The organism is Streptomyces zagrosensis (assembly GCF_014203645.1).
GTDB classification, from domain to species: Bacteria; Actinomycetota; Actinomycetes; order Streptomycetales; family Streptomycetaceae; genus Streptomyces; species Streptomyces zagrosensis.
This window is the reverse complement of the sequence record NZ_JACHJL010000018.1, coordinates 1-115,343: the sequence shown is the minus strand read 5'-3', so window position 1 is coordinate 115,343 and position 115,343 is coordinate 1. Positions and strand designations below refer to the sequence as shown.

General features: G+C 68.9%; 77 protein-coding genes and 2 pseudogenes (1 of these 79 running past the window's edge). 49 read left to right on the top strand and 30 right to left on the bottom strand.

The window, feature by feature from the left end:
• From FHS42_RS27960 to FHS42_RS27900, 9 genes and pseudogenes are all read left to right on the top strand, one after another.
• Positions 1 to 175, top strand: partial view of a type I polyketide synthase gene (locus FHS42_RS27960; RefSeq protein ID WP_246495504.1) — the final stretch only. Its footprint begins 5,336 nt before the window's first position; the window shows 175 of its 5,511 coding nt (coding positions 5,337-5,511); the start codon falls outside the window, past its left edge; it ends in the stop codon at positions 173 to 175.
• Between the two features lie 57 nt (positions 176 to 232).
• Positions 233 to 6,766, top strand: a pseudogene (locus tag FHS42_RS27955) (type I polyketide synthase); the annotation flags it as partial.
• A 25-nt stretch (positions 6,767 to 6,791) separates the two neighbouring features.
• Positions 6,792 to 12,578, top strand: coding sequence for a type I polyketide synthase (locus tag FHS42_RS38320; RefSeq protein WP_184576775.1), 5,787 nt, complete (start codon positions 6,792 to 6,794; stop codon positions 12,576 to 12,578).
• Positions 12,579 to 12,648: 70 nt separating this feature from the next.
• The gene (locus FHS42_RS37550) at positions 12,649 to 19,956 is read left to right on the top strand and encodes a type I polyketide synthase (protein ID WP_312867065.1); all 7,308 of its coding nucleotides are present in this window, start codon (positions 12,649 to 12,651) and stop codon (positions 19,954 to 19,956) included.
• Positions 19,957 to 20,050: 94 nt separating this feature from the next.
• Entirely contained in the window at positions 20,051 to 20,740 is a 690-nt protein-coding gene (locus FHS42_RS27920; protein ID WP_184576772.1) for a class I SAM-dependent methyltransferase, read from the top strand.
• A gap of 107 nt (positions 20,741 to 20,847) precedes the next feature.
• Positions 20,848 to 21,357 (top strand): SRPBCC family protein, encoded by a 510-nt coding sequence (locus tag FHS42_RS27915; RefSeq protein WP_184576770.1) that lies wholly within the window; start codon positions 20,848 to 20,850, stop codon positions 21,355 to 21,357.
• Positions 21,358 to 21,414: 57 nt separating this feature from the next.
• Entirely contained in the window at positions 21,415 to 23,256 is a 1,842-nt protein-coding gene (gene asnB, locus FHS42_RS27910) for an asparagine synthase (glutamine-hydrolyzing) (protein ID WP_184576767.1), read from the top strand.
• 12 nt (positions 23,257 to 23,268) lie between these two features.
• Positions 23,269 to 24,042: a bifunctional 2-polyprenyl-6-hydroxyphenol methylase/3-demethylubiquinol 3-O-methyltransferase UbiG gene (ubiG, locus tag FHS42_RS27905; protein WP_184576764.1), complete on the top strand. Its 774-nt coding sequence runs from the start codon at positions 23,269 to 23,271 to the stop codon at positions 24,040 to 24,042.
• Complete coding sequence (locus tag FHS42_RS27900) at positions 24,039 to 25,838, top strand: FAD-dependent monooxygenase (protein WP_184576761.1); 1,800 nt, start codon at positions 24,039 to 24,041, stop codon at positions 25,836 to 25,838. The genes ubiG and FHS42_RS27900 overlap by 4 nt, the downstream gene beginning before the upstream one ends.
• 104 nt (positions 25,839 to 25,942) lie before the next feature.
• On the opposite strand, the gene FHS42_RS27895 is transcribed toward FHS42_RS27900, so the two are convergent.
• Positions 25,943 to 27,073: a hypothetical protein gene (locus tag FHS42_RS27895; protein WP_184576759.1), complete on the bottom strand. Its 1,131-nt coding sequence runs from the start codon at positions 27,071 to 27,073 to the stop codon at positions 25,943 to 25,945.
• Between the two features lie 613 nt (positions 27,074 to 27,686).
• Here FHS42_RS27895 and FHS42_RS27890 point away from each other — a divergent pair.
• Both FHS42_RS27890 and FHS42_RS27885 read left to right on the top strand, forming a co-directional pair.
• On the top strand, positions 27,687 to 28,085 hold the full coding sequence (locus FHS42_RS27890) for a DUF3307 domain-containing protein (RefSeq protein ID WP_184576756.1): 399 nt from the start codon (positions 27,687 to 27,689) through the stop codon (positions 28,083 to 28,085).
• 982 nt (positions 28,086 to 29,067) lie between these two features.
• Positions 29,068 to 30,702 (top strand): MFS transporter, encoded by a 1,635-nt coding sequence (locus FHS42_RS27885; RefSeq protein ID WP_184576753.1) that lies wholly within the window; start codon positions 29,068 to 29,070, stop codon positions 30,700 to 30,702.
• 564 nt (positions 30,703 to 31,266) lie between these two features.
• On the opposite strand, the gene FHS42_RS27880 is transcribed toward FHS42_RS27885, so the two are convergent.
• Entirely contained in the window at positions 31,267 to 33,015 is a 1,749-nt protein-coding gene (locus tag FHS42_RS27880; protein WP_184576750.1) for an amidohydrolase, read from the bottom strand.
• Positions 33,016 to 33,027: 12 nt separating this feature from the next.
• Between FHS42_RS27880 and FHS42_RS27875 the strand changes: the two genes are divergently transcribed.
• From FHS42_RS27875 to gap, 3 genes are all read left to right on the top strand, one after another.
• Complete coding sequence (locus FHS42_RS27875) at positions 33,028 to 33,204, top strand: hypothetical protein (RefSeq protein ID WP_184576747.1); 177 nt, start codon at positions 33,028 to 33,030, stop codon at positions 33,202 to 33,204.
• 356 nt (positions 33,205 to 33,560) lie between these two features.
• Positions 33,561 to 34,517 carry a GlxA family transcriptional regulator gene (locus FHS42_RS27870; RefSeq protein WP_184576744.1) on the top strand — a complete coding sequence of 319 codons (957 nt, stop codon included), beginning with the start codon at positions 33,561 to 33,563 and terminating at the stop codon, positions 34,515 to 34,517.
• A gap of 111 nt (positions 34,518 to 34,628) precedes the next feature.
• Positions 34,629 to 35,627 (top strand): type I glyceraldehyde-3-phosphate dehydrogenase, encoded by a 999-nt coding sequence (gene gap, locus FHS42_RS27865; RefSeq protein WP_184576742.1) that lies wholly within the window; start codon positions 34,629 to 34,631, stop codon positions 35,625 to 35,627.
• A 323-nt stretch (positions 35,628 to 35,950) separates the two neighbouring features.
• On the opposite strand, the gene FHS42_RS27860 is transcribed toward gap, so the two are convergent.
• On the bottom strand, positions 35,951 to 36,463 hold the full coding sequence (locus FHS42_RS27860; protein ID WP_312867064.1) for a GNAT family N-acetyltransferase: 513 nt from the start codon (positions 36,461 to 36,463) through the stop codon (positions 35,951 to 35,953).
• A gap of 271 nt (positions 36,464 to 36,734) precedes the next feature.
• Positions 36,735 to 39,152, bottom strand: a complete 2,418-nt coding sequence (locus FHS42_RS27855) for an Orn/Lys/Arg family decarboxylase (RefSeq protein WP_184576739.1) — start codon at positions 39,150 to 39,152, stop codon at positions 36,735 to 36,737.
• A 319-nt stretch (positions 39,153 to 39,471) separates the two neighbouring features.
• Here FHS42_RS27855 and FHS42_RS27850 point away from each other — a divergent pair, with 319 nt between their 5' ends.
• On the top strand, positions 39,472 to 40,719 hold the full coding sequence (locus FHS42_RS27850; RefSeq protein ID WP_246495502.1) for an SLC13 family permease: 1,248 nt from the start codon (positions 39,472 to 39,474) through the stop codon (positions 40,717 to 40,719).
• 211 nt (positions 40,720 to 40,930) lie between these two features.
• On the opposite strand, the gene FHS42_RS27845 is transcribed toward FHS42_RS27850, so the two are convergent.
• Positions 40,931 to 41,887 (bottom strand): AraC family transcriptional regulator, encoded by a 957-nt coding sequence (locus FHS42_RS27845; protein WP_184576733.1) that lies wholly within the window; start codon positions 41,885 to 41,887, stop codon positions 40,931 to 40,933.
• 81 nt (positions 41,888 to 41,968) lie between these two features.
• On the opposite strand from FHS42_RS27845, the gene FHS42_RS27840 reads away from it, so the two are divergent.
• The 4 genes from FHS42_RS27840 to FHS42_RS27825 all read left to right on the top strand — a co-directional run bounded on the left by FHS42_RS27840 (position 41,969) and on the right by FHS42_RS27825 (position 46,399).
• Positions 41,969 to 42,802 (top strand): NAD(P)H-binding protein, encoded by an 834-nt coding sequence (locus FHS42_RS27840; RefSeq protein ID WP_221476947.1) that lies wholly within the window; start codon positions 41,969 to 41,971, stop codon positions 42,800 to 42,802.
• A 129-nt stretch (positions 42,803 to 42,931) separates the two neighbouring features.
• Positions 42,932 to 44,629: a serine hydrolase domain-containing protein gene (locus FHS42_RS27835; protein WP_184576731.1), complete on the top strand. Its 1,698-nt coding sequence runs from the start codon at positions 42,932 to 42,934 to the stop codon at positions 44,627 to 44,629.
• A 34-nt stretch (positions 44,630 to 44,663) separates the two neighbouring features.
• Positions 44,664 to 45,344 carry a response regulator transcription factor gene (locus FHS42_RS27830; RefSeq protein WP_184576729.1) on the top strand — a complete coding sequence of 227 codons (681 nt, stop codon included), beginning with the start codon at positions 44,664 to 44,666 and terminating at the stop codon, positions 45,342 to 45,344.
• Entirely contained in the window at positions 45,341 to 46,399 is a 1,059-nt protein-coding gene (locus FHS42_RS27825; RefSeq protein WP_184576727.1) for a HAMP domain-containing sensor histidine kinase, read from the top strand. The genes FHS42_RS27830 and FHS42_RS27825 overlap by 4 nt, the downstream gene beginning before the upstream one ends.
• A 259-nt stretch (positions 46,400 to 46,658) precedes the next feature.
• On the opposite strand, the gene FHS42_RS27820 is transcribed toward FHS42_RS27825, so the two are convergent.
• The 3 genes from FHS42_RS27820 to FHS42_RS27810 all read right to left on the bottom strand — a co-directional run bounded on the left by FHS42_RS27820 (position 46,659) and on the right by FHS42_RS27810 (position 48,029).
• On the bottom strand, positions 46,659 to 47,069 hold the full coding sequence (locus tag FHS42_RS27820) for a VOC family protein (RefSeq protein WP_184576725.1): 411 nt from the start codon (positions 47,067 to 47,069) through the stop codon (positions 46,659 to 46,661).
• Positions 47,070 to 47,083: 14 nt separating this feature from the next.
• The gene (locus tag FHS42_RS27815; protein WP_184576723.1) at positions 47,084 to 47,524 is read right to left on the bottom strand and encodes a helix-turn-helix transcriptional regulator; all 441 of its coding nucleotides are present in this window, start codon (positions 47,522 to 47,524) and stop codon (positions 47,084 to 47,086) included.
• A gap of 295 nt (positions 47,525 to 47,819) precedes the next feature.
• Entirely contained in the window at positions 47,820 to 48,029 is a 210-nt protein-coding gene (locus FHS42_RS27810; RefSeq protein ID WP_184576846.1) for a hypothetical protein, read from the bottom strand.
• A 1,583-nt stretch (positions 48,030 to 49,612) separates the two neighbouring features.
• Here FHS42_RS27810 and FHS42_RS27805 point away from each other — a divergent pair.
• The 3 genes from FHS42_RS27805 (at position 49,613) to FHS42_RS27795 (ending at position 51,900) form a co-directional block, all read left to right on the top strand.
• Complete coding sequence (locus tag FHS42_RS27805; RefSeq protein WP_184576721.1) at positions 49,613 to 50,512, top strand: hypothetical protein; 900 nt, start codon at positions 49,613 to 49,615, stop codon at positions 50,510 to 50,512.
• The gene (locus FHS42_RS27800) at positions 50,509 to 50,949 is read left to right on the top strand and encodes a hypothetical protein (protein WP_184576719.1); all 441 of its coding nucleotides are present in this window, start codon (positions 50,509 to 50,511) and stop codon (positions 50,947 to 50,949) included. Before FHS42_RS27805 ends, FHS42_RS27800 begins: the two co-directional genes overlap by 4 nt.
• Positions 50,950 to 51,081: 132 nt before the next feature.
• Positions 51,082 to 51,900 carry an SAM-dependent methyltransferase gene (locus FHS42_RS27795; RefSeq protein ID WP_184576717.1) on the top strand — a complete coding sequence of 273 codons (819 nt, stop codon included), beginning with the start codon at positions 51,082 to 51,084 and terminating at the stop codon, positions 51,898 to 51,900.
• A 12-nt stretch (positions 51,901 to 51,912) separates the two neighbouring features.
• Here the strand turns inward: FHS42_RS27795 and FHS42_RS27790 are convergent, their stop codons facing one another.
• From FHS42_RS27790 to FHS42_RS39505, 13 genes are all read right to left on the bottom strand, one after another.
• Positions 51,913 to 52,797, bottom strand: coding sequence for a helix-turn-helix domain-containing protein (locus FHS42_RS27790; protein WP_184576714.1), 885 nt, complete (start codon positions 52,795 to 52,797; stop codon positions 51,913 to 51,915).
• Positions 52,798 to 52,953: 156 nt separating this feature from the next.
• Positions 52,954 to 53,223, bottom strand: coding sequence for a DUF397 domain-containing protein (locus FHS42_RS27785; RefSeq protein WP_184576844.1), 270 nt, complete (start codon positions 53,221 to 53,223; stop codon positions 52,954 to 52,956).
• A gap of 505 nt (positions 53,224 to 53,728) precedes the next feature.
• On the bottom strand, positions 53,729 to 54,739 hold the full coding sequence (locus FHS42_RS27780; protein ID WP_184576711.1) for a Gfo/Idh/MocA family protein: 1,011 nt from the start codon (positions 54,737 to 54,739) through the stop codon (positions 53,729 to 53,731).
• 34 nt (positions 54,740 to 54,773) lie between these two features.
• Positions 54,774 to 57,401, bottom strand: coding sequence for a hypothetical protein (locus FHS42_RS27775; protein WP_184576708.1), 2,628 nt, complete (start codon positions 57,399 to 57,401; stop codon positions 54,774 to 54,776).
• A 469-nt stretch (positions 57,402 to 57,870) separates the two neighbouring features.
• Complete coding sequence (locus FHS42_RS36340) at positions 57,871 to 57,969, bottom strand: tryptorubin family RiPP precursor (RefSeq protein ID WP_221476946.1); 99 nt, start codon at positions 57,967 to 57,969, stop codon at positions 57,871 to 57,873.
• Between the two features lie 380 nt (positions 57,970 to 58,349).
• Positions 58,350 to 58,967 carry an NADPH-dependent FMN reductase gene (gene ssuE / locus FHS42_RS27770; RefSeq protein ID WP_184576705.1) on the bottom strand — a complete coding sequence of 206 codons (618 nt, stop codon included), beginning with the start codon at positions 58,965 to 58,967 and terminating at the stop codon, positions 58,350 to 58,352.
• Between the two features lie 303 nt (positions 58,968 to 59,270).
• Complete coding sequence (locus tag FHS42_RS27765) at positions 59,271 to 60,077, bottom strand: SDR family oxidoreductase (RefSeq protein WP_184576702.1); 807 nt, start codon at positions 60,075 to 60,077, stop codon at positions 59,271 to 59,273.
• A gap of 178 nt (positions 60,078 to 60,255) precedes the next feature.
• Positions 60,256 to 61,446 (bottom strand): MFS transporter, encoded by a 1,191-nt coding sequence (locus tag FHS42_RS27760; RefSeq protein ID WP_184576700.1) that lies wholly within the window; start codon positions 61,444 to 61,446, stop codon positions 60,256 to 60,258.
• Between the two features lie 63 nt (positions 61,447 to 61,509).
• The gene (locus FHS42_RS27755; protein WP_184576697.1) at positions 61,510 to 62,034 is read right to left on the bottom strand and encodes a cupin domain-containing protein; all 525 of its coding nucleotides are present in this window, start codon (positions 62,032 to 62,034) and stop codon (positions 61,510 to 61,512) included.
• A 56-nt stretch (positions 62,035 to 62,090) separates the two neighbouring features.
• Complete coding sequence (locus FHS42_RS27750; RefSeq protein ID WP_184576695.1) at positions 62,091 to 63,347, bottom strand: styrene monooxygenase/indole monooxygenase family protein; 1,257 nt, start codon at positions 63,345 to 63,347, stop codon at positions 62,091 to 62,093.
• Complete coding sequence (locus FHS42_RS27745; protein ID WP_184576693.1) at positions 63,344 to 64,486, bottom strand: LLM class flavin-dependent oxidoreductase; 1,143 nt, start codon at positions 64,484 to 64,486, stop codon at positions 63,344 to 63,346. The genes FHS42_RS27750 and FHS42_RS27745 overlap by 4 nt, the downstream gene beginning before the upstream one ends.
• Positions 64,483 to 65,721, bottom strand: coding sequence for a styrene monooxygenase/indole monooxygenase family protein (locus FHS42_RS27740; RefSeq protein WP_184576691.1), 1,239 nt, complete (start codon positions 65,719 to 65,721; stop codon positions 64,483 to 64,485). Before FHS42_RS27740 ends, FHS42_RS27745 begins: the two co-directional genes overlap by 4 nt.
• A 58-nt stretch (positions 65,722 to 65,779) precedes the next feature.
• The gene (locus FHS42_RS39505; protein ID WP_184576689.1) at positions 65,780 to 67,450 is read right to left on the bottom strand and encodes an isocyanide synthase family protein; all 1,671 of its coding nucleotides are present in this window, start codon (positions 67,448 to 67,450) and stop codon (positions 65,780 to 65,782) included.
• Positions 67,451 to 68,212: 762 nt separating this feature from the next.
• Here FHS42_RS39505 and FHS42_RS27730 point away from each other — a divergent pair.
• The 8 genes from FHS42_RS27730 (at position 68,213) to FHS42_RS27695 (ending at position 77,719) form a co-directional block, all read left to right on the top strand.
• Positions 68,213 to 69,340 (top strand): LysR family transcriptional regulator, encoded by a 1,128-nt coding sequence (locus tag FHS42_RS27730; protein ID WP_184576687.1) that lies wholly within the window; start codon positions 68,213 to 68,215, stop codon positions 69,338 to 69,340.
• 406 nt (positions 69,341 to 69,746) lie between these two features.
• The gene (locus FHS42_RS27725) at positions 69,747 to 70,280 is read left to right on the top strand and encodes a 2,4'-dihydroxyacetophenone dioxygenase family protein (RefSeq protein ID WP_184576685.1); all 534 of its coding nucleotides are present in this window, start codon (positions 69,747 to 69,749) and stop codon (positions 70,278 to 70,280) included.
• A gap of 31 nt (positions 70,281 to 70,311) precedes the next feature.
• Complete coding sequence (locus FHS42_RS27720; protein ID WP_184576683.1) at positions 70,312 to 71,631, top strand: MFS transporter; 1,320 nt, start codon at positions 70,312 to 70,314, stop codon at positions 71,629 to 71,631.
• Positions 71,628 to 72,734: a 2,3-butanediol dehydrogenase gene (locus FHS42_RS27715; protein WP_184576681.1), complete on the top strand. Its 1,107-nt coding sequence runs from the start codon at positions 71,628 to 71,630 to the stop codon at positions 72,732 to 72,734. Before FHS42_RS27720 ends, FHS42_RS27715 begins: the two co-directional genes overlap by 4 nt.
• Positions 72,731 to 73,465, top strand: coding sequence for an SDR family NAD(P)-dependent oxidoreductase (locus FHS42_RS27710; RefSeq protein ID WP_184576679.1), 735 nt, complete (start codon positions 72,731 to 72,733; stop codon positions 73,463 to 73,465). Before FHS42_RS27715 ends, FHS42_RS27710 begins: the two co-directional genes overlap by 4 nt.
• A 271-nt stretch (positions 73,466 to 73,736) precedes the next feature.
• On the top strand, positions 73,737 to 74,729 hold the full coding sequence (locus tag FHS42_RS27705; RefSeq protein WP_184576677.1) for a helix-turn-helix domain-containing protein: 993 nt from the start codon (positions 73,737 to 73,739) through the stop codon (positions 74,727 to 74,729).
• 158 nt (positions 74,730 to 74,887) lie between these two features.
• Complete coding sequence (locus tag FHS42_RS27700) at positions 74,888 to 75,046, top strand: hypothetical protein (protein ID WP_184576676.1); 159 nt, start codon at positions 74,888 to 74,890, stop codon at positions 75,044 to 75,046.
• A gap of 381 nt (positions 75,047 to 75,427) precedes the next feature.
• Positions 75,428 to 77,719 carry a glycosyl hydrolase family 18 protein gene (locus tag FHS42_RS27695; protein ID WP_184576674.1) on the top strand — a complete coding sequence of 764 codons (2,292 nt, stop codon included), beginning with the start codon at positions 75,428 to 75,430 and terminating at the stop codon, positions 77,717 to 77,719.
• Positions 77,720 to 78,060: 341 nt separating this feature from the next.
• Here FHS42_RS27695 and FHS42_RS27690 read toward each other — a convergent pair whose 3' ends face one another.
• From FHS42_RS27690 to FHS42_RS27670, 5 genes are all read right to left on the bottom strand, one after another.
• Complete coding sequence (locus FHS42_RS27690; RefSeq protein WP_184576672.1) at positions 78,061 to 78,933, bottom strand: polysaccharide deacetylase family protein; 873 nt, start codon at positions 78,931 to 78,933, stop codon at positions 78,061 to 78,063.
• Between the two features lie 267 nt (positions 78,934 to 79,200).
• Positions 79,201 to 80,205 carry an SAM-dependent methyltransferase gene (locus tag FHS42_RS27685; RefSeq protein WP_246495500.1) on the bottom strand — a complete coding sequence of 335 codons (1,005 nt, stop codon included), beginning with the start codon at positions 80,203 to 80,205 and terminating at the stop codon, positions 79,201 to 79,203.
• 343 nt (positions 80,206 to 80,548) lie between these two features.
• Entirely contained in the window at positions 80,549 to 81,577 is a 1,029-nt protein-coding gene (locus FHS42_RS27680; protein ID WP_184576670.1) for a glutathione S-transferase family protein, read from the bottom strand.
• A 410-nt stretch (positions 81,578 to 81,987) separates the two neighbouring features.
• Complete coding sequence (locus tag FHS42_RS27675; RefSeq protein ID WP_184576668.1) at positions 81,988 to 82,773, bottom strand: IclR family transcriptional regulator; 786 nt, start codon at positions 82,771 to 82,773, stop codon at positions 81,988 to 81,990.
• Positions 82,774 to 82,983: 210 nt separating this feature from the next.
• Positions 82,984 to 85,284 carry an MMPL family transporter gene (locus tag FHS42_RS27670; RefSeq protein ID WP_184576667.1) on the bottom strand — a complete coding sequence of 767 codons (2,301 nt, stop codon included), beginning with the start codon at positions 85,282 to 85,284 and terminating at the stop codon, positions 82,984 to 82,986.
• A gap of 644 nt (positions 85,285 to 85,928) precedes the next feature.
• Here FHS42_RS27670 and FHS42_RS27665 point away from each other — a divergent pair.
• From FHS42_RS27665 to FHS42_RS27650, 4 genes are all read left to right on the top strand, one after another.
• Positions 85,929 to 87,413: an MFS transporter gene (locus tag FHS42_RS27665; RefSeq protein WP_184576665.1), complete on the top strand. Its 1,485-nt coding sequence runs from the start codon at positions 85,929 to 85,931 to the stop codon at positions 87,411 to 87,413.
• 82 nt (positions 87,414 to 87,495) lie between these two features.
• Positions 87,496 to 89,094: a thiamine pyrophosphate-dependent enzyme gene (locus tag FHS42_RS27660; RefSeq protein ID WP_184576663.1), complete on the top strand. Its 1,599-nt coding sequence runs from the start codon at positions 87,496 to 87,498 to the stop codon at positions 89,092 to 89,094.
• A 49-nt stretch (positions 89,095 to 89,143) separates the two neighbouring features.
• On the top strand, positions 89,144 to 90,601 hold the full coding sequence (locus FHS42_RS27655) for a benzaldehyde dehydrogenase (RefSeq protein ID WP_184576661.1): 1,458 nt from the start codon (positions 89,144 to 89,146) through the stop codon (positions 90,599 to 90,601).
• Positions 90,602 to 90,914: 313 nt separating this feature from the next.
• Positions 90,915 to 92,300 carry an MFS transporter gene (locus FHS42_RS27650; RefSeq protein WP_221476945.1) on the top strand — a complete coding sequence of 462 codons (1,386 nt, stop codon included), beginning with the start codon at positions 90,915 to 90,917 and terminating at the stop codon, positions 92,298 to 92,300.
• Between the two features lie 131 nt (positions 92,301 to 92,431).
• On the opposite strand, the gene FHS42_RS27645 is transcribed toward FHS42_RS27650, so the two are convergent.
• On the bottom strand, positions 92,432 to 94,177 hold the full coding sequence (locus tag FHS42_RS27645; RefSeq protein WP_184576659.1) for an IclR family transcriptional regulator domain-containing protein: 1,746 nt from the start codon (positions 94,175 to 94,177) through the stop codon (positions 92,432 to 92,434).
• A gap of 248 nt (positions 94,178 to 94,425) precedes the next feature.
• On the opposite strand from FHS42_RS27645, the gene FHS42_RS27640 reads away from it, so the two are divergent.
• The 9 genes from FHS42_RS27640 to FHS42_RS27600 all read left to right on the top strand — a co-directional run bounded on the left by FHS42_RS27640 (position 94,426) and on the right by FHS42_RS27600 (position 106,036).
• On the top strand, positions 94,426 to 95,244 hold the full coding sequence (locus FHS42_RS27640; RefSeq protein ID WP_184576657.1) for a CoA transferase subunit A: 819 nt from the start codon (positions 94,426 to 94,428) through the stop codon (positions 95,242 to 95,244).
• A gap of 5 nt (positions 95,245 to 95,249) precedes the next feature.
• The gene (locus FHS42_RS27635; protein ID WP_184576655.1) at positions 95,250 to 95,894 is read left to right on the top strand and encodes a 3-oxoacid CoA-transferase subunit B; all 645 of its coding nucleotides are present in this window, start codon (positions 95,250 to 95,252) and stop codon (positions 95,892 to 95,894) included.
• Positions 95,895 to 95,966: 72 nt separating this feature from the next.
• Positions 95,967 to 97,157 carry a thiolase family protein gene (locus FHS42_RS27630; protein WP_184576653.1) on the top strand — a complete coding sequence of 397 codons (1,191 nt, stop codon included), beginning with the start codon at positions 95,967 to 95,969 and terminating at the stop codon, positions 97,155 to 97,157.
• Between the two features lie 10 nt (positions 97,158 to 97,167).
• On the top strand, positions 97,168 to 98,019 hold the full coding sequence (pcaH, locus tag FHS42_RS27625; RefSeq protein WP_184576651.1) for a protocatechuate 3,4-dioxygenase subunit beta: 852 nt from the start codon (positions 97,168 to 97,170) through the stop codon (positions 98,017 to 98,019).
• A complete protein-coding gene (pcaG, locus tag FHS42_RS27620; protein WP_221476944.1) occupies positions 98,019 to 98,576 on the top strand; it encodes a protocatechuate 3,4-dioxygenase subunit alpha in 558 nt (185 codons plus the stop codon). The genes pcaH and pcaG overlap by 1 nt, the downstream gene beginning before the upstream one ends.
• Positions 98,577 to 98,643: 67 nt before the next feature.
• Positions 98,644 to 100,083, top strand: coding sequence for a 3-carboxy-cis,cis-muconate cycloisomerase (gene pcaB / locus FHS42_RS27615; protein ID WP_246495510.1), 1,440 nt, complete (start codon positions 98,644 to 98,646; stop codon positions 100,081 to 100,083).
• On the top strand, positions 100,080 to 101,426 hold the full coding sequence (pcaDC, locus tag FHS42_RS27610) for a bifunctional 3-oxoadipate enol-lactonase/4-carboxymuconolactone decarboxylase PcaDC (protein ID WP_184576649.1): 1,347 nt from the start codon (positions 100,080 to 100,082) through the stop codon (positions 101,424 to 101,426). Before pcaB ends, pcaDC begins: the two co-directional genes overlap by 4 nt.
• Positions 101,426 to 102,610 carry a 4-hydroxybenzoate 3-monooxygenase gene (locus tag FHS42_RS27605; protein ID WP_184576647.1) on the top strand — a complete coding sequence of 395 codons (1,185 nt, stop codon included), beginning with the start codon at positions 101,426 to 101,428 and terminating at the stop codon, positions 102,608 to 102,610. The genes pcaDC and FHS42_RS27605 overlap by 1 nt, the downstream gene beginning before the upstream one ends.
• 573 nt (positions 102,611 to 103,183) lie before the next feature.
• Positions 103,184 to 106,036, top strand: coding sequence for a type 1 periplasmic-binding domain-containing protein (locus FHS42_RS27600; RefSeq protein WP_184576645.1), 2,853 nt, complete (start codon positions 103,184 to 103,186; stop codon positions 106,034 to 106,036).
• Positions 106,037 to 106,258: 222 nt separating this feature from the next.
• Here FHS42_RS27600 and FHS42_RS27595 read toward each other — a convergent pair whose 3' ends face one another.
• A complete protein-coding gene (locus FHS42_RS27595; RefSeq protein ID WP_184576643.1) occupies positions 106,259 to 106,759 on the bottom strand; it encodes a DUF5709 domain-containing protein in 501 nt (166 codons plus the stop codon).
• Between FHS42_RS27595 and FHS42_RS39205 the strand changes: the two genes are divergently transcribed.
• The 4 genes from FHS42_RS39205 to FHS42_RS27575 all read left to right on the top strand — a co-directional run bounded on the left by FHS42_RS39205 (position 106,758) and on the right by FHS42_RS27575 (position 109,417).
• Positions 106,758 to 107,144, top strand: a complete 387-nt coding sequence (locus tag FHS42_RS39205; RefSeq protein WP_376772716.1) for a DUF3093 family protein — start codon at positions 106,758 to 106,760, stop codon at positions 107,142 to 107,144. The genes FHS42_RS27595 and FHS42_RS39205 overlap by 2 nt on opposite strands.
• A 302-nt stretch (positions 107,145 to 107,446) precedes the next feature.
• Complete coding sequence (locus FHS42_RS27585; protein ID WP_184576638.1) at positions 107,447 to 108,067, top strand: DUF6230 family protein; 621 nt, start codon at positions 107,447 to 107,449, stop codon at positions 108,065 to 108,067.
• Complete coding sequence (locus FHS42_RS36335; RefSeq protein ID WP_221476942.1) at positions 108,058 to 108,588, top strand: DUF6114 domain-containing protein; 531 nt, start codon at positions 108,058 to 108,060, stop codon at positions 108,586 to 108,588. Before FHS42_RS27585 ends, FHS42_RS36335 begins: the two co-directional genes overlap by 10 nt.
• 136 nt (positions 108,589 to 108,724) lie before the next feature.
• Positions 108,725 to 109,417, top strand: a complete 693-nt coding sequence (locus FHS42_RS27575; protein WP_184576636.1) for a hypothetical protein — start codon at positions 108,725 to 108,727, stop codon at positions 109,415 to 109,417.
• A gap of 110 nt (positions 109,418 to 109,527) precedes the next feature.
• Here the strand turns inward: FHS42_RS27575 and FHS42_RS27570 are convergent, their stop codons facing one another.
• Both FHS42_RS27570 and FHS42_RS27565 read right to left on the bottom strand, forming a co-directional pair.
• Entirely contained in the window at positions 109,528 to 110,034 is a 507-nt protein-coding gene (locus FHS42_RS27570) for a metallophosphoesterase family protein (RefSeq protein ID WP_184576634.1), read from the bottom strand.
• Between the two features lie 79 nt (positions 110,035 to 110,113).
• On the bottom strand, positions 110,114 to 111,511 hold the full coding sequence (locus FHS42_RS27565; RefSeq protein WP_312867062.1) for a M28 family peptidase: 1,398 nt from the start codon (positions 111,509 to 111,511) through the stop codon (positions 110,114 to 110,116).
• Between the two features lie 716 nt (positions 111,512 to 112,227).
• On the opposite strand from FHS42_RS27565, the gene FHS42_RS27560 reads away from it, so the two are divergent.
• Together FHS42_RS27560 and FHS42_RS27555 are read left to right on the top strand one after the other, a co-directional pair.
• Positions 112,228 to 112,893: a DUF1579 family protein gene (locus tag FHS42_RS27560; protein ID WP_312867061.1), complete on the top strand. Its 666-nt coding sequence runs from the start codon at positions 112,228 to 112,230 to the stop codon at positions 112,891 to 112,893.
• A gap of 386 nt (positions 112,894 to 113,279) precedes the next feature.
• A pseudogene (locus FHS42_RS27555) lies at positions 113,280 to 115,343 on the top strand (type I polyketide synthase); the annotation flags it as partial.

The window sequence follows — 115,343 nt, the reverse complement described above, 5'->3', positions numbered from 1 at the left end:
CAAGGCGGCGATCACCCTCCGGCTGCGGGACCTGCTGTCCCGCTGGACCGACGATCCGGACGGCGGCACCGAAAAACCCGATCTCGCATCGGCAAGCGACGACGAACTCTTCGCAGCTCTCGACCAGTTGCGTACCCCCGAACGCGGCACTCCGTCGAACCCCAACCGGCTTTAGGAGCAGGCTCACGTGTCACAGGAAGACAAGTTTCGCGAGCATCTGCGCTGGGCCACGGCCGAGCTCGCCGAGAGCCGGCGCCGGGTAGCTGAGCTGGAAGAAGCCGACCGCGAGCCTCTCGCCATCGTCGGGATGAGCTGCCGATTCCCCGGCGGTGTCGAAAGCCCGGCGGAACTGTGGCGGTTGGTGACCGCGGGCCAGGACGCCATCGGTGAGCCGCCCGCGGAACGCGGTTGGCACCTGGAGGACTTCTACGATCCCGACGCTGCGCGGCCCGGCACCTCGTACGTACGCGAGGGTGGCTTCCTGGATGGCGCCACCGGCTTCGACCCGGCCTTCTTCGACATCAGCCCGCGCGAGGCGCTGGCCATGGACCCCCAGCAGCGGCTACTCCTGGAAACGTCCTGGGAGGCCTTCGAGCGGGCGGGCATCGTCCCGGCGTCGCTGCGCGGCTCCCGGGTGGGCGTCTTCGCTGGGTTGATGTACCACGACTACGCCACACGCCTGGGCGAGGTAGAAGAGTCCGTCGCCGGGTTCCTCGGCAGCGGGAGTTCCGGCAGCGTCGCATCGGGCCGGATCGCCTATGTCCTCGGCCTGGAAGGCCCGGCCGTGACGCTGGACACGGCGTGCTCGTCGTCGCTGGTGGCCCTGCACCTGGCCGCGCAGGCCGTGCGGCGCGGTGACTGCGCCATGGCGCTGGCCGGAGGGGTCACCGTGATGGCCACGCCGACCACCTTCGTGGAGTTCAGCCGGCAGGGCGGGTTGGCCAGGGATGGCCGCTGCAAGTCGTTCGCGGCCTCGGCAGACGGCACGGCCTGGGGCGAGGGCGCGGGCATGCTGCTGATCGAGCGGCTTTCCGACGCTCGCCGCGAGGGCCACCCGGTGCTCGCCGTGCTGCGGGGTTCATCGGTCAACCAGGACGGCGCGAGCAGCGGTCTGTCCGCGCCCAACGGCCCCTCACAGCAGCGGGTCATCCAGCAGGCGCTGGCCGCGGCCGGGCTCTCCCCCGACCTGGTGGATGCCGTGGAAGCACACGGCACGGGCACCAAGCTCGGCGATCCCATCGAGGCGCAGGCCCTCCTGGCGACCTACGGCCAGGGCCGCCCCGCCGACCGGCCCCTATGGCTCGGCTCCCTCAAGTCCAACATCGGCCACACCCAGGCTGCGGCGGGCGTCGGCGGCGTCATCAAAATGGTGCTCGCCCTGCGGCACGGCATTCTCCCCAAGACGCTCCACGTCAACGAGCCAACTCCGCACGTGGACTGGAGCGCGGGCGCCGTTTCGCTACTCACCGAACAACGGGAGTGGCCGACAACGGGTCGGCCACGCCGGGCCGCCGTGTCGTCGTTCGGCGTCAGCGGCACCAACGCGCACGTCATCCTGGAGCAGGCACCGGACCTGGACCTGGACCCGGCATCGGAGGAGCAAGCTCCCGTACCGGAAGCGTGCCCGCCCTGGCAGGTGTCCGCACGCTCCGTCGAGGCGCTACGCGCCACTGCCGGACGCCTGCGGACCGCCGTGGAGGCACACCCGGAGTGGTCGGTGGCGGATATCGCGCGGTCGCTGGCGATCGGGCGCTCGGTGTTCGACCGGCGTGCCGTCGTGGTCGGCGCCGATCGTACGGAATTGCTCGCCGGCCTCGGTGCACTGGCCGATGGCCGCGAGACGGCGACCGTGGTGACCGGCCAGGGGAACCACTCGCAGCCGGTGTTCGTCTTCCCCGGCCAGGGCTCCCAATGGACCGGCATGGCTACCGGGCTCCTCGATACCTCCGCCGTATTTCGTGAAGCCATAGCCGAGTGTGAGAGCGCCCTCGCGCCGTACGTGGACTGGTCACTGACCGAAGCCCTGCGTAGTGAGCAACCACTAGAACGCGTAGACATCGTCCAACCCGCCCTGTTCGCGGTCATGGTCTCCCTCGCACGCTTGTGGCGCTCCCTAGGAGTCCACCCCACCGCCGTCATCGGCCACTCCCAGGGTGAAGTCGCCGCAGCCGTCACCGCCGGAGCCCTCACCCTCCACGACGGCGCCCGCATCACCGCACTCCGCAGCCAAGCCATCCACACCACCCTCACCGGCCACGGCACCATGGCCTCACTCGCACAAACCACACAACAAACCACCCAACTCCTCACACAGTGGCAAGACCGCCTCCACATCGCCGCCCACAACGGACCCCACACCACCGTCATCGCCGGCGAAACCACCGCAATCCAAGAACTCCTCACCCACTGCGAACAACACAACATCCGCGCACGACGCATCAACGTGGACTACGCATCGCATAGCCCCTACGTCGAAGCCATCCAGCAACAACTCGCCCAAGACCTCGCCGGCATCACCCCCACCGCCAGTGACATCCCCTTCTACTCCACCGTCACCGGCACCCAACTCGACACCACACAACTCACCGCCCACTACTGGTACACCAACCTCCGCCAACCCGTCCTCCTCACCAACGCCACCACCACCGCACTCAACAACCACCACACCACCTACATCGAAATCAGCCCCCACCCCATCCTCACCAACGCCCTCCAAGAAACCACCGAAGAAACACACCACCAAGCCACCATCACCGGCACCCTGCGCCGCGACGAAGGCAACTGGACCCAACTCCTCACCAACGCGGCCCACCTCGCCGTCCATGGCACTCCGGTGGACTGGACCGCGCTATATGGAGCTGGACCGCGGCGCCAGCTGGATCTGCCGACCTATCCCTTCCAGCGTCGCCACTACTGGCTTGACGTCTCGGAGGTGCCCGGTGATCTCCGTTCGGCTGGCTTGGACGCCGCCGGGCACCCGTTGCTTGGCGCGACGCTGCCGCTGGCTCGCGGCGCTGAGGTGGTTTTGACCGGCAGGCTTTCGGTGCGGTCGCAGCCGTGGCTCGCCGACCATGCCGTATGGGGCACGGTGCTGGTGCCGGGTGCGGCGCTGGTGGACCTGGCCGTCCGGGCGGGTGACCAGGTCGGATGTGACGTACTGGAGGAACTGACGCTGGCTGCTCCGCTGGTCCTGCCCGCTGGAGTGGCGGTCCGGTTGCAGCTCGCCGTGGGAGCTCCCGAAGGTGCGGAAGGTTCCGAGCGGCGGCCGTTGACGATCCATTCTCGGCCCGATGAGGCCGCCGCCGACTCGCCGTGGACCTGTCACGCGACCGGGTTTGTCGCTGCCGGCGCAGCGCGGCCTGACTGGGACTTGAAGGTGTGGCCGCCAGCGGGTGGCGAGGCAGTGGACCTGGACGGGTTCTATCCGCGGCTGGCCGAGAGCGGTCTCGGCTACGGGCCGGTGTTTCAGGGGTTGCAGGCATTGTGGCGGCGCGGCGGGGAGCTTTTCGCTGAGGTCCGGCTGCCCGAAGCTCAGCACGACGCGGCTCACGGGTTCGGCCTGCATCCGGCGCTTTTGGACGCGGCGCTGCACGCCGCGGCTGACCCCGCAGGCGCGGTGCGGCTGCCGTTCTCCTGGACTGGGGTGAAGTTGTACGCCACCGGCGCGACCGCGCTGCGGGTGCGGCTGGTGACCGATGGCCCGGGCGGTGTGGCCCTGGCGATGGCCGATGAGAGCGGCACGCCGGTGGCCGAGGTGAACTCGTTGGTGGGCCGGGCGGTGACCGCGGAGCAGTTGCAGGCGGCCAGCGCCGATGGTGGGCACACGCCACTGCGGGTGGAGTGGGTGGAGGCGGCGCTGCCGGACGGGCCTGTGGAGCCGGACTTCTCCTGGGCCCTGGTCGGCGCGGATGACCTCGGGCTTGGTACGCATACCGCTGCGGGTCCGCCGCTGGACACGTACGCCGAGTTGGCCGAGCTGACCGACCGCGGCGTTGCGGTGCCGGACATGGTGCTCGTCACGGGTGCGACCACGCGTCCGGCGGACGCCCAGCTCCCCGACACGGCCCGAGCGGCGCTGCACCGGGTTTTGGGGCTGGCTCAGACGTGGTTGGCGGATGAGCGGTGCGCGGGCCGGCTCGTGGTGGTCACGCGGGGGGCGGTGGCGGCGGGCGGCGGCGAGAGCGTACGGGACTTGGCTCACGCCCCGTTGTGGGGGTTGTTGCGCTCCGCGCAGACCGAGAATCCGGGCCGGTTCGTGCTGGTCGATCTCGATGAGCATGACGTGTCGAGGGCGGCGTTGGCTGGGGCGCTCGCCTCGGGAGAGCCGCAGTTCGCTGTGCGGGCGGGGCGGTTGCTGGTGCCCAGGTTGGTGCGGGCGTCCGCTGGGCAGGTGCTGGAGCCGCCGGCGGGCGAGGTGCCGTGGCGCCTGGACACCAGTGGCAAGGGCACCTTGGAGAATTTGGCGCTGCTGCCGCATCCCGATGCGTCCGCGCCGCTGGCGCCCGGACAGGTGCGGGTTTCGGTGCGCGCGGCGGGGATGAACTTCCGGGACGTGCTGCTGGGGCTTGGCATGGTGGACCAGGACGTCATGGGTGGTGAGGCGGCGGGCGTGGTGCTGGAGGTCGCCCCCGATGTGGCGGATCTGGCGCCCGGTGATCGGGTGATGGGCATGGTGCCTGGTTCCTTCGGCCCGGTCGCGGTCGTCGATCGCCGGCTGATCGTGCGGCTGCCCGAGGGCTGGACCTTCGCCGAGGGTGCCTCGGTGCCCATCGCGTTCCTTACCGCCTACTACGGTCTGGTGGACCTGGCGAATTTGGGCGAGGGCGAGTCCGTACTGATTCACGCGGCGACCGGTGGCGTGGGCCTGGCGGCGGTGCAGCTTGCCCGCCATGTGGGGGCCGAGGTGTTCGCCACGGCGAGCCCCGCGAAGTGGGGGACGCTGCGGGCGCTTGGCCTGCCGGCGGACCGGATCGCCTCCTCGCGGTCGCTGGACTTCGAGGAGCGGATACGTGTCGCCGCCGGCGGAGCGGGCGTGGACGTGGTGCTGAACTCGCTGGCCAATGCGTATGTGGACGCCTCGTTGCGGCTGCTGCGCGATGGCGGCCGGTTTGTGGAGATGGGCAAGACCGACATCCGCGACGCTGCCCAGGTCGCGGCGGCCCACCCGGGCACGGCGTATCTCTGGTTCGATCTGATCGAGGCGGGTTACGAGCGGATCGGCCGGATGATGGGTGCGTTGATGCCGCTGTTCGAGGGCGGTGTTCTCCAGCCGATCCCCACGTCCCAGTGGGATGTGCGGCGCGGCGTTGAGGCGTTCCGCTTCATGAGCCAGGCCCGGCACGTGGGCAAGGTGGTGCTCACCATGCCGCCTACGCCCGTGCGGGAAGGCACGGTGTTGATCACTGGTGGTACCGGCACCTTAGGCGCCCTCGTAGCACGCCACCTCATCACCCACCACGGCGTACGCCACCTCCTCCTCCTAGGACGCCGCGGACCACACGCACCCGGCGCCACCACACTCCACAACGAACTCACCCAACTCGGCGCCACCGTCACCATCACCGCCTGCGACACCTCCAACCTCAACCAACTCACCACCACCCTCAACACCATCCCCACCCAACACCCCCTCACCGGCATCATCCACACCGCCGGCACCCTCAACGACGCCCTCCTCACCAACCTCACCCCCCAACAAACCAACGACGTACTCCAACCCAAAATCAACACCGCCTGGCACCTCCACGAACTCACCAAGAATATGGACCTGGACCTGTTTGTCCTGTTCTCTTCCTCTGCTGCCGTTCTGGGCGGTCCCGGGCAGGGCAACTACGCGGCGGCGAACGCCTTTTTGGACGCGCTCGCCCTGCACCGGCGTAGCCAGGGCCTGCCGGGCGTCTCCGTGGCCTGGGGTCTGTGGGAGCGCGAGAGCGGGATGACGGGGCACCTGAGCGAGAGTGACCTGATGCGGCTGCGTCGGAGCGGGACGACTCCCCTGTGTGACGCTGACGGCCTCGAACTGTTCAGCGCCGCTCTGCAAGCGGATCACGCCGCGCTGGTCGCGATGGGATTCGATGCTGCCGTGGCCCGCGACGCGCTCGGCGCCCAGGACGTGCCCCCGCTGCTACGCCAGTTGGTGGCCACACCAGCACGGCGCGCGGTGGCCGCCTCCGGCGGCGGTGGCGAGGTAAGCGGCGCTGACGCCCTCATCCGCCGGCTGGCGGGGGTGCCGGAGGGCGAGCGTAGCCGGGTGCTGCTGGGGGTGGTGCGCGAGCAGACGGCCCTCGTCCTGAGCTATGCGTCGGGCGGAGAGGTAGGAACTCACCAGGCGTTCAAGCAGCTTGGGCTTGACTCGCTGACCGCGGTGGAGCTGCGTAACCGGCTCAACGCGGCCACCGGACTGCGACTACCCGCCACCTTGATCTTCGACCACCCCAATCCGGCAGCGCTGGCCGAGCACCTGCGTCAGGAGTTGAGTGAGGCCCTGGGGGACCCGGTCGGCGCGACGTCGAACGGGAGGCCGGAGGCTGGGGGCGAAGAAGCGGCGGACGCGGAGGTGCGTCGCATCCTGGCCACCGTCGCACCGGCCCGGCTACGCGAGGCCGGGCTGCTCGGCGCGCTGCTGGAACTCGCCACGACCGACCCCGCACTCCCACCGCAGGACACGGGCACGCACACCGGTGAGGACCCCGGCGACCTGGAGTCCATCGACGCCATGGATGCGGATGACCTCATCGGCCTGGCCTTCGGCAGCACTGACCTCTGATCGCGTTCGGACGGTGGAGAAAACGATGACCACACCCCAGACACCTACGTCACAAGAACGCGTACTAGAGGCGCTGCGGCACTCCGTGAAGGAGAACAAGCGCCTGGAGCAGCGGAACCGCCGACTGACCGAGGCACGGCACGAGCCGATCGCGATTGTCGGCATGGCCTGCCGCTTCCCCGGGGGCGTCAGCTCGCCCGAGGACTTTTGGCGGCTGCTGAGCGAGGACGGTGACGCCGTCACCGAGTTTCCCGCCGAACGCGGCTGGGACAGCGAGACGTTGTACGACCCCGACCCCGACCGGCCGGGCCACAGTTACGTACGACACGGCGCCTTCCTCCAGGACGCGGGCCGCTTCGATGCGGCGTTCTTCGGGATCAGCCCGCGTGAGGCGCTGGCCATGGACCCCCAGCAGCGGCTGCTCCTGGAGACCGCGTGGGAGACGTTCGAGCGGGCCGGCATCGACCCCGCCTCGGTGCGCGGCAGCAGGACCGGCGTATTCGTCGGCGTATCTCCGCTCGGTTACGGCGCGGGTCCGCAGGCCGCGTCGGAGGGGGCCGAGGGCTATCTGCTGACCGGGACCACCGTCAGCGTCGCCTCCGGGCGGCTGGCCTACACCTTCGGTCTTGAGGGCCCGGCGATGACGGTGGACACCGCGTGCTCCTCATCGCTGGTGGCCCTGCATCTGGCGAGCCAGGCGCTGCGGTCGGACGAGTGCTCGGCGGCGCTGGTGGGTGGGGCGGCCGTGATGGCGGCTCCGCATATGTTCGTCGAGTTCAGCCGCCAGCGCGGGTTGGCCCCTGACGGCCGCTGCAAGGCGTTCGCGAGCGCTGCCGATGGCACCTCGTGGGGCGAAGGCGTTGGTCTCTTGCTGGTCATGCGGCTCTCGGATGCCCGCAGCGCGGGGCACCGCGTGTTGGCGGTCGTCCGTGGTTCCGCGATCAACCAGGACGGGGCATCCAACGGACTCACCGCACCGAGCGGACCGGCCCAGCAGCGCGTCATCCGCCAAGCCCTGGCCGACGCACGACTGACCGGGGACCAGATCGACGCCGTAGAAGCGCACGGCACCGGCACCCGCCTCGGCGACCCCATCGAGGCCCAGGCCCTGCTGGCCACCTACGGCCAAGACCGGCCCGCCGAACGGCCGCTGTGGCTCGGTTCGGTGAAATCCAACATCGGGCACACCCAGCTCGCGGCGGGCGTCGCCGGAGTGATCAAGACGGTGCTTGCGATGGAGCATGGCGTACTGCCGCGCACCTTGCACGTGGACACCCCAGCCTCCCGGGTTGACTGGTCGCAGGGTGCGGTGGAATTGCTCACCGAGGCCCAGCCGTGGCCGGTGGCCGACCGGCCCCGCCGGGCCGCGGTGTCCTCCTTCGGCATCAGTGGTACCAACGCCCATGTGATCCTCGAACAGGCCGACCCCGCCGATGGCGAATCGCGGGCTGGCCGCGTCGCCGATGACAGCGACGCGGCCGACCTCGCCCCGGCCGGGTCGCCCGCGCCGGAATCTGGCACGGCCGTGGCCGCGGACCGCACCATGGCCCGCACCGCGGAGCTGGCCGGCGGCGCGGGGCTCTCACCGGTCGCAACACCCTGGCTGCTGTCCGGCGCCAGCGCCGAAGCGCTGCGCGCCCAGGCACGGCAGCTACGGGACGCCGTCGCCGGGCACCCCGCCTGGGACCCGGCCGCCGTCGCCTGGTCCCTGGCCACCACCCGGGCGGACCTCGGCCAGCGAGCCGCCATCATCGGCACCGACCGTACGGAGCTGCTCGCGGGCCTCGACGCACTCGCCGAAGGCACTCCCGCACCGGGCACAGCCGTGGGCGACGCCGCGCGGGGCGGCAGCCTCGCGTTCCTGTTCACCGGGCAGGGCTCCCAGCGCGCGGGCGCCGGCCGTGAGTTGCACCGAGCCTTTCCGGTCTTCGCCGATGCGCTGGACGGCATCTGTGCGCTGCTGACCGCGAAGACGGGCCTGCCGCTACGCGATGCGCTGCTCGCCGAGGAGGGCTCCGACGGGTACGCGGAGCAGACGCGGCTGCTGGGGCAGACCGCCTGGGCGCAGCCCGCGCTCTTCGCCCTCGAAGTGGCCCTGTTCCGGCTGGTCGAGTCCTGGGGGGTGCGTCCGGACTTTCTGCTCGGCCACTCGATCGGCGAGCTGGCCGCCGCGCACGTTGCCGGCGTGTACTCGCTTCAGGACGCGGTGACCGCGGTGGCCGCACGGGGCCGCCTGATGCAGGAGCTGCCGCCCGGCGGGCTGATGGTGGCCGTGGAGGCCACCGAGGAAGAGGTCGCGGCACTGCTCGCGAATGGCGCGGGAACGGCGGGCATCGCCGCCGTCAACGGCCCCACCTCGGTGGTGGTGTCCGGCGACGAGGACAGCGTGCGGGAGATCGCCGAGACGCTCCGCGCCCGGGGCCGTCGTACGAAGGCGCTCAGCGTCAGCCACGCCTTCCACTCGTCCCGGATGGACGGCATGCTGGAGACGTTTCGCGAGGTGTTGTCCTCGTTGACGTTGCACGAACCCACCCTGCCGATCATCTCCAATGTGACCGGCCTACCGGTCACCAGTGAGCAGATCCGCTCAACCGACTACTGGGTGCGGCATGCGCGGGAAGCCGTGCGCTTCCACGCCGGAATCCGCCATCTGGCGGGGCAGGGCGTGCGCACGTTCCTGGAACTTGGCCCCGACAGCGTGCTGTGCGCGATGGCCCGCGACGGCGCCGGTGACACGGTGGACGAGGCGACCGAAGAGATCGTCGCGGTGCCGTTGCTGCGCGGCGGCCACCCGGAACCGATGACCATACTGTCCGCTGTCGCCCAACTGCACGTACGCGGCGTTGAGTTGGACTGGCGGACCTGCCTGCGTGACCTGACCGGCGAACTGGGCCAGGCCATGCGGGTGCACCTGCCCACCTACCCCTTCCAGGGCGAGCGCTACTGGCTGACTCCGCAGGACGCCGCCACGGAGCCCGCCGATCTGGGCCTGGACACGGCCGGGCATCCGCTGCTGGGCGCCGCACTCGCCCCGGCCGACGGTGGCGGTCTCCTGCTGACCGGCAAGCTGTCGGCCCGCTCGCACCCCTGGCTCGCCGACCACGTCGTCCTGGACTCCGTGGTCGTACCCGGCACCGCCTACCTCGAACTAGCCCTGCACGCGGGCCGGTTGACGAACTGCGCCACGGTCGATGAGCTCGACCAGGAGAGCCCGCTGATCCTGACGGGAGACAACGCGGTCCGCATCCAGCTCAGCGTGGGGGCCGCCGGCGACGACGGGCGTCGGCCGATCGGCGTGTACTCCCGACCGGACGGCGACGACGCCCAACCCTGGACGCGGCACGCCAGCGGCCTCCTGGCCGGCGAGGCGCACCTGGGCGCCCCGGATGGAGCTTCGCAGTCTGCCCCGGAACTGGGCGGCGTGTGGCCGCCTGCGGGTGCCGTCCCGGTCAGCATCGACGACTTCTACCAAACGGTGGCCCTGGACGGCTTCACCTACGGGCCGTCCTTCCGGGGCCTGCGGGCCGTGTGGCACGCGGGCGACGACATCTACGGCGAGGTGGTGCTGCCCGAGCCCGACCGGGCGCAGGCCGCCCGCTACGGCGTGCACCCCGCCCTGCTCGACGCCGCGCTGCACGCGGGCCTGGTCGGCAACACCGGAGACCAGGTGCTGCTGCCCTTCGCCTGGAGCGGTGTACGGCTGCTGCGTACCGGCGCCGCCGTGCTGCGCGTACGCCTGCGCCCGGCCGGCCAGGACGCCATGTCGCTGCTGGTGAGCGACGAGTTCGGCGCGCCCGTCGCCTCGGTGGAGTCGTTGCGGGCCCGCCCGGTCTCGGTGGCGCAGCTACGGGCCGCGTCGCGGGCACCGGCCGGCGACGCGTTGTTCCGCGTCGAGTGGACCGAGGCCGGGCGCGGCAGCGCCGATGGCGACGGCGATTGGGCGCTCGTTGGGCCGCACGATCCGCTGGCGGGTTCCGCACCCGACCACACCGGCGCCGCCCTTGCCCTCTACCCAGACCTCACCGCTCTCGCTGCGGCGGTGGCCGGCGGCAGGCCCGTCCCCAGCACCGTCTTCCTGACCAGCCCGCACGCCGCCACGGGGGCCACCGGCCCCGCGGCGACGCGCGAAGCGCTGGAGTGGACCCGATCCGCGCTGGCGGCCTGGGCCGATGACCAGCGGTTCGCCGCCTCCCGGCTGGTCGTGCTGACCCACGACGCGGTAGCCACCGCACGGGAAGAGGACGTGCCGAACCTCGCCCAGGCGCCGCTGTGGGGCCTGGGCCGGGCGGCCCAGGCGGAACACCCGGAGCGCTTCGTACTCCTTGACCTCGGTGCGGGCGCCGACACCCTGTCCGCGCTACGCCAGGCCGCCGACTCCAAGGAACCGCAGCTCGCCGCACGGCCCGGCGGCCTGCTGGCACCCCGGCTGGTACGGGCCCGGCCCACCGCGGGGGCCCCGGCCACCGAGGCGCAGCCTCTGGGGGACCTGGGGGGCACGGTCCTCATCACCGGTGGCACCGGCGCGCTCGGCTCCCTCATCGCCCGGCATCTGGTCACCGAACACGGCGTGCGGCGTCTGTTGCTGCTCAGCCGCCGTGGCCCGCAGGCACCCGGGGCAGAGCAGCTAACCGCCGAACTCGCCGCACTCGGAGCGCAGGTCACCGCGCTGGCCTGTGATGTGTCGGACCGGCAGGCCCTGGCGGATGCGCTGTCCGGCATCCCCGCGGGGCATCCGCTGACCGCCGTCATCCACACCGCGGGAGTGGTGGACGATGGCGCGCTCGGCGCACTCACCGCGGAACGCGCCGACGCCGTACTCGGGCCGAAGGCTGACGCGGCCTGGCACCTGCATGAGCTCACCCAAGACATGGCTGTCGGCGCCTTCGTCCTGTTCTCCTCGGCAACGGCAACCCTCGGCGGCGCCGGGCAGGCGAACTACACCGCCGCGAACTCCTTCCTCGACGCGCTCGCCCACCACCGGGCCGCCCACGGCCTGCCGGGCCTCTCCCTAGCCTGGGGACTGTGGGAACACAGCGAGGGCATGGCGGGCGCGCTGGATGAGGCCGCCCAGCTCCGCATGCGACGCTCCGGCGTTCTGCCGTTGACGCCCCGCGACGGCCTGGCCCTCTTCGATACCGCTCTGGCCGGAGACGATCGAACGCTGCTGCCGGTCCGGCTGAACCTGGCCGCGCTGCGCGGCTCGGCGGCCGACGCACCGCCGCTGCTACACGCCCTGGTCGGCGGCCCGGCGGCTACCGACGCCAGGGGCGAGGAGGCACCGGCCGCAGCAGAACTACGCCAGCGGCTCACCGGATTGGCCGACGAGGAGCGCGAACGCGTCCTGCTCGACCTGGTACGCGGCGCAGTGGCCACCGTGCTCGGGCACTCGGACCCATCGGCGATCGCCGAGGAACGCGCGTTCAACGATCTCGGCTTCGACTCCCTGACCGCCGTCGAACTACGCAATCGGCTGGCCCGTACGTCCGGCCTGCGGCTATCGGCAACGCTGGTCTTCGACCACCCGACATCCCGATCCCTGGCCCACTACCTCGACGGCGCACTCCCCCGAGACGGCGCCCCCGACGCCGAGCCGGTACTGGCCGAACTAGACCGGCTCGAAGCCCTCCTGGCCAACGTCTCCCCCGACCACCCAGACCACCCGCGGATCAGCACCCGGCTCCGCGCCGTCATCGCGCGCTGGAGCGACCGGTCAACGACCGCCGACGCACAGGACAACGGTGGCGAGTTGAGCAGCGACGCGGCAGACGACGAAGTCTTCGACTTCATCACCAACGAACTCGGGATCTCCTGACCCCGCGCGGAACCGGCGTTCCGCACTGTCCTTTTGTCCTGTCAGGTTCTTCCGAAGGGGTGGCACCACCGTGGCGAGCGAGACCGAGGAAAAGCTCCGTTACTTCCTCAAGCGGGTGACGACCGATCTCCAGGAGACGCGCCGCCGTCTCCAGGAGTTGGAGTCCGTCGAGGGTGAGCCGATCGCCATCGTGAGCGCGGCCTGCCGCTATCCCGGCGGTGCCAACTCGGCGGAAGATCTATGGCAGCTCCTCACGGAGGGGCGGGACACCGCGTCGCCGTTCCCGACAGATCGGGGCTGGGACGTAGAGGGGCTGTACGATCCCGACCCGGACCACCCCGGCACGACATACGGGCGCGAAGGCTGCTTCATCGATGACGCCGCTCTGTTCGACGCGGGCTTCTTCGGCATTGGCCCGCGGGAAGCACTGGCGATGGACCCGCAGCAACGGCTGCTCCTGGAGACCACCTGGGAGACATTCGAACGCGCCGGCCTTGACCCGACTGCCCTGCGCGGCAGCCGCACCGGCGTCTTCATGGGCACTGGGCAGCAGGACTACGCCTCGCTCGTGCAACGAGCGACCGAAAACCTTGAGGGCTACCTGTTGTCGGGTGGCGCAGCCAGTGTCATCTCCGGGCGCCTGTCGTACGTGTTCGGGCTAGAGGGCCCCGCGATCACCATCGACACGGCGTGCTCCTCGTCGCTGGTCGCTCTGCACCTGGCCGTGCAATCCCTACGCCGCGGTGAATCCACCATGGCCCTAGCCGGAGGCGCCGCCATCATGGCCGCCCCCGGCATGTTCGTCGAATTCAGCCGCCAACGCGGCCTCGCCCCAGACGGCCGCTGCAAAGCCTTCGCCGCCTCAGCAGACGGCACCGGCTGGGGCGAAGGCATCGGCGTACTCCTCCTCGAACGACTCTCCGACGCCCAACGCAACGGCCACCACATACTCGCCCTCGTACGCGGCTCCGCCGTCAACCAAGACGGCGCATCCAACGGACTCACCGCACCCAACGGCCCCGCACAACAACGCGTCATCTGGCAGGCCCTGAGCAACGCCCAGCTCACCACCGACGACATCGACGCGGTGGAGGCGCACGGTACGGGCACCACGCTCGGCGACCCCATCGAGGCGCAAGCCCTGTTCGCCACCTACGGCCAAGACCGCCCCGCGGGCCAGCCCCTGTGGCTGGGTTCGCTGAAGTCGAACATCGGCCACACACAGGCCGCGGCAGGTGTCGGCGGCATCATCAAAATGGCCCTCGCCCTCCAACACCGCACCCTGCCCAAGACCCTGCACATCGACCAGCCCACCCCCCACGTTGACTGGGACGCCGGCACCGTTCGCCTCCTCACCGAGCAACAGGACTGGCCCGATACGGGACGCCCGCGCCGAGCCGCCGTCTCCTCCTTCGGCGTCAGCGGCACCAACGCCCACGTCATCCTCGAAGAAGCCCCACAACCGGCACCCGCACCGGAACCGGAGGTCATCCAGGGAACGGAAGGCGTGGGGAGCGACACAGCCGTCGAATCCGGAGCTTCGGTTATTCCCGTGGTGATTTCCGCGCGGGACCGGCACGCGCTCCAAGCCCAGGCGCAACAACTGGCCACGTACGTGGAAGACCACCCAGAAGCAGACCTCTACGACGTCGCTGACACGCTGCTGACGGCCAGGGCCACGTTCGAACACCGCGCCATCATCCTCGCCGAAAACCGCGCGCATCTGATCACCGAACTGCACGCGCTAGCCAACGGACACGACACCTCCCACACCGTCACGGGCCACGCTAACCACACCAAACCCGTGTTCGTCTTTCCCGGCCAGGGCTCCCAATGGACCGGCATGGCCACCGGGCTCCTCGACACCTCCGCCGTATTTCGTGAATCCATAGCCGAGTGTGAGAGCGCCCTCGCGCCGTACGTGGACTGGTCACTAACCGAGGTCCTCCGTAGTGAGCAACCACTAGAACGCGTAGACATCGTCCAACCCGCCCTCTTCGCCGTCATGGTCTCCCTCGCACGACTATGGCGCTCCCTAGGCGTCCACCCCACCGCCGTCATCGGCCACTCACAGGGCGAAGTCGCCGCAGCCGTCACCGCCGGAGCCCTCACCCTCCACGACGGCGCCCGCATCACCGCACTCCGCAGCCAAGCCATCCACACCACCCTCACCGGCCACGGCACCATGGCCTCACTCGCACAAACCACACAACAAACCACCCAACTCCTAGCGCAGTGGCACAACCAACTCCACATCGCCGCCCACAACGGACCCCACACCACCGTCATCGCCGGCGAAACCACCGCAATCCAAGAACTCCTCACCCACTGCGAACACAACAACATCCGCGCACGACGCATCAACGTCAACTACGCATCACACACTCCCTACGTCGAAGCCATCCAACAACAACTCGCTTTGGATCTAGCCGATATCGCACCCACCGCCAGTGACATCCCCTTCTACTCCACCGTCACCGGCACCCAACTCGACACCACACAACTCACCGCCCACTACTGGTACACCAACCTCCGCCAACCCGTCCTCCTCACCAACGCCACCACCACCGCACTCAACAACCACCACACCACCTACATCGAAATCAGCCCCCACCCCATCCTCACCCCCAGCATCGAAGACACCCTCGACAACCACACCAACACCATCGACCCCACCAACACCGGCACCGGCACCGGCACCGGCACGACGAACAACACCACCCCCACCGCCACCATCACCGGCACCCTCCGCCGCGACCAAGGCAACTGGACCCAACTCCTCACCAACGCCGCCCAAATCGCCGTCCACGGCACCCCCGTCAACTGGACCACCCTCCATGGCAACGGACCACGACGCCAACTAGACCTCCCCACCTACCCCTTCCAACGACGGCGCTACTGGGTGGACACCGTGGCGGTGGGCGTGCCGCCGCTGGCCGCGCCCGTGGATGAGGCGGCAGGCGATCCCGCCGTGTCGGAGTTGCGGCAGCAGTTGGCCGAGTTGTCCGAGGCTAGCCAGGAGCGGCTGCTGCTGGGGCTGGTCCAGACGCATGCCGCCGCGGTACTTGGTCTGGATGACCCGATCGACGCCGCGCGTTCGTTCAATGAGTTGGGCTTCGTCTCACTGACCGCCGTGGAGTTGCGCAATCGGCTGATCTCCGCGATCGGTGTCCGGCTGCCGGCGGCCGTGGTCTTCGACCACCCGACGCCCGAGGCGTTGAGCCGGCATCTGCTTGCCGAACTTATGGGCGCAGGCAGCGAGTCCAGCGATAGGGCGCCGGTGGCGCGGACGGTTTCCGCGACCGATGATGATCCGATCGTGATCGTCTCGATGGCCTGCCGCTTTCCGGGCGGCGTGGAGAGCCCGGAGGATTTGTGGCGGCTGGTCGTGGAGGGCACGGATGCCATCTCGGATTTCCCGGCGGATCGGGGCTGGGATGTGGAAGGGTTGTACGATCCCGAGCCGGGTCGTATCGGGCGCACGTATACCCGGGAAGGCGGGTTCCTTGCCGACGCAGATCGGTTCGACGCCGCGTTCTTCGGGATCAGCCCGCGTGAGGCGCTGGCCATGGACCCCCAGCAGCGAGTGCTTTTGGAGACCGCATGGGAGACGTTCGAGCGTGCGGGCATCGATCCGACCGCGATGCGCGGCACGCGAACAGGCGTTTTTGCGGGCTCCAGCGGGCAGGACTACCCGCAGTTGGTGTTGAGTGCCGCAGCGGATATTGAGGGCTACCTGATGACCGGCAACGCCGCCAGTGTGTTGTCCGGCCGGCTTTCCTATACGTTCGGGCTTGAGGGTCCGGCCGTCACCGTGGACACCGCCTGCTCGTCGTCGCTGGTCGCGCTGCACCTGGCGTGCCAGTCGCTGCGCTCGGGCGAGAGCGAGCTTGCGCTGGCGGGTGGCGTTACGGTGCTGACCACGCCGCAGGCGTTCGTCAGCTTCAGCAGGCAGCGCGGCCTTGCCCCGGACGGCCGTTGCAAGCCGTTCGCCTCGGCCGCCGATGGCACGGCCTGGGGCGAAGGGGTGGGGCTGCTGCTCCTTGAGCGGCTTTCTGACGCGCGGCGCAACGGTCATCCGGTGCTGGCCATGGTGCGCGGTAGCGCCACCAACCAGGACGGCGCGAGCAATGGTCTTTCGGCCCCGAACGGCCCCTCCCAGCAGCGGGTCATCCGGCAGGCGCTCGCCAACGCCCAACTGGCCCCGAACGAGGTTGACGCCGTGGAGGCGCACGGTACGGGAACCCCGCTGGGGGACCCGATCGAGGCGCATGCCCTGCTCGCCACGTACGGTCAGGATCGGCCGGCCGACCGGCCGCTGTGGTTGGGTTCGGTGAAGTCCAACATCGGCCACACGGCCGCCGCGGCCGGGGTGGCCGGGGTGATCAAGACGGTCAAGGCGATGGAGCACGGGGTGCTGCCGCCGACGCTGCATCTGGACGAGCCCACGCCTCATGTGGAGTGGGATACGGGCCAGATCTCGCTACTCGCCGATTCCGTGGCGTGGCCGCATACCGGCCGTCCGCGTCGGGCCGGTGTGTCCGCCTTCGGCATCAGCGGCACCAACGCGCATGTGGTGCTGGAGCAGGCGCCAGCCGAGCGGGCGATGGTGGCCGAGCCGGTGGAGTCGGCAGCGGCCGAGGCAGTGGGATCGACGACGGCCGACGAGGCTGCCGATTCCGGTGCCAAGGCAGCGCCGGTGCGGGCCGCGTCGGCGCCTCCCGTACTGCTGTGGCCGCTGTCCGCACGGAGCGAGCGGGCCCTGCGTGCACAGGCCGGGCGGCTGCACGATCAGCTGACCGGCCGGCCAGGCCCCCAGCCGGTGGACGTCGGTCGCGCGCTGGCGACGTCCCGGGCCACGCTGTCCCATCGCGCGGTGGTTGTCGGCCGTGCGTCAGCCGACGGCGGCGCGCAGGGCGACCTGCTGGCCGGGCTGGCGGCACTGGCGGCGGGGGAAACCGCGCCGGGTGTGGTGCGCGGTGTGGTCACCGGCGGCCGGACCGGGTTCCTCTTCCCCGGTCAGGGCAGTCAGCGGCCGGAGATGGGGCGCGGCCTGTACGAGGCTTACCCGGTCTTCGCGCGGGCGCTGGACGAGGTGTGTGGCCTCCTGGACGAAGAGCTCGCCGCTGAAGGCCGGCCGGGGTTGCTGACGGTGCTGTTCGCGGCCGAAGGCACGGCGGAGGCCGGCCTGTTGGACGAAACGGTGTACACCCAGCCCGGTCTGTTCGCGGTGGGCTTCGCGTTGTTCCGGCTGCTTGAGTCCTTCGGTGTGGCGCCGGACTGTGTCGGTGGCCACTCCATCGGCGAGCTGACCGCCGCCTGTGTGGCCGGCGTCTGGTCAACGCAGGACGCCTGCCGCCTGGTGGCGGCCCGTGCCCGGCTGCTCCAGGCGACGCCGGATGGCGGCGTGATGACGGCCCTTGAGGCCACCGAGGACGAGGTGCTGCCGCACCTGGCCGGGCGCGAGGATTCGGTGTCCGTCGCGGCCGTCAACGGGCCGCGGAGCACCGTGATCTCCGGGGCGGCTGACGCCGTGGCACACGTTGCGGCCGTGTTCGCGGCTCTGGGGCGCAAGACCAAGGAGTTGCGGGTCTCCCGGGCGTTCCATTCGCCGCTGACGGATGGGGTGCTCACGGAGTTCGGCGAGGTCGCGGCGTCCTTGACGTACCGGTCACCGCGCATCGCGGTGCTGTCCAATGTGACGGGCGCGATGGCCACCGCCGAGCAACTTTCCTCGCCCGACTACTGGGTGCGGCACGTGCGGGAGGCGGTGCGCTTCCACGACGGTGCGCTTCAGCTGGCCGCCGATGGAATCACCACCGTTCTTGAACTCGGGCCGCGCGGCGTGCTCTCGGCGCTCATCAGGAACGTGCCGGTGGAGCGGGGCGCGGGCCTGACGGCGGTTCCGCTGCTGCGAAGCAACAGGCCGGAGCCCGAGAGCGCCATGGCGGCGCTGTCCCACGCGTACGTGCACGGTGTGCCGGTGTCATGGGACGCGGTGTTCGGCGACGCGGGCGGCCCGCACGTCGAGTTGCCGACCTACGCCTTCCAACGGCAACGGTTCTGGCCGACCGACCCGCTGCCGACCGCGGCTGCGGATGCCCTTGGTGCCGGGCAGGGCGGGCAGTCGGCTCACGACGGATCGGCCGCACTGCGTGCGCGGCTGGCCGGTCTTGACAGTGCTGAACGCGACGCCGCACTGCGGTCGTTGGTGGCCGCTCAGGTGGCGTCGGTCCTCGGCCACGACTCCACTGCGGAGGTGGAGGCGGCCCTTGGTCTACCGGAGTTGGGCATCGACTCGCTCGCCGCCACCGAGTTGCGGGACCAGCTCCAACGGGCGACCGGGGTGCCACTGTCGAGCACTGCGGTCTTCGAGCACCCCACGCTGGAGGGTCTGACCGAGCATCTGCGGGCCGAGTGGGACGCCCTAGGGCCCGATGCGTGGTCGGCGCCCGCTACCGCGGACCCCGGCGAGTCGTCGGCTCAGGCGCTGCCGGACACCAGGCCGACGCGTGCCGTGAGTGGCGCGCCCGCCGCCCGGCCGATGCCGCAGGGGCTGCTGTGGGGGCTTGCCGTACGGGCCGGGCAGTCGGGGCGCTTCGCGGAGTTCAGCGCGTTCTTGCGGGATGCGGCCCACTTTCGGGAGACCTTCGGCACGCCGTCCGAGCTGACCCGGCGCGCGGCTCCGGTCCGGCTCGCCCAAGGCCCGGGGTTGCCCCGGCTGATCTGCTTCCCGTCCTTCGCCGGGAAGTCGGGTGCGCACCAGTACGCCCGGTTGGCCTCGGCCGCCCGCGGCGTACAGGATGTGTGGGCGGTGCCCGCGCCCGGGTTCGTGGCGGACGAGGCGCTGCCCGCCGACCTCGATGCGCTGGTGGGTCTGCACGCCGCGGACGTCGAGGAGATCGCCGCCGGAGCCCCGTTCGCCATCGCCGGGCACTCCGCGGGCGGCTGGATCGCGCACGCCGTGACGGAACGGCTGGAAAAGCTCGGTGTCCCGCCGGTCTGCCTGGTGCTGTTGGACAGCTATCTCCCCAACAGCCCGATGCTTCCTCATGTTCAAGCGGTGCTAGGCCAGGGCCTGGCGGCCGGCCAAGGGGCGCTTGCCGCGGCCGGTGCGGCGCTCGATGACGTTTGCCTCACGGCGATGGGCGGCTATGGCGGTCTGTTCGCGGGCTGGCAGCCGCAGCAACTGGCCACCCCCGTCCTCCAGGCCCGGGCCAGCGAGCCGCTGGCCGGTTTCCCCAACGCGGGCTGGCAAGCGACGTGGCAGGCGTCGCACACCGAGATCGAGGTACCGGGCGACCACTTCTCCATGACCAACGACCACGGCGAGGCCACCCTGCGGGCCGTCCGCGAGCACCTCGGCGGCCTGTGCTGACCCCGGCGCGGCTCGGCCGCGACCCGTGCCACCGCCCGTACGACCATGACCTCCGCCATATATCCAGCCGAATCCGATCGAGGGTGAGCAGTAAATGACCAGCACGAGCGACCACCAGTCCGGCGAGGTGGACCAGGCGGTCCTGGACGGCCAGGCCGCGTACCACCCACGCGCCCTCGCCTTCTACGACCTGATGGTCTTCCGTGGCAGCGCCCCGCTCTTTTGGCGCTGCTCACCGCGGAACTTCCAGCAGATGTACGACACGAGCATCGGAGCCAAACACCTGGAGATCGGCGTCGGCACCGGCTACCTCCTGGCGCACACCCGGTTCCCGGTCTCCAACCCAAAGATCACGCTGGCGGATCTGAATCCCAGCACCCTGGAGTTCACCGCGCGGCGGCTGGCGCTCTACGAGACCACCCAGGTCGTCGCGAATGCGCTGGAGCCGATTCCGGTGCCGGCGGAGAGCCATGATTCGGCCGCCCTGAGCTTCCTGCTGCACTGCGTGCCGGGCAGCCTACGGGAGAAGGGTGTGGCCATTCGGCACGCCGCGGCGGCGGTCAAGCCCGGTGGCACGGTGTTCGGCAGCACCATTTTGTACTTGGGTGTCCCGGTGACCCGCTCCGGGCGTTGGTTGATGGACAACCTGAACGGCAAGGGCGTGTTCCACAACAACGAGGACCACCTAGAGGACCTTCGCGACCAGTTGAAGCAGAACTTCGATGACTTCGACCTGGTGGTACGCGGCAGCGTAGGGCTCTTCCGTGGCCGCAAGGCCGCGTGAGTTCGGCAACCGGTCTGCGCTCCCCCCGCCCATCTCGTCCCCCTGCTCTTCCCTTCCCTTCCACCTCACGACGCTGCGGGCCGACCGCGCGGAAAAGGACCTACCCCATGGCTGCACGCTGGTATCCGATCGAGGAGGCCGACGACTCGCTGTTCGCCTCGGCGCCCCTCTACCACGCCCGCTCGGTGGAGGTGCCGTACTCGGCACAGGAGACCTGGGCGGCCCTCACCGGGGACGGTGTGTCGAGCTGGACCAAGGGCATGAAGCGGCTCACCTGGACCTCGCCGCGGCCCTTTGGGGTTGGCACCACACGGGAGATCGAGATGGGCGGTGACTTCATCCTGCGCGAGCGGTTCTTCCGCTGGGAGGAGGGGCATCGCAAGACGTTCAGCGGCGTCGAGGGAACCCGTCCGATCTTCCGCTACTTGGTGGAGGACTACGTCGTGGAACCGACCGCGCACGGTGCCCGGTTCAGCTGGCGTTGGGCGGCAGAGCTCAACCGGCCGTGGTCCTTCTTCGGGCAGGCGCTCAACCGGTTCTCCTTCGCCCCGGTGGGGCGGTCGCACATCGACGGCCTGCCCACCTACATGGCCGCGCAGAAAGCCGCTCCGCACTGACGGCTTTGGCCCGCCGCCCTCCCTGCTCACTGCCGACCATCGAACGAAAGAGGACGTATGTGTGGGATCACCGGTTGGATCGCCTTCAGGCGGGACCTGACAACTGAACAGCCCGCGCTGGATGCGATGACGGCCACCATGCTCTGCCGGGGCCCGGACGCCGAGGGCACCTGGTTGTCGCCGTCCGCGGCACTCGGGCACCGCCGGCTGTCCGTCATCGACCTGGAGGGCGGCGTCCAGCCCATGGTGGCCACGACGCCGGATGGCCCCGTGGTCCTGACGTACAGCGGCGAGGCGTACAACTTCGTGGAGCTGCGGGACGAACTGCGGCGCCGTGGACACACCTTCCGCACCGCAAGCGACACCGAGGTGGTCCTACGCGGCTACCTGGAGTGGGGCGAGGACGTCGCGGACCGGCTCAACGGCATGTACGCGCTGGGCATTTGGGACGGTCGGGCGGAGAAGCTGATCCTGCTGCGCGATCGGCTCGGCATCAAGCCGCTGTACTACTACGAGACCGAGGACGGGGTGCTCTTCGGGTCGGAGTCGAAGGCCATCCTCGCCCACCCGGCGGTCGAGCCTGTGGTGACCACCGACGGCATGCGCGAGCTGTTCGCGTTCGTCAAAAAGCCCGGCCGCTCCGTGTGGGAGGGCATGAACGAGGTGCAGCCCGGCGGCATGGTGGTCCTTGACCGCACGGGCCTGCGGGAGAAGATCTACTGGCGTCTTGAGGTCACCGAGCACCGCGACGACACGGCGACCACCGTACGCCGGGTCCGTGAGCTCCTTGAGGACAGCGTCGAGCATCAGCTGGTAGCCGATGTGCCGCAGTGCGTGCTGCTCTCCGGCGGGCTCGACTCCAGCGCCCTGACCGCCTTGGCGGGGCGGCGCCTGGCGGAGCAGGGCGAGCAGACTCGTACCTTCACCGTTGATTTCGAGCAGCCCGAGGCGTTCCGCCCGGACGAGCTGCGCGGCTCACAGGACGCTCCCTTCGCCCGCGAGGTGGTCGAGCACGTCGGCACCCTGCACCACAACATCCGGCTCGACCACCAGGAACTGGCCAACCCCGAGGTGCGGCACGCCACGGTCTCCGCCCGTGATCTGCCGTTCGGATTCGGCGAGGCGGACAACTCGCTGTACCTGCTCTTCAAGGCGGTACGCGAGCACTCGACGGTCGCGCTATCGGGCGAGTCGGCCGACGAGATCTTCGGCGGCTACCCCTGGTTCCATCACCCGGTGGTGCAGCAGGCCGAGATGTTTCCCTGGGTGACGGCGTCCGGCCTCAGCCCCAAGTCCCACCCCACCAAGCTGATCAGCCCCGACCTGCTGGTCGGCACGCTCGACGTCCCCGGCTACTGGCAGCAGCGGTACGCCGAGTCAGTGGCCGAGATCCCGGTGCTTGACGGCGAGGACGCGCACGAGCGGCGGATGCGGGAGTTTTGCTACGTCCACCTGACGAGCCTGCTGGGGATGCTCCTTGACCGCAAGGACCGGATGAGCATGGCGGTCGGCCTCGAAGTGCGGGTGCCGATCTGCGATCACCGCCTGGTCGAGTACGTGTACAACACGCCGTGGTCGATGAAGACGTTCGACGGTCGCGAGAAGAGCCTGCTGCGCGCGGCCGTCCAGGACATCCTGCCGCGCTCGGTGGTGGAGCGGGTGAAGGCGCTCTACCCGCACACCCAGGAGCTCCGTTACGTATCCGAACTCCAGCGGCAAGTTGACGAGTTGCTGACCGGCGACCATCGCGCGGTGGAGTTCTTCGACCGAGATGCCATGACCAAGGCCGCTCGGGGCCTGCCCGAGGCCGTCGAGCCGGACGAGCGGGAGGCGTTCGAGCGCGTGCTCGACCTGGCCGTGTGGCTCGATGTCCGCCGTCCGACCATCAAGCTCTCCTGAGGAGCCACCGACATGCCAGTCGATAACGACGTCTACGACAACCTCTCCTGGTGGGACGACAACCAGCCCTTCGCCACGCTGGAGGCGTTCACCCCGCCGCGGTTCGACTACTTCCACGACGTGCTGACCAACCGGCTGCGGCTGGACCTCACGGGCCTGCGCGTGCTCGACATCGGGTGCGGCGGCGGTCTGCTCGCCGAGCGGTTCGCGCAAACGGGTGCCCACATCACCGGCGTGGACCCGTCCGGCCCCTCGCTGGAGTCGGCTGCCGAACACGCCCGTGAGCAGGGCCTTGACATCCAGTACCAGCAGGGCTTCGCCGAGGAATTGAAGTTCCCCGACGCCTCCTTCGACCTGGTGTACTGCTGCGACACCCTGGAGCACGTCACCGACACCAACCGCGCCATCAGCGAGGCGGTCCGGGTGCTCAAGCCCGGCGGCTACTACCTGTACGACACGATCAACCGCACCTTCCGCTCCCGGCTTGGCATGATCAAGATGGCGCAGGACTGGAAGCCGGTCCGCTTCGCCCCGAAGGACCTGCACGACTACAAGAGCTTCATCAAGCCGGCCGAGCTGCACGCGCTGTTCCGCGCACACGGCCTGGACAACAAGGACCTGGTCGGGTTCGCCTCCCCCAGGCCCCCGCTGGAGCTGCTGCGGGCGATGCGCAGCCGCGCCCGCGGGGAGATCACCTACGGCGAGCTCGGCCGCAGGTTCCAGCTTGAGGCCGGCAAGGACACCTCGGTCATCTACGGGGGCTACGCCAAGAAGGTGGCCCGATGAGCGCCCCCACCGAGACCACCGCGCCGGAAGCCGCGCAGTCCATACGAGAGGCCCCCACCGTCCACGTACCGGTTCTGATCGTGGGCAACGGGCCGGCCGGGCTGACGGCCTCACTGGCGCTGTCCCGCTACGGGATACGTCATCTGATGGTCGGCAAGTACCAGGGCGGCGCGCACACGCCACGCGCCCATCTGCTCAACCAGCGCACCGGCGAAATCCTGCGCGACCTGGGCGTCGAGGACAAGGTGTTGGCCGAGGCGACGCCGAGCCACCTGTTCTCCAACCACGTCTTCATGTCCACGTTCGCGGGCCCCGAGGTCAGCCGCATCGACGCGTACGGCAACGGCCCGGAGCGGATCGGTGACTACCGGGCCGCGAGCCCGAGCCAGATGTGCAACCTGGCGCAGCATCTGCTGGAACCGATACTGACCCGAGAGGCCGAGCGGGCCGGGGTCGGCGAGCTGCGCTTTGGCCAGGAGTTCCTGCGCATGACGCAGGACGCGGACGGGGTCACCGCGGTCATCGCCGACCGGCAGTCGGGCCAGGAGTACGTGGTGCGCTGCGACTACCTGATCGGTGCCGATGGCGCCAAGAGCCGGGTGCTGGAACAGGCGGGGCTCACCGTCGAGGGGCAGACCGGTCTCGCGAAGGTGGCGTCGGTCTGGTTCGAGGCGGACTTGTCCCGTTACAGCGAGGACCGGCCCGCGATCCTCTACATGGGCGCCGTCCCGGGCAATCCGCCGCACGACGGCCGGGTCTTCGTCAGCATCAGGCCCTGGCAGGAGTGGGTTTACCTCCGCTTCTTCGGCCCCGACGAAGAGTTCGACCCGAACGACCACGAGAGCATGGTCGCGCACATCCGCGAGAGCATCGGTGACACCTCGGTAAGCATCAAGATCAAGACCATCTCGCCGTGGGAGGTCAACGCGGTCGTCGCCCCCCGGTACGCGTCGGGGCGGGTGTTCTGCGTCGGTGACGCGGTGCATCAGATGCCACCCACTAACGGTCTTGGCCTCAACTCGGCCGTCGCCGACTCGTTCAACCTGTGCTGGAAGCTCAAGCTCGTGCTGGAGGGAGACGCCGGGCCCGAGCTCCTTGACACCTACCAAAGCGAGCGGCTGCCCATTGGCGGACAGATCGTGGACCGGGCGGTCCGCAGCATGCTGGACTTCCTCGGCATTCCGGCGGCACTGGGCTTCACGGCCGAGCAGAGCGCTGCGGAGCAGTCGGCACTGCTGCGGGGCCTGGCCGACGACACCGCGGAGGCGGCCGATCGCAGGGCCGCCCTAGCCGCAGCGACGGACCGGATCAACTACCAGGTCAACGCGCACGGCGTGGAGATCGGCTACCGCTACCGAGCCGGGGCCCGGGTGGACGACGGGACCCCCGAGCCGGTCCAGGACACCGACCCCGAGCTGTTCTACCAGGCGACCACCTGGCCCGGCGCGCGCCTGCCGCACGCCTGGTTGGAGGACGGCCGGCGCCGGCTGTCCACCCTCGATGTCGTCGGCCAGGGGCGGTTCGTCCTGCTCACCGGCCGGGGCGGGGAAGCGTGGCACGATGCGGCCCGCGAGGCGTCCCGGCTCACCGGGGTCACCGTCACCGTGCGCACCATCGGCGCTGCCGAGGGGCTACGCGATCCCTACGGCACCTGGGAGCGGTTGCGTGAGGTGGCGGCGGATGGATGCGTACTGGTCCGCCCGGACGGGCACGTGGCCTGGCGCGCCCACACCAGCGGCGCGGTCGAAGACCTGCCGAAGGTGCTGAGCAGCTTGCTGAGCACGCCGTCGAACTGAGCAGCGCTGATCACCCGCCGCCTCTCGCGGCGGCGAAGGAGAGTTGAGGGGGTACGGCCGCCGCGGCGGCCGTACCCCCTCAGTTCGTCACCGGATCGGCAGGGTCAGGACCACACCACGGCGCGGCGGCCCTCGCCCCACCGCTGGGCGTACCCCAGGACGTGCCCTGGGCCGTTGATGACCCAGCCGTAGGCGGACCGGGTACTCGGCTCAACCGGTAGTTCAGTGGGCTGCCCGGTCGCGTCCCAGGTGACGGCGTACTTGCCGGACGCCCCTGTCGAGGTGCCCGCTTCGTTGAGCGAGTGCACTTTGGTGTCCCGAACATCGGGCATGGGTCGCAGCGGTATCAGCTCGTTGCCCTGCCACTGCACCGCGTCGTAGCCGATTCCCCCGATGGCGACATCGGAGTTGTTGACCGCGATCGCCCCGCTGCTTTGCCGTGCTCCGGCGAGAGCGTGAAACGTTTGCGCTGGCCAGGCGCGGGCCGCCAGGGTGTCCCCGTTGAGGGCGCCGGCGGAGCCGACGACGGTACCGCGATCGTTCACACCTCGGACCTCGCCCCACGTCCCGCCCAGGTTCCCCAGGTCGGTCACCTGCCCGCTAAGGTCCCAGCGCACCGCGTGCTTGGCGTTGTACTGCGAGGCCCAGCCGAAGATCTCCCCTCGGTCATTGACGTGCGTGGCCTGGCTGTGGGTCATGTGCAGGAGCATGTCCAGCATGGTGGCCTTGCCGTCTGCTCCCCACCGGACCGGGCGGGTGGTGCTGTTGACGGACACCGAGCCAACGGCCACATGGTGGTCGTTGATGTCGTTGGCGACACTGTCGGCGAAACCGGTCGGCTCCTCCAGGCGCATGAGAGCGCCCGCCCCGCCCCACGTCACCGCGTGCTCATGCCCGTCCGGGGTGGCAGCGGAACCGGCGACGGTGCCGTCCGCGGCCAGTGCCTTGGTCCCGGGGTGGGTGGGCCCGTTCAAGGTTGCTAGGTGGGTGATGGAGCGGTCTGCCTCCCATCTGACCGGGTGGTAGTGCCCTCGGCCGTCATCGGTGGTACCGACGATCTGACCGGCATCGTTCATGAATGCGGCGGTGGACACCAAGTCGCCCGCGGGCAGTGGCAGTTCCCGCATCACCTTGCCCGCGTTCCGCGCGGTCACCGATGACTCCGGCGCCGCTTGGGCAACGGAAACCGAGGATGCCGCAACCAAGGCCGACAACACCACGCTGGACACCATCATGCGTAACACGAAGAGACCCCCTGTTTCCCATGTCAACGAACGATCGCCCCAACGCCCTGACCGCATCAGGGCTGTTCGGCACGATTCCCTGCAATATCGTCCCGCCTGCCCCACCTGCACGCCACCGTCCCGGCGGGTGTCGCGTCCCACTCACGCTCGACGTTTCAGCGCGCCAGTTGCCAAGGCCGAGCCTGCCGTGCCGATGCCTGGCGGACCCCCCGAGGTCACGAACGCGGTGACCGTGGCGCGGAGTTGCCCGGCGGTCCCGCAGCTCGGCGCATGTGCGCCGGTAAGCCCACACGGGGCCGGCATACCGGGCCTCGGGGCAGCATCTGCGTGACCCGAGCGGAACGGGCCAGGGCGAACCGGGCGCGCGCAGCACATCCGACCCGGCAGCGGGATCGGGGACCGCGGGCCCAGCGCCGAACCAATGCACGGTGAGCACTTAGCAGGCACCACCGTAGAGTTCTTCGAAGCTGGCCCCCATGGGCGGCCCATGGCGGCCCCGAAAGGCAGTAGAGGGCTGCGGATGAGCACTTTTGGACGGTAGGCGAGGTGGTCGGCAGTCACGAATTACCCACCGCTGGGCCCTGCCTTCTTGAGGAGATTACCTGTGTTCGCATCGATTTTCGTGTTGCTGTACGTCGCCCATTTGTTAGCCGACTACCCGTTTCAGACGGACCATCAAGCAGCACTCAAAGACGCGAAGACCGCGAGTGGAAGGCGTGCCAATTTCACGCATGCGATCACACATGTGACGATTTCGGCCATCCTGCTCATTGTGGGTGCGCTGCTGCTGGACCTGGACTGTAGCGTTCCTGTTTCCATGGCCGCTCTGGTGTGGATAGGCGCTAGCCACTCCTTCATTGATCGCCGCTGGCCGGTGGAGTTGTGGATGATAAAGAGCCTTCAAAGTGAAATACTCAAAAAGGGAGGAGCGGAACACGTGGACCAGACCGCGCATATCACCGCACTCGCAATCGCTGCACTTGTCATCGCCACGCTGTCGTAAGGCTCCGACTCGGCAGCATTGCCGACATCCAACCTCGGCCTTTCGTGCCGGTATGGCGGTGGAGCAGGTAAACCGTTGGTGCTCGCCATAACTGATGTGCGAGTGGCGCTGCGGCCTCCGTGGTCCGCGCCCTAGGAGCTACGGTTTCCACGCAGGAGTTCTCCCGGGCGGCCCGCCGACGCACCCCTTGCCGCCTCGCCCTCGCCCTCGCCCTCGGCAAAGAGCTGTACCGCCTGCGTGTACTGACGCGCACCCGGCACACACGTACGCGGTGCGGCCATCGGCACCTCCTCACCACCCTGCCGAGGACGGATGCTCGCTGCCCGCGTCGTGCGCTTTCGTAACACACCTCCCGCCGAAGCGTCCGCTCACGTACAGCACCCAGAAGGTCGAAGCCCCCCGGGCCCGCTAGGCGCAGCCACCGCGCCAGGTAGCAGGTCGGGCGGGCTTCGCCGCTTCTCCGCCCTTCGCCGCTTCTCCGCCCTTCGCCGCTTCTCCGCCTTCGTCGGGGTCGCCCCCAAGGTCCGATCGGCCGCTGCCGGGACCACATGGCCACCCTCCGCGGCTTCGTGATCGACCTGTTGCAGATGGCAGGCCGCACGAACATCGCGGCCACCCTCGACGGGACGTCCTTCGGGCCCCTTCAGTCGGCCACTGGCATTTCTCGACCTCGCCTGATGCGCCACTCCCGAAGCAGCTGACATGGCAACAGACCCATTTTGGCAGGCTGAATGGTGTGCGAGATAAAACAACGTTTTCAGAAATTGACAAGGGTGCGGCGATATGCCCTCAGCACCCCGCACAAAGCAGCAGTTTGCTCATGGCCACTCAATTGACAGAAGTCCGGCGACATGCCCCTACTAACCCACCAGCCAGCAGTTTCCGCACGGGTACCTAGGAATTGACAGAGGCGTGACGATTACCTACCTTGCCTACGTCTTCTCAATCGTCAGGTCTTTACCGATCGCACCCGAAGGTATTCATGACCGCGTCCCCAACGTTGCCGAAGTCCAGGCAGCAGTTGATCCTTGCCGTTCTCATGTTGTGCTCTTTGCTGATCTGGCTGGAGAACACCGTCCTGAGCACCACCTTGGAGACCCTTGCAGACCCCGTCAACGGCCTGGACGCCAGCCCGGATGAGCTTCAATGGGCCACGGGCTCGTACACCCTGGCCTTCGCCACCTTGATGTTCACCGCAGGCGCTCTGGGCGATCGCTTCGGTCACCGGACCGTGCTCGCCACTGGATTGGCGGTCTTCGCCGGGTCCTCGGTGTGGGCGGCGTACGCGGGCGACGCAGGCCAACTCATCACCGCTCGCGCCGCGATGGGCGTAGGCAGCGCGCTGATCATGCCTGCCACCTTGGCCATCCTCATGTGGATCTTCACCGGCCCCGCGCGAGCAACCGCGATCGGCATCTTCTCGGCATCCGCCGGCGTGGGAATGGCCGCAGGGCCGGTGCTGGCAGGGGTACTTCTCGACCAATTCTGGTGGGGCTCGGTCTTCCTGATCAATCTCCCGCTCGTGGCACTGACGCTGGTCGGGATCGCCATGCTGGTCCCGAATTTCCGCAGCCCTGTCGCGCGGCCACTGGACCCGGCTGGAATGTTGCTGTCCATCAGCGGTCTCGCGGCGTTGGCCTACGGGTTGATCCGTGCGGGGCAGGTGACCGCCTGGAGCCGTATTGATGTCTGGGCGCCAATTGTCGTCGGCCTGGTCCTGTTGGCCGTGTTCGTACTGGTCGAATTGCGCATCAAGGCGCCCAGCTTCGATCCCCGACTGCTCGCGCAACGTGCCTTCGGTGGCGGCAATGTGGCGCTCGGGTTGCTCCTCTTTGCCGTAGCCGCCGTCACCTTCTACCACGCGTTCTACCTACAGGGCGCACGCGGCTTTTCGCCGATGCAGGCGGGCTTGGCCAGTCTCCCGACCGCGTGCGGTGCGCTCCTGGGGGCGCCCCTGGGCGCACGCCTGGTGCGCCGCTGGTCACTGCTGTCCGTCACCGCGCCAGCGTTCACTGTGGCGGCCTTGACCATGGGTGGGTACGGACTGCTCGGACTACACACGCCACTCATCTGGATCGAGGGCCTGTTGTTCGTCCAGGGCCTGACCATCGGCGTGGTGATCGGCCCAGTGACGGCAGCATTGATCAGCTCCCTGCCGTTGGAACGGGCCGGTGCCGGATCGGCCGTCACCAACACCGTGCGACAGACCGGCAGCGTGATCGGGATCGCGGTGGGCGGCACGATCATGTCGATCGTGTATCGGCGCGCGATCGATGGCTCGCTGAGCGATCTGCCCGGGCCGGTGCAGGACCGGGCACGGGTTTCCGCCGAACAGGCCCGGCGCGTCGCCGCCTCGACCCACCAACCCACTCTTACGCACGCTGCCGATGACGCGTTCATTCACGCTATGCACGTCGGTGCGGCCTGGATCATGGTCATTGCACTCCTTGGGGCAGCTGTGCTGGTGATGTCCTTGCGCCCTGCCAAAGAGGCCGCGGGGCTGGCACAACAGCCAGGCCACGACCCACAGGACAGCCGCTCCGTGCCTGGGACCGCCGCGCATTCCGGGGCAGCCCATAGCCAACCTGCTGAGGGCGATGACGTTGGCAGCCGCTGACGCCATGGGAAGTGAGCAAGAACGCCCTGGTGCCCTACGTGACAGTCACGTCACATGCCTACCCGGCCGTCATTCGTTCACCCTGTGTACCTGCGTTGGCAGGTTAGGAACTACTGATCGCGGTCGTGGCCTTCGCCGGTAACGTCTTCGGCGATGTGCAGGGTCGGTGGGCCACACGCGTCACGGACGCCCTCGATGTGTGGCTGCTGCGGCGTACCTCCCGCTTCGAGCGCGACTACCGCGCGCAGACCTTACGAGCCGTCACCGGGTCATCGACCTTCCGGGTTTTGCGACCGCCCACAAGCACCCCCAGCCCCACCGGCCGCAGACCAACGGCACGTTCGAACGCTTCAAGTGCACGGTGCTCGACGAAGGGGCCCACGCCCGCCCTCCTGCTCAGAGCAGGAACGACGCGACGCCTTCCCCCTGTGGCCGCACATCACCCTTGCCGCTTGTTCGAGCCCAGGGACGGCACCCGGTCGGCCGGGGCTTGTGGACCCAGCGGTGGCCGAGGGGCGTGTCCCCACCACCCCAGATGGGGAGGCGGCACGCCCCTCGCACGCGTTACAGCGCGCCGTACTCGCCGACGCGGTGACCGCCCACCCAGGTCTGGAGGACCTTCGTCTGCCACAGGGCGCGCCCCGCGGGCAGCTCGAACGGGTCCGTGTCAACCAGGATGAAATCGGCCCACTTGCCCGGCACCAAGCCGCCCAGCACCTTGTCCTGATGCGCGGCGTACGCGGCGTCTACGGTGAACGAGCGCAGGGCCTCGACCGGGGTCATGGCCTGCTCCGGGTACCAGCCGCCGGTTGGCTTGCCCTCCCGGTCGGTGCGGGTGATGGCCGCGTGCAAGCCGTCGAAGGGATTCTCGGACGAGACGGGGAAGTCCGAGCCGGAGGCGACGACCGTGCCCTGGTCGAGCATGGTGCGCCAGGCATAGCCGCCCTTGATGCGGTCCGGCCCCAGCCTGGTCTCGGCCATGTTCATGTCGTCGGTGGCGTGCACCGGCTGCATCGAGGCGATGATGCCTAGCCGCTTGTAGCGCGGAATGTCGTGCGGGGCGATGATCTGGGCGTGCTCGATCCGGTGCCGAAGGCCCCGGTTGCCCACGCTTTTGAAGGCCAGCTCGTACGCGTCGAGGACGACGCGGTTGCCGAGGTCGCCGATCGCATGCACGGCGGCCTGGTAGCCGCCGCGCAGAATCCGCTCGACGCGCCGATTGAGCTCCGCCGGCTCCATGATGAGCAGCCCTTTGGTCGACGGTCTGTCGCTGTAAGGCTCGATCAGCGCCGCCCCGTGGCTGCCCAGTGCCCCGTCGATGTAGAGCTTGACGGTACGTACGCGCAGCATGTCCTTGGCGAACGAGTCCGTCCGTGCGTCCGCGCCGACCTCGGTGAACGCCTCGTAGTCCAAGAAGGCGTTGAGACGCAGCGTCAGTTCCCCGCGGGAGGCGAGTCGGCGCAGGACGACGACGCCGTCCGCGCTGGTGCCGGCTTCGGACACGGACGTCAGGCCGACGGCGTTGAGGCGGGTCTGCGCGGCCAGGGCTCTGGCCTGTACGTCGTCGAGTGTCGGTTCCGGCAGCAGGGAGGTGACGAACGTCTTCGCCGTATCGACGAAGACGCCTGTCGGGGCGCCGGAAGCGTCTCGCACGATCTGGCCGCCGGACGGGTCGGGGGTGTTTGCCGTGACACCGGACAGCTCCAGCGCCTTGGAATTGGCCACGCCCGCGTGCCCGTCCACCCGCACGAGCCACACCGGGCGGTCGGATACGACCGAGTCCAGGTCCCGGGCAGTGGGCAGCCGCCCCAGGCCCCAGATGACCTCATTCCAGCCACGACCCTGAATCCACGTCTGCTCAGGGTGCGCGGTGGCGTACGCGGCGAGCCGGTTTAGCGCCTCCTGCAACGACCGGGTGCCGGACACGTCGAGTTGGACGGCGAGTGCACCGATGCCCCACAGGTGACCATGGGCATCGTGCAGTCCGGGAAGCAGAACACGGCCGCGCCCGTCCAGGCGGCGAACGCCCCGCGCCGCACCGGGGTCGATGGCCGCGACCCTGCCGCCCGGGGTGACGAGCATGCGGGAGAAGCGGCGCAGCCGCCCGCGGCGATCGATGGTGTAGCCGCGGACGTTGTCCACGAGGAGAGGACCGCCGCCACCGCCCGCCGCACCGCGGGGTGCGGCGGCGGCGGTTCCCGCGAGCGCCGTGCCCGACAGGGTGGCCGCGGCGGCGCCGGCCCCGATCAGCTTGAGGAACTGGGCCCGCCCCAGGCGGGGGCCGGGGGGAATGGGACAGCATGCATCGCACATGAAGGTGACTCCGTGAACGCTGAGGAACCGAGCGGCCGAGCGGAAGAGCGGGAAGTCCCCGAGAACGCATCGGCCTTTACGGTCGGGCTTGGGCTGGCCACCCAGTCGGTGGCCGCACGCTATCCAGTGCAAAACTGGATGGTCAAGGCCCGTGCATGCCGCAGAAATTCGGCGCCCGGGGGCGTTTGAGCTCCGATCGTGCAGTGATCGCTCGGTTTTGGGAGAGTGTTGAGGCCTCCCGGGACGGTCCGGTCTTCGCAAGGCTCTTGCGCGATGGGCCGGGGGTGGATGGGTGGAGATGCCCGGTGAAACGCCTCGCAGCTGCTAAGCGATCGGGAGGTCGCCGTCGTTCCCGGCTTGCCGCCTTGAGGCGCAGGCCCGCGTCGCGCCAACGTCAGGCTGTTACGGGACGCGGGTGGGAAAGGCTTCGCAGCGATCGCCGGCGAGGCAACCCCGAAGGGTTGCCGGAGCGGGTCACTGAGGAGGTGGTGCTGGCGGCTGTATCGACTTCGCGCCTCAACTCTTCACTGCCTACTCTGATCGCCGTGTCAGCTTCCCCTCTGCGTCCCGTTGCCGTCCTTGTGCTTGAAGGTGCGAAACCGCTCGATGTCGGCATTCCCGCGCAGGTATTCACCACCCGCGCGAGCATGCCGTACGAGGTGCGGCTGTGCGGCGCAGCGCCCGGCCTGGTGAGCGGCGGTGACGGCCTGTCGTACGACGTCGCCCACGGCCTCGACGCGCTGGCGTGGGCCGACATCATCTTCATCCCCGGTTACCGGCTCCCGGACCGCGATGATCCGCCGCAGGTCGTCATCGACGCCCTGATCGCGGCCCATACTCGGGGCGCGCGACTGGCTGCCATTTCGACAGGCGCTTTCGCGCTCGCCACCACGGGCCTGCTCGACGGTAAACGTGCCACGACACACTGGCACTACACGCGGGCGCTAGCAACAAAGCACCCGCTCGTCCAGGTCGATGAGAACGTCCTGTTCGTCGATGGGGGCAGCGTGCTGACCTCGGCCGGTGCCGCCTCGGGTATCGACCTGTGTCTGCACATGCTGCGTGGCGACCTTGGGGTGGCCGCGTCGAACCACGCAGCCCGGCGGCTAGTGGCAGCCCCGTACCGCAGTGGTGGTCAGGCACAGTATGTCCCTCGTAGCGTGCCGGAGTCGCTCGGGGAGCGGTTCGCCAGTACCCGCGAGTGGGCGTTGCACCGGCTCGGCCAGCCGCTCACCTTGGAGGTGCTCGCCCGCCATGCGGCGGTATCACCACGCACCTTCTCTCGGCGCTTTGTCGAAGACACGGGGTACACGCCGATGCAGTGGGTCATGCGCGCGCGCATCGACGTGGCCCGGGAACTGCTGGAGAGTTCCGGGCGCAGCGTCGAGCAGATCGCCAACGATGTCGGCCTGGGCACCGGTGCGAATTTGCGGCTGCGCTTCCAGCGCATCCTCGGCACCACGCCGAGTGAGTATCGAAGGACGTTCGCCAAGGGCAGCTAGGCCGCCGCGTGGCGCGTTTGGCGCGATCCTTTCGATCCTTTGGCGCTCACGCCAGGGCCACGCCCGGATCTGACACGCGAGGCTGGTGGCGAACCGAAAGGACAGCCACCCATGACTCGTATTGCCATCAATGGATTCGGCCGCATCGGACGCAATGTGCTGCGCGCACTGCTCGAACGCGGCAGCAGCCTTGAGGTCGTCGCTATCAACGACCTCACGGAGCCTGCCACTTTGGCCCGGTTGCTCGCCTACGACACGACGGCCGGTCGGCTCGGACGACCGGTGACCACAGACGGGCAGGCTCTGCTCGTCGATGGCCGTCGCATCGTGGTACTCGGCGAGCGCGAACCGGCGCGGCTGCCCTGGGCCGAACTCGGTGTCGATATCGTGCTTGAGGCGACTGGCCGCTTCACATCGGCCAAGGCCGCACGCGCCCACCTGGACGCGGGCGCGCGGAGGGTCCTCGTCAGCGCGCCGTCAGACGGCGCCGATGTCACCCTCGCGTTCGGCGTCAACACCGACGCCTACGACCCGGCCCTGCACACCATTGTCTCGAACGCCTCGTGCACGACCAACGCACTCGCGCCACTGGCCGCAGTGCTCGACGAACTCGCCGGCATCGAGCACGGTTTCATGACGACGGTGCACGCCTACACACAGGAGCAGAACCTGCACGACGGTCCGCATCGCGACGCCCGCCGTGCCCGCGCCGCCGCTGTCAACATCGTGCCGACCACGACGGGTGCCGGCAAGGCGATCGGCCTCGTGCTGCCGAACCTCGACGGCAAGCTGTCCGGCGACTCGATCCGCGTGCCGGTTCCGGTGGGCTCGATCGTCGAACTCAACACGACCGTCACCCGCGAGGTGACCCGCGAGAACGTGCTGGCGGCGTACCGCGCCGCGGCGGAGGGGCCGCTCGCCGGTGTCCTTGAGTACTCAGACGATCCGCTCGTGTCCTCCGACATCACGGGCAATCCGGCCTCATCGATCTTCGACTCCGCTCTCACCCGCGTGGATGGCCGGCACGTCAAGGTAGTCGCCTGGTACGACAACGAGTGGGGTTTCTCGAACCGGGTGATCGACACGCTCGAACTCCTTGCCACCCGCTGAACCGCTGGGCGCCCGGTTCGTCCCGCTGCAAGGAGCCGCCCCGAACGTACCCCACGCCTGTTGCATCCATGGGGAACCATGGGACGTACCGGCCCGGGCCCTCGGCGAAGACGCTACCCAGCGGGCCCGGGCGGTGCCGGCAGGCTTCGGGTACAGCGTGCGGGGCGCACGACAGTTCGCGGATCGGCGGCTGCCCAGCACGCGCAGGCCGTGGCGTGCCGACTTGGACGGCGGGTGCCGGGCACGTGGAGTTGGATTGTCCTGGACTCCACACACGTGCGGGCGAAAGGGAGCCGACCATATGGGTCCGAGCCCCGTGGGCCTCAGTGCAGGATCAGTTCGTACTGAACCTGCTGGAGTGGGTTGCCGTCACCGTAGTCGAAGTCGCGAACGACGCCCGACTCGGTGAAGCCGTGCTTGGCATAAAAGCGGCGCGATCGAGGCGTGTCCCGCAGGGTCCACAGGTGAATCCGGCGCGCGCCCGTCGCCCGAATCGCGGTCAGGGAGGCGGTCATCAGGGCCTTTGCGATACCGGACCCCCAGCCGTCCGGGTGGCCGTAGAAGCCGAAGATCTCCACCGAGTCCGGCTCCGAAGGCTCGGGCCCGAAGTAGGAGAACGCCAACTGTCGCCCGTCCTGCGCGCCGAGCAGGAGTGTGTTCCCCGTCTGCTCGGTGAGCACGCCGTGCCATCGGGTGCGGCGTCTTCGCAGCGCCTCGTCGAAGAAGTCCGGAGAGAAGAAGCCGGCGTAGGCGGCGCGCCAGGACGCGACGTGGATCTCGCCAACCACCTCCCCGTCGTCGGGAGAAGCCGCGTGCACCGCGAAGTCTGTAGTCACGGGCACACCGTACCGGGCGTGTCGCAAGGGCGCACCGGGCGTACATCGCGGCGCACCGGGCGCGTGTCATGGACGTATCTGAAACCGTATGGGCCGGCCGGGTAAGGGAACACCGAGGTAAGGCCCAGAGCGTTCCAAGACCGCTGACACATGCCGGGTCTGGCTTCGGTCTCGCGTGCCGTGACGCCGACAGCGTTAGCGGCCCTCGTGAGCGAGCCGCTCCGTTCGGCAACCGGGCGGCTCGCTCACGTTCTCGGTGGCGCCGTGACCGCTACCCCTGCCCTCCGAAGCGGGCCGAGTCGGTGTCGCGGCGCTGGGCCGGGGTGGTCGTGCGGCGATTGCGAGGGTGTTCTTCGGGCTCCGGGTTCGTCTCCGGGCGCAGGCATTCGATGAGGTAGTCGCCGGAGTCGGGGGCGACGGTCACCCCGTGCGTCTCGCTGCGGAAGCCTGGGAAGCGACGGTCGAAGTCCTCCAGGGCCGTGAGGTAGCGCAGCAGCGGCCCGTCCACGGCGCCGACGCTCTCGCCAGGCATCAGTACCGGGATTCCCGGCGGGGTCACCGTCACCATGGCCGCTGCGACCCGGCCCGCCGCCTCCGCCAACCGGATGCGTTCGGTGCCCCCTCTGATCAGCCGCTGGTAGCACTGCTGTGGCGGAGCGATGGGCTCGGGCAACTGCTGGAAGGCGCTGTCCAGCACCTCCACCAGACGGGCGGCGCACAGTTGCTCGTGCATCTCCTGGCACAGGTCGCGCAGCGTCAGCCCGACGTACCGGCGGCCGTGTTCGGCGACCACGCCAGGCAGGACCCGCTCCAGTGGCGCCGCACTGTCGTACAGCGCCTTGAAGTCCATCAGGGCGTCCAGCAGCGTCCCCCACTTGCCCTTGGTGATGCCCATCGAGAACAGCACCAGCGTGGTGTAGCTGTCGGTCTTCTCCACGACGATGTTCCGCGTCGCCAGATACGCGGTCAGCACTCGCGCCGGGATGCCCCAGGCGTCCGTCTCTCCGATCGCGTTGATCCCCGGGCAGGTCACGGTGACCTTGATGGGGTCGAGCATGCAGTAGCCATCGGCCAACCCCGGGAAGCCGTGCCACTCGGCGCCGGGCTCCAGTTGCCAGCAGGATGGCTCGGTGCGCAGCAGCTCCGGCGGGGCCTCGTCGAACGGCAGCCGCGCTCCGCTCGCCGGGTCGGTGACCGTCTCGGGTTGCCACACCCCGAAGAACCACGCCGGACGGTCCCCGGCGGCCTCGATGCGGCGCCGAATACGCACCATTTCCTGGCGGAAACGGACCGCCTCGGTGATCGCTTCATCGAGGAGCCAGTGGCCCTGCGGCCCGTCCATCATCGCGGTGGCCACGTCCAACGAGGCGATCATCGGGTACAGCGGCGAGGTGGTGCCGTGCATCATCAGCGCCTCGTTGAACCGGTCGTGCTCGACCGGCGCCCGCGGCGCGGACCGCACGTGCACCATGGCGCTCTGTGACAACGCCGCCAGCAACTTGTGCGTGGACTGGGTGGAGAACACCGTGGGCCGGTCGGGGCCGGGCAGCGTTTGCTCGTCTACCGACATGCCGTAGCGGCCGGCGTAAAGCGGGTGAAACCGGGCGTAGGCGAACCAGGCCTCGTCGAAGTGCAACCGGGGCGTGCTCGCGGACAAGGCGCGGGCCGCCGCTGCGGCGTCGTAACACAGGCCGTCGTAGGTGGAGTTGGTGAACACCGCGTACTGGGCGTCGACGGTGACCGCACCCTCGGCCAGCGGGTGTGCCGCGATCCTCGCCGCCACCGCCTCCGGTGCGATCTCGGCCGGGGGCAGCGGGCCGGCCAGGCCATAGCCGTTGCGGGTGGGGACAAGGTAGACCGGCCGGGCTCCGGACACGACCAGGCCGTGCAGCACCGACTTATGGCAGTTGCGGTCCACCAACGCGAGTTCGTCCCGTGTGACGCAAAAGTGGCCTACCAGCCGGTTGCAGGTGGAGTCGCCGTGCAGCACGAAGTACGTCAGATCGGACCCGAATACTCGTGCCGCGTTGCGTTCGGAGTCACCGATCGGCCCGGTGTGCTCGAACAGCGAGCCCAGTTCCTCGACCGAGATCGACAGGTCGCTGCGCAGCAGCCGCTCGCCGAAGTAGTCGTGGAAGGCCCGGCCCGCGGGCGATTTCAAGAACGCGACGCCTCCGGAGTGAGCCGGAGTGTGCCACGAGTACTCGTGCGCGTTGTCGAAGCGGCGCAGCGCCCGGAAGAACGGCGGCAGCACCGCCTCCCGGTAGGCGCGGGCCGCCGCGGTGATGCGGCCCGCGATGAAGCCCGGGGTGTCCTCCAGGGGCCAGATGTAGCCCACCACCGACTCCGACACCCACAGCGGCAGGTCCCGCACGCCCTCATCCGCCATCACCAAGAACACCGGCAGGTCCTGGTAGCGTCGGCCGATCCAGCGCAGTACGCGGGCGCCGCCCGGCTCGTCGCCCGGCTGTTGCGCCGTTCCTTCGCCCGGCAGGTCCCACGCCACGAGCGCCGCCGCCAGCCCGGCCTCCGTGCGCAGCACCGCCTCTGCATCCCCCGCAGTGACGACCCAACGGACGTCGAAGCCACCCGCCTCGACCGCCGCGCGGACCCTTCGCAGTTGCTCGGCCGCTGCCCCCTCGGCCCGGGGGTGCTCCCCTACCGCAACCAGAATCCTGCCGTCGTCCATGCCTGCTCCTTTCGGCCCACCCGCATTGCCCTGGGACAGTGTCCAGACGGCACGCTGAAGGCACCAACAGGCGGGCGACAAACCACTCCTACGGATGAAAACCTTTCCCGCCCCGTTGACGCGGCCCATCGCATCGGCGGGGCGGCGTACGGCGGGTTGGCATGAGCTCCTGTGCCATCCCGCCGATTGGGGCCAGAACCCAGTGGGACATGCTCGCCCGCGTCCGACTGCCGGTTGGGCTGTTCCACAGTGGCTGGGCCGGGGCCGTAGGGCGGGGGCGAGGCACGGAGCGAGGGCTGCGGCCCTCATGATCGTGGGCATGCTGCTTGAGTTGTTGTCCGTCGCCGCGCTGGTCGTGGTGCTGGGGTGCGCCGTCGTGCGTCCGTTCCGCTGGCCCGAGGCGGTCTTTGCGGTGCCCGCCGCCGCTCTCTTGATCGCCGCTGGTGCGCTTCCGCTGAAGGACGTAGGAGAGGAAGCCGTCCGACTCGGACCGGTGATCGGCTTCCTGGCTGCGGTTTTGGTGCTCGGCAAGCTCTGTGACGACGAGGGCCTCTTTCACGCTTGCGGGACCTGGATGGCCCGCTGGGCCAGCCACCGGCCGCGCCGGCTGCTCGGCGCGGTCTTCACCCTGGCCTCGGTGATCACCGCCGTGCTCAGTCTGGACGCCACCGTGGTCCTGCTCACCCCCGTGGTCTTCGCCACGGGCCGCAGCATGGGCGCCCGCCCCAAGCCGCACGTCTACGCCAGCGCCCACCTAGCCAATACGGCCTCCGTGCTCCTGCCGGTGTCGAACCTGACGAACCTGCTCGCCTTCACCGCCACGGGGCTGACGTTCACTCGCTTTGCGTTGCTGATGCTGCTGCCGTGGCTGGCCGCCATCGCGGTCGAGTACGCCGTTTTCCGCCGCTTCTTCGCCGCCGACCTCGATGTTCCCGTCAAGCCGGTAAAGGCGGACAAGGCGCCGGAGCTGCCGCTGTTCGCCCTGGTGACCGTGGCCGCGACGCTGGCCGGGTTCGCGGTGGCCTCCGCGTTCGGCACTGACCCCGCATGGGTCGCTGCGGCCGGCGCGGCAGTGATGGCCGTACGCGCCCTAGCTCGGCGCGAGGTCACCCCGGCCGCGGTCGTGCGCTCTGCTGCCCTGCCGTTCCTCGCGTTCGTCCTCGCTCTTGGTGTGGTGGTGCGGGCAGTGGTCGATAACGGGCTTGGCGACGCCCTCGGTCGTGTGCTGCCCGATGGCACCTCCCTGCCCGCGCTGCTGGGAATGGCCGCGCTCGCCGCGCTGCTTGCGAATCTGATCAACAATCTGCCCGCCGTTCTCGCCCTCGCACCCCTGGCCGCACCTTCCGGGCCCGGAGCGGTCCTCGCCGTCCTGCTGGGCGTCAATATCGGTCCCAACCTCACGTACGCCGGCTCCCTGGCCACGTTGTTGTGGCGGCGCATCGCCCACCAACACGGCCACGACGTGCGGTTGCGGGAGTTCACCCTCCTGGGCGTGCTGACAGTCCCCGCGGCCCTGCTCGCCTCGGTCCTCGCCCTGTGGGTCTCCCTGGCGACCATCGGCACATGAGCACCATCCACCGTGCAGGGTCTTGGTGTTGCTCATGGCTCGGGCCTGGTCTGACCGGCATGGGCGTATGCCGCTGAGCAAGGCGCGTTGAGCAGGGCGGCGAGTCGCTGGACGGTCTTCTCGGCTACGCCGTCAAGCTGCTGGACGCGTTGAGCCTGACTCGCAGCGAGCGCGGTGTGGTGATCCGTTGCCTGCGCCGCTCGGTGCGTTTCTAGCCATGGCCAACAGTCGTGGCGGGGGCTGCGCGGTGCTGGCTGGGGCGGGTTCCGTACACACGCTTGAAGGCCACGCTCAACCCGAAGGCGCTGCGGTAACCGACCTGTCGGGCGATCGATTCCACGGTGGCCTCCGTACCCACCAGCAAATCGGCTGCCAGCGCGAGGCGCCAGCCGGTCAGGTAGGCCACAGGCGGCTCGCCGACCAGGTCGCTGAAGCGGCGGGCGAAGGTGGCTCGCGATACGCCGGTCTCCTCGGCGAGTGCCGTGACGGTCCACGGGTGCGCGGGCCGGTCGTGGATCAGTCGCAGTGCCCTGCCCGCGACGGGGTCGCCAAGCGCCCGGTACCACGCGGGCGGATCGGCCTCCGGGCGGGTGAACCACTCCCGCAGCGTGGCCAGCAACAGCAGGTCCAGGAGCCTGTCGAGAACGGCCTGTTGTCCTGGATCGTCCCGGCTGATCTCCATGTCGGTGAGGGCCAGAATCGGGCCGAGCTTGCCGTCGTGGTGCACTACAAGCACCCGGGGAAGCCCGCTCAGCAGCCGTTCGGAGACTCGGCCGTCCACCTGATAGCTGCCTGTGAGCAGCACGGTCGAGCCATCCGGGCTGTTCCCGCAGGTGCGAAGGCCCAATATGACGTCGTCGCTCACGTCTTCGCCGGCTGCCGTCGTGCATTGGTCGGGGTGCACCACGTACAGCGGCGGTGCCCCGGCGCCGGCGTCGTCAGCGATGGTGAACGGCTCCGCCCCGGCTACGACGGCCACATCCCCACGGCCGAGCGCGACAGGTGCGGCGCCATCGGGGACAACCCAGCCCGCGCCGCGCAGCATGGTGATGACCGCGAGCGGCGTCCCATCGGCGAAGCGGACCGCCCAGGGCGGGGCCACGATGTTCCGGCTGAACAGGGCGCCGTCAGAGCGCACCTCGTACAAAAGGCTCGCCAACGGGTCCATGAGGCAACTCTAGACGCTGAGACATCGATATGAGCTCATAGACCATTCCGTAACTCACCGGCGCACCGTTTGACTGGTCACATGATGACGAAACCGATCCTGGTCCTTGGCAGCACGGGCAAGACGGGGCGCCGCGTCGCCTCCCGGCTGCGGCTGCGCGGATACGAAGTGCGGGCGGCCTCTCGGAAGGGGCCGACCCGCTTCGACTGGAATGACGAGAACACCTGGGAGCCGGTGCTGGAGGGTGTCGGAGCGGCCTATCTGATCGACTCACAGCTCAGCGACGCCGCAACATCGCTGAGTTCCTTCAGCAAGCTCGCCGTGGCCAGTGGTGTCGAGCGGCTGGTGCTGTTGTCCCACCGTGACTGGGTGGTGCCCGAGGGCGAGGAGAAGCTTCCCAGCGAGCGCGCGGTACGGGAATCGGGCGCGGAGTGGACGCTCCTGAAGCCGGCCTGGTTCACGCAGAACTTCAGCGAGGAGTCCTTTTTCCGTGGGCAACTGGTCAGCGGCGTCGTCGTGTTGCCAACCGGGGGCGGCACCGAGCCGTTCGTTGACGTCGAAGACATCGCCGACGTCGCCGTGGCGGCCCTCACCGAAGACGGCCACGGCGGGCAGGCGTACGAGCTGTCCGGGCCCCGACTACTGAGCCTGGGTGCCGTGAGCGAGACCATCGCACAGGCCACTGGCCGGGACATCTCCTACCGTCCCGTCTCACCGGCCGACTTCGCGGCCTACGCCGCGCGGCAGGGACTGCCGCAGGACTACGTCGCCTTGCTGAACATGCTCTTCGGCTGGATCAGTGAGGGCCGCTTCGCTCAGCTCGCCGACGGTGTTCAGCGGGCTCTGGGTCGTGAACCCCGCGACTTCGCCGACTACGTCACAGCCACCGCCGCGACCGGGGTGTGGCACGGCTGATGAGGCCCCGTCTTTGCCCCGGTTCCTTGCCGGACGACTCTGCGTCGTAGGGGTGGGTGATGCGCCCGACGCTCCCTCGCGCCTCGTTCGTTTACATCCGGTTCGCAGGCTGGCTCGTACGGTCCTCACATGCCCAAGAAAACCCTCGCGACGATGACAGCACTGGTACTGGTAGGCGCTCTCAGTTCCTGTTCCAAGGACCGGGGAGCGCCTTCCTCCAAGCCCACCGCCAGCGTCAGGGCCGAGCAGTGCGATCCGCAGCTCGACGCCGCGTTCGAAGCGTGGGAGCAGGCTGGTTTCAGCGGGACGGTCGCCGTGTCGAGCGGGGGGCGGTTCAGCTGTCTTGCCGCGTACGGAGTGGCGGACGATGCCGCAAAGACCCCCCATACCGTCAATACCGTGTTCAACATCGGGTCGATCACCAAGGCCGTCACCGCCGCCACCGTCTACGACCTCGCCGAGGACGGCAAACTCGCTTTCGATGACCGTGCGGGCGACCTCCTGCCCGAACTCACCGGCCCAGCAGCCAAGGTGACGATCAATCAGTTACTGCTGCACACGAGTGGGCTCAACGGATCGCACGGCCACGATCACCAGCCGCTGGACCGCGCGGCGGCGCTGGCCGCGATCAACGCGATGAAGCCCGCGTTTGGGCCCGGCACCGACTACGCCTACTCAAACGCCGGTTACACACTGCTCGCGCTGATCATCGAGAAGGTGTCTGGCACCGGCTACCGCGAGTACACCGCGTCGAAGATGCTTCGGCTGCCCGGGGGTCGGATCGCCGGCGGTTTTTGGGACGGCCGGCCGGCGGCGACCGGGCCGCGCGCCATCGGCTACCTCGACGATGGGCGTACCGGCGAGTCGGGCGACTTTGCCGGTCCGCACTGGGCGCTGGACGGCAACGGTGGGCTATCAATGAGCGCCGGCGATCTCGCGGCGTGGACGCATGCGTTGTTCACGGGACAGTTGGTGTCAGCCGAATCGGCGCGGGCCATCAGCACGCCCGGTTACGACCATGGCGAGGGCCAAGCCGAGACGCCAGGGTGGGTGGCGCACGACGCCTCCCGCTACGGCGAACCGTTCCTCGCCACCGCCGGCGGCGGTGGCGATGTGGGCCACAGCGCCGTCGCCCTGTGGGTCCCCGAGAAACAGCAGGTGATCGCGATCGCGTCCAACAAGCCCAAGGTGTCCGCCGAGCAACTTTTGAAGAAGGTGGCACCGGCACTGTTGGCCGGCACACCGATTCCCGCGCCCAGCAGGCCGACCGGTGGCGGCCAAGCCTCGAAGGCCACCGCCGGAACGTACACGCTCAACACCGGCGGCACCTTCGACGTCACCCCCGCCGGCAACGAGATCACGATCAAGGCACACGGCGCCGACGCCATCACACGACTGTTTCCGCCCAACGGCTCCGCTCAGGCGGCCGACTTCAAAGCGATGGAGCAACGCGTACTGGCCCTACTCGACGGGAAGACCGACGAAGGCCGCAAGGAGCGCGCGTCCCTCGAAGACACCTTCGGCGCCATCCGCAAAACCACCCTTGCCGGCACGATGTTCCACGATGGCGACATACGCACCTACGTCAATCTCACGGCGGGCACCGCATCGGTCGCCGGCTGGTACTCGGTCGACCCCCAAGGCGGCATCATCGCGGCCGACGTCCCCACGAAGCCGCCCGCGCTGACGTTCACAGCGGCCGGCCGAGACCGCTACCGGCCGAACGACCCGATCGACGCGGGCCCCAAGGTGACCGTGAAGCTCAAAGACGGCACCATGACCCTGTTCGGACCTGGCGGCGCCAGCGTCACCGCTACGGCCAGCTGACCGACCACGAGCTGACGAACGGACCACTGACAACATGCGCATCTTGCTGATCGAGGACGACCCCGACCTCTCCGAGTTGCTCGGCCTCGGCCTGCGCAATGAGTCCTATGCGGTCGATCTGGCGACCACCTACGCGTACGCGGAGGAGTTGCTGCGGGTGACCGCGTACGACCTCGCCTGCTTCGACCTGGGTCTACCAGACGGCGACGGCCTTGAACTCATCCGCCGCGTGGCACGCGAACCTCAGCTCCATCGGCCGCGCCGCTCGCTGGTGCTCACCGCCCGCGACGCCGTGGCGAGCCGCGTCGCCGGGTTGGACGCCGGCGCCGATGACTACCTCGTCAAACCGTTCCACTTCGAAGAGTTGGTCGCCCGCGTGCGCGCGCTCCTGCGCCGCGGGGACAGCGATGACGGCCATGGTTCGACGCTGATCCTCGGCGAGCTGACGCTGGACCTCGCGACGCGCCGCGCGTGGCGGGCTGGTGTAGAACTACGCTTGACCGACCGGGAGTTCTCGCTGCTGCGCTACTTCATGCACCACCCCGGTGAGGTGCTTTCCGCCGAAAACCTCCTTGAGCACGTGTGGGACGCCCACGCCAACCCCTTCACCGCATCGGTCAGGGTGATCCTCAGCCGGCTGCGCAGGAAGCTGGGCGAGCCCGCGCTCATCGTGACGCTCACCAAGGTCGGCTACCAGCTCAAGGTCCACCCGTGAAGCACCTGGGAAATTCCCTGCGAGTGCGGCTGGCCCTGTTCGGGTTCCTCGCCATCTACGTACCGGCGCTGTTGCTGTTCGGCGTGGTCCTCGCGACCGCCACCGAAACCACGCACGTCAGCTCGACGGGCGCCCGGGCCAAGGAGACGACCACCGTGCACCGGTCCAAGACGGCACTGTGGACCATCATCGCGCTTGGCCCCGCCGCCGCCGGGCTGGCTTGGTGGTGGGCAGGTCGGGCGGTACGCCCCATCGACCACGTGCGCACCGTTGCCGACGACATCCGCAGCGCCGACCTCAGCCGCCGCATAGCTCTACGCCGGGGCCCGACCGAGGTGGTGACACTGGCAGCGAGTTTCGATGGCATGCTCGATCGGCTGGAGCAGGCCGCCGAACTACAGCGCCGCCTGATCGAGGAAACCAGCCACGAGTTGCGCCTGCCGCTTGCGGTGCTGGTGACCAACGCCGAGGTGCTACTGGCCCACCCCGAGCCTACCGTCGAGGTGTACCGGCAGGGGCTGGAACGCTCCCGTTCGGCGGCCGTGCGACTTCAGGCGGTGATGAACGAGTTGCTCGTGGACGCCCGGGGGCGGGCTCGTACGATCGACCGCAGGGCCACCGATCTGGCCGCCGTCGCTCACGCGGTCGTTGAGGAGGTCGCCGTGCCCGCCGCGGCGAAGGGCATCCAACTGTTGGCCACCGGGGCGCCGGCCGCCGTCTGCTTGGTCGATGAGCCCACCGTCCATCGGGCGATCCGCAATCTCGTGGACAACGCCGTGCGCTACGCACCGCGGGACACCGCGGTTGAGGTTGCCGTCCAGGTCAGCGATGCACAGGCGGCGGTCGTGGTGAGCGACGAGGGCCCCGGCATTCCCGCTGACGACCAGGCCCGCGTCTTCCAGCGCTTTTGGCGCGGCCAAGCCGAGCCCCACGGCACCGGGCTCGGGCTCGCCATCGCCCACCAGGTGGCCGTCGCCCACGGCGGCGCCCTCACCCTGACCTCCCCGGGCCCCTCCGGCAGCGGCTGCACCTTCCGCTTCACCGTCCACCGCTGACCGGCCGCCCCAGCGCACTCAACGCAACGCTCAGCGATGCGCCACCGCGGTGAGGCGACGAGCGGCTGACCCAGCGGGCCGCTCGCCGGTTGCCCGGCCGTCCAGAAATCATCCAGCGGTGCGCACGGTACGAAAGGACATAGCCGGCCGGTCACGAAGGCCGGCCAGTCCTGGCCTCCGCACGATGCCGCGCCGGCCTGGCCCGACTACGGTGGGCAGGCCGTCACCGGCCGGAAGGCTGGGCCCGCGCAGAGACGGCTCAGCGCAGTTCCTGGATGCGGATCTGGTTGCCCGCTGGGTCGCGGAAGGCGCAGTCGCGCATCCCGTACGGCTGCTCGGTCGGCTCCTGGACGACCTCGGCGTCGCTGGCCTGCACCCGCTCGAAGGTGCCGTCGAGGTCCTTGGTGGCCAGCAGAATCCAACCGTAGGTGCCCTTGGCCATCATCTCGGTGATGGTGCGGCGCTCGTCGTCGGTGATGCCAGAGTTGGCGGCCGGCGGCGCCAGGAGGATGGAGGTGCTGGGCTGGTCGGCGGGGCCGACCGTGATCCAGCGCATCGTGCCGCTTCCGACATCGTTGCGGACCTCGAAGCCGAGGGTGTCGCGGTAGAAGGCCAGGGCGGCGTCCGGGTCGTCGTGAAACAGAACGCTCGAGTGAATGGTGATGTCCATGGGTGTCACGTTAGCTACGGGTTCGTAGTACGCGCTTCTCGATTCCTGATCGGTCTGGTCACCTGCTTCGCCACGCACGGCGGCATTCCCGCCGTCGCGCGCGCCGCCTGGCGCCGATAGACGCTGGGCGGCACACCGAGCAATTCGCTGAAACGCGTGCTGAAGGTGCCCAACGATGCGCAGCCGACCGCGAAACAGACCTCGGTGACGCTGAGGTCGCCGCGACGCAGCAGCGCCATCGCACGCTCGATCCGCCGCGTCATCAGGTAACCGTACGGCGACTCACCGTAAGCGAGCCGAAACTGGCGGCTGAGGTGTCCGGCCGACATGTTCGCGCCGCGGGCGAGCGCCTCGACGTCCAGCGGTTGTGCGTACTCCTGGTCGATCCGGTCGCGGACGCGGCGCAGCCGCGCGAGGTCGCGCAGGTGCTGTGTCGTGGCGGGTGTGCTGGTCATCTGCGCAATCATGCCACTGCGTGACGCGAGGATGAAGCTCCCGGCGCTTGGCGAGGCAGGGCACCCGATGCGCGGTGCAACCCTCATCTCTAGCGAAAGCGGCTGTTCACAAGCCTGGCATCGGCGCACCTGGCGCCCTGTGGCACCGTCGTTTCGGCCCAGGAGCTGAGCGGTCGTCAGGCCGGCTGGATCGGTCACGGTCACGGTCAGTTTGTGCGTCCCCGGGCCGAGCATGCAGACAGCGAAGCACGGGGACGTCAGCGGGACGTTGAGGGTGTCCACGCAGTGGAGAACTTTACGAGGCGGATGCCGTGATGACCCCCACAAGCTCGCTCACGACGTTCTCGATCCACGCGCCGAACTCCGTTGGGGCAACCAACACCCCCAGCACCAGCACGATGACCACAGTCCACTTCTCGTCGGATCGACTCCTGGCCTGTGTTCGACGCCGCAGCCGCAGGACAACAATGACGGCAAGCAAGACCGCCACGTTCATCGTCAGCACCACCCGGCTGACCCTCCCCTCGCGCACGAACCACTCCCAGCTCCCTGTGTAGCCCGAACTGTGCAGCCGAACGGCCCAGTTACCTGTTGTTGGCGGCAAAGCGCTTCTCTGGCTCGATTACCGCGAGCGCGAGCAGCGGGTATGGGGGCGCACGTATTCGTGCGCACCACATCTTTCGCGCGGATATCCGGTACGCACCGCCCACGCCGGGCGCCAACGCCGTACGCATCGCATATCTGACGGAGGGGCATTCGCACTAATGTACCTACCCGCCAGGTGCGCTCCCAGTTCGCTCATCGAGACAAGAGGACGGCTAATCCCCCCACACGCTCCGAGGTCCGCACTGAGCCGAGCATCCCGTTTGCGGGCGAGACCCCCGCGCCATCGATCCCCGAGCCTCCGAAGCCTTCGCTGCCTGCTGTGTCCACGTCGGCATCGCGATGATGATCGGCGCACCGGATACGCGCCGAAGCGAAGGGCTCCTGCGCCTGCACAGCGGACAACGCTTGTCAGCGCTGGAGAGCCGCGGCCGGTCAGCCCCGCCTCCACACGCCTGGGCGACCGCCCGCACAAGGCGTTCACCTCTCCCGACCACCCCCCCCCCCGTGTTCTCATTTGCAAATGTTTGCTCTTTCCCATATGCACGTGCATGCCAGGCGGAATCGTCATTCCGTTTCCCCTTCAGGAATTCATCCCCCCGGGCGGAGAATCGCACAGGAGTGGGAACAGCGGGGCGGTTCGCCCATGTTGGCGCCATTAAGGGCTGGCCTGTAGGGATAGAGAGGAGTGTGGCGGGAGTTCCTGATCGATTTCGATCAAGTCAGCGCGTTAGTGACAACTAGACGCCTCTTTCCGAGAGGCGACGATGCGGCACTCAGATGCCCGTGCATTTGCACGAGAGGGATCAATGCCTGAGCTTCCCAATTCGCAGTGAATGGAAGCCGGCCGCGGGTATTGTCGTACCCGTACGCGGCCGATCGGCCGCGCAGCCTCATCCGGCTCGCTTTCGCGTGCGTTGTGAGGTGGCCCCGGGGTCGCATCCCGGAGCCACCTTCGACAGGCCGGCCCCATAAAGGAGTTCAGCATGTCCAAAGCGGACTCGCTACGGTGGTCTGAAGGGCCACGCCGCAGCGCTCCACCACTCCAGTATGCCTGGTGCCCAGACGGTAGAAACCTGTATCAGGACGCGTCTCGGCACTGCCTTCGTCGTCATCGTGGTGCGGGTCGCCATCGCAGCCCCCGCCCCGTGGCCGGCGTCCTCCCGCTCGCGAGGACCGCCACGGCGGTCAGCGACAGTTCGCACCTCAGCCATCGGCGCACCGACCGCCGCTGACACCCGTACGGGTGGGGCGACGGGCCGCACGAAAGCCGTCACCCCGCCCTCGGCACAGCCCACGTCGAAGTCCCGCGTGCTGAGGAAGAGTCGAATGACTGCTGCACCACTGCGCTGCTGCATACAGTGCCAAAGGCCACTCGCCGGCACGTCGGCGAACGGCGGACGTCCCAAGTCCTACTGCACACCCGCCTGTCGGCGCCAAGCTGAACACGAGCGGAAGAGCCAGCGGAAGAACGAAAGGGCGGACGTGCCTCCGAGCCTGGCGAGGCCGATCGCTCGACAGTTGCCCGTACTCACCGGCCGACTTGCCGCGTCCGAGCAGCTCCCCTCCCCCGCCGCGCTCAACACTCGCTTGGCGTTGGCCATGCGCATCAGCCGGGAGATCCAGTGCTATATCGCTGCGACGATCCAGCACGCCCGGCACCTCGGTGACGACTGGGCGACCATCAGCGCGATCCTGGGCACCACCGAGGCCTCGGCTCGGTCCTGCTGGTCGCCCGCCAAGATCGCGGCGGTGCTCGCAAGCGGCGATCGCCACTACCCCACCGGGGCGCCGCTCTCGCGCCTCCAAGACGCCACAACAACCGGTTCGGACACCGGGGCGATGCGCCTGCTGCCTGCGGACGCGCTCGGCTCGGCGCTGACTTCCCTTCTGGTGAGCAGGGGCCTGTCGCTGGATGACATTGTCCGCCAGACGGAACAGACGTCGGATGCGCTCACGGGCATCCTCGACGGCAGGCGCCTGCCACCTTGGCCGGTGACGCTCATGCTGGCGACGGCCCTCGATGGCGACATCCTCGCGGTGCGGATGATCTGGGAGGCTGTCCAGGGCAGCCGGCAGACGCCGCCCGCCTCGGTCGCCGTGGCGGCCGAGCGCTTGCATGCCGCGCTACGCGGTCTGCATCTCGTGGCGGGGTGCCCGACATATGAGGACGTCGCGCGCCACTGCGGGTTACGCCCGGGCGAGGTGCGCGCTGTCCTTGACGACGGGCTCCTCCTCTCCTCGTCAACGGTCGCGCGACTAGCCGCGGCGCTGCCGGGCGGTTCTCCCTGGATCGCACCCTTGTGGCTAGATCTGCTCAACGCCCGAGCAGTGGCTGTCGCACCGAGTGCGGACGCCGACGGGCGGGACGGGAGCGCGCGGTGACCACACCGGCGAGGCGCTGCCGAATCCGGCCCCCCTCAGTGGAGTTCACGGCCTTCTGCCAGCTCTACCGCCGGGCCTACCTCGACTACGCTCGCGCCCGCACCGGCAGCGACTCCTGCGCTCAGCACGCCGTAGAGGCAACCATCGAACGGCTGGCGCACCAGTGGCATGTGGCCCTTCGCAGCGCCTGCCTGCAGGCATCGGCCTGGGCAGTCCTGCGCGCGGCCACAGCCGACCATGATGCCTGCCGACCGCCAGAAAACCCGTTCGCGTACGAGGGGCTGCTGGCGCCGTCGCAGGCCGATGCGGTGCTCCTCCATCAGTGCCTGGGATGGGACATCGAGAAGGCTGCGGAGCTCATGGGCGCGCATCCCTCCTCTCTGCGCGGCTGGCTCACCACTGCGGCACTGGCGTTGGGCCTGCGCGCGCCGGAGTGAGTTTCTCACCGCCGAGTAAGCCGGTGCACTCGGGAAATAACCCCCCGTGCGTGGGATGACACGCCATCAACTTCCCTTCTAACATGGGCACTTCCTTCAGCTTGGTCTTCGACCAGGACCACAAGGGAGCACATGTATCCCGAGGAGTATCCTCTTACTCAGCCCATCGATGTCCACACCGCCAGCGCGGCCAGGATGTACGACTTCCTCCTAGCGGGGGTCAACAATTACGCCGTCGATCGGGCCGCGTGCCAGGAGTTGCTGGCCATCGCGCCCAGTGCCCAGCGCATCGCCCGTACCAACCGGGATTTCCTCCAGCGCGTGGTGCGCGTCCTGGTCGAGGACTACGGCATTGATCAGTTCCTCGATCACGGCTCAGGTCTACCGACCCAGGAGAACGTCCATCAGATCGCCCAACGCATCAATCCACAGTGCAAAGTGGCCTATATCGACGACGATCCGATGGTTCTCGCCCACGGACGTACCCAACTGCACGAGAACCACAACACCATGGTCTTGCACGCGGACATGCGCAGCACCCAGCACATCGTGGAGAAGACCGAGGGGTTCATCGACTTCCGTCGCCCCGTGGCCGCGCTCTTCATATCCGTGCTGCACTGTCTGCCCGACAGCGACGATGACTCCGATCCCGCCGCCCTGATCCAAAGAGTCGCCAAGGAGCTCAAAGGTGGCGGGCTCATGGTCGTGTGCCAACTCGTCAGTGAGGACCCGGCGGTTCGTCAGGGTGTCACCGACTTGATGCGCCAGGCCACGAAGAACCACTGGGGGCGGGTTCGCACGCCCGAGGAAGTGCGCGGCTACTTCAGCGGAATGACCACCCTCGACCCCGGCCTGGTGGACGTCGTGGATTGGCGCCCGGACATCGAGCCTCCACCCCCGCACTTGCGGCCCACCGATTGGGTCGAATGGGGCGGAGTCGCCCAGCTTTGACCGACACCCGACTCAACCCAAGCGAGCTTGATATCGCCGCAAGTAATCCTCGATCATTTCCCGGCTCGGCGCCCACTCCTTCGCAGCGCAGCGCAGCGCATCCAGCGCCTGTCGGTGGGCCTCCATCTCCTTGGCCCGCGTCACATACGTGGCCTCCGTAAGGCGTTCCAAGTACACCAGCTCTGACGGGCCGCCGTCCCCGAACTCCACATGCGTGACGGGGTACGGCGGCGCGACCGTCGCTCCCGCGACGAACGGCACGATGCGGATGTGCGTGCGCCCTTGTGTTCGCTCCGGCATGTCCAAAAGTGCCTGCAACTGCTCACACATCACTTGGTACCCGCCCACAGGCCGACACAGAACCGCCTCGTCTAGCAGGGCGATCACCTCTGGAGCTGTCGGCCGCTCCAAAATCGCACGCCGGTGGATGCGTCCTTGAGCGCGACGCCGTACTTCGTCGACTGACGCGCCGGGCAAGGCCGCGCTCACCAGCGTCTCGGCATAGGCCTGAGTTTGCAGCAGTCCCGGCACGACATGGTTCTCGTACGTGACGATGCGCAGCGCATCACCCTCCAACTGCACCAGCCGGCGGAGATACCCCGGAGTCACATCGGCGAACATCTCGTACCACTCGGCGTTTTGAGTCTGCCGCAGCAAATGCTCGATGAGGCTCAATTGCTCCTCGTCGGCGCCGTAATGCTTCGCCAAGTCAAGAACATCGGCACATTTTGGCGCATTCTCTCCGCGCTCCAGCCGACTGATCTTGGATGTTGAACTACGGATAACCGGTGCAACTTCTCGCAGAAGTAAGCCGCGCGCACATCTTAGGTCGCGCAACTGTTCGCCAAGCAGCCGGAGGGCAGACGCGCGCCTTCCGTCCTGGGCCACGCGCACCACGGACGAACCAGACTCTGGCGGTACTCCCACATCACGAAGGGCGGACATACAGGCCTTTCCCGATGGGATGCTGACAAGTTCGCCCAGCATCCCAGAACCGAAGCCCACACGTCCGCCCCATCAGGCTACAGCCTGAGTTCGCAGCGAGTCATCGTTTTACATTTCGAGCACTTGATCGAACTCCGAACCCTTGACGCCGTGGGCGAAAGCCACCATCTCCGCGCGAGTGAAGACCAGCGCCGGCCCGTCAGGGAAGCGGGAGTTGCGCACCGCGACATCTCCCTGCTCCAGTCGGGTCACTTCAACGCAATTTCCGATTCCCGAGCTGAAGCTGCTCTTGAGCCACTCACCGGGGATACCGCTTGCCGTGGCGCCGTTAACGAACTGCACTTCCGACCTCCCGTCACCGTACCCAGGGGCTGCCATCACGACGCCGCACGCCTTGAGCGCGACCCGTTCCCATATGGGATTGCATGGCAAGCCTTAATGGGAATGCTAGAGGCCGAACGCCCGGAGGGAAGTCCCTCGTCCGGGTGGTGCTTTACCTGGCCACTGGCCAGCACTCAGCACATCTGTCCACAGTCACATCTTCGACATACAGGCGTTCGGAATTCTCACCTCCGTGAGCGAGTAGCTCGGAGCCCGGCCGGGTCACGGCGCCCACGAGCGTGACATCCGGCTCGCCACCGGAGCCGGCTGAACGCGCGCCCGTATCCAGGCGTTTCGCCTGAGTGAGCCCAATTTTCGTGCTGAAGTGAACCGCACCCCGGGACTGAGCCGCTAGCTCGCAGTGAAGTCGGTGGGAAGCCGGCCACTCGGCCAGCTCATCGATCAGGCCCAGGGACAAGCCCTGGGGCGGGTCCACGTGGGTACCAGCCGAGGGCGGCGCGTTCCGGGCGCTAGCGATGGCAGCGTGTTGGTTGTTACGCCGCTACTCAACGCCGGCGCCAGGTACCGGGGTCGAGTGATGGAGTTCGGTGATCGTCACGGCGGTATCGAAGCTGAGTACCGGGTCGGGCTGTGCAGAGAGCAAGCTCTCGTGGAGGGGCCGGTAGTGGGCGATCTTCCGAGGGGTCTTCCCGTCGTTGCCGTACGCGGCAAGGAGTGCGTCTCCGCGTGCGGTGAAACCGGTCATGGCGGTGTGGTCGATCCAGATCTCGACACCCGAGTGGCCGAAGATCAGCACCGTCTCCTTGCTGCTGGAGCCGGTACGCCAACTGGTGCGCAGCCTGGCGCTGCCCACCGTGCCGCGGGACCGGTAGGCAGCAGTGCACCAGGCACTCGCGCCCGCGTCCATCGGGTGGGCGGAGGTGAGCGCTGTGAGGTCTACGAAGCGGGCGAGCATGCTGAGTTGATTCACCCCGGAGTCCGTCCAACTGGAGACGTACGAGGCGAAGGCCTGCTCACCGCGCAGGACGTAGGGATCGTAGAACGCCGAGGTGATAGCCGTGATGGGCCCCCAGTTCGGGTGCTCGGCGATCTGCTGCGCGGCCCAACGGACTTCGGGCGAGAAGGCGAAATGGTGTGCGGTGAAGACACGGCCGTGCACGTCTTCCGTGCCCTGGAGGGACCGCAGGCGGGCGAGGGAATCGAGGTCGTGGACGAGGGGCTTTTCGACCAGCACTCGCGCTGAGGACTGGGTGAGCGCCTCGCCCACCAAGTCAGCGTGGGTGTTGGTAGGGGTGGCGAGCACGATGAGGTCGGGTTGGTGTTCCGTGAGCGCATGGGTGAGGGTCGCGTAGTGCGGCGGCTTGGTGCCACGGAAGCCGACCGCCTCGTTGCGATGCGGATCGGCGGTGAACGCCAAGGTGACGCGGGGCTGTTCGGCCAGGACCTCAAGATGGGTCTTTGCGATGATCCCGACTCCGACTAGGCCGATCCGTACGAGGTCCCTCATGGCGTGCTGTGCTCCCGACGTGGTGTGGTGTGCTGGTGGATGCATGGTCGGCCCTGCTTTGGTGCGTGGCGAAGTGGTGTCATCGGGGCGCCGCTACCTGTGCCCACCGGCCCAGTGCCGCAGCGGGGCCATCGACCCAGTCGATGTCGGGGTGTTGCTGGTGCGCTACCTCCGCGCTGTCGATCCAGGAGGTCGCGATGGGGACCCAGTAGGTGTTGCCGCCCGAGGTGCGCGTGCGCGCATCGAGGTCGGAACGTAGCCGGCGGGCGCGCTCGTGGTCACCGTCACGTGCTTCCAGGAGAATGTCGGCCACATCTGCCAGGTTGTGGCCGCCGCGGTAGCCGATGCTGTCCGCGAGTCGGCGAGTGTCACGGATCATCTGCCGGGTCGTCGCCTCGTCGCCGGCCATCGCCGCGGCCACCGCTTCGGCGGATCGAATTTTGACCAGTTCGACCGGGTTGGGCACCAGGTCAATGAGGTCTCGTGCCTGATCCGCCACTTCCGCGACGGTCGCCGTGTCCCCTAACCAGCATGCCGTCTGGGCCACGTTGGTCAGCGCCTTCGCCTCGGCAGCCGCCAAGCCCTGCCCGTGGGCCAGCTCGACCGCTGCGGTGTAAGCGTCAGTGGCCGCGCTGAAGCAGGCGTTGACCCGCCAGATGTGTCCGGTCAGCCGCAGGCGTTCACCTTCGTCTGCCGCGTCGCGGCTTTGTTGTGCTTGCAGGGCGGCAAGGGCGGTAGCAAATCGCCCGTTGAGGTAGTCGTAGTCACAGAGCCAGTAGCGGGCGGCGGCGTCGAACTCGCCGTCCAGCAAACCCCGGTAGATCGCTGAAGCGCTGGCGTAATCGCCCTGGTTACGCAGCGCATGGGCGAGGTGGATACGCACGAGCTGCGCTGCCACGCTGTCGGGCCGCACCCCCGCGTCAGCTCCAGCGAGGACGCTAACGGCCTCGCGAGCGCGCCCTGTGCGGCGCAGTTGGACGCCGCGTATGGCCGCACGGAGCGCCCCGAACTCCGGCGCTCCCGTGGCGTCGTCGGTGAGTCCGGCTCCTAGCTCCACCCACTGGCCCGCTTCCACCAGGCGCTGGGTGGCTCGCGCCATCCAGTCATCGAAGACGCCGTACGCGCCTGCCAGCTTCAGCCCGGATGCAAGTGTCTGCGCTGTCGCGGCGCGGCCGGTGGCAGGCCGTACCCGCTCTCCTAGCCGGCGCAGCAGCCGGCTGGCCACCTCATTGCGATCGCGGTCCGACCATCCGTCCGGGAGCCCCCGATCGGCCTCGCTGATGGCGGAACGCAGTGCGAGGTGCAGGGAGTACGGGAGTTCGTACGCGTCGTCGTGGGTGAGGAACGGGCGGCGCAGGAAACGCGCCACGTAGCCGTCCAGGACAGCGGGTTGCCCGGCTCGCAACAGGTCGGCATCGACTCGCTCGATGAGCGCCGCGGTACGGACCAGGTGGCGTTCCTCTTGGGGGAGGTCCCTTATGGAGCGGGCGGCGACGGCCGTAAACGAGCCGCCGAAGTCCTCCACTGCCGGCTGTCCGCCGCGTGCCAGCAATTCGACGAAGTGCGATACGGACAGGTCGAGGTACAGCGGCAGTCCCTGGCCTCCGGAGATGATGCGTGCGCGTACGTCGCCTGGCATCGCTGGCTCGCCATCCCGGGTGAGCGCTTCGCGGAGGTAGCTGTCGGCATCGGAGTGGGAGAGGTATCCCACCAGGTGCTGGCGTGGTTCCGCCGTGTCGTTGCTGAAGTGCAGGTACGGCCAGCACTGCGGGCCGGTGAAGTCCAGTTCGCTGCCCGGTTGGCTGTCCGCCCAGTCAACGCGGTTCCGGCCGGTGATCACGAAGAGCACGTTGGGCATCAGATAGACGCAGCGCTGCACGAATCGCTCGGCCGTACGGTCGGTGCGACCGCCCAAGACCTCGAAGGTGTCCAGGAAGACACACACCTGGGGTCGGCGCACGCGCCGAGACTGGTGCTCCAGGTCCCATGCGAGCAGGTAGGGGAAGAACGAGAGCGTGTCGTAGTCGGCGTCCGCCTCGACTAGTTCGGCGAACAGCTCGCACTCGGCCAGCAACCGCCCCTCCCGCACCCGGTCTCGAATCGCCCGGTAGGTGCCGAGCGCCGCGCGGTGGGCGAGCCCGGCAAGGCCGCCGACGTCGTTGGGCACGAACTGCTGGACGCTCGCTGCGATCTGCTCGCTCAGGCCGACGTTCCGTGAGGCCCGACGCACCGCCGGCGATGCGTCGAGGAAATCTTGCAGGGCCTCGCCTGGATGGGCACGGGCCCAATAGGAGGCCAGCGCCAAGTCGAAGGCAGGCCAGTGGCTCCCTAATCGCCCCAGCCCCGCGCGCAGGCGGAGCAGAAGCATCTCGACGTCGGCGGCGCCGGCCTCGGAGAGGTCCACCCTTACGGACAGGGCGTCGTCTCGATCCTCGGCTTGGGCAGCAGCGAGGAAGCGGCGCTCCAGTTCGTGGGAGAGCGTCGTCTTCCCTATGCCGCCCACTCCGTAGAACGTCAGGACGTTGCGCCGTCCCTGGGCTCGGTCGGCAACGGGTGAGATCGCAGCCTCGTCCAGTGACTGGTGAAGGTCGGCCAACGAGCGGGCGAACGCGGTCATCTCGTTCGTCCGATTGGTGAACACTTGCTGAGCTGCGACGGTGGATGCCGTGCCGCTCATGAACGCAGCGCGCAGGTTCACTCGTGCCATCTGACAGCTCCCTCATGCAACACCGCACAATTCTTCCAGCGGCTCCTGGCCACCGACGAATGACCGTAGCGCGAGGGTGGATGATCTCGTAACAGGGCGGGCCCGTGCCTGCGGCCCGCCACGTGCGCGCCCGCGCACCGCGGCGCCCACCTGGACACGGTTGGTCACTATCGTCAAGCCCCGGACATCTTCGCGGTAGGACGTCGGAGCGGCGGCCTCGTAGGCGGCCAGTGAGTGGGACGTGCCCCGGGGCACAGCGCGGGTGCGCACTGGGCTACGGCCGTATAGGGCTGGCCGGGGCAGCCCCGGTGGGCTCCGCGCTCTTGATAGGTCAGCCCTGCACAGGCAGAACCTGCATGGGTAGGCCCTGAGCAGGCGCACCTTCACAGGCAAGAGACCGGCTCCTCGGGTGGCCTTACGACGGGGCGACACCCGGGGAGCCGGTGGTACTTCGGCAAGCGCCTAGTGACTAGTACCAGATGTACCAGGCGTACGCCTTGAGGCTCTTTTCCGCCTCGATCTTGCGCTTGAACGAGCTGAACAGCTTTATGGCACTTCGCCGTCCCATCGATCCGGCCGGTGCGTCCCGACCCGGTATTCCACCGGAGACACCACTGTGGGGTCTGCGGTGGCGGCCCCGGCGATGCCACTGTTTCCCCTGGTGCTAACGATGCGCTAACGCATCAGCGTTGTCCGGGTGGTCTAATCCCGGTCTTCCAGCCACCGCTCGCTGCCCGCTTCGGGGTCCATTCGAAGCACCCTCACGGCGACCGATGCACGGCCTGGCCCAGCTCGGGGAGCCGAACCAGCCAGTGCACGCCCCCTTGCCAGGCACCGTTGAAAGCGCTGGCGTTCACAACGGGCCCCGTTCGTCCCGTCCTCCAGCACTCGGTGCTTCTCCCGCACCAGACGTATGCGGGAGCCACCCCGCGGCGGTGTGTGCGGGGTTCACCGGCGTTCCGTCTCCGCGCACGGCACGCCCACGGTCAGCGTCCCGGGCTCGGGAACGGCGGCCGTCTCGGGGACAGTCAGGCACCTTGGTGGCAGGGCGGTGATGAAGTCTTCGATCGCCTGCTCCAGCCGGGGTTCGACGTCCGCGGACACCCGTGGCAAAACGCCGTCATCGGGCCCGATCGCCCGGTCGAGGACGAATACGCCGCGGACGATGTGCCGCGCTCCCAGGGCCGCGAGTACCGGCCGCAGTGTGTAGTCGAGGGCAAGCGCGTGGGCGAGGGTGCCGCCGGTCATCACCGGCAACACCGTCTTGCCCGCCAGGCCCGACTGCGGCAGCACGTCAAGAAACGTCTTCAACAGGCCGCTGTACGCGGACTTGTAGACCGGTGTCGCCACGATCACGCCATCGGCGGCGGCCATGGCGCTGAGGGCCTGGCACAAAGCAGGACCATCGGTCCGCCCGGCCAACAGCTCGGTCGCCGGCAGGTCACGTACGCGCAGATGGCCGGCCGGAAAACCGGCCTTGGCCAGTCGCTGCACCATGTGGGCTGTCAGCGCTGCCGTGCGCGATCGCGCCGAGGGACTGCCGGATATCGCAAGCAGGGACGTCATCAGGGCTCCTTCGCGGGGCGGCTGGACGGCGACCGGCAGGAGCCGGGGCGCCGCGCGAGCACTGGCATGGGAGAGGCCCGGTGGGGCGCTCCTCTGCCAGCCGAAGGCGGCTCGACAGTACGGCTGTGCCGAGCGGCGTTGTGCGGGACCCGCCGCGCCGTGGTGTGGTGCACGCGGGGGCCGTCCTCCTCGATGTCCGGGTCGTGTGCGCGACGCCCATGGGCCATCTCGTGCGGAACGGGCCCGGCGCCGGTGCGCTGCTTGCTGTACGGGTGTGCTGGGGGCTGGCGCCGGTCGCGGGGTTCACTGAGCGGTCCATCCGCCGTCCATGAGGAGCACCGATCCGGTGAAGAAGCTCGCCTCGTCTCCGGCGAGGTAGGTCACGGCCGAGGCCGCTTCCTCCGCGCTCGCGATCCGGCCGAGCGGGTGCAGTGCGGTGAACATGTCCGCCGCCTCCTGACTGTCGCCGACGGAGGAGCGGTACATGGGTGTGTCCACGGTCGCCAGCGCCAGGGCGTTGACCCGGATGTCGTGGCGTGCGTACTCCAGCGCCGCGGCCTTGGTGAGGCCGACCACGCCGTGCTTGGCGGCCACATACGAGCTGATGCCACCGCCGAAGCCGACCGTGCCGAGTTGCGAGGCGTTGTTGACGATCACTCCCCCGTTGCGGCGCTGTAGAGCCGGTATCTCGTGTCTCATGGACAGGAATACGCTGGTCAATACGGTGGTGATGTCAGCGGCCCACGCCTCGGGCTGCTGTTCGGCGAGCGGGCCCGTGGTGCCGAGCGCCCCGGCGTTGTTGAAGGCGATGTCGAGTCCGCCGAAATGCTGCTCGGCGGCTCGCACCGCGGCTGCGATCTCCGCGTCCACGGTCACATCGGTGCGTACGGCGATGGCGGTGCCTTTGGCTGCGGTGATCTCCTCCACCACGCGGTCCAGTTCACGCTGGCGTCGGGCCGCCAACACCACGCTCGCGCCCTGCGCTGCCAGGGCTTTGGCCGCGGCCTCACCGATGCCCGAGCTGGCGCCCGTCACCAGCGCGACCTTGCCGTGCAGCCGGCCGAGCACGGGCAGGCCGCTGGAGTGCTGCGTCGAGTTGCGTTCGTTCATGACAGTGGTGGGGCCGCCTCGATCGGTCGGTCCCCTGCTCCCTTCTGGTGTGACAACGGGTCTACTTGGGGGTGGAACAGGTCAGTGGGGCGCCGGTGGGCGCCAGGAAGCCGTGCGGCGCACCGTTCAGCGGGCCGTTTGGCGGGCTGGGGCGGGTGCGCGTGGCTGTTGATGCGGATCAGGTCGGCGAGGTCTCGGACGCCTTCTCCTCCACCCGGGAGTCGGCCGTGGTGCGGTCCTGGTACCAGGCGTAGCAGCTCAGAAGGATGCCGATGGTGGTGACCACGGCGGCCGTGGCGTAGACGGAGCGCAGGCCGGGGCCGTCGATGACCCGGCCGCCCAGCCAGCCGGCCAGCGCGGCGGCGAGTTGGTACGCGGAGGCGTTGACGGCAATGGCCAAGGTGGGCGCCGAGCCGGCGGTGTTCAGTACGCGGGTCTGCATGCCCGGGATGACGGAGAAGCCCAGGGCGCCGACCACGAACACCATGACCGTGGTGAATGCGATGCTGCCGCTGCCCGCCCACATGCCCATCAAACCGACGCTGAGCAGGCCAAGGAGGCCGATTTGCGACGGCATCAGGGCGCGGTCGGACAACCAGCCGCCAACGAAGTTGCCCACCGCGGCGCCCACTCCGTACACCAGCAGCAACACCGCGACCGACCCGTCGGCGAATCCGGTGACGTCGGTGAGCAGTGGCGAGAAGTAGGTGAACACCATCAGCAGCCCCATGTTGGCGACGGCGGTGATGGCGATCGCGAGTTGCACCTTGCGATTGCGGAATACGCGCAACTCCGCCACCGCGGTCGTGCCGACCGTCGCGCTCTCCACCTGCGGGACCAGCCGCAACACCAGCACCAGGCCAAGCAGACACACCGCGCTGATGACGTAGAAGGTCGCTCGCCACCCGTAACGGTCGCCGATGAAGGTACCGATGGGGGCACCCATCATCATCGACAGGTTCATGCCAAAGACCAACTTGGAGACGGTGGAGGCCTGCTTGCCCTCCGGGGCCGTGGATGCGGCGATGACGATCGCGTTGGCGAAGAACGTCGCGGTCACCAAGGCGGTGATGATCCGCGCCGCGAACAGCACGGAGTACACCGGGGCCAGCGCCGAAGCGAGGTTCCCGACGACCACGATCACCAGGAGACAGACGATGAGCGGTTTGCGCGCATAACGTGTGGTCAGCGCCGTCAACACCGGGCCGCCGATGATCATGCCGATGGCGTACGCCGTGACCAGCAGTCCGGCGGCGGGGATCGACACACCGAGATCGTCCGCGACGTCCGGCAGGATGCCGGCGAGGACGAACTCACCGGTGGTGATGCCGAAAACACACAGCATCAGAGAACCGAGCTTCAACGACATGGTGTCTATTCTGTCGAGGTGGATGTGTCTGCTGCCCGCCGCGGGAGCGACGGGCAGCAGCCCTTACGGGGTGGGCGCTGGGCCCGCGTAGCGGTACGCGTAGGCGGGGCCCAACTCGATGATGCGGTCCAGGGTCGGGCCGCCCGCCTCCTCGGTGGGCAGCGTGGCCGCCGGGGCGTGCGGGATCTCCGCGTCCAAGAAGAGGTCGAATTGGGGCTTGCGACCGGGCTGTGGCGTGGAGTGGATGGTGAGGAACCGCGCGCTTTCGGACAGCGTCACGAAACCGTGCGTAAACGTCCGCGGCACGAACATCGTCGTGCCGGCCTGGGCTAGGTGTTCACGTCCGTCGCACACCAGACGCAGGGTGCCGTCGAGGACGAGGAAGAACTCGTCCTCGTAGTCGTGGCTGTGCAGGGGCGTGGTGTAGCCGCGGTTGCCGGTGTGTTGGACAACGGTGAAAGAGTTCCTCGTCAGCTCGCCGGGCACGCGTATTTGTGCCAGCCCGCCGAGCAGCCATACCGCAGTCTGTGCGGCCTCCGGGATCAGGCGTCCCGTCTCCTCGCGAGTCATGTCCGGGAAGGTCATCATGCTCCTCTACGGAAGATCGTGAGCGTCACCACAGGACAACCGCTGCGGGGGGCGTATTAGCCGCCACCGAGGCCGGCGGACGATGTCGCGGCCCCCGCGCAGTTGTCGACGAAGGCGGCCACGCCGTCCGGCGTGGACAGCGTTCGCCACATGGCGACCGGGTCATTGAAGTTGCTGATGAAGGCGTCGGCGACGCGTTTGTCCACCGCGGCCCGCTGGAACAGCGCGATGACGTGCGGCGGCGGTTCTGCGAGGAACGCATTGCTCCACTCCACGACGTGGCGAGCGTGTTCCCACAGCTGTGCGGAGGCGTCGCGGCAAAACACCTCGTCCAGCGGCCCTTGGGCCGCGTCGGCTATGAGTGCGGCTAGTTGAAAGGCCGTGTGGGAGCCGAGGTTGGCGCCTTGGGCGGTCAGCGGGTCGTTGGTGATCCAGGCGTCTCCGATGGCCAACGCGCACGTGCCGTCGTCAAGCCGTCCCCAACTCTGGCGGACCACCGGTGTGATCGCCCCCTGCACCACCTCGCCGGGTGCGATGAGCGAGAACGCGGTGGTATCGATGCGGCTGCGCAGGGCCGGGGTGTGGACGGCGAGTAGGTCCAAAACGTTGCGGTGAAAGGCGGCCGGGTCGGATGCGATGTCAACGTGGCTGATGGCCTCCAGCGGGCCGCCCGGTATCGCCTCGAAGGAGATGACGTCCGCTCGCCCCGCGGGGGTGTAGAACGGCATCCGCCAAATCTCCCCCGCCCCGGGCAAGAAGGAGAGGTCAACCGAGTGCGGCGCCTCCTCCCCGATGCCGAAGTACAGCCCGGAGCACAGCACGCGCTGCGGTGCGGTGTACGGCGAACGGCTGGCGTCCACCGGGAACAACCACCGCATCGATCGGGTGCCCTTCGCCACGACCAGCAGGTCGTGGCGCGACCCGAGTTCTTGGATCGGGGGGTCCCCGATCACCAACTCGCCGCCACGGTCAACGAAAGCGGCCAGCAGGTGCGGAAGGTAGATCCGGAAGTCCACCACGCTGGAGGGGGGTTGCAGATCGGCGAGAAACTCCAGGGGTGCCGGGTCGTCGGTGTGTACGGTGACCGCCCACTGCCACACCTGGGCGTCGGGGGAGGGCCAGTCGAATACGCCCAGTTCCCGCTCGCGCTGCTGGGTGTGTCCGAACCGGGCGGGGAAGTTGCGGGGCCGCCCGGCCTTGAGGGCGTCGATATCGTGCTCGGAGTACACCGTCGCCGGCACACCTAGTTGCTGGAGGCGCAGCGCCAGTTGCAGGCCGGAGATTCCCGAGCCGATGATGCCTACGCTCGTCATGCTGGCACCTCCGTGTCGCTCGCCCCGGACCGGAGTCGGGCAGCCAGCCAGCCAATGGACTCCACCGCAAAATGTGCGGCCTCCGGCGAGGCCAAGGCCGATGCGGGGATCAACATGGGGTGTTGCATGCCCGCATCGATGAGTTCCTCGATCCGCTTCAGCACCGTTTCCCGGCTGCCGACGATGACCTGGTCGGCGACCACCTCGTCGGGCACCTTGGCCAGTGCCCGTTCCACCTCCTCGCGTGTGAGCAGGTGCGGCAGGAGTTCCGCCAGTCCTCGGTGGTTTTCTCCAAAGGGGTGGGTGAGGCCGTGTTTACGCCATGCGTGGTCGCTTGCGAGGAGGGCCTGGTAGCGGATCGGGGTGGCCTGTAGAAGGTCGTGGGCAGCCGCGTCGGTCTGCGCCACCACGATCGGAAGGCCCCCCGCGGCAATGATGGCGTCCGGGTCCCGGCCGGCTTCCGCGGCGGCCGAGCGCACCACTGCCAGTCGCCGGGCGTACTCGTCCGGGGACATCAGCTCGGAGGGTAGCCAGCCATCGGCGAAACGGCCGGCCAACGTCAGCATCCGGTGGCGGTTCGCCCCCAGCCACAGCAGTGGCGTTCGGCCCTCGGGCGCCGGCAGTCCCATGAGCGCCTGGTCGAGCGTGAAGTAGGTACCGCGGAAGTCGTGCGGCCCCTCACCGGAGAGGAACAGCCGCAGCAGGTGCAGCGCTTCCTCGACCCTGCTCACCTGGCGGTCGTGTGGGACGCCGTAGGGTACGAGGTTTTCCAGCGCTCCGGTGCCGATACCCAAGATGGGTGCTTGCTCGGTGAGCTGGGCGAGGGTGAGTGCGGTCTGCGCCAGCACCGCCGGGTGACGGCGGTGGGGGTCGGTGACCCCTACCGCGAGCCGTACCGGGCCCGCGTCCGGGGCGAAGTTACCGAGCACGGTGGCGTAATCGAGGCAGCGGTCAGGGGTGGGCATGTCCGCAGCTAGGTGGCTGAAGTGGGTGTCCCATGCCTGCCGGGGAAAGACGTTCATCAGGTGGTCGAAGATCAAGAAGGTGTCCAGGTTCGCCTGGCGCGCGATCTGGAGCAGCCCCCGCCCGGCCTCGACCGAACCGACCGCGTCCCAGATAAGGCCGACTTTTACGCTCATACTCCGCTCCTCACTGACCGCGCCTGGGCGATGAACTCGTCGGTACGTTGCACGCTGCTGATGCCATGCCACATGGCCTCGGGGTGATCGAGGCGGGCGACGAAGGCGTCCGCTACCCGCTGGTCGGTCGCGGCGGCGGCCAGCAGGGTGCCGATCTGCGGTGCGGGCGGACCGATGAACAGGTTGGCCCAGTCCACGACGGGTTGGGCGAGGGTCCACAGTTGCTCGGAGACGGTGCGGCAAAACGTCTCGTCGTGCGCCCCGGTGTACTCGCGTAGCGCGTCCGCCAGGTGAAAGGCCAGCCTGGAGCCGAGGTTGGCACCCTGAGCGGTGAGGGGGTCATTGGTGATCCAGGCGTCCCCCACTGCCAGCGCGTACGCGTTGTCGGCCAGTTGCGCCCAGCCGCGGCGAACCACCGGCACCACCGCGCCGCGCATGAGGTCCACCGGGCGGGTGAGGACGAACTCGCGCTCCTCCACCCTGGTACGCAGGTCGGGTACGTGCGTGGTGATCAGGCGTAGCACGTCCGCGGTGAACCGGTCCGGGTCCCCCCGATAGTCCTGGTCCGTGACGGCACTGAACGGACCGTCCGGCACTGCCTCCACCAGCACGGCGGTCACCTGGCCGCTGAACGAGTGGTAGGTCGGGGCGTGGATCTCGCCGGCGCCCGGGACCATGTGCATGGTCATGCCCACGGGGTCCGGGGGCCGGACTCCGTGGAAGAGGCCGCCGACGAGATGCCGCGGCGCGGATTGGAAGGGCGAGCGGGCCGGATCACGCGCGAAGGTATCGGTAAGCGCCCCCCGGCCAGCCGCGACAACCAGCAGTTCGTGGTGTGAGGCCAGCCGGACGAGATCGTCCCGGTCGGCCACCGGGCGCAGCACCGGTTCTCCGCCACGCCGCTGGTACTCCTCCAGCAGCGTGGCGAGATACATCCGAAAGTCGATGGAGCTGGCCGGTTTGGGCAGCTCCCCGCGAAACGCGTACCCGTCGGGGCCTTCGACGCAGACGTGCATCCACGGGTTGTCGTACAAGCTTGACGCCCATTGGGTCAGGCCAAGCATTCCTTCGCGTTCTCGGGTGGAGCCGAAACGAGTGACGAAGTTCAACGGCGGCCCGCTGCGTATGCCGTCCGGGTCTTGGGCTGTGTACAACGTGGCGTCGATGCCGAACTGCTGGAGTCTCAGCGCCAAGTGCAGACCGGCGATCCCGGTGCCGACGATGCCAATACTCATACCTTCGCTCCATCTGTATGTGCTAGGTACCGTCCCCGAACGGTTCTGCCGGGATGTGTCAGATGACCTCGACCCGCTGAAGATGACGGGTGGTCGGCCCGTTGAAGGCATTACGCCCGTGCACCAGTGCGAAATTGTCAGCGATCAGGATGTCGCCCTTACGCCAGTCGTGCGCGTAGCAATACTCCGGACGATGCAGCCGCTCAGCCAACGAGGCGAGGAATGTTCCAGCCTCCGCTTCTTCGACGCCATCAACGCTGACGTGTACCGGATTCTTGTAGACCGAGGGGTCCAGCGGCTCGGCGAAGCGCAATACGGGGACAGCGGTGGCGGGGTGTTGCGCGACAAGCTTTTCGGTGGTCTCGCCGCCGTAGTGCACCATCTTCTCCGTCGTATAGGTCAGGCTGAGCTCCGCCCACCGTTCGCGCTCTTCGACAGGGGCATCCCGATAGACGGCCGTGGTGTCTGAGAAGACGGTCTCTCCGCCAACGCCCGGTGTGGCGTCCAAGCACTGGAAGAAGAAGTAACGGGGGTCGGCCTCCACGAACGCGCCATCCCAGTGGAATGGCACATCACCACTGGCGAAGAGGTAGTTCCGCGGATTTTCCTCGACTATCAGGTCGATGACCTCCCCCGGCTCCCATTTCAGTATCTCCCCCCACAGCCGGCAGTAGTCGGCGAATTCCTCCTTCCCCATCAGCTCGAAGCCACGCAGCACCAGGACGCGGGACTCCTCGGTCCAGCGTGTGAGGGCGGTTACTGGAATATCGGTGATACGGGCGTCACCGGACGGGGCCTCGACCACTCGGCCGAAGGGTTGAAGTGGGATGTGTCGGAACGTGTCGACCTGGGATGTGGAATGCGTCATGACGTGCCATGTCCTATCTGGGAGTCTGTGCGGTGCTACGCCTTGGCGGCGGGTAGGAACGACGACGACATTACGGAGGTTGCCGTCGCGCCAGACGATCGAGGCCCGAAGCAGCTCGACATACCAGCGCTTGGCCAGTGTCGGTGGACGGCGTCGTCGAGCGCCAGCCCATGCCACGGCGTCAGCCAACCGTTCCCAGCCCGCAAGAGCTGGAGCCCGGACTTTCGCGGGCCTGGCGGCTGAAGGTACGTCGCAAGACGTATCGCCTGGAGGGAATGTCTCGGCGACCACCCGGCTCCCCGCATTGCTACGCGGATTGGCCTGGTACGCCGTCGCTTGGGGTTCTTTGCGTAACTGACGTCGGGATGACGCGCCGCAGCGTCGCGCTGCTGCGCCATCGAACACGAAGTGGTGTAGCCGGTGGAACAGTGTGCTTGTCTTCTGGTCGGGGCGGACCGCCTCCTTGCGTTGTTCGAATGTCAAGGAGTAGGTCATCCCACATATGTGTCGCTTCTTCAGGTGGTTCGTACTGCCAGAGGCGTCGTCCGACTCGAAGAGGTCAAGTGGCGCCCCGTGCGACGTGCTGATCACACCCGCCGAAGACTGCCCATGAGCGGCCATCGCATCATCGAAGACTCCGCTCATATCACCGAAAACATGCCTGTTCGAGCCGCTAGTGATCCGGGTACTCGGCGGGAAAGGGTGCCATTTGTCGGCGCACAGTGACTGGGGGAAGCCCCATGGGAGCTGCTCACCAAGGCCGGGGAGTGTGCCGAGCATCGTGCGTTGCTGCGCTGGCTTTTCAGCAGGAGCCGGCACCACGCATTGGGACGATTTCTCGTGTTCGGTACCGCGCTGCATCTTTGTCCGCTGGGTTACGGTCCACGTATGTGCCTGCTGGATTACGGTCCATGCGGCGCGGATTGCGCCCCGCCCCAGTTCCGCCTGCCGCGCTGCACCCTGCGCTTGGTCCCCCGCAGTTGCGTCGGGGCAGCGATCGCGGTGCGTCCGCCCACGTATCCATTCCCTCATCTTTCCCGAGGAAGACGTCCCTCTCACACCGATGCCCAACGCTCCCGATCGACCCACGCATACAGGGAAACGCGGCCGGGCCTGCCGCACTTCGATAGTTTTTGATTCGGGCGCGATGTTCGGTGGCGTTGGCATTTTCCCCTCTTCTCCTTCGCGTCTTTCGCCCGGCCGGCGCGTGGTTTGTGCATGCTCGTCGATCCTCGTCGGGCTGCGACGATCGGTCAGCGCGCGGTGGGGGAGTCGGTTTAGCGCGGGGCGAAAACGGTCGCGGTGTCATTCTCGGGCCGTTGGCACACAAGGTCCTTCAGCAGCGGCGATCCGACATCGACTGTCGCTGATTCGAGGAGAACGTTGCCGCTGGACCAAGGAATATTCGGGGGAAACTCCTTCGTGGGGTGAGTGAGGCCCCGGCGGGGCAAATATCGTGCCAGATCGATTTTCGGCCAGGCGGCCGAGGGCAGGGGGAGGCGCCGCAAGTCTGTGCAAACAAACGTTAGCTTGACTGGTATAGGAGGGGCCGCGCAATCGCCCACCGATTAAGATGCCTGATGGATGAAGGAGTCGGCTGTGCATCGACGGGGGGCACCGACCATGGCCGGCTTAGACGGTCCGGCGGTTTATCAACTGAGATCGCTGCTGACGTTGGCCGAAGAGTTGCACTTCGGCCGCGCAGCCGCACGGCTCTATATCACCCAGCCTGCCCTCAGCCAGCAGATCCGCTCCCTTGAACAGCGTCTCGGAGTACGGTTGTTCACTCGTACCAGCCGGAGGGTGGAGCTGACTCCGATGGGCCAGGCCCTGCTTCCCCGCGTGCGGAATGTGGTGGGAGCGGCAGACGAACTGCGCGATGCGGCGCGCTGCTTCTCGGCCGATGATGACGCAGTGGCACTGCGGCTGGGGCTGGCCGGCTGGTCCGCCGCGCTGGAGGCCACCCACCAGGTGGTCACCGCGATCACCGCTCAACACCCCGACGTGAAGGTGGAGTTGAAGGTACTCGACATGGCCGAACAATCGACCGCTTTGGCCATGGGGAAGGTGGATGCAGCCTTCGTCTACCTGCCCGTGCCAGCTGGTTGTCACGCGGAGCCGCTCACCACCGAGCCGCGCGTGGTGTGCCTGTCCAGCTCCGATCCACTGGCCGACCGGCCGACGCTGCGGCTCGCCGACCTCGCGGACCGCGCGGTGGTCGGTCTGGCTCCCGATGTATCCCACGACGAGCGCAGCTTTTGGGCCACGGACCCCCGGCCCGACGGCACACCGGTCAGCTACACCGATCATCAGGTGCGCCGCATTGACTCCCTGCTGTCCGCCGTGTCCTTCGACGGAGCGATCGCCTTTCTGCCAGCCGTCGCGACGGAGCTATTCCCCCGACCGGACATCCGCTATCGGCCCGTGGTGGATCTGGAGCCGTGCACCTTCGCCATCGTCTGGCCGACATCGCACCGCGCGAACCCCCACACCGCCGTTTTGGAGAGCATCTGCCGCCAACTGCGCGAGCAGGGCCTGCCCGCGGGGACGAAACGGGCAAGCGATGAGACGCCCGCGTCGCCCGGTGAGCCCGGCGCAGGCCCCGGCACAGGCACAGGCACAGGCACAGGCATCGCACGATCGGGCATCCGCGGCGATGCTGCCTGGTCGCGAAGACGCCGCCTCATTGCCCAGACCACGATCCCCACCCAGGGCACGGCTCGGGCAACCGATACCGGTGTGACCCTGTAGGGCACGGCTTCCCGGGGCAGTGCGCTCAGTGCGATCGCTGGCCTGAAGTGGCTCAGTGAGGGCGCGGCGCACGCGCTCGGGCAAGGCTGCTGGGCGTCCGGCCGCCTCAAGGCCGCTCGCGCCGGGTGCTGGTGATGGGCCGGCCGGTGCGCCCCGGGACCCACCGGGCACCACCGGTGGCTGTGCACGCGCTTGGACAGGCGGCTTCCGCCGATCGGGGCAGCAGGCTCCGTACGCGGGCGACGTCGATCAGGACCGCGCCGTTCCTCCCCGTCGCCTTCTTCTGCCCTGCCTCTGCCTCTTCGACGTGTCCGAAACGGGCAAACGGCAACGTCCGTCCTGGGAAAGACGCGCCCTCGCTGCTCGGGGTTCACTTCGGCCATCAACCAGCGAATGGGAGCCGATCATGCCCGAGGAAGCCACCGGCGAGTTCTGGACGAACCTCAAGCCGATACAGAATTCCTTCAAGCCGGACGCACTGCCCGAGGTCTACCTCTCCCAGGTGGCCACCGACGACGACCGGTACTACGTGCCGTTCACCGAGACCGTCGGCTCGCGCCCCCTGTGGATCAACGTCAAGGACAACTCCTGGGCCGACATTTTGCGGGCCAAGGAAGCAGGACTGGTCAACCGGCACTACCACCCGCATGAGGTGTTCGCGTACACGATCTCCGGGAAGTGGGGCTACCTTGAGCGGCCCTGGACAGCGAGCGCCGGCGACTTCGTCTACGAGGCACCGGGCGAGGGGCACACCCTGGTCTCCTACGACAGCGGAGAGCCGATGAAGACGTTCTTCATCGTCAAGGGCCCGCTGATCTGGCTGGACGAGAACGGCGAGACCGCCGGCTACTTCGATGTGCACGACTACATCGCCATGTGCCGCAAGCACTACGAGCAGGTTGGCATCGGCGCCGACTACGTCAACTCCCTGTTCCGGTGACCCCGGCTCCTCCCACCGCCCCGAGGTCTCCATGATCCGTACCCGTACCCGGCCAGATCCGGTGGTCCAAACGGCAGCAGCCAACGAAGCCCGCCGCTATGAGAACCGGTTGCTGCTCATCTTGTTCCTCGCCTTCGGGTTCGTCTTCTTCGACCGCCAGGCGCTGTCCTTTTTGGCACCGTTCATCACCGATGAATTTGATCTGTCCCACACCCAATTGGGCACGCTGTCCGGGGCATTGGCACTGACCTGGGCCCTGTCCGGGATGGTCGCAGGTCGGCTGTCGGACAAGATCGGCAAGCGTAAGCCGATCCTGATCGCTGCCGTCGTGCTCTTCTCGTGCTTCTCCGCGGCGGGTGGGCTGATGGGCGGTTTCCTCGGCCTGCTCGGTGCTCGGGCGCTCATGGGGGTGGCGGAGGGCGCGGTGTTGCCGCTGTCGCAGTCGCTGATGGTGGAGGCCTCCCAAGAGCACCGCCGCGGCCTGAACATGGGGCTGTTGCAGGGCTCCGCGGCCGGTCTGCTGGGGGGAATCGTCGCCCCGCTGTCCGTCGTGTGGGTGGCCGAACACTTCGGGTGGCGGACGGTCCTGCTCATCACGATCGTCCCCGGCCTGCTCATCGCGGCTTGGATCGCCAAGGCGGTGCGGGAGGTGCCGCCCGGTGGTGGTCAGGTCAGCGATGCCGCCCCCGCGGCACAAGCCGAACCCAAGGCGTCGGTACGGGAGGTTCTGGGCCACCGCAACATCGTCCTGTGCACGCTGGCCGCCTGCTGCTATCTCACGTGGTTCGTCGTCATCATCACCTTCACCCCCGTTTATCTTCAGGACGTCAAGGGCTACTCATCGGGCACCATGAGCGCGGTCATGACGTGCTTCGGCGTCGCCTGGGTGCTGTGGGGCTTCCTCACCCCGGCGATCTCCGACCGCATCGGCCGCAAGACCACCATGATCGTGTTCACCTCGATTGCGGTGCTGTGCCCGCTCGCGGTGGTGTACATCGCCGATCCACTGGTGCTGGGCCTGGTCGTCGTGCTCACCTATACCGGCCTGGGCTGCTTCACCTTGATCATGGCCACGATCCCCGCGGAGACGGTGCCTCGCGGCGCGCTGGCCACCGCGCTCGGCCTGGTCATGGGCGTCGGTGAATTGGCGGGGGGCTTCCTCGCGCCCCTGGTCGCTGGCCGTGCCTCGGATGCCTGGGGGCTGGAGACGGCCATGTACATCTCCGCCGGCGGCGCCATCGCCGTCGTCTTGCTCTCCTTCGGCCTGCGGGAGACCGCGCCGAGAGTGCTGCAACAGCGCGCGGCGCGCGGCGCCGTTTCCCCTACGGCAACGGCGGGAGTAGACGCATGAGGGCCGCGATCTGGTACGGAGCCCGGGACGTGCGCGTGGTGGAAACAGCCGTCCCCACCCCACGGCCCCACGAGGTACTCGTCGAGGTGGCCTACTGCGGAATTTGCGGAAGCGACCTGCACGAGTACGCCGACGGGCCGCACGCCATCCCGGTGGCCGCGCCGCATCCGGCCTCCGGGACCAAGGCACCGCTCGTCCTTGGCCATGAGTTTTGTGGGACGGTCGCCGCGCTCGGCTCATCGGTCACCGGGCTCGCCGTGGGCGACCCGGTGGCCATCGAACCGAACTACCGGTGCGGTACGTGCCCGCGCTGCCGGGCCGGCGAATACAACATCTGCCAGCACTTCGGCTTCGCCGGCCTGATGGGCGACGGTGGCCTAGCCGATTACGCCGCGGTTCCGCGCTACATGGTGCACCGGTTGCCTGCCTGCGTACCGCTGGAACAGGCCGCGCTCTTCGAACCCGCCTCCGTCGCCCTGCACGCACTGCGGCGTGCAGGCTCCCTGGGCGACACGGTGGCGGTGGTCGGGCTCGGGCCGGTCGGCCTGCTCACCGTGCTGCTGGCCGCCGAACGCGGCGTGCGGCGGATCATCGCCGTTGACGTGGCCCCGGCCCGGCTGGCCATCGCCGCGCGGCTCGGCGCCACCGACCTGGTGGACGCCGCAGGGGGGATCGACGCCGCCGCGAAAATCCACGAACTGGCCGGCGGGGAAGGCGTCGATGTCGCGTTCGAGGTGGTCGGCTCCGAGACTGCCCTTCGCACCTGTCTCGCCGCGACGCGACGCGGCGGACGGGTCGTCCTGGTCGGTCTTGCCCAGCAGGTCCGCCTGGATGCCTTTGCGCTGGTGAACAACGAACAGTCAATCGTCTCCAGCGTCGGCTACCGCGACACCTACCCCGAGCTCATCCGACTGATCGCGGAGCGCGGCATCGACCTGACACCCGTCGTCACCTCGACCGTCGCGCTCGCCGACGTGGTCACGGACGGCTTCGAAGCGCTACTGAACGGCGCCGGCGACCAGGTCAAGATCCTGGTCGCCCCGCACCTCACCGCGGCCAGGTCGCCCCAAGCGGCCACCAATGAAACGGAGGCTACGAGATGACCACTGGCTTCGCACCGCACGCCTTCGCAGGCCGCAGCGTGCTGATCACCGGAGGGACCTCCGGCATCGGTGCCGCGACGGCGATGCTCTTCGCCGATCTCGGCGCCCAGGTGCGCGTACTCGGCCTACTGCCGTCCGCCCCCGACGAACTCCCTGGGCACGCACGGGTTCACATTGCGGAGCAGGACGTCACGGACCGCGACGGGCTCGTCCGTCAGATCGAGGCGTGCGGTCGCCTCGACCACCTGGTCACCTGCGCCGGCGTCAGTCGCGACCGCGAGGAGTACGACCGTACGTCGTGGGACCATGTGCTGGCCGTCAACCTCAGTTCCGCCATGACCGCCTGCCAGGCAGCGCGTCCCCTGCTCGCGCGAGGCGGCGGGAGCATCGTCACCGTCTCGTCGATGTTCGGCTTCTTCGGCAGCCGGGACCGGCCCGCCTACAGCGCAAGCAAGGGCGGTATCTCCCAATTGACCCGATCCCTGGCGGCCGAGTACGCCCCCGAAGACATCCGGGTGAACGCCGTAGCGCCGGGCTTCGTCGCCACCGCGCTCGCCCGCGGTGTGCTCGATGACCCGGCCGCCGCACAGGCCGCGCTGACCCGGGTCCCACTGGGCCGGTTCGGTCGGCCCAGCGAGGTTGCGGCGGTGATCGCGTTCCTTTGTTCGCAGGCCGCCGCGTACGTCAACGGCGCCATCCTGCCGGTCGATGGCGGCTACCTGGCCGTCTGACCGGCACCGCCCACCGCGCCATAAGCACTCGGCCCACCGGACCGCCCCGAGGTACGCTGCGCCCCCAGGTCGGGACCGCATGGTCAGCACGGGACCCTTGCTCGACTTACTCGGCCTTCCCGGCTTACCCAGCGGATTTCGGTCAGACCGCTCCACGCGGCGTGGCATCCGTTCCCCGCAGCCAACGGGAGCGAGGCCCCACCGTGGCGGAACCCAGCGGATCTCAGTACGTTTTTCCGCCACGGGTACGCGGATCGGCAAGGAGGCCCAGATGACCGTACACACCGTCCCCGCCGTCTCCCATCTGTCCACACAGTCCATCGACCCTGCGGACCGGGTGGACTATTGGGAGGAGTACAACCGAAAGGCCCTGGTCGGGCTGACCTGTTCGCCCTACTCCGAGCAGGGTCTGCTGGCCACCCAAACCAACGTCCCGTTGGGTGGTCTGCGGCTGGCCGACATCGCGGGCAACGAGCATGTGATCGAGCGAACCCCCGGGACCTGTCGGGCCCTTCCCAAGGACTCGGTGTTCGCCACCTTGCTGGTCACCGGCCAGGCCGTCTTCTTCCATGGCGCCGGCTGCCTTACCCTGCGCGCCGGTGACCTGGTGCTTTATGACACCCGCCGGTCTTATCTCTTCGGGTTTCCTTGCACCATGCGCCAACTGCTGGTGGACATTCCGGGCGAGGTGTTCACCGAGCGGTGCGCCGCCGGCGGCGTCTTCGCGCCGATGGTTTTCGGCCGGGATTCGGCGGCCGAGGGCGTGCTGGTCTCCTCGTTGCGGTCGGTGCTCACCGATTGGGCCGCTGGAGGCGGGGCCGGTGATCCGGTGAGCACGGAAGCCACCGTGTTGGATCTGGTGCGGTCGCTGGCCGCGCCGCGGCTGGGTGAGCGTGTCGCACCGCTCGCCAGGCCATCGCAATTGGCCGTGGCCAAGGACTACGCCGACCGGCAGCTGTCCGATCCCCGGCTATGTGCCGAGCACGTCGCGGAGGCGGTCGGGGTGTCCACCCGACACCTCAGCCGGATCTTCGCACCGTCCGGCGTGAGCCCGTCGCGATACATCCTTGAACAACGGCTGGTGAAGGCTCGCGAGCAGCTCGCCGATCCCCAAGCCCTTCATCTGACGATCGCCGACATCGCTCACCGGTGGGGCTTTGCGAGCCAGGCGCACTTCACCCGGGTCTTCCGCGACCGCTTCGAACAAACCCCCGGCGAGGCGCGCCCCGCCCCCGTCCGCACCCGACCGCCGCACAGGTCTTAACGCCCTACGAGCTGCCCGCCGGGCCGAGCCGGCCCCACCCCGTGCGCTGCCTGAAGACAGCGGGTGCGGCGGGGCCGCCCCGCTTGTATCGGACTTTCCTGCGACGCGCCCTGGGCCCCTCGGCGAGCGGCTGGGGCCTGCCGCCGGCGAAAGGTGCCATGGGACATCCCGTACGCCACAGCGGGCGCGGCGCGGCCGGGTCAACCACCGTTCAGGTGCTCAAGCGACACCCGCAGTGGGCCGGCCAGGAGTGGATCGAGACGGGCATGGCGTGCCTGTGTGCCGAGCATGCGAAGGGCGCTCCGCCCGCCCAGTGAGGCGCTGGTCCACGGTGCCCATGGCCGGCTATGACCGTGGTGGACGGGCGGCGGCGGTCGATCAGTTCTTCGGCTCGCCCTACTCGCGCTGCGCAGTGGTGGGTGCCGCTGGGAGGGGTGTTCCGGGAGGGGCAGCGGGGTCAAGGCCACGGACGCAGGAACAGCGGCGCATCGGCCGCGCTCCCGGCAAACGGACCAGCGGTGTTCGCTGCGCCGTCCCGCTACGCGGCCCGAACCGTTGACGACTTGGTCCAGACCATTTACCGTACGACTGCTTCCCTGGCCGCCGATGCCCCACGACCACGCACCACGGCCCCCAGGTGATGCGCGCGCATGCACGGTTCTGCACATCCCCTGTACAACCCCCACAGGGAGAGAGCCATGTCCCATCCCCACCGCAGATTCCGGAGCAAAGCCGCGGCTTTGCTCACCGCCCTCTTTCTTCCGCTGGCCCTGCTGACCGGCTTGTCGAGTTCCGCGCAAGCGGCCGGAAAACTCACGGCGACCTTCTCCATCGAGAACAACGGTTCCTGGTGGAAGGGCACGTACACCCTCCACAACAGCGGTTCAACTGCCGTCACCGGATGGCAGTTGGAGTTCGACCTCCCGGCCGGCACCACCACGACCGGTCACTACTACGGTGAGGCGACCGTCACCGGAAGCCATGTCTCGGTCAAAAACGCCCACTACAACGGCACCGTTCCGGCCGGCGGCAGCAGCGGCCCCTTCAGCTACTGGTTCATCGGCAACGGGCCGGCCAGCGCACCGAAGGGCTGCACGGTCAACGGTGACAAGTGCGATGGCACTCCCGACGTGCCGCCTACTGCTCCCGGCGCCCCTAAAGTCACTACCGCCACGGCCCGCAGTATCGCGCTGAACTGGACCGCAGCCTCGGCCGGTGACTACCCCGTGGCCGCTTACGAGGTGGTCTCCAACGGAACGACCGTGGCCACATCGCCCACCACGTCGGCAACCATCAGCGAGCTGACGCCGGCCACCACCTATCAGTTCGCCGTACGGGCCAAGGACACTCGCGGCAACCTCGGTGCACTCAGCGCACCGGTGAGCGCCACCACCGTGGACCCGGCCACCGACCCCACCCCGCCGACCGCACCTGGCGACCTTCGCTCCACCGCCAAGACGGCCTCCACCGTCAGCCTGGCGTGGAACAAGGCAACGGACAACGTCGCAGTGGCGGCGTACGACGTATACCGTGACGGCACGTTGGCGAAGACCGTCGCCGCGGACACCACCACGGCCGTGATCAGCGGGCTCTCCCCCGTCACCGAATACGCCTTCACCGTCAAGGCGCGAGACGCGGCCGAAAACTCCTCCCCCGCCTCCAACGCACTGAAGGTCACCACCGACGACCTGGCTGGTTCCGGCAAGCACCTCAACGTCGGGTACTTCGTCCAGTGGGGCATCTACGGCCGCCAATACTTCGTCAAGAACCTGGAGACCTCGGGCGCCGCCGCCAAACTCGACGTCATCAACTACGCCTTCGAGAACCTCGATCCCACCAACCTCACCTGTCTGGCCGGGGTCACCAAGGGCACCACCACCAATCCGCAAGACCCTGACCAGGGAACCGGCGCGGGAGACGCGGACGCCGACTATGCCCGACCCATGTCGGCGGCCCAGTCGGTGGACGGCGTGGCCGATGATGGCTGGGGCAAGTTGCGAGGCAACTTCAACCAGATCAAGAAGCTGAAGGCCAAGCATCCACACCTCAAGGTCGTTGCCTCGCTCGGCGGTTGGACGTTCTCGAAGTTCTTCTCCGACGCCGCGGCGACCCCGGCCTCCCGCGAGAAGCTCGTGAAGTCCTGCATCGACGTGTGGATCAAGGGCAATCTGCCCGTTTACAACGGTGCGGGCGGCCCCGGCACGGGCGCTGGTGTCTTCGACGGCATCGACCTGGACTGGGAATGGCCCGGCTCGCCCGACGGCCACCCGGGCAACCACTACAGCCCCAAGGACAAGGAGAACCTGACGGCGCTGCTCGCCGAGTTCCGCAAACAACTCGACGCGACGGGCGGCGAGCGCAAGTTGCTGACCGCCTTCACGCCGGCCGACCCGGTCAAGGTCGAGCAGGGCTGGGACCTGTCGAAGATCTTCAACTACCTGGACTTCGCCAACATCCAGGGCTACGACTTCCACGGCTCGGGCAGCGACAACTCCTGGGAGCCGAACCGCACCGGCCACCAGGGCAACCTCTACACCGACACCGACGACCCCTACCCGACCCACTTCAGCATCGAGAACGCCCTGAAGATCTACACCGATGCCGGGGTCAATCCGCGCAAGCTCACCATCGGCTTCCCGTTCTACGGCCGCGGTTGGCAGGGCGTCGCCGAAGGCGGCAAACGTGGCGAGTGGCAGTCAGCAACAGGCGCCGCGCCAGGGCAGTTCGCCGAGGAGGCCGGCATTCGCGGCTATCAGAACATGCTGGCCAGCGTGCCCAACATGACCATCCACCACGACGAACAGTCCATCTCCACATCCGGTTACACCGGACCAGGCGGCCAGTGGTGGTCCTTCGACGATGCCTGGTCGATCGGGAAGAAGACCGCCTGGATCAAGTCCAAGAACCTGTTGGGCGCCATGATCTGGGAAATGTCAGGCGACACCCCGAACGGCAGCCTCATGACCGCCATCGACAACGGCCTCAAGTAGTCACCGCTTCACCCGCGTAGCGCGCGCACACCGGGCTGCCCGTGCCCCCGCACCTGGGGTACGGGCAGTGGTGCCGGCTGTGGCGGGCGCACCGTCCCGGCGATGATGCGCTGCCACCGGATGGCAGGCCACGGTGCGGGCTCCCTGGGAGCAGGCGTAAGCACCGAGATGGCGACGGTGCAGCGAGCCGGGGGCGTACGGGCGCGAGCGCGGGCCGACAGCGGAAGGTGCGCCCCCTCCCCCGCATTCACCTAATACGCCCCTTCGGATGCGCCCCCGACACGGCTCGCCCCGCGCGTCGGCCCGGCAGGCGGGCACAGGGCGGCACAGATCAGCACGGGTCAGATCGGGCCGCGGGCGTGCGTCAGCGCGTAATGCTGGGCGATCTCGTCGCTGGTCGTGAGCCAGATTCCGGGGTGTTGCACGATGTAGTCAAGCGCCTGCACCACATACTTATGGCGGAATGGCTGGTTGATGATGAACGGGTGGAGCGCCAGCGACATGACCCGTCCGCTGTCTGCCGATTCGGCGTAGAGCTGGTCCAACTGGTCCTTGACGATCTGGAGGAAATCCGGTCCGCTGAGGCTTTGGCCGACGAACAAGCTGATGTCATTGAGCTCGATGGGATAGGGGACGCTCAACATCTCGGGCACGTTCAGCCAGTACGGCTGGTCGTCGTTGGCCCAGTCAAGGACGTAGCCCAACCCCAACTCGGCCAGGAGCGCCGGGGTGTAGAAGGTTTCGGTGAGCGCGGGACCCAGCCAGCCGCGCGGCCGGTGGCCGGTGGCCTTGTCGATGGTGTCGATGACGTCGGCCAGATAGGCGCGCTCCGCGTCAGGGGTCATGTCGGCTTGCAGGATGGAATTGTTCTTGCCATGGGCGATCCAGGCCCAGTGTCGAGCGCGGCCCGCTTCGATGATCTGTGGGTAGCGCGCGCAGACATCGGAGTTGAGCATCACACTGGCGCGCAAGGGGTACCGGTCAAGGCTGTCGATCAGTCGCCAGATGCCCACCCGGGGCCCGTAATCCCGCCAGCCGTGGTTCAGGGGATCGGGGGCCAGCTCCGCAGTGCTGGGGGAAATGCTCAGCGAGGGGCGACCGAGCTGGTAGTGCTCGACGTTCACCGCGACGTAGAAGGCGATGCGAGCACCTCCCGGCCAGCGGATGGGCTCGCGCCCGACGATCGGGCTGTAGTCGTAAGGCGGATTGTCCATGCGTGCTTACCTTGTCGTCGCCGCGTGCGGGGTGCTCAGTGTGCCTGCTCCAGTGTCGTCACCGGCGCGGCTGGGTCGGCTGGGTCGGCTGGGTCGGCTAACTGGCAAGCGTGGCGGTGCAGATGGCAGGGGTGCCCGTCGTTGCATCGACGTGAGACGGGCAGCTCGGCGTTGTCGGTCGCCCCACGCTCGGTGGTGGCCTGGCGGCGTGCGCACGCGTGCCGGCCAGCGCTTGGGCAGGGCCGGCACGCCCGGTCGTACGGCGACTTACTGCTCCGGCGTACGCAGCAACAACAGGTGATATTCCATGAAGTCCCGACAGAAGCGACGGTAGGGGTCCATCAACAGATCTGTTCGGGCCGTCATCTCCTTGCCGTAGCGCTCCTCGATCTCCGCGCGCCGGTCCTGGTAGACGATGCCCATCACTTCGCTGGTGAGGACCATGTTCGCGGTCATGTTCTGCACCTTCAGGACCTCAAGTCCCGCGTCCTGTACCTCGGCCAGCAGCGTGTTGAACGTTGTCGGAGGCGGACTGGCCCATAGCTGGCTGAAGGCGGCCACCTCCTTTGCGCCGGGCGTGCCGCGTTGGAAGAACTCCGTCAGCAGCAGGTGCCCGCCCGGTCGGATGACCCGCCGTGCCTCGCGCAGGCCAGCGGGCCGGTCGGACAGATGGGCGAAGCAGTCGATGGACCAGGCGGCGTCGAAGGTGGCATCCGCGTACGTCAGGTCCATGGCGTTGCCGCGCGTGAACGTGACGCGCTCGCCGAGCCCCGCCGCACGCGCCCGCTCGTGGCACTGGTCGAGTTGGCTGCGGCTTACGGTCACTGCGGTGACCCGCGCGCCGGAGCGCTGAGCCAGCCGCAGGGCCGGGCCGCCGGTGCCACAGCCGATGTCGAGGAGGTTGGCGTCGGAGCTGGGGGCAAGGGTGTCGATGAGAAAGTCGGTTTGGCGCTCCTGCGCGAGATCGGACAGATCAACGAGGGACGTCATGCGCGTGGGCACGTCGTGCGGTACGAACATGCCCACGTGCACGGCGGCGCCGCCGAGCGTCATGGCGATCATGTCGCCGAACTCGTCGTACATGGCGCCGACCTCGTCGGGGGTCGGGGCCACGGGTGCTTCCGTGGTGGGCGCTTCGGCAGCGGTCGCTGGCGTCTCGGCGACGTTCGTGGTTGTTCGGTCGGTGTTCGCGGTATTCGCGGGCGTCTGGGCGGCGGTTGTGGGCGTGTTGTTGGGGGTTTCCGTGTCGCAGGGTGCGTCGTGGTCAGCCATGGCCGTCATGAGTCCCTTCAGCAGCAGAGTGCTGCTGAAGCAGCAGCACACACGGGGATGCGGTGGTGTGGGCGCCTATGAGGAGGGGCTGGGCCAGCGGTGGATCGGGCCTCGCGTAGGTGTGGGCCGCCCCCGCCCAGCGCTCCCGCCGCGCGAATCGCGTCCGCGGGCTCGCACGGTGGTGCCCCGATCCATCACCATCAGCGTCCCACTCGCGCCGCTCGTTGTCTGCGTGCAGCCCGTGCGCGATGGCGGCTGGGCCCGCGGAGTCGGCCCGCGTGCGCCGGCCCGGCGCTTGTGCGGCGTCCGGCGCTTGTGCGGCGTCCGGCCTGCCGCAGGCCCGTCAGGGGCGTCCTGCCGCGCTGACCTCTTCGCCCGCGGGCACCGAGCCTGGGGGCGTGCCGTCGCCGAAGGGGCTGCCGCCGAGTTCCGCACGGTGGTGCGGCGTCAGCCACTGGGCGAGGGTGGGCCCGAGCGCGACGATGCCGGTGGGGTTGATGCCCGTATGCACCTGGTAGTAGTGCCGCTTGATGTGGTCGAAGTCCACGGTGTCCCCGAAGCCGGGTGTTTGGAAGAGGTCCCGTGCGTAGCCCCACAACACCCGGTCTTCGGCCAGCTTCCACCGGTTGCACTTGAAGTGGCCGTGGTAGACGACATCGAAACGGACCAGCGTCGTGAACAGCCGAATATCGGCCTCGGTGAGGGAATCGCCGACCAAGTACCGGCGGTCGGCGAGGCGCGCCGCTACCTCCTGTAGCCGCTGGAACAGGGCCAGGCACGCCCGTTCATAGGTGGCCTGGTCCGTGGCGAAGCCCGCCTTGTACACACCGTTGTTGATGTCGCGGTAGATTCCCGCGGCGACCTCGTCGATCTCCTCTCGAAGCGCGACGGGATACAGATCCGGCACTCCGGGCCGGTGCAGCGCGGTCCACTCGGTGGCCAGATCGAGCGTGAGCTGCTGATAGTCGTTGGTGACCAACCGACCGCTGGATTCCTCCACGATGGCGGGCACGCTCACCCCGCCCGGGTATCCCGTCTCGCGCGCGTCGTATGCCTCGCTGAGGAACCGGATGCCGAGCACCGGGTCGCGGCCATCGGGGTCGAGTGTGAACCGCCAGCTTCGGTCATCTTGCAACGGGTCGGTGATGGCCATGGACAGGGCGCCTTCCAGGCCCAGCAACCGGCGCGAGATCACCGCTCGGCTGGCCCAGGGGCAGGCCCGGCTGACGACCAGCCGGTAGCGGCCGGCCTCGACGGGCCAGCCGTCCCTGCCATCAGCCGTGATGCGGTCGGTGAAATGACTCGCCGAGCGCTTGAACGGCTTCTTCCCGTACGCGGTGTTGCCCTGCTGTTCGTTCGCGGTGCCGCCCATCACGCCACTCCTTGTCGATCGCCTGCCCGAACGCGGCCGTACCGTGACCGGATGGGCCAGATGGGCCGGGTGGGCCGGTGAGCGACCTGGCCGCGCGCACCCGGCCGGGGCCCCTGGCCGCGGCCGGCGGTGCGATCCGTCCGCGGGGCGGTGCGTACAACCTGTCGTACGAAGGTCGGCACCCGGCGTCGATACGGGAACACCTGCCGCGTACCCCACTTCGGCCCCTCGACTCCCACCCGACACAGGGCATACGGTCCCGGGCCAGCACATCGCCCTGCCGCGGTTGCGTCGCCCGTCCCAGGGCATCGGCCGCACCGCCCCTACGCATCTGCCAGACCGGCACCCGTGCGCTCACGAATGAGCGCCGCGCACCTCGCCCGGCGGCTTGCCGCTCCGGGGCGCGGCTTCTAAAGTTCGCTCCCGATCGCCTCGGCCGTCTCGCGGAGCAAGGGCGCTATGCCGGCGGCGCGGTCAGCACCGAGGCGGGTGCTGGGCGCGGAGATCGTCACCGCGGCGACGCACACGCCCTCTCGATCCCGCACCCCCACGCCGATGCCGTGCACATCGGTCACGCTCTCATCGATGTTGAGCGCATAGCCGCGGCTACGGCAGGCCGCGAGGTCTTTTTCCAGTGCGTCGAGGTCCCCCACCGTCGCCGAGGTCAGCCGCTCCAAGCCGTGCGGGTAGCTCATGCGCACCGTTTCCCAGGGCAGTTCCGCCAACTGCGCCTTGCCGCCCGCCGTCGTGTAGGCCGGCAACCGGTCCCCCGTTCGCGGTGCGACGCGCAGCGGATGCGGGCCCTCCACGCCGTCCAGGAACACCGCGTCGGGGCCGTCGAGTTGGAGCAGATTGCTGGTTTCGGCCGCTGCATCCCGCAGCCGTTCCAGGTGGGGTCGGGTGATGCGGACCAGTTCCCGGGTGCCGATGCGTCTACGGGACTCCACAGCCGCCCGGCCCTGTGCCAGGCCCAGCAGTACCGGACCCAGTCGGTAATGCCGACCGCCGGGCACCTGCTCGACGAATCCGTGGCCGCGCAGGGTGGACAGCAGCCGATGCGCGGTGGAACGGGCGACGCCCAGATGGTCACTGACGTCCGTCACCCGGACCGTGTCGCGGCCACCCAAATAGACCAGCGTGCGTAGCGCATTCGCCACGGAGCTTGCGCCGTAGACATCATCCAAGGAGTTCTGCATAACAGAATCCTATCCAGTGATGTTCTGCTAGGCAGAAGTGCGTGCCGGCCCCGGGGCACGCCGGGCTGCGGGCGGCGGGGCGGCGGACTGCCGGGCGCGGACTGCCGGGCGGCGGGCTGCGGGCCGATGGGCCCTCCCGTACGGCCCCGAGTCGGCCATGCGGGACGGCCAGCAGCCGGGGGCGCCGCGAGTGGCGGCACCCCCGGGAGCTCAGCCCCGGCCCCGTGCGCCCACGCGCGGCGCACATGCGGTGTCGTCGGTTGGCGCTTCGGTCTCGGTCTCGGTGGCGGTGCGGGGGTCGGATTCGGAGAGCCCCACGCGGGCGTGCAGCCTGCGCAAGACGGTCGGTGCGTACCACGCGGCGCCGCCCAGTAGCCGCATGGCGGCCGGCACCAAGACGCCCCTGACCAGCACCGCGTCGATGACGATGGCGAGGCCGCTGCCGAGGCCGAACATCATCAAGAAGCTGATCTGGCTCGTACCGAAGGCAAAGAAGCTCACCGAGAGCAATCCGGCAGCCACCGTCACGATGCGGCCCGTCCTAGCGAGGCCCTCGGTCACCACGCGCTCCCCCGTTACCCCCGCGTCGCGCAGCTCCTTCATGCGGCTCGTCACGAAGACCTCGTAATCCATGGACAGTCCGAATGCCACGCACAGCAGCAGCACCGCCATCGAGGTGTCCAACGGTTGTGCGGTGAAGCCGAGCAGCGACGAGGCGTGTCCGTCCGCGAAGATCCATGCCATGACTCCCAGTGCCGCGGCCAGGCTGATGGCGTTGAGCGCCAGCGCGCGCAGTGGTTGCACCACGCTCCCGGTGAACAAGAACAGCAGCACGAACGTCGTCAGCACGATCAGCCCGCCCGCCATGGGCAACCGGGAGCTGATGGCGTGTATGGAGTCAACGAGCTGCGCGTCCTGACCGCCCACCAGCACGCCGGACCCCGATGGTGCGTCCACCGCACGGACCTCACGCACCAGGCTCTGTGCGGAATCCGACTTTGGCTCGTACGTGGTAACGACCACCAGGCGTTGCGCATCGGGGCGAGCCAGCGCCTTCGCGCCTGGGGTCGGCCCCTGCGCGGCGCCTGCCCGGTAGCTGCCGGCGCTGGTGTCCACCCGGACAACGCCGTCGAGCTGCGACAGTTGTTGGGCGTAGGCCCGCAACGGGCCGTCTGCGACGGGGGCGGTCGTGATGACCTGGAGGGCGTCGCTGTCGTTTTCGGGGAAGTCGCGCTGCATCTGTGTCGCCACCTGCCGGCTCTGCGCGCTTTCCGGCAGCACCCGCTCATCCGCGGTGCCGAACGAGACGCCGAGCAGTGGGCTGGCCGCGAGGAGCAGCACCGCGAGCACGGGCAGCGCGGTCCACGCCGGGCGGCGCATCACCACCGCGGCCAACTTGCCCCACACGGGGGCATCGGCGCGGTGGACCGCCGAGGTGAAGGGCACGCGCCCCTTGTTCACCCGGTGCCCCAGCACGGCGAGCAACGGAGGTATGACGAACAGGGCGCTGAGAACCGCCATGACCACCACGCCGATGCCCGCATACGCGAACGAGCGAAGGAAGAACGGCGGAAACATCAGCAGGGCGGCGAGCGCGGCAACCACCGTCGCCGCGGAGAAGACGATCGTGCGCCCGGCCGTACGCACGGTGCGCTGCAACGCCTGCGGCACCTGCGATCCGGCGGCCAGTTCCTCATGGAAGCGGCTGACCAAGAGCAGCGCGTAATCGATGCCGAGCCCCAGCCCAAGGGCGGTGGTCAGGTTGATGGAGAAGACCGAGACATCGGTGAGGCTGCCGAGCACGAACAACTCGGCGAAGGTGCCGACGATGGCCACGAGTCCCACGACCAGCGGCAGCAGGGCCGCGACGAAACTGCCGAAGACCAGCGCCAGCAGGATGAGGGTCACAGGGATGGCGATGGCTTCCGCTATCGCCAGGTCCTTGCCTACCTGCCCGGTGATGTCGTTGCTGGCTGCGGCGGCTCCACCCGCCTGCACGCTGACGCCGCCGCTGTCGCCGCCGTACTCGCTGATCAGCTTGTCGGCCCGGTCCCCGCGTTCGCCGTCGTCGCCCTTCACATGGGCGACGACCAGCGCCTTTCGGCCGTCCTTGGAGGTCAGCGCCGCGCCGCCGGGGTCCCACGAGGACCTCACTTGGGAGACGGTGGGGTCACCTCGCAAGCCCGCGGCGATGGCGCGGCCCCGCTCGGCGACGGTCGGTGCATCGGCTCTGTTGGAGGTGTTGGAGCTGTTGAAGCTGTTGGGGCTACTGGCACCCGGTGCGCCGCCCGCTGCCTGGACGAGGAACACCAGGTTGGTCTCCCCGTCGAACTTCTCATCGATGACGGACTCGGCATGGGTAGAGGCGGCATTTGGATCATCGAAACCACCACCTTGCAGCTTGCCGAACGCGCCCATTCCCACGGCTGCCATGGCCACCACGGTCAGGGCGCCAAGCACCAGCATGAGCCGGGCCCTGCGCAGGGCCACATCGGCGATCCAGGTAAACATTCAGCTCCACCTCCTCAACGGCTACGACGACGATTTATCTGGCATGGCCATCACAGGGGAGGTGTCCGCGGCGGCAAGAGGCCCGAGGCTGTTTCCGGCAGTCCCAGCAGCCCCAGCAGGCCAACCGGCTAGCGCGCGGGCGCCAGTGGTACGCGGCGGGGGCCGCGGAGCGGACCCCACTTCTCCCGTGCGCCGCTGCCTTTGACCAGCGGCCTGGCGGTCCACCGAACGAGAGGTGCCCGCGCCACGCCGACGCCTTGCGCCCACCCCCGTAAGTGGCGAGTAGCACTATCCATAATAGACAGTGGCACTCGCCAATAGCTACTCGCCTCCGGAACATCCCGGCCCGGCAGGGAAGTAACCACCCCCATCGCGGCGTATGACAGGGAATAGATTCCGCATAGCAGAAAGTGCGCCGTCCACCATTCCGCTGTGCAGAGCACATGCCTAAATTGAAGGCCCTCGCCCCACGGTTACGGCCAGTCGGTGCAGCGACCATGGCGCCGCACGGAACGGCTTACGGGGCAGGGTCCTGCGGCTTTGGCCAGGACGACACAGCAGCGGGGTGGCACGGCGGGGTTCGCGGTACTGCACGCAGGCCGCTTTCCCGGCCGCGGGCCGCCCACCCAGCAAGGAGACCCTCGATGAAGGCTGTACCTGAAGACGCCCCGGCCCCAGGCCCGGTCGCAAGCGAGGGGGCCGATCAGGCCGCGGGCACCGGCTCACGCCGTCTGCGGCCGTGGCACACCCTGTGGTTCGTGCTGCTCCTGGGCTGGACGGTCAGCGCCGCCGACCGCGCCGTCACCGGCCCGGTGGTCTCCTGGATGATCGACAACGGTGTGGGGTTCTTGGCGGACACCGATAACCCGCACGCGCTGGGCGGGCTCATCGGTGGCCTCTTCTTCGCGGGGTACATGCTCACCCAGTTTCCCGGCGGCTACCTCGGCGACCGCTACGGGCATCGCACGCTCATCGTGGTGAGCCTGCTGTGGGCCGGGGTGGCCACCATCCTCACCGGCTTTCTGGGCGGGCTGACCGCGTTCATCGTCGTTCGCGTGGTCACCGGACTCGGTGAGGGTGCCTTCTACTCCAACGACCGCACCCTGATCACCGCCGTCACTCCGGAGCGAAACCGCAGCCTGGGCATGGGCGTGGTCATCACCGGGCTCGCCTTCGGCATCACGATCGCCACCGTCTGCACGCCCCACTTCATCGATGTGGGCAAGGTGTTCTTGCCCGACGTCGAAGCCTGGCGGATGGCGTTTTGGATTCTCGGTGTCGCGACCTTGCTCGTCGGCCTCCTCACCACCTGGTACTTCCGTACCCATCTGCGGCTACGCACCGTTGGCCGGGCGGCCTTGCACCTGGGCGGCTATTCCCTCGTATCGCTGGTCCTGATCATGGCCGTCTATCTGATCGGCGACCGACTGGGCCTGTCCGATCTATGGATCGCCGTCCTTGAGGTCGTACTCGCCGCCGGTCTCGTCCTGTTCGCGCTGGCCCGCAAGGGTGAAGAACTCGGTCCGGTACTCAAAAACCGCGATCTCTTTCTTCTCTACCTCGCCAACATCGCGATCCTGTGGAACCTGTGGTTCTTCAGCTTTTGGTCCGTGTCGATCGTCGCGGGCGCCGCGCACTCGTCCTTCGCGAGCGCCGCGCTCACCGCCGGATTCAACGCGGGTGCGGGCATCCTCGGCTTTCCCGCTGGCGGTCTGCTCTGCGACTACGGGGTGCGGCGCGGCTGGAACCGTAAAACGATCATGTTGAGCTTCACCGGCGTACAGGCCGTACTCACCCTCGCCTTCGCCTGGTACCTCAGCGCCGCAGACAAGCCCTCGCTATGGGTGATGGGTGTACTGCTGTTCACCACCAGCCTCTTCTTCAACGCCCTGCAACCCGTGGGCCATGCGCTCACCGCCGACCTGGCCCGGCCGGAACTGCGCGGCTCCGCCTTCGGCATGCAGAACCTGATCGGCGAGACGGGCGCCGTGTTGTCGCCGGCCGTTGGCGGCGTGTTGCGGGACTCCACCGGCAGTTGGACCGCGGCCGTCTGGCTGGATGCCGGGATCGTCGTCGTCGGGTTCTGCCTGCTCTCCCAGGTCCGCGCCGCGCGGACGACACCGAGTTGAGTCCGCTCACCTCTTGGACTTGGTCAACTCTTCACAACCGCACCCGGACAACCACCGGGTAGGGAAAGGAAACACCGCCACGATGCGCACTGTTCGCGATGCCGCCTTCGACGTCATGCGCCACCACGGCATGACCACCATCTTCGCCAACCCGGGCTCCACAGAGGTCGCGCTGCTCGCCGACCTACCCGATGACCTCGACTTCATCCTCGCACTCCACGAGGGGTCGGTGGTGGGCGCTGCCACCGGCTGGGCGATCGTGCGCGATGCGCCCGCGCTGGTCTTGCTGCACACCACCGCCGGGCTCGGCAACGCCGTGGGAGCCCTGGCCACCGCGCGGGTCAACCGCGCGCCCCTGGTGGTGCTGACCGGCCAGCAAGATCGACGCCATCTGGCCCAAGAGCCCTTCCTCGCCGGCAAGTTGGAGGGCTTGGCAGGCGACTATCCGGTACGGGTGGAGACCCCGCTTCGAGCGCAGGACGTGCCCGGAGCGATTGGCCGGGCCGCACACGCCGCCCGCACCCAGCGCGGTCCGGCCCTCGTCATCGTGCCCATGAACGACTGGGCCGAGCCCGCCGATGACCTGCCCATCCCCGCCCCCGCCACCCTTCGGCAGGCCACCGCGGCCGACCCGGAAAGCGTCGCGCAACTCGCCCACCTCCTGCACGGAGCCCGCTCCCCCGCACTGGTCGCCGGTGCCGCAGCGGACACCGCGGCGGGCTGGGAGGCGCTCACCGCGCTGGCCGAGCGGTTGAACTGCCCCGTATGGCAGGAGTCGTTCGGCGCGCGCGCCGGCTTCCCCCAGCAGCACCGACTCTTCGCCGGGCACCTGCCGGCCGACCGCGCCCGGCTGCGGGACACTCTCGCCCCCTACGATGTAGTGCTCGCCATCGGCGCCCCGATGCTGCGTCAGTACGCCTATGTACCAGGCCCGTTGGTGCATCCTGGCACCCGTCTTGCGCTGGTCACCGACGATCCCAATGAGGCCCACCGCGCCCCTGTCGAGCTCGCCGTCGTGGCCCCGCTGCCCGCCTTGTGCGCGGCGCTCGCGGCCCAGGTTCCCGCCCGTGACCAGGCCCCTGAGATCCCTGAGCGCGCCCAGCCGCCTGCGCCCCCGCGCCCCGGCGAGGCGCTGCGTGCGGCGCACGTGTTGGCCGCGCTCGCCGAGCGACTGCCTGCCGACACGGTGTTGGTTGAGGAGACCCCCTCCAGCCGCCCCGATTTGCACGCCCTCATTCCGGCCCGGCAGCCGCTCGGTTTCCTCAGCGCCGCGATGGGGGGCCTGGGCTTCGCCCTTCCCGCGGCCATCGGCATCCGCATGGCAGCGCCACACCGCCCGGTGGTCGCCGTCGTCGGTGACGGCTCCTCGCTCTACCAGATTCAGGCGCTGTGGACCGCCGCCCACTATGGCGTCGGCGCCGTCTTCGTCGTACTGGCCAACAGCCGGTACGCAATCATGGACCGGCTCGCCGAGAAGCAGGGCGGCAAGGCCCCCTGGCCCGCCTTCGAGGAGGTGAGCGTAGGCTCGCTCGCCGAGGCCCTGGGTTGCCCGGCCCGCCAGATCACCCATTACGACAATCTGATCAGCGAGCTAGATTCCCTGGTCACGACGTTCGAAACGCGCGCGGAGCCGCTCGTTCTTGAGGTCGTCGTCGAGCCTGATCCGACATTTCAGCCATGATGCCGATCCTCGTCGTCCGCGTACGCCCCCGCTCAGCAAGGAGTGTGTGATGTCCCTTCTCGACCCCACCGTCTGGTCCGGCATGATCGGCATCGGCGGCTGGACCCCCGCCACGGGCGGTCAGGTCTCCGTCGTCGAACCGGCCACCGGCAACACCTTGGAGCGCATCGGTTCCGGGCGCGCCGAGGACATCGCCCGCGCCACCGCACGGGCCGCCACGGCCCAGCAGCAGTGGGCCGACACCCCCTACACCGAGCGGGCCGCGATCATGCGCCGCGCGGGCGACCTGTTCACCGAGCGTGCCGAGGAGATCCACGGTTGGTTGATCCGCGAGGCGGGCAGCGTCCTCGGCAAGGCCGAGTTCGAGACCACCCTGGCAGCGCAGGAGTGCTACGAGGCGGCGGCCCTGGCGTCCCGCCCGTTCGGTGAACTGTTGCCCTCCGCCCAACCGCGCCTGAGCATGGTGCGCCGCACACCGGTCGGGGTGGTTGGCGTCATCGCGCCGTTCAACGCCCCGTTGGTGCTGGCCACCCGCTCGGTGGCGCCTGCGCTCGCCCTTGGCAACGCGGTGGTGCTCAAGCCGGACCCGCGCACGGCGGTTTGCGGTGGTGTGGCCGTGATGCGGGTCTTCGAGGAGGCCGGGTTGCCCGCGGGCGTCTTGGCCATGGTGCCTGGTGGGCCCGAGGCCGGGCAGGCCCTCGTCACCGATCCGCACACCCGGGTGATCTCCTTCACCGGATCGACGGCGGCCGGGCGCAAGGTCGGGGCCGCAGCGGCCGAGCACCTCAAGCGCGTCCATCTGGAGCTCGGCGGCAACTCGGCGATCATCGTGCTGCCCGACGCCGACGTGGAGCGCGCGGTGTCCACCGCGGCCTGGGGGTCCTTCTTCCACCAGGGGCAGATCTGCATGACCACCGGGCGCCATCTGGTGCACGAGTCGATCGCCGACGAGTACGCCGAGCGCCTTGCGCACAAGGCGGAGCAGCTCACCGTTGGCGACCCGACCCGCCCTGAGGTGGCTCTCGGCCCGATCATCGACGCCACCCAGCGCGACAAGATTCACTCGCTGGTGACCGCGAGTGTCAAGGGTGGCGCCCGGCTGGCCGCCGGTGGTACCCACGAAGGTCTTTTCTACCGTCCAACGGTCCTCACCGAGGTCACCGGCTCCTCCCCGGCTTACACCGAGGAGGTCTTCGGCCCGGTCGCACCGGTCCGCGCGTTCCGTGACACCGACGAGGCGGTGGCCATGGCCACCGAGAGCGAGTACGGACTTTCGCTGGGCATCCTCACCCGCGATGTGATGCGGGGCCTGCACCTGGCCGAGCGCATACCCACCGGCCTGGTCCACATCAACGACCAGACGGTCAACGACGAGGCGCTCGCTCCCATGGGCGGTGTCGGCGCATCGGGCACCGGTGCCCGCTTCGGCGGTGCGGCCAACATCGAGGCATTTACGGACACCCGCTGGATCACCATGCGTGCGCAGGAGGCCCAGTACCCCATCTGACCTGCACACACACCGGCCGGGCGCATCCTGTACGCAAGGGGCGCCCGGCCGTTTGTGCGCCCGGCCATGCGCCGCACTGGTTCGCCCTTGGTGCCAAGCGCCGGCTCGGTGGGCCACGCGCCCGTTCGCGGCGAGCAGGCCCGCGTCGCCGCCGGGTAAGTGGCCGCTTCGCTGAGGCCGTCGCCGGAATGTGTCCGGCCGCGACCGTTGACACCCGGACAACTCCCCCGGACACTCATGCCACCTCACTCAGTGAAGTGAAGTTCACTATGCGAACGCACAGTGTTGTGCACGCGTACCCCCAAGGACGGACATGACCTCCACCGGAAAACCGGACCAGCAAGCGCAGCCCACCGGCCGCCCACCGCACAGCCTGCGCACCGTGTTCCCCGTTCTCGCCCTGTGCTGGCTGGCCGTGTTCTTCGACGGCATGGACGTCACCATGTACGGCGCCGTCATGCCTCATCTGCTGGACGACACCGGCCTCGGCCTGACCTCGTCCACCGCCGGCACCATCGGCAGTTGGACCACCTTCGGCATGCTCATCGGCGCGCTGGTCACGGGAAACCTCACCGACTGGCTGGGCCGCAGGCCCCTGCTGATCGGCAGTGTGGCGCTGTTCTCGCTGGGCTCCGCGCTGTGTGCGGTGGCTGAGACCGCCACCCTGTTCGGCGCCGGGCGATTCGTTGCGGGGCTCGGGCTCGGGGGCCTGATGCCGCTGTGCCTGGCGATGATCTTGGAGTTTGCGCCACCGGGGCGCGCGGCACTGACCACCGGGCTGCTGATGACCTCGTACCACGCCGGCGGCATGGTGGCCACGGCACTCGGCATGACGGTGGCCCCGGCCTGGGGCTGGCGCTGGGTGTTTTGGGCCGGTGTGTTGCCCGCGCTGATCGCCACCCCCTTGCTGCTCAAGCTACTGCCCGAGTCGCCGGGGGTGCTGCACGCCTGGGGCAAGCAATCCCAGGCCGCCCAGGTGGCCGGCCGCTATGGGCTGCCCGCGCCCGGCGCGGCGCAGACCCCCGCCGGCGGGGCGCAGGGCCGCTGGAGCACGGTCCTGGCCCTGTTCAGGCCCGAGGTCCGCTGGGCGACACCGCTGTTGTGGCTCGCCTCCTTCAGCGGTCTGCTGCTGGTGTACGGGGTGAGTACCTGGCTGCCGCAGTTGATGCGGGCAGCGGGTTACGGCCTGACCTCGTCGGTCAGTTTCCTGCTGGTCATCAACGCGGGCGGCATCGTCGGCATGCTCATCGCGGGGCGCGCCGCCGACCGGTTCGGCGCCGTCAGGATCTCCGCGCTGTGGTTCGTGCTCACCGCTGCGGGTGCGCTCCTGCTCAAGGCGGACCTCCCGATGGCGGTGATGTACGCCGTGGTGGCCGTCACCGGTGTCTGGCTGTTCAGCGCGCAGGTGATGGTGTACGCGGCCACCGGCGCCGTCTACCAGGGGAGCGAACGGGCCGCCGGCCTCGGCTGGGTGACCGGCGTCGGGCGCACCGGCGCCGTGTTCGGGCCATGGCTCGGTGGTGCCTTGGCCGCGCACGGCAACGAGTCCTGGGGGTTCCCCGCGTTCGCCGCGGCCGGGCTGCTTGGCGCCGTCGCCATCGCGTTGGTTCCGTTGGCGACGCGGCTCGGCGGCACTTCGCACCGCGGCGGGGACCGGGCTGCGGCCGTGCCGCCATCGACGGCCCTGTCGGACGCCTGATCTGCGCCGGATACGTCTTGGCCTGTGTGGGGCCCGACTTGGCCTGCGGTGAACCCGGCGCGGGTTCGCTCCATCGCGCCGGGTACGCACTGCGCCCAGACCGCGGCGCAGGCAACCGGTCCGTACCGCGTTCAGATGGTGGGGATGCGCAGGAAGCGCTCGGCGATGTGCAGGTCGGCCTCGATGCGTTCGGCGGTGGTGCGCAGTGCGGGAAGGGCCTCGGTGAGGCACTCGTCAAGGGTGCGGCGGCTGGTGTGCATGGCCACGTTGACCGCGGCCACCGCCCGCCCATCCCGATCGCGTACGGGCACGGCCACGGAGCGCAGTCCCTCCTCCAACTCCTCGTCCACCAGGGCGTATCCCGACCGCTCCACGCTCGCGAGCACCGCGGCCAGGTCCACCGGGCGGGTGATGGTGTGCGGGGTCAGGGCCTGTGGCTGGGCGCGGGCGAGCCGGGCGGCGCGGTCGGCGGCTGGGAGATCGGCGAGCAGGACGCGTCCCATGGACGTCGCGTACGCGGGAAAGCGCGTGCCCAAGGTGATGTTGACGCTCATGACGCGGCTGGTGGCGACCCGCGCCGTATATCGGATGTCGTCGCCGTCCAGGACGGCCAGCGAAGCCGAGTCGTGCAGGCGCTGAACGAGCGAGGCCAGATGGGGCGCGACGATGTCGGGGAGGGTCGTGCGGGAGAGCGGCGGATAGCCAAGGGCCAGCACCCGTGGGGTGAGGCGGAAGGTGCCGCCTGCCGAGGTGACGTAGCCGAGGTGTGCCAAGGTGATCAGCGCGCGCCGCGCGGTGGCCCGGGCCAGGCCCGTGGCCGAGGCGATGGCGGTCAGCGGGAGTTCGGCCCTGCCTTCGTCGAAGGCGGTCAGCACGGTCAGCCCGCGCGCGAGGGACTCCACGAATTCGGCTCCGAGTTCCTGCTTGGAGGCGTTGGTCCAGTCGGCGAGCCCGGCGGCGGGCACGGACAGTACGGGAGCTGCCTGTCGCAGCGTGCGCTCCATGGCGCCCACCGTCTCGCGCGCGCGGGGCAGCACCGAGCGGCGCAGGGATACGGCGCTGTGCCTGCTGGTGTGGCTGACCACGCTCAGTGCGCAGGCGGGCCGCCCGTCCGGGGCGCGTACGAGCAGGCCAAGGGCGATCAGGCCGGGCTCAATTCGCTGGTCGTCCTCGGCCCAGCCGCGCCGGCCCGCCTGTGCCGCGCGCTCCTCGAAGGCCAGGCCATCCCCGTGACGGCCCCCGTGTGCGGGTGCCTGTGGCGCGGATGGGAGTACGGACGAGAACGCGTCGTTGCCGTCATTGGTTGCCCGGCGCTCGTGCCAGTGCGCCCACTGCTCGGCGGACCATTCGGCGGCGAACAGCGGCCCCGGGGCGGTGCGTTCGACGGGCAGCAGATCGCCGATGCGGAAGGTGAGCGACATGGCGCGCCGGCGAGTGGTCTGGTGGACGAAGCGGATTCCGTCGCCGTCCGGAACGGCGAGGGAGACCGACTCGTCCAGTTCCTCCGCGAGGTGTTCGGCCAGTGGCCCGAGCGGGCCAGGCAGCCCGAGCGCGGCCAGGTAGGCGTTGCCGAGCTCCATCAGGCGTGGAGCGAGCACGGCGGTGTACTGGTCCAGGCGCAGATAGTCCATGCGGGCCAGCGTGGCGACGACGCGGTCGGTGGTGGAGCGGGCGAGCCCGGTGCCGCGGACCAGGTCGCTGAGGCTGATGCGGCCACCCGCGTCGCTGATCGCGCGGAGCACGGCGATGCCGCGCATGAGCGGGCCGACTGCCTCGGCGGGTGGTGTGAGACCCGCCGGACCGGGCGGACCGGGCGGGGCGGGCTGACCAGGCGGGTCGGGCTGACCAGGCGGGCTAGCGGGGTGCAGGGCTGGCATCGGGCTCTCCGTGCGGATCTCATGGCCGCCATGAGCGCCCGGGCGGCGGGCGGACGACGGCGGGGGTGCGGTAGCGGAGCGTAGTCGCGGTGTGGTCGCCTGGGGGCGGCGGGGCGTTGACACATGTGCCGGGGGAACGCAAACTATGGGCACATCAATGAACTTTAGTTCATCTGGCGAACGTAGCGGTGTGGCGCCGCCCAGGCAACCCTCCGCGCGGCGTCAGCTCGGGACAAGGAACCCCCTGCATGGACAAAGTCAGAGCGACCGCCGCGGAGGCGGTCGATGACCTCCCGGAGCACGCCTCGCTGGCCGTTGGCGGATTCGGGCTCAGCGGCGTGCCGAACGTACTGATCGAGGCGGTACACGCACGCGGCGTCGGCGGGCTGAGCGTGGTCTCCAACAACTGCGGCGTGGACGGCGGGGGCCTTGGCATCCTCCTCGCCGCGGGCCGGATCGCCCGGGTCACCGGCTCCTACATCGGGGACAACCGGGAGTTCGCCCGCCAGTACCTCGGCGGTGAGCTGGAGGTGGAGCTGGTGCCCCAGGGGACGCTCGCCGAGCGGCTGCGCGCCGGCGGCTGCGGCATCCCCGCCTTCTACACCCCCGCCGGCGTCGGTACCCAGGTCGCCGATGGGGGGCTGCCCTGGCGCTACGCACCGAAGGCCGCCGCCGAAGCAGGGCTGAACGCTGCTGGGGCAGGGGCCGCGGAGGTGGCCAAGCCGTCGCCCGCCAAGGAGGTCCGCGAGTTCGACGGGCGCGCCTACGTCATGGAGCGCGCCATCACCACGGACTTCGCGCTGGTGCGGGCCGCCAAGGGCGATCGGCACGGCAATCTGGTCTTTCACCGCGCCGCCCGTAACTTCAATCCGCTGGCAGCGATGGCCGGCCGAGTGACGATCGCCGAGGTGGAAGAGTTGGTCGAGCCCGGTGAGCTGGACCCGGACGCGGTCCACGTGCCCGGCGTGTTCGTCCAGCGCGTGGTGGAGCTGACGCCTGAGCAGGCCGCGGCCAAGGGCATCGAACGGCGCACGACATCGGCGCCGGTGACACGAGGGACGGTGTGAGGCCGATGGCCTGGACGCGCGAAGAGATGGCCGCCCGGGCAGCCGCCGAGCTGACCGACGGGGCGTATGTGAACCTGGGAATCGGGCTGCCCACACTGATACCCGGCCTGCTTCCGGCCGGCGTGGATGTGGTCATCCATTCGGAGAACGGCATCTTGGGCGTGGGCCCCTACCCGGCGCCCGACGACGTGGACCCCGACCTGGTCAACGCAGGCAAGGAGACGGTCACCGTCTTGCCGGGTGCCGCGTTCTTCGACTCCGCGCTCTCCTTCGGAATGATCCGCGGCGGACATATCGATGTCGCCGTGCTGGGCGCCATGCAGGTGTCGGCCACCGGCGATCTGGCCAACTGGTCGGTGCCCGGCAAGCTAGTCAAGGGCATGGGCGGCGCCATGGACCTGGTGCACGGGGCCCGCCGGGTCATCGCCCTGACCGACCACACCGCCAAGGACGGCTCACCGAAGATCGTCGAGCGCTGCACGCTGCCGTTGACCGGCGCGGGGTGCGTCCACCGCATCATCACCGACCTGGGCGTCCTCGATGTGACCGACGCGGGTCTGCTCCTCGTGGAGTGCGCCCCTGGCATCACGCCCGCGGACATCCAGCAGCACACGGCCGCGCCCGTCCGCATCCCCACCGCCACCGCATGACCGGCCACCCGCACACCCCGCCACCCGCCGACGCCGGGGCTTGCTGGTCGGCCGTCCGTACCAGGAGTTGACATGAGTGATCGTCTGCGCGCTGTCTACATCGTCGATGCCGTACGCACGCCCATCGGCAAGTACGGCGGCGCCTTGTCCGGCGTACGCCCTGACGACCTTGCCGCCGGGGTACTGCGCGCCCTTGTCGGCCGCTCCACGGATTTGGACCCGGCCCGGATCGACGATGTGTTCTTCGGCAACGCCAACGGCGCCGGGGAAGAGAACCGGGACGTGGCCCGCATGGCCGTACTGCTGGCCGGCCTGCCGGTCACGGTGCCGGGCACCACCGTCAACCGGCTGTGCGGGTCCGGCATGGAAGCCGTCATCCAGGCCGCTCGTGCCATCGCGGTCGGTGACGCGTCGATCGCGGTGGCAGGCGGTGTCGAGTCGATGAGCCGCGCCCCGTGGGTGCTGCCCAAGCCCGCTCGCGGCTTCCCCGCCGGGCACCAGGAGTTGTATTCCACGACGCTGGGGTGGCGGATGGTCAATCCGCAGCTGCCCAAGGAGTGGACGGTCGCCCTCGGTGAGGGTGCCGAGCTGGTTGCCGACCGCTATGGCATCGACCGCGCCGCGCAAGATGCGTTCGCGCTTGCCAGCCACGAGAAGGCGGCACGCGCCTGGCAAGAGGGTCAGTACGACGCCGAGGTGGTCCCCGTGGAGGGGGTGGAGCTGGCTCGGGACGAGACCATCCGCGCCGACTCCAGCCTCGCGGCGCTGGCGAAACTGGGGCCCGTCTTTCGCCCGGACGGCACCGTGACCGCGGGCAACTCTTCGCCGCTCAACGACGGCGCCGCGGCGCTGTTGCTCACCGACGAGGACGGGCTGCGCGCCACCGGCCGCGAACCGTTGGCCCGGCTCGCCGCGTCGGCCGTCACCGGCGTGGAGCCGCAGTGGTTCGGCATCGGCCCGGTCACGGCCGTGCAGCGCGCGCTGCACAAGGCCGCCCGTAGCGCCGGCGAACTACGTACCGTCGAGCTCAACGAGGCGTTCGCCGCCCAAGCGCTCGCCTGCCTTGGCCAGTGGCCCGACCTGGACCCGGCCATCGTCAACCCGCGCGGCGGCGCCCTGGCGATCGGGCATCCGCTCGGCGCGTCCGGGGCCCGTATCACCGGCGCCGTCGCCCACCAGCTCGCCGCCGCGGGCTCCGGTACCGGCCTGGCCGCGCTGTGTATCGGCGTCGGCCAGGGCCTGGCCCTCGTTTTGGAGAGGTGATCCGCCACCCATGTCTCACGCATCCCTGACGCCCCAGCGCAAGAGCAGCGAACCCGCCGCTCCCACACCGCAGTTGCCGGCCCCGCAGCCCGTCGTCCCAACGCAGCGGGAGATCAGCGCGGAGATCAGCGCCGCCCACGCGCGCGCGGCCGAGGCCGTGACCGCAGGTGCCGCCCCGCTCGACCACCCGCCGCGCAACTTCGCCCCCTACCGCAGCAGCGTCCTGCGCCACCCCCGGCAACCGCTGGTGCGAGTGGAGGACCCCGAGGCCGCTGAACTGCACGGCCCCGTCTTCGGGGTCACCGACGTCACCGACCTCGACGCCGACCTCACCCGGCAGCATCTGGGAGAGCCGCTCGGCGAGCGGATCACCGTATCGGGCCGGATCACCGACCGGGCTGGTCGGCCCGTGCGGGGCCAGTTGGTGGAGGTGTGGCAGGCCAACGCCTCCGGCCGGTACGCGCACCAGCGCGACCAGCACCCCGCGCCGCTGGACCCGCACTTCACCGGCGTCGGCCGCTGCCTGACCGACGACCAGGGCGGGTACCGGTTCACCACCATCAAGCCCGGGGCCTACCCCTGGCGCAACCACGACAATGCCTGGCGGCCCGCACACATCCACTTCTCGCTGTTCGGTACGGCCTTCACGCAGCGTTTGGTGACGCAGATGTACTTCCCCGGCGATCCCCTGTTCCCCTACGACCCGATCTTGCAGTCGGTCACCGAGCCGGCCGCGCGGGAGCGGCTGGTCGCCAGCTACGACCACGCACTGTCCGTCCCCGAGTGGTCGCTTGGCTACCGCTGGAACATCGTGCTCGACGGCCCTGCCGCCACGCTTCCCGACCCCGAGGAGGGCTCCTGATGCCGCGTCCCACTCCCTCCCAGACCGTCGGCCCGTTCTATGGGTACGCGCTGCCCTTCCCAGCCGGCGGCAGCCCCGCGCCGGCCGCTCACCCCGGCGCGGTGACGGTGCACGGCGTGGTGCGGGACGGGGCCGGGGTGCCGGTGCCCGACGCCTTGCTTGAGTTCTGGCAGGCCGCCCCGGACGGCTCCCTCACCGGCCACCCCGGCTCGTTGCGCCGCGACCCGGTCACCGGCGGGTTCCTCGGCCGCGACGGCGTCCACTTCACCGGCTTCGCCCGGGTGCCAACCGACGCGGACGGGCACTGGACGCTGCGTACGCTGGGGCCGCCCGCCGCCACCCCGTATCTGTCGGTGTGTCTGTTCGCCCGCGGGCTGATGCACCATCTGTACACCCGGGTGTATCTGGCCGAGCCGCCCGCCGACGCACTGCTCGACGCACTGCCCGCCGACCGCCGGGCGACGCTGCTCGCCGGGGGCGAGGGCGAGGGGGTCTACCACTTCGACATCCATCTACAGGGGGAAAAGGAGACGGTCTTCCTTGACTTCGACCGCTGACTCCCACGAGCCCGACGCCGAGGGGGCCGCTCACCAGCGGCCCGGCGGCGGCCTGTCCGGCAGCAGCCTGTCTGGCGCCGCGAGCACCGCCGGCCCCTACCGCGCCGAGCATCTCGACGTCGGACTGTTGGCCCCGGTGCGGGCCGCGAGCCCCACCGAAGTGGCCACCGCCGATTACGCGTATCTACAGGCGATGCTCGACGCGGAGGCGGCGCTGACCCGCGCACAAGCCACCGTTGGCCTGGCCCCCGAAAGTGCGGCGCGCACCGTCACCGCCGCGGCCCGCGCCGACCGGTTCGACCTCGCCTCCCTCGCCGCCCGGGCGGGGGCAGGCGGCAATCCGGTCATCCCGCTGGTCGCCGATCTCACTCGCGCGGTGGCCACGGTCGCGGCCGAGGACGCCGAGTACGTACACCGCGGGCCCACCAGCCAGGACATCGTGGACACGGCCTGCATGCTGGTCACAGCCCGGGCCCTTGACCTGATCGCCGCCGACCTCCAGCGCGCCGCCGAGGCCCTTGGCCCCCTGGCGGCCAGGCACCGCGACACCCCGCTCGCCGGCCGCACCCTCACCCAGCACGCGGTGCCCACCACCTTCGGGCTCAAGGCCGCCGGGTGGCGCGCCCTGGTCTTGGACGCATACGAGCGCATCACGCGCGTACGAGCCGCGCTGCCGGTGCAGCTCGGTGGCGCGGCCGGCACCCTCGCCGCCTTCCATGCGTACGCCAGTGGCACCACCGCAGGCTCGGGCGGTGATGTGGGGCTGGCGTTGACCACCGCCTATGCCAGCGAACTCGGCCTGGTCGCGCCCGAGTTGCCATGGCATGTGCTGCGTACGCCGATCGCCGATATCGGCGCGGCACTCGCCGTGTCCGCGGGCGCGCTCGGCAAGATCGCCGAGGATGTGCTGGTCCTGTCGCGTACGGAGATCGCCGAGGTCAGCGAGGGCTCGGGGGGCGGCTCGTCGGCCATGCCGCACAAGGCGAATCCGGTACGCGCCACACTGATCTCCTCCGTGGCCCGCCAGGTGCCCGCGCTGGCGATGGTGCTCTTCGGGTCACTGGCCGCGCCCGATGAGCGCCCGGCGGGGCCGTGGCACGCCGAATGGCAGCCGCTGCGCGACGCGCTGCGGCTGACCGGCGGGGCTGCCCACACGGCGGCCGAGCTCTGCGCTGGTTTGGTGGTTCATCCGGACCGGATGCGCGACAATCTCGCCGTGACCGGTGGCCTGCTGCTCACCGAACGGCTGGCCGCCGAACTCGGTGCGGTCATCGGCCGTGACCGGGCCAAGACGCTGCTGGCTCGGGTGTCGCGCCGAGCAACCGAGCAGGGCATCGAACTGGCTGACGCGCTGCGCGCCGAGCCGCAGTTGGCCGGTGTGCTTCCCGAACCACGGCTGCGCGAACTCACCGACCCGGTCGGCCATCTCGGCTCTGCCGGTGCCCTCACCGACCGCGCCCTTGGGCGTGCTCCCCGCCCTTCGCACCCCCGGCAGGACTCACCATGACACTTCTTCTCCACCACCGCGCCGAAGGCCCGGCGGACGCTCCCGTACTCATCCTCGGGCCCTCGCTCGGCACCTCGCTGTCCCTGTGGGACCGCCAGGTGCCCGCCCTGGCTCGTACGCACCGGGTGATCCGCTGGGACCTGCCGGGCCACGGCGGTTCGCCGGCCGAGCTGCTGCCGGCCGGGGCGACCATCGCGGAGCTGGGTAGCCAGGTCATCGCCCTGGCCGATGCGCTCGGCGCGGCTTCCTTCGCGTACGCGGGCGTCTCGCTCGGCGGCGCGGTCGGCAGCTGGCTCGCCGCCCACCATCCGCAGCGCGTCACCTCGCTGAGCCTGCTCTGCACCTCGGCCCGGTTCGGCGAACCCGAGCCCTGGCGGCAGCGGGCCCAAGCCGTACGCGCCGATGGCATCGCCGCACTGGCCGCCGGTGCCCCCGATCGCTGGTTCACGCCCGGCTTCGCGGCCAGCGGCAACCGGGCCGTGGCGGACCTGGTGGCCGACCACGAGACGGTTGACCCCGAGGGGTACGCGGCGTGTTGCGAGGTCATCGCCGGCCTCGACCTGCGGGCCGACCTGGCGCGTATCACCGCTCCGACCCTGGTCATCGGCGGCCGTGACGACGCTGCGACGCCGCCAGCGCATGCCCGTGCACTCGCGGACGGCATCGCGGACGCCCACCTCGTCGAGATCGCCCGCGCCGGCCATCTGGCGTGCGTGGAACGGCCCCAGGCGGTACTGACCGCGCTGCGAGCGCACCTTGCTGCTGACGGCCTTGGTGAATTTGGTGCACCTGGTGAACCTGACGAGTCGGCTGTATCTGATGAGACGTCAGAGAGCGCGCTAGGAAGGGACGTTGGGACGCAGGAGCCCGATGGGTCCGACGGGTTTTCCCGTGCCACCGCCATGGCCGTACGCCGTGCGGTGCTCGGGGACGCGCACGTGGACCGCGCCGTGGCCCGCACCACCGCCTTCACGGCGCGGTTCCAGGACTTCATCACCCGGTACGCGTGGGGCGAAATCTGGACCAGCGACGTGCTGGACCGCCGCACCCGCAGCTGCATCACGCTCACCGCCCTGGTCGCGGGGGGCCATGAGCAGGAGTTGGCCATGCACGTTCGGGCGGCCCTGCGCAACGGCCTGTCCCCAACACAGATCGGCGAGGTGCTGCTACAGACCGCCGTGTACTGCGGCGTACCGGCCGCCAACTCCGCCTTCGCGGTGGCCGACCGCGTACTCAGCGAGCACCACGGGCCCGGCGATCATGCCCCACCCGCTGGCCCACGCCCCGCCGGGCCCGCAGAATCCGATGCGGAATCTTTCGGCGGCGACAAGGAGAACCACTGATGCGTACCACCGTCGGCATTATCGGCGGCGGCCCCGCCGGCCTGCTGCTGGCTCGGTTGCTGGACAACGCGGGCATCGACAACGTCGTACTGGAGAGCCGCGACCGCTCCTACGTCGAACAGCGCCAGCGGGCCGGCATCTTGGAGCAGCCGACCGTGGACACGCTGCGGGCCGCCGGCGCGGGCGAGCGCATGGACCGCGAGGGCCTGGTGCACCACGGCATCGAGTTGCGCTTTGGCCGCCGCGCCCATCGCATGGACTTCCCCTCGCTCACGGGCGGGCGCGGGGTGTTGGTATACGCCCAAACCGAGGTGGTCAAGGATCTGATCGCACTGCGCCTGGCCGGTGGCGGTCCGCTGCTGTTCACCGCGGAGGTACGGGCCGTCGATGGCGCCGATACCGACCAGCCAGTCATCCACTTCCGGCACGACGACCAGGACAAGACCCTGCACTGCGACTACGTGGTGGGCTGCGACGGCTTCCACGGAGTGGCGCGCGAGGCCATACCCGCGACCGTACGCACCTCCTATGAGCGCACCTATCCGTACTCCTGGCTCGGCATTTTGGCCGAGGCGCCGCCGGTGTACGACGAGTTGGTCTACGCCCACTCCGAGCGCGGATTCGCCCTGGCGAGCGTGCGCTCTTCCAGCGTCAGCCGGCTCTACCTCCAGGTTCCGTGCGACACCGACCTCGCCGACTGGCCGGATGAGCGCATCTGGGATGAGTTGGATGCCCGGTTCGCCTTGGACGAGGACCCGGGCTGGAAGCTGGAGCGGGGTCAGGTCACCTCCAAGGCCGTGTTGCCGATGCGTAGCCATGTGACGGAGCCCATGCGATACGGCCGCGTGTTCCTGGCGGGCGACGCTGCGCACATCGTTCCGCCCACCGGGGCCAAGGGCCTGAACCTGGCCGCGGCCGATGTGACGGTCCTGGCTCGTGCCCTGATCCGGCAGCGCGACACCGGCTCGACACAGTTGCTGGACGCCTACTCCGACACCTGTCTGCGCCGGGTGTGGCGGGCCGAGCACTTCTCCCACCTCATGACCACCACCCTGCACACCGATCCGGCCCACTCCCCGTTCGACACCCGCCTCCAACTCTCGCAGCTGGCCCGCTTCGCCTCGTCGCCGCACGCCGCAGCCGATCTGGCGGACAACTACACGGGGTTGCCCCTTCCGCAGTGAGCAACACGCATCGGCCGCTGCCGGACCTCGGCTGGGCTGCGGCCGGGCCCAGCCGGGTGCCGTCATCGGGGCCCATCCCGCAGTGCCGCCCGTGCCGGCCTCCGTTCGCGATCCACTGCGCACCGCCGCGCTCCGCCCGGAATGCCCGAAACTCGCCCAGCCGCCCATGGCCCGTCATCGATTTCGCGCCCCGCTATACGGCGGTAGTCGGCGCCCCGAAGCAGCGGCCACCGGCCGCACCGACCGCCCCCACCTACGCTTTTCCCAACGACTCCAGAAAGGCATCCTGGGCCCTTCCTGGCGCGACAGTAAGAAAGAAATCCGACGTAACCGCCCCCGCCATTGATCACCTTTCCCTATCCGGAATGCGGCATGGTGATCGAAATTGACGGCCGCACCTCCATCGCCTGCCGCCGGCGGCCCATTGGTAGGCCAAGGCGTCGAGAAGGAAACGCGAACTGGCGTTCCCCTCAAGGGCGCATCGGATGAAAGCCGGGCCCCTCCCCGAGTGTCAGGTGTAGCCTGAGAATTCTTCTTTTGCTTGGCCTATTCAGGTGCGCGGGGGGACCGCTCATGGCCGAAACGACCTTTCCCGACGATGCAGGGGCGGATGACTTCGCCCGCGAGTACCCGGGGGCCATCGCACCCGCCGATCGGCGATATCTCGCCATCCGGGCGCCCTTGCTGTTGCTGCGGTTACCGGCCGAGGCCCCGGGCTCACCGGCGCCGGAGACCTACCGTGCACGGACCCAGCGGGTGGTGGCCGCGCTGCGGGAGCCGCTACGGGAGGAAGGCGGAAAGCGCGTCCCCTACGCCGCGGTGGAGCCGACCAGGGACGACGGCCTCGTCGCGGCTGACGTGAGTCAAAGTCTCGCCTTCGGCGTCCCCCGCCATATGACACCCGATCGGTTCCCCGACTCCGATCTCATGCGCGACCTGGTGTCCGCCATCCAGGCGCGTGGCGCCGCGCCATCCGCAGCCGGCACCTCGGGCACGGGAGTCCAGGGGGGCCAGGCAGACCAAGGGAGTCAGGGAGCAAGCGCCTCGGACCCGCAGGCCACGGGCGCGAGCGCCGGGCCGCTGCCCGGGCCCGTGCAGGACGCGATCGCCCTACGGGACTACGCCTACCAGTGCCGGGTAGCCCGCGGCGGATTGCCCAAGGCCCTGTGGTCGCTCGGTGGCACGGCGAGCCCCGGTGGCGGCGGGCTCTGGGCTTGGATGCTGCAAACCTTCTGGCTCTCCTTCACCCGTACGCTGCCGCGCTGGTGGTGGGCCCGCCGAGTGACCCGGCGGCTGATCCGCGGGGCGCGCCCGGGCTCAGGCGGCCGGCAGGGCTGGCTCGGTGCCGAACTCAACGTCACTCGCAGCCGGGAGGGCCTTTTCCCGGTAATGAACGCGGTGGCCGGGCGGCAGGCCATCCGGCTCGAACCCACCGCAACCCCGCAACAGCGCGAACAAGCCCTGGCCGTCCTTGATCATCTGCTGGCCCTCGCCTTGCTGGCCGATCTGTCCCGGCCCCAGGTCGGCGGGCTGCTGCCCAAGCGGCGACGGCGCACGGCCCGCCCGGTGGTGCTCATCCAGGTCCCCTATCCGGGTGAACCGGGTGCCCGGGCCGCGGAGCGCTTCTTGACCTCGTACTACCGGGCTCGGGCCGATATCCCTTCGCCGGGGCCCTTGGTGATCGCCGTGGGCCACTTCTCCGATGCGCTGCTCAGCGCACTCGGCAATCCGCAGCAAAGCGGCTTCTCCAAGGCCGGACAGGGGCTGCGCGAAGGAGCCGAGCATCCGATCCTGGTCGGTCTACGGGAGGAGTCGCTCACTCAGCGCGGCCTGCCCATCGGCAGCCGTGCGCCCCGTGGCTACCTGCTGGATTGGCGCGTGCAAACGGCTTTGGTGACGGGGAGTTCGTTGCTGGCAAGCTCGCTGGCTGTCAGCCTCATCGTCAGCGATGGGTGGCTCGCACCCCCAACAGACAGTACGTGCGTGGTTGGGGACGCCACCGTCCCGCAGCACTCCCAGCCGCCGGACGTCCATCCGCTGGAGTGGTACGAGACGGTGCGTAAGGCCATCGATGCACAAAACAGCCGGGCCGAGGATCTCGCCAAGCGCGGCAAGACGGTACGCACCGTCGTCTATTTCACCTCCGCCGGCCCGGAAAGCAGGACCCAGACGTTGTTCGACGGGATCGTGCCGGAGTTGCGGGGCATTGTGCTCTGGCAGCGGCGGCTCAACGACGAGGCGTTCTCCGATGACTCACGCGTCCCACTTCGAGTGGAGGTGCGCAACACCGGCCGCGGCTTCGTCCACGCCCCCGAGGAGGCCAAAAAGCTGGTGCAGGAGGTGCGCGCCGGGAACCGCACCGGCGCCCGGGAAATCGTCGGTGTGCTGGGCTATGCCCAGAGCCGCGATGTCACCCGACAGGCCCTGCGTATCCTCGCCGAGGCGCGGATACCGGCCGTGGGAACCACGGCGACCGCCGATGAGATGCAGGTCGGTGACTACTACTGGCCCCTCACTCCGGTCAACAGCACCGAGGCGAGGATCACCGCCTCCTTCGCCCGCTATCAGCGATTGGTGGCACGGCCCAGCGGCGACGGATGCACGCCGGCCCGGCGCGCGATCGTGGTGCAGAGCTCCGATGACCTTTACAGCCGCAGTTTGGCCGGCCAGTTCATCGACGGCTTCGCCAACGGCGCGGGAGGGATCGGCGCGGACGGCGCGGCCGAACTGCTCAACTTTTCACAGGACGGCGACTTCAGTAACGCCACATCCGGCGTCTTTGGATACTCCCGACCGAGTGACCTCGCCGCCAAGGTGTGCGAGACGCTGAATACGAAGAGCCCGACCGTCGTTTATTGGGCGGCCCGCACCCGGGACTTCACCGCCTTCGTCAACGCCTTGGACGCACGCAACTCCTGCAACCATGAGGCCATCACCGTGTTGGCCGGCAACGAGTTGACCAATGTGGCTCAGACTGGCGAGTTCGAGGGGAAGAGTTGGCTGCGGCTGTACTACTCGGCACACCGACTACCGGACGCCGATGACCGGGCGAGCCGCAAGACCAAGCAATTCGTCGCTACCTACAACCAGTTCGTCGCGGGCCAAAAGGGCAGAGACCCGTGGCGCAACGATGGTCAGGCGGCCGTCGCCTACGACGCTTTGCACGTCCTGTCGCAGGCCGTGGACTTGGCCAGGGCCGACACCAGCGTCGGCATGAGCGCGGTGAGCACCGCGCTCAGGTCCGGGATCGCCTTCGAAGGCGCTACCGGAACGGTCAGCTACGCCCCCGGGAGCAACGCGCCGCCGCGGGACAAGACCCTGGTCGTCTTGCGGCTGACGCCCCAGGGCCCACGCACCGCGGTCGCCTGCGGGGCGTACGCGCAGGGCCAGCGGTATGCGGACCAGGGCGTGCCCTGCGCACGGTAACAGCGTTACCTGGCACGCGCGTTGTCGCCGCACACATCCCGTCGTGCTGCTCGTCTGCGGGGCGTACGGGGGCGCGCGGGGCCTACGGGGTGCGCGGGGCGTACGGGTCGCGCAGGGCGTACGGGGTGCGCGGGGCCACGGGGGCGTGGCTCGCTCCAGCAAGCGCAGGAGCTCCACCGGCGGGCGTACGGGCTGGCCAGCTACCCGAAGTGCCCAGGCCGGTCAGCGCTGGTCAAGCTCGGTGTCAGGGTTTTCGTCCACGAACTCTTCCGGCTCTTGCGTCACGTGCACGGCCGCCTCCTCGGCCCCGGCGGCGCCACCGTCGATGCCGACGTCGCGGGCGACCAGGTCCTTGGTGGTGTCGGGGTGGGCACCCTCGTCGGGCGCGACGATACGGCCCGCGCGATCGGTACCCACCTCGCCGTCGATCAGCTCCCCTTCGCCACCGGGCACGTCTCCCCTGCCATCGCCCTCCGGCACGGCGACGTCGGGGACCTCCTGGGCCAGCCGCTCATCCAGCGTTTCGCCGCGGTTTTGCTCCTCGGCCGTGACGCCGATCTTGTTGACACCCAGCGGCTTCTCCGGCGGCGAGTAACCCTCGTCGAGGATCTCGTCATAGCCCCGCTCGTTCAGGGTGTCCTGCGGGTCCAGCGGGGCGGCGTCCTCTTGCTCCTCGTTGGTCCCCGTGGGCTGGTAGACGTCATCCGCCATCTCGTCGCTCATGCTTCCTCCACGGTGTACTGCCGGGTGCTGGCGTGCTCGCCTTCGGCGAGTCCCGCCCCTTCCATCATGCGCCCCAGCCACACACCAGCACCGTGCAACCATCGGGCCCCGGCGCGCCGCCCCGCCGCCAGTGGGCGCCTCCCTCACGGTGGGCTCGATCCGGTTGCCGATCGATGTGCTGGGAATGCCGGAGATCTTGGATCGGGAGGAGGCACTGGCTTGGCGTACCCGCCGCGCCGACGCCCGCGCTGATGTTCCTTCGCAGCCACGTCCCGACCGCGCTACGCATCGAGATCAAGGACCCGACCACCGCGCCCCGTGTCTATACGTCTCGGCCCGTCAGCCCCGCACGCTCGTCGCGGTTCTCACCTTCGCCAAACGCTGAGCACACCGCACCGCGCGCTCGGTTGGCGTACGCGAACGACGCTGCGGTCGCTGCCCGTTGGACCCCTCCGCCGCTCGCGTAGGCGGCCTTGACCTCCACCGTCGAAACTCACGAAAAGCAGGCCGCCCGGCATCTTGCCAGTGCCCACTGGCCGAACTTACTCTCAAGTAAGCCAACCCAGGTTGGCATGCACGGGTCATTCATGTGGGGCGTCAAGCTGAGCCGCTCACGCCACCGCACACCCGAATCCTCACCCGCACCCCAGCACGCACCACCCTGCTCTGCGAAGGGGATATATCACGATGAGAGATGAGCAAGGCATACATGTAATAGGACGAGTGAGATGGCGTAGATTCGCCGTGCTCTCCGTACCTGGCTTCGCCGCGACGGCCGCCTTGGCCGTCGCTTTGGCCAACGGTGCGCTCGCCGCGTCGTTCGCCGTCTCCGGCCAGCAGTTCAAGGTGGCCGCCGACGACCTCAAGGGAGACGGCTTCGCCCAGTACGGCAGCGTGGATGCCAATGCCCGCGGTGACCTGCTGCCTGTGGCGGTGACGGCCATCAAGAAAGCCGAGCTCAGGAACCTGTGCCAGTCGGTCGTCACCAAGCTGCCGGTCATCGGCAACATCTCGCTGAAGCTGTCAGCAGGCACGGGCTCCAAGCCGGTGCAGGCCACTGACCTGTACATGGACGCCACCGACATCGCAGGTGATGCGAGCTTCAACAACATCGAGATCGGTCGGGACGCTTCCACCGTCGATAAGGGGCCCGATGGTGCCCAGGGCATGCAGGACGCGTTCGCGCAGCAGGCCGATGACATTCACATCGCCAAGCTCCGCACGGTCGCTTGGGCCACTACCGCGGGCAGCTTCAAGCTCAACGGACTGAGCATGAAGATCAGCAAGGGCAAGAAGGAATGCTTCTGAGCTTCCGGCGGTGGCGCAAGGGCAGACCATTTTGGGGCGGGCTGACCACCGTCTTCGCAGGAGCGGAAATGGCCGCGATACCGCTGGCGCCGTTGAAGGTCATGGTCCTCCAGGGCGTCACCGGCGTCGTATCGGTGCTGATGGGGCTGGTCCTGATCGTGATGGGCCTCAGCGCCTGGTTCGCGCCCTACTACCGGGGGCTCGCGGGTGTACTCGCCGTCATGGTCGCGGCGGGCGCCTTGATCCTCTCCAACCTCGGTGGCTTCTTCATCGGCACCATCGCCGGCGTGATCGGCGGCAGCCTCATCTTCGCCTGGCAGCCCCTGCCACCGCGGGAGCAGGCGAATCCCCCAACGGCTCCCATCGAAACCACCTCGCCGGGGGCTGAACACACCGAGCACACAGAACACACCGAACACACAGCAGACGCCGCGAGCGCACCGCACACCGAACTCTCGGAGCACTACCCGGGCGAGGGTGCGGCCAGCGCCCGCGGGCAGGCAGCCGGCTCAGCACCGTAGAACCGCCGCACCCCTGAATCCCCCGAACCCCCGCACCCCCGAACCGCATCCGCAGTCCGCAGTCCGCAGTCCGCAGTCCATCCGAACGATGCCACCCACGAATGGCATCCATTCCTCCCACTCAAGGAGTCACACGATGTCCCAGTCCTTGCCACTGCGCGCCGTCATAGCGGCGGGCGCCGGGCTCGCCAGCGTCGCCGCTCTGTCCCTCACCGGTACGGCAACCGCCCAGTCCACCGCCGCGGCAGGCCCCACAACGGTGAGCCCGGCCGGGCACTACTTCAAGGCCACCCTCTCCGGGAAGGCCACCTTCAAGGCCGGGTCCGTGACGGTGACGTGCTCCGTCTCCACCTCGCAGCCCAACAGCCCGGTGGGCAGCAACGCCAACAACCAGGTTCCGGCGGCCCCTGCCAACAGCAACTCCGCCGGGCCGGTCGGCGGTCCGCTCAACCCGCCGACGTACAGTTCCTGCACCTCCAGCATGCCCGGGGTCAGCGCAAGCATCACCACCAGCGGAACCTGGGGCATCTCGGTACAGCACGGGAACGCGGTGAGCGCCAACCTCACCATGCCGACCAGCGGCTTCGTCCTGAAGACCAGCGGCCTGGCCTCGTGCACGGTCACCGCCGCACCCACCGGCGAGGCGTCGGTCTCCGGCTCGTGGACCAACGGCGCGCCCTCCAAGCTCGCCTTCACCAACGCGTCGGTGCCCATCAAGGTGATCGGCGGCTTCGGCTGCCCGACCAGTTCCACCAGCTCGACGTTCAATGTCGCCTACAACGTCACCGATGTGACCGACTCGGCATCCCAGATCACCGTGACCGGCTGACCCACGGCAGCGCACACGGATCGCGGCGCTCGCGCCCACCAGACCCCCGGGGGCGCGAGCGCCGCCCCGCTCCTTCGTGGGCCAGCTTCGTGGCGTAGGCCAACGGACGCTCATCGATGGCGAGGCAGTCGGTGCACTTCCACGCCGGTGAGGTGGCCGGCCTCCACGTCCGCCGTCAGATAGGTGCAGTACGGCTGCCGCCGCCGGTCGGTCGGCGAGCCTGGGTTGAGCAGCCGCAGCCGGCCGTCTTCGCTCACGCTGTCCCAGGGAATGTGGCTGTGCCCGAAGACCAGGACGTCAAGGTCGGGGAACCGTGCGGCGCAGCGGCGCTCACGGCCCTGCGCGGGCCCGGTCTCGTGCACCACGCCGAAGCGCAACCCGCCCAGTTCCACCGAGGCCACCTCGGGCAGCCGGGCGCGCAACGGGGGGCCATCGTTGTTGCCGTAGACGCCGATCAACCGCTGGGCCCGACTCTCCAGCAGGTCAAGCGTCGCCGTATCGACCCAGTCCCCCGCGTGGATGACGACATCGGCGCGCGGTACTTCGGCGAGCAGTTGGGGCGGCAGCACCTTGGCGCGCCGGGGCAGGTGGGTGTCGGACATCAGTAGCAGTCGCACCCGAGAACCGTAGCCGTCGCCGCGCCACGCGCGGGGCATCCAGCGGCCCCGCGCGGGCCGTCCGTGCGGGATCGGGTGGTTAGGACTCCGGTACTGCGGCGCTGGCCGCGGCTTCGTCGCCCGCCAGCGGGATGCGTAGCGTGTCCGGGTCGCAGCCGACGGTACCGGCGATGATGCGAGCCGCCGCCTTGGAGAGCGGGACCAGGCTTGGCTCATCGACCTTGTCGGGCGTGTCACGCGGGTCGAAGATATAGATCGGCGTGCAGATGTACTGCACGAGGGGCACGCCGGTGTAGTAGAAGTACGCACCGTCCGTGGCCGGGTTCGGGGCCAGTGCGGTCGGTGACAGCAGCCAGGAGCGCTTGATGTCCTCCGCGGCGAGCGAGTCGAGGACCAGGTTCTCCAGCGCGGGGGCCTGGGTGGCGAACCACCAGCGCACCTCGGGGTCGTCGCTGGGCACGACCTCGCCATCGATCACGTCGGCGCGGCGGGCGACGTGCTCCAGGTGCATCTCCAGGACGACCTGCGGGAACAGGTCCTGGTGGTCCGCAATGAACGCCTGGGTGCCGGCGGCTCCCGCCATATGGCCGGAGGTCAACAGGAAAAGCATGTTGTGCGGGCGTAGTTCCTGCGGCACCGATGCCCAGAACTTGGCCTGCGCGAGGACGAGCGACACACCGGACGCGTCCTCGACCGCCGAGGCCCACGGGCCGTCGTGGTGCGAGCCGATGATCACCCAGTGGTCGGAGGCGCCGGGCAGGGTGCCGATGACGTTGTGGGTGGTCTCCTCGGTGAGCGTGGCATCGGAGACGATGCGACCCTCGCACGCGCCGGAGGCCATCAACTCACGAACCTTGCGGCCGTCGTTGCCACTCAGCCAGATGCCGGGGATGGGCCGGCGCTCGGCGTCATAGGGCCAGTAGAAGTCGCTGGTCTCCCACGGCACGCCGGTGAGCAAGCCGACGTAGGCCGTGGCGCCGTTCTTGGCGGCCACATCGAAGTCGAGCACGTGCGGCAGGTCGAAGGGCACCATTTGGACCAGGTCGGGCAGCACGCCCTCCGGGTCGTACAAGTCGGTGGCCCGCTCGGCCAGTTGCGATTGCGGCACCTGCGAGAAGGTGATCTCCTGGACGGCGATGCCGCCGCTCACCTCGCCGTCCTCCATGCGTGCCAGCCGCCCCTCGGTGCCCTCGGTGGGGGTCGAGTACGGCAGGGCGAGGCCGGTGAAGCGGATGGCCTGGTCGGGCTGGCCGGTGGGCCAGATTTCGAAGTGCGCCGACTTCGGCCGCCAGATGGGGGTGTTGAGCGGCTCAAGCCGGACGTCTTCGAGTCCGGTGTCGCGGAACTGCTCGGCAGCCCACTCCTCGATCCAGCTATCGGCGGGATAACCGGCCCGACGGATGCCCTGCTGGTAGATGTTCTCGATCCAGCCCATCATCTCTTTCGAGGTGGGCGCTTGATCGAAATACTTAGCCACCGCGGGCCAATTGCTCGAAAGACTCGTGAGAGGAGACTTCCCAACTCCGTCAGACTCGCCCATCGCCATCCTCCTTGTCACACATACCTTCTTGCCCACGAACGTCTTCTTGTTCGCGAACGCCCTCTTGTCACGAACGCCTTTATGTCGGGAACGCTGCCAGAAAAACAACCAGCCAGCACTGAGGTCACCGACTCCGCGTCCGGCTTCATGATGAACGACGCGGCTAAAGCTGAGCTAAGGCGCCTTCAGTGTCCGAAAAGGCCCTGGAGCGGAAGCGGGTAGGTGCTACGTTCACCGAAGATCCGCCGCAGGCCCGTCAAAGAACGGGCGTGCGGGCGCGCCCATCGCGAACGACGCATCCGCCGCGAACGGGAATGTAGCGGAGAAACTCCACAGCGAAGCCGAAATAGCGGTTGCGGTACCCGGTTCGCAAACCTGATCTCGCGGCCTCGGTGGCTCCGACGTCAGCTGAGGACGCTGCGGGAAGCCCGACGCAGCGAGCGTTTCACGCCACGCCTTAGCGCACCTTTAGCGATGACCCGAACGATGGTCGCCACATGCCCACCCGGCGCAGATGGTGGTTCCCACGGCCGTTCGGGCCGCCCAAGCCCACCGCGGGCCCAACGCCCGTAACTACCGCATCGCCACCCGGGCCGGTGGGTCACCAGCGGCCTTCGCCGCAGGTCAATGCCCGAACATCGCTGGAGTTGAGTGTGGATACCGAGAAACCAGAAGGGCAAGAGCGCCGGCTGGCCCGTGCGCTGTGGAGGCGTCGCGTCCCCATCGGCATAACGAGCGCGGCAGCCGTTGGCCTGGCCCTGCTGGCCGTGGGCCCGGTCGGCGCCGAGACCGCCAATAAGAGTGAGGCCGCCGCCCAGTCGCAGCACTCCCAGCCCAAGAAGCCGCGCACGCTGCCCGCGCCCCCGCAGGTGCGGGGTCTTGACTTCCTGCTCGGCACCTTCACCTGTGACTACGCGCCGCCGCCCGGCTCCAAGCCGGCGACGATGACGATGACCACGAAGCGCGCCATGGGCGGGCACTACTACTACACCGACGCCACGATGCAGCCCGGTGACGTGGTGGGCCGGGCAACCTTCGGCTGGGACCCGGTGGCAAAGAAATTCATCAACCAGTACCACGACAACTGGGGAAGCAGCGCAAACTACGCCGCTGGTCCCTGGAAGGACGGGCATCTGGTATTCACGGGCCGGCTCAGTCAGGTGGTGAAGCCCAGCCCCACCGGGGAGACCACGGGCGTCCCGATCGATCTTCGGGACGACTATCAGGTGGTGAACAAGAATCACTTCACCAACGAACAGCGGATGACGTTCTCCGATGGAACGGTTTTGACGGGTAGTTACGACTGCCGCCGTAAGTAACCGTCACACCGTACGACACATTCTGGCTCGCACACCGGCCCGGCCGCCCTATCGGCCGGGCCGGTTAGTGGCGTTGCGCCCTACTCGACATGGGTCCTACTCGGTGGAGCCGGTTCGGTGGGGCCGGCCCCGTCGATTACCGGCCGGCCCGGCTTCCCGAGCAACGCGAAATAGCGCCAGCGAGCCGGGATTAGATCGACTTTAGGGGCGTCCACGACGCTGGCACCAGGCGGGGCCCGCGAACGACGCCCAGCACGATCCCCCTTTGGAATGGGCGAAGCCATCCTTCCCTTCCACATAAGCCGTTCGCGCCGGGCACCCGTTGTGTTCAGTAAAAGGCACGAGGTCGCCGGTGACCGCCGAGGGAAGTGGGTACGCCGCCAATGGCGAACAATGAAGAAAAGCTTCTCGACTACCTCAAGCGCGTCACGGCGGACCTGCGGCAGACTCAGCGTCGCCTCAAGGAGGTCGAGTCGGCAGGTCATGAACCCGTGGCGATCGTGGGCATGGCGTGCCGATTCCCCGGAGGCGTGCAATCTCCCGGGGATCTGTGGGAGTTGGTGGCAGCGGGCCGGGACGCCATTTCTGAGGTGCCGACCGACCGCAACTGGGACCTGGACTCCTTCTACGACCCCGACCCGGAGCACCTGGGCACCAGCTACGCGCGCGAGGGCGGCTTCCTGGACGACGCCGCCGGGTTCGACGCCGCCTTCTTCGGCATCAGCCCGCGTGAGGCACTGGGCATGGCGCCGCAGCAGCGGCTGGCGCTTGAGGCATCGTGGGAGGCCATCGAGCACGCCGGGATCAACCCGGAGTCGCTACGCGGCACCCAGACCGGCACCTTCATCGGCTGCGACCACCTCGACTATTGCTCCGACGAGTCCCAGGTCCCCGAGGGCTCGGCCGGCTACTTCACCATCGGCAACTCCGCCAGCGTGGTCTCCGGGCGCGTCGCGTACACCCTGGGCCTGGAGGGTGCGGCCGTCACGGTGGACACCGCGTGCTCCTCGTCGCTGGTGGCCATGCACCTGGCGTGCCAGGCGATCCGGCAGGGCGAGTGCGATATGGCGCTGGCCGGCGGGGCCGCCGTCATGTCGTCCACGGCACCCTTCATCGGCTTCAGCGAGCTGCGCGGTCTCGCACCGGATGGCCGGTCCAAGCCGTTTTCGGTGAACGCAGACGGCATCTCGATGGCCGAGGGCGTCGGTGTACTCCTCCTGGAGCGGTTGTCGGACGCCCGGCGCAACGGGCATCAGGTGCTCGCCGTGATCCGTGGCACCGCGGTCAACCAGGACGGGGCCAGCAACGGCCTGACCGCACCGAACGGCCCCGCTCAGCAGCGCGTCATCCGACAGGCGCTGGCCAACGCCCGGCTGTCCGCGTCCGAGGTGGACGCCGTTGAAGCGCACGGCACCGGCACCGCGCTGGGCGATCCCATCGAGGCACAGGCGCTGCTCGCCACGTACGGCCAGGAGCGACCCGACGAACAGCCGCTGCTGCTCGGCTCGATCAAGTCCAACATCGGGCACTCGCAGATGGCCGCCGGCGCGGCCGGTGTGATCAAGATGGTGATGGCGATGCACCATCAGATGTTGCCCGCATCGCTGCACATCGACGAGCCGACCCCGCACGTGGATTGGTCATCGGGCAACATTCGGCTGCTGGCTGAGGCGACCGATTGGCCGCAAGGGGACCATCCGCGCCGGGCAGGTGTCTCGTCCTTCGGCATCAGCGGGACCAACGCTCATGTGATCCTGGAACAGGCGCCGTTGACAGCTGCCACGTCGGCGATCGACGAGAACGACGCCGATCAGACAGCTGAGGCCAACGAGGCAGAGCAGGCCCGTGCCACGACGGCCGGCGACCAGCCGGCTACCCACCCGGAAGCCGCGGCTCAGCGCGACATGCACGGTGCCACGGCGTCGGTCGGCGAGTCCACGCCACCGCAAGGTGGCGTAGTGCCGTGGCTGCTGTCGGCCCGTAGTGCTGAGGCGTTGCGCGGGCAGGCGCGGGCGCTGGCCGCGCGGGTCGCCGCAGATGCGGAGTTGTCGCCGGTCGATGTGGGCTGGTCGCTGCTCAGGTCACGATCATTGTTCGACCACCGGGCCGTGGTCGTAGGAGGCAACCGGGACGAGTTGCTGACCGGACTAGAGGCCCTAGCCCGCGGCGAAAACCATCCTGGCGTCACCAACCCCGAAACACCGGTCAGCACCACCTCCGGGCACACGGTGTTCCTCTTCAGCGGCCAAGGCAGCCAACGCCCCGGCATGGGCCGCGAACTGTACGAACGCTTCCCCACCTACGCCGAGACCTTCGACCACGTCTGTGATCTCCTTGACCCCCACCTGGAGCACTCCCTCAAGGACGTGGTGTTCACCGGCGGACCCGACCATCTCCTTGACCACACCACCTACGCCCAAGCCGGCCTGTTCGCCCTACACATCGCCCTC

Excerpts from the sequence above, each read along its gene's own strand:
- FHS42_RS38320 (WP_184576775.1), top strand. The coding sequence starts at position 6,792 with ATGACCACACCCCAGACACCTACGTCACAAGAACGCGTACTAGAGGCG.
- FHS42_RS27920 (WP_184576772.1), top strand. The coding sequence starts at position 20,051 with ATGACCAGCACGAGCGACCACCAGTCCGGCGAGGTGGACCAGGCGGTC.
- FHS42_RS27915 (WP_184576770.1), top strand. The coding sequence starts at position 20,848 with ATGGCTGCACGCTGGTATCCGATCGAGGAGGCCGACGACTCGCTGTTC.
- asnB (WP_184576767.1), top strand. The coding sequence starts at position 21,415 with ATGTGTGGGATCACCGGTTGGATCGCCTTCAGGCGGGACCTGACAACT.
- ubiG (WP_184576764.1), top strand. The coding sequence starts at position 23,269 with ATGCCAGTCGATAACGACGTCTACGACAACCTCTCCTGGTGGGACGAC.
- FHS42_RS27900 (WP_184576761.1), top strand. The coding sequence starts at position 24,039 with ATGAGCGCCCCCACCGAGACCACCGCGCCGGAAGCCGCGCAGTCCATA.
- FHS42_RS27895 (WP_184576759.1), bottom strand. The coding sequence starts at position 27,073 with ATGATGGTGTCCAGCGTGGTGTTGTCGGCCTTGGTTGCGGCATCCTCG.
- FHS42_RS27885 (WP_184576753.1), top strand. The coding sequence starts at position 29,068 with ATGACCGCGTCCCCAACGTTGCCGAAGTCCAGGCAGCAGTTGATCCTT.
- FHS42_RS27880 (WP_184576750.1), bottom strand. The coding sequence starts at position 33,015 with ATGTGCGATGCATGCTGTCCCATTCCCCCCGGCCCCCGCCTGGGGCGG.
- gap (WP_184576742.1), top strand. The coding sequence starts at position 34,629 with ATGACTCGTATTGCCATCAATGGATTCGGCCGCATCGGACGCAATGTG.
- FHS42_RS27855 (WP_184576739.1), bottom strand. The coding sequence starts at position 39,152 with ATGGACGACGGCAGGATTCTGGTTGCGGTAGGGGAGCACCCCCGGGCC.
- FHS42_RS27850 (WP_246495502.1), top strand. The coding sequence starts at position 39,472 with ATGCTGCTTGAGTTGTTGTCCGTCGCCGCGCTGGTCGTGGTGCTGGGG.
- FHS42_RS27845 (WP_184576733.1), bottom strand. The coding sequence starts at position 41,887 with ATGGACCCGTTGGCGAGCCTTTTGTACGAGGTGCGCTCTGACGGCGCC.
- FHS42_RS27840 (WP_221476947.1), top strand. The coding sequence starts at position 41,969 with ATGATGACGAAACCGATCCTGGTCCTTGGCAGCACGGGCAAGACGGGG.
- FHS42_RS27835 (WP_184576731.1), top strand. The coding sequence starts at position 42,932 with ATGCCCAAGAAAACCCTCGCGACGATGACAGCACTGGTACTGGTAGGC.
- FHS42_RS27830 (WP_184576729.1), top strand. The coding sequence starts at position 44,664 with ATGCGCATCTTGCTGATCGAGGACGACCCCGACCTCTCCGAGTTGCTC.
- FHS42_RS27820 (WP_184576725.1), bottom strand. The coding sequence starts at position 47,069 with ATGGACATCACCATTCACTCGAGCGTTCTGTTTCACGACGACCCGGAC.
- FHS42_RS27815 (WP_184576723.1), bottom strand. The coding sequence starts at position 47,524 with ATGACCAGCACACCCGCCACGACACAGCACCTGCGCGACCTCGCGCGG.
- FHS42_RS27795 (WP_184576717.1), top strand. The coding sequence starts at position 51,082 with ATGTATCCCGAGGAGTATCCTCTTACTCAGCCCATCGATGTCCACACC.
- FHS42_RS27785 (WP_184576844.1), bottom strand. The coding sequence starts at position 53,223 with ATGGCAGCCCCTGGGTACGGTGACGGGAGGTCGGAAGTGCAGTTCGTT.
- FHS42_RS27780 (WP_184576711.1), bottom strand. The coding sequence starts at position 54,739 with ATGCATCCACCAGCACACCACACCACGTCGGGAGCACAGCACGCCATG.
- FHS42_RS27775 (WP_184576708.1), bottom strand. The coding sequence starts at position 57,401 with ATGGCACGAGTGAACCTGCGCGCTGCGTTCATGAGCGGCACGGCATCC.
- FHS42_RS36340 (WP_221476946.1), bottom strand. The coding sequence starts at position 57,969 with ATGGGACGGCGAAGTGCCATAAAGCTGTTCAGCTCGTTCAAGCGCAAG.
- ssuE (WP_184576705.1), bottom strand. The coding sequence starts at position 58,967 with ATGACGTCCCTGCTTGCGATATCCGGCAGTCCCTCGGCGCGATCGCGC.
- FHS42_RS27765 (WP_184576702.1), bottom strand. The coding sequence starts at position 60,077 with ATGAACGAACGCAACTCGACGCAGCACTCCAGCGGCCTGCCCGTGCTC.
- FHS42_RS27760 (WP_184576700.1), bottom strand. The coding sequence starts at position 61,446 with ATGTCGTTGAAGCTCGGTTCTCTGATGCTGTGTGTTTTCGGCATCACC.
- FHS42_RS27755 (WP_184576697.1), bottom strand. The coding sequence starts at position 62,034 with ATGATGACCTTCCCGGACATGACTCGCGAGGAGACGGGACGCCTGATC.
- FHS42_RS27750 (WP_184576695.1), bottom strand. The coding sequence starts at position 63,347 with ATGACGAGCGTAGGCATCATCGGCTCGGGAATCTCCGGCCTGCAACTG.
- FHS42_RS27745 (WP_184576693.1), bottom strand. The coding sequence starts at position 64,486 with ATGAGCGTAAAAGTCGGCCTTATCTGGGACGCGGTCGGTTCGGTCGAG.
- FHS42_RS27740 (WP_184576691.1), bottom strand. The coding sequence starts at position 65,721 with ATGAGTATTGGCATCGTCGGCACCGGGATCGCCGGTCTGCACTTGGCG.
- FHS42_RS39505 (WP_184576689.1), bottom strand. The coding sequence starts at position 67,450 with ATGCAGCGCGGTACCGAACACGAGAAATCGTCCCAATGCGTGGTGCCG.
- FHS42_RS27730 (WP_184576687.1), top strand. The coding sequence starts at position 68,213 with ATGGCCGGCTTAGACGGTCCGGCGGTTTATCAACTGAGATCGCTGCTG.
- FHS42_RS27725 (WP_184576685.1), top strand. The coding sequence starts at position 69,747 with ATGCCCGAGGAAGCCACCGGCGAGTTCTGGACGAACCTCAAGCCGATA.
- FHS42_RS27720 (WP_184576683.1), top strand. The coding sequence starts at position 70,312 with ATGATCCGTACCCGTACCCGGCCAGATCCGGTGGTCCAAACGGCAGCA.
- FHS42_RS27715 (WP_184576681.1), top strand. The coding sequence starts at position 71,628 with ATGAGGGCCGCGATCTGGTACGGAGCCCGGGACGTGCGCGTGGTGGAA.
- FHS42_RS27710 (WP_184576679.1), top strand. The coding sequence starts at position 72,731 with ATGACCACTGGCTTCGCACCGCACGCCTTCGCAGGCCGCAGCGTGCTG.
- FHS42_RS27705 (WP_184576677.1), top strand. The coding sequence starts at position 73,737 with ATGACCGTACACACCGTCCCCGCCGTCTCCCATCTGTCCACACAGTCC.
- FHS42_RS27700 (WP_184576676.1), top strand. The coding sequence starts at position 74,888 with ATGGGACATCCCGTACGCCACAGCGGGCGCGGCGCGGCCGGGTCAACC.
- FHS42_RS27695 (WP_184576674.1), top strand. The coding sequence starts at position 75,428 with ATGTCCCATCCCCACCGCAGATTCCGGAGCAAAGCCGCGGCTTTGCTC.
- FHS42_RS27690 (WP_184576672.1), bottom strand. The coding sequence starts at position 78,933 with ATGGACAATCCGCCTTACGACTACAGCCCGATCGTCGGGCGCGAGCCC.
- FHS42_RS27685 (WP_246495500.1), bottom strand. The coding sequence starts at position 80,205 with ATGGCTGACCACGACGCACCCTGCGACACGGAAACCCCCAACAACACG.
- FHS42_RS27680 (WP_184576670.1), bottom strand. The coding sequence starts at position 81,577 with ATGGGCGGCACCGCGAACGAACAGCAGGGCAACACCGCGTACGGGAAG.
- FHS42_RS27675 (WP_184576668.1), bottom strand. The coding sequence starts at position 82,773 with ATGCAGAACTCCTTGGATGATGTCTACGGCGCAAGCTCCGTGGCGAAT.
- FHS42_RS27670 (WP_184576667.1), bottom strand. The coding sequence starts at position 85,284 with ATGTTTACCTGGATCGCCGATGTGGCCCTGCGCAGGGCCCGGCTCATG.
- FHS42_RS27665 (WP_184576665.1), top strand. The coding sequence starts at position 85,929 with ATGAAGGCTGTACCTGAAGACGCCCCGGCCCCAGGCCCGGTCGCAAGC.
- FHS42_RS27660 (WP_184576663.1), top strand. The coding sequence starts at position 87,496 with ATGCGCACTGTTCGCGATGCCGCCTTCGACGTCATGCGCCACCACGGC.
- FHS42_RS27655 (WP_184576661.1), top strand. The coding sequence starts at position 89,144 with ATGTCCCTTCTCGACCCCACCGTCTGGTCCGGCATGATCGGCATCGGC.
- FHS42_RS27650 (WP_221476945.1), top strand. The coding sequence starts at position 90,915 with ATGACCTCCACCGGAAAACCGGACCAGCAAGCGCAGCCCACCGGCCGC.
- FHS42_RS27645 (WP_184576659.1), bottom strand. The coding sequence starts at position 94,177 with ATGCCAGCCCTGCACCCCGCTAGCCCGCCTGGTCAGCCCGACCCGCCT.
- FHS42_RS27640 (WP_184576657.1), top strand. The coding sequence starts at position 94,426 with ATGGACAAAGTCAGAGCGACCGCCGCGGAGGCGGTCGATGACCTCCCG.
- FHS42_RS27635 (WP_184576655.1), top strand. The coding sequence starts at position 95,250 with ATGGCCTGGACGCGCGAAGAGATGGCCGCCCGGGCAGCCGCCGAGCTG.
- FHS42_RS27630 (WP_184576653.1), top strand. The coding sequence starts at position 95,967 with ATGAGTGATCGTCTGCGCGCTGTCTACATCGTCGATGCCGTACGCACG.
- pcaH (WP_184576651.1), top strand. The coding sequence starts at position 97,168 with ATGTCTCACGCATCCCTGACGCCCCAGCGCAAGAGCAGCGAACCCGCC.
- pcaG (WP_221476944.1), top strand. The coding sequence starts at position 98,019 with ATGCCGCGTCCCACTCCCTCCCAGACCGTCGGCCCGTTCTATGGGTAC.
- pcaDC (WP_184576649.1), top strand. The coding sequence starts at position 100,080 with ATGACACTTCTTCTCCACCACCGCGCCGAAGGCCCGGCGGACGCTCCC.
- FHS42_RS27605 (WP_184576647.1), top strand. The coding sequence starts at position 101,426 with ATGCGTACCACCGTCGGCATTATCGGCGGCGGCCCCGCCGGCCTGCTG.
- FHS42_RS27600 (WP_184576645.1), top strand. The coding sequence starts at position 103,184 with ATGGCCGAAACGACCTTTCCCGACGATGCAGGGGCGGATGACTTCGCC.
- FHS42_RS39205 (WP_376772716.1), top strand. The coding sequence starts at position 106,758 with ATGCTTCCTCCACGGTGTACTGCCGGGTGCTGGCGTGCTCGCCTTCGG.
- FHS42_RS27595 (WP_184576643.1), bottom strand. The coding sequence starts at position 106,759 with ATGAGCGACGAGATGGCGGATGACGTCTACCAGCCCACGGGGACCAAC.
- FHS42_RS27585 (WP_184576638.1), top strand. The coding sequence starts at position 107,447 with ATGAGAGATGAGCAAGGCATACATGTAATAGGACGAGTGAGATGGCGT.
- FHS42_RS36335 (WP_221476942.1), top strand. The coding sequence starts at position 108,058 with ATGCTTCTGAGCTTCCGGCGGTGGCGCAAGGGCAGACCATTTTGGGGC.
- FHS42_RS27575 (WP_184576636.1), top strand. The coding sequence starts at position 108,725 with ATGTCCCAGTCCTTGCCACTGCGCGCCGTCATAGCGGCGGGCGCCGGG.